Source organism: Desulfofundulus salinus, from assembly GCF_003627965.1.
Lineage (GTDB): Bacteria > Bacillota > Desulfotomaculia > Desulfotomaculales > Desulfovirgulaceae > Desulfofundulus > Desulfofundulus salinus.
The window spans coordinates 2,517,420-2,623,229 of sequence record NZ_RBWE01000001.1; the positions used below are offsets into that span (position 1 = coordinate 2,517,420).

Sequence of the window (105,810 nt, forward strand, 5' to 3'; positions counted from 1 at the left end):
TTGCCTTTTTATGGCTTAACCCTAAAAATTTTTCCAATTCCCCTTCAAAAAGTGCTTGACTTTTTACCGCTGCGCTCCAAAAATTTAAATGTATAAATCCACTTTAAGCTCGGTAGTTACCCACCTCCTTTTCCATAATTTTTTACTTTAAAAATTTTTGGTAAATTGTTGGTACAAAAAATTATTTAAGGACAGACATTTCCCGAACAGTTATGGCAAAGTCCGGGCAGACCGTGAGGCATCTCAGGCAGCCCATGCATTTTTCGGTGTGGGCCGCCACCATGGGCTTGTAACCGGAGGAATTGAAAAAACCTGATATAGTGAAGACGCCCAGGGTGCAAACTTCCTTGCAGTAACCGCACCCCTTGCAGATGTTGACATTTACTTCCACATTAAAGTGGCGCAAGTCGCACGACAGGCAGCGTTGCGCTTCCCGGACGGCGGTGAGGTCGTCGTAACCCTGTTCCACCAGCTTGAAGCCGCCCTTGCGTTCTTCGGCGGTTATTGCAGGAGCAATGTGGCGGGCGGTTCCTCTGGGGGCATCTTCCCGCAGGCTGACTTTGGTATCTTCGGCTAGTTTTTCGTCTATTACGCCGTTACCGCCTAGGTATTTGTCAATGGAGGAAGCCGCACGACGGCCCTGGGCAATGGCCTGGATGATGGAGGACGGTCCGGTAACCGCGTCACCGGCGGCAAATACGCCTTTAAGGGAGGTAGCTAGAGTGTCCGGGTCCACCTTAATGGTGCCGTCGGCATTGCCCTCCAGGCCCAGAGAAAATGCGTCGGCGGACTGCCCCACGGCGGCGATCATGGTGTTGCAGCTGATGGTGAACTCGCTTCCCTCCACCGGAACCGGGCGGGGCCTGCCGCTTTCATCCGGCTCCCCCAGGGCCATTCTAACGCAAACAACATTGTTCTTCTCTATCGCTTTAGGAGTTGCCAGAAATTCAAACTTGATCCCTTCTTCGACAGCTTCCGCCACCTCTTCCGGGCTGGCCGGCATTTCAGCCCTGGTGCGCCGGTACAGCACCACCACTTCCCTAGCGCCCAGGCGTACCGAGGACCTAGCGGCATCTATGGCGGTATTGCCGCCTCCCACCACCAGCACTTTTTCGCCCACCGCCGGAGGATTTCCGGTGTTAACGGCCCGCAGGAAGGATATGCCGTCCATCACCCCTACCGACCCGCCCTCAAGTTCGATTCCCAATCCCAGCCAGGACCCAGCGGCCACAAGGACGGCGTCGTATCCTTCATACAATAGTTTTTCGGCCGATTCCACTCTGGCACCGGTTTTAATTTCCACGCCGCGATCCTTTATAACATTGATTTCCCTGTCCACCACCTCCTTGGGCAAGCGGTATTCGGGAATTCCGTAGCGCAGCATGCCGCCAGAGGAAGGCATGACTTCGAAAACGGTGACCCGGTGTCCCTTTCCAGCCAAGTAGTAGGCCGCCGTCAATCCGCAGGGGCCGGCTCCCACCACGGCCACCTTTTTGCCAGTGGGCGGGATCGGGCCTAATTTACCCTTCCATGCTTCCCCGCCCTTTTCTACCGCCGCCCGCTTCAACATGCGAATGGCTACGGGCTCGTCGTACTGCTGGCGGGCGCATTTTGATTCGCAGGGATGGACGCAGGCGTACGCGCACACTGCGGGAAAGGGTATTCTTTCGCGGATTACGGACAATGCCTGGTCGAATTTACCCTCTTTGATGCACCTGACATAACGCGGTACGTCAACTCCCGCCGGGCAGGCCTCCCTGCAGGGGGCTTTTGTTTTCACTTCCAGTTCTCCCATGGTTTTACGGGGTCAACTCCTTCCCGCATTGATAGCGCTTCGAAAAAACATTGGACACTTCAAGCTCGGGGTCCAGTTTTCAGTGGAAACCCTATTTTCTGAACAAACCCGCACCAGTGTACAGGGCCTTCACGTTCATCTCGGCGGTTTTCCCTGAAAATCTTCTGTTTACCACTTTAACCAGGCTCTCCAGGTCAACTAGGCGGGTAACGGCGCTCATAACGCCCAGGGCAATCATGTTGGCCGTACCCATATACCCCAGTTCTTCAGCTATTTCAGTAAAGGGGTAGCCGTAAAAGTTATCCCCGTTGCGCTCCTTCAGCAGCGTGGTATCGTAAAAAATTAGCACCCCGGACCGGGCCAGGTTTTCATACTTTTCCATGGCCCCTTCGGTGAGGACAAGGACCACATCGGGATTTTGCACCTGCTGGAAAATGATTTCGTCCTTGTCGATGATCACCTCCGAAGCAGAGAAGCCGCCCCGGCTGGCTATGCCGTAAGACTGGGTCTGAACCACGTTTCTGCCTTCCAGTATGGCAGCTTCCGCCAGCATAATGCCGGCAACGATCAGCCCCTGGCCGCCTGACCCAGCCAAGATCACTTCATATCTGTCTTTTTTGTCCATCATTTCCCTTGCCGCCTCCCTAAGACCGCATGGCCCTGGCCCGGATTTCTTCGTACCTGCTGTTGAAGTCTGGGGCGTCCCGGTCCACCAGCCTGCCGATGGGGAAATAGCCTTCCTCTCTGGGGTAGGTAACCGGGTTGTACTTTTCCACAGGAATGGCCTTTTCTTTAAGCCACCTGAACATGGCCAGGGCCGGCTTTAGCTTGTTGTTGCGGCCAAAGTGGGTGGGGCAGGGGCTGATTACTTCCACGACGGAGAAGCCCTTTTTGGTCAGTGCTTCCGTGATCACTTTCTGTAGTTCCCACCCGTGGTAGGGGGTTCCCCTGGCCACGTAATTGGCGCCAGCCACCTCGGCCAGGGTACAAATGTCGATTTCCCTTTCAGGGTTCCCGTAAACGGTGGTACTGGTAAGCTTGTCGGAAGGGGTAGTACCGGAAACCTGCCCGCCCGTCATGCCGTAGTTCATATTGTTCACCACTATGGCGGTAAGGTCTATATTCCGCCTGGCGGCGTGGATAAAGTGATTGCCGCCGATGGTTACGCTGTCCCCATCACCCATCAGGACCACCACATTAAGCTTGGAGTTGAAAGCCTTGATGCCCGTGGCAAAGGCCAGGGCCCGACCGTGAGTGGTGTGCAGGGCGTTGGTGACCACGTAGTCGTCGGCCTTTCCCCAGCAGCCTATGCCGGTTACTACCACTGTCTCCTCTTTTTTAAACTTCAGCTCCTCAAAGGCCCGCAGCAAGGCCCCCAGAACCGTGCCGTTGCCGCAGCCGGGACACCACATGTGCGGCAGCACACCATCCTTTAAATACTTCAAGCCTGTCGCGTAAGACACTGTAACACCTCTCTTCTTGCAGTTGTAAGGGCTTACGGGGCCTTATTTCATTACTTTCAGAATATCATGGGGAGTGATGATCTGCCCGTTGTACTTGTTAACCCTTCTTATGTCCTTATTGGAGCCTAGAGCTTTCTGCACCTCGCCGGCCACCTGCCCGGCGTAGTTCATTTCGGGCACTATAATCATTTTGGAGTTTTGTCCAAGGGCGGCCACTTCCTTATCCGGAAAAGGCCAAAGTGTGATCAGTTGCAGAACCACCGCCTTGATGCCGTTTTTCCTAGCTTCCAGGGCCGCCGCCCGGGCCGCCCTGGTGGTAGCACCGAAAGCTACCAGCAACACCTCAATATCGTCGTCGGTGTAAAAGCTCCTGGTCAACACAATTTCATCCCGGTGAAGTTCCAGCTTCCGGTGCAGTTGGGTGACCCGCCACGTGGCGTTGGCCGGGCTGTTGTTGCTGTAACCGTCCGGCCCGTGCATTGAGCTGGACACGTGGAAGACGTATTTATCTCCGTAGGCAGCCAGGGGGGCTACCCCGTCTTCATCGGCTACAAAGGGCTTGTACTGATCCGGTGGGCCGGTGGGCCTTTTCCTGTCTATCACTTCCAATTCGCCCGGGGCCGGAGCTATAAAGTTCTCCCGCATGTGGCCCACTATCTCGTCGGCGGCCAGGATCACCGGAACACGGAACTTTTCGGCAAAGTTAAAGGCCTGAACCGTCAGGGTGAAGCATTCTTTCACCGATGAGGGCGAAAGAGAAATGATCGCCTGATCCCCGTGCCGACCCCACCGGATCTGCATTACGTCCGACTGGGCGGGCCTGGTGGCAAGGCCGGTGCTGGGGCCGGCCCGCTGTACGTTTATAATCACGCAGGGCACTTCACCCATTACTGCCAGGCCCAGGTTTTCCTGCATCAGCGAAAATCCCGGTCCGCTGGTGGCCGTGAAGGCTTTGGCGCCTGCCAGAGAAGCCCCCACCACGGCGGCTATGCTGGCGATTTCATCTTCCATCTGAATGTACACGCCACCGACCTTGGGCATGACCCGTGAGCATTCCTCGGCAATCTCCGAAGAAGGGGTAATCGGGTAACCGGCATAAAACCTGGCCCCGGCGTAGATAGCCCCCTCGACGATGGCCTGGTTACCCTGAATTAGTCTTGCTTCCTGCTGCAAATTGGCCCACCATCCTTTTAACTAATTGAAAATTACAAGAGGTGACTTTCCCATACTTCCGGGTTAGCCAGGTACTGCGGCCGGCGGCCCTCCAGAACGTCCAAAATGCCCTGTGACACATCAGTAGCCATGTTGATCAGTGCCAGGTCGGACATGGCGGCCATGTGTGGCGTTAACAGGACGTTATCCAGTTCGAACAGGGGCATGTCCTTTCCAGGGGGCTCTCTTTCAAAAACATCTAGTGCCGCTCCAGCCAGCCTGCCTTCCTTTAAAGCCCTGTAAAGCGCTTCCTCGTCTACAATACCGCCCCTAGAGGTGTTGATTAAATATGCCGTGGGCTTTACCAGGAATAACTCCCTTTCCCCGACCAGGTGATGGGTATCCTTTGTATAGGGCACGTGAAGGGATATAAAATCGGAATCGCGCAAAACATCGTCCAAGCTCTGGCAGCGCTCGACCCCGGCGGATTTAAAGACCGATTCAGAAACCAGAGGATCATAGGCTTTGACCCTCATATAAAGACATTTTCCGGCAATCTCGGCCACCCGGCAGGCTATCCTGCCCAGGCCCACCAGACCCAGCACCTTACCCTTCAATTCCAGGGTTGTGTAGCCCAGTTTCTGAACTAGGCCGGGCAGCGACCCGGCGGCACAAAATTCACCCTGCCTGAAGGCTTTTTCTGCCTTGTTAAAATTACGGGCGCAGTGCAGCATTGCCCAGAGGGTATGTTCCGCCACGGCGTTGGTGTTAGCCCCGGGGGTGTGCACCACCGCTATGCCCAGGCGCGTGGCCGACTGTAGATCGATATTGTCCAGACCGATGCCGTGGCGGCCAATAACCTTGAGCCTTTTGCCGGCCTCCATCAAACGGGCCGTAATTCTGGAACTCCTGATCAGCAGGGCATCGGCGTCCCCGATAAGCGGCAACAAGTCGTCTTCCGACGGGCTTGGAGCTATGACGACCCGAGCCTTTTTTTGCAGCAGATCAATCCCTACCGGAGATATGGATTCTGTAAGTAAAACCTTAAAATTCAAATATTTCACCCTCTCAGGTTCCAAACAAATATTAGACTAAGCAAATTCAACTAGATTCTAATAATGGAAAAACTTCAAAAAGAATAATGAAAAGGACTTGCTGCAGGAATTAATAGAGAGATTACTGAAGAAGGTGCAAAATGTTGGGCGTGGAATTGAAAAAGTAACTGAGGAAACCATAAAGAATATGCAAAAAGAAATGGAGGATATTAATTTGATATGGAAACCTGTAAAAGAACTGATAAGAAAACCATTTGTGTAAATATATTCCTGCTATCTGGCTATCCAATAAAGGCTTTTACCTGCCAGGAGTATAGGGCACTGCTGGAAGGCAACCCGAGCGCCTAGTGGGATTCTGCCGGGGATAGACCCCTTGGTTCCAGATACGGAACTTGGTTCCGTGCCTAAGATAAGTTTACCAGCCCATTAAGGTGAATGTCAATAGTTTCTTTGTAATCTTTTTACACTTTTGTCCATTCACAAAGTTATGCAAATAATATATTACCAGAATATACTGAAAAATTGGTGGCTTATATTTTACTACCTTGGGGTGCACCATAAAGCTGCAAGAGAGGACTCTCGAGTGAGAACCCGCCGTTAAACGCCAGTGCTGTTCAGAAATTGTTGCCCTCGAGCATTCAGGCGGCCACCCCGGGGAAATGAACTATTTTTCTCAAAAGGGTCGTTAGACCCCATCCTTACCTGGCTTATAGCCCCTGCCGGGGGCGCGAATTCGTATCTGGGAACTCCGGGCTTTTCTACCGGCACCTGGAACATGAACTCAAGATAAGGCTTCCCTAATCAGGGCATCCTGGCCCGCCGGTGCATATGGTTCTTTTCCGCTAAAGGCGTCAGTTATTCTCCTGGCGGCCTCTTTTACTTTTTCCGCATAAAAAGGCATTACTTCCGGGTTCATCTGCGCAGCCAGTCCGATACATGCAATGACCATATTGACATTGCCATACAGGTCGAAGATCGGGGCACTTACACCGCAAATTCCCGGTGTATGCTCTTCATAACTCTCCGCATAGCCCTTGGCACGAATTTGCTTTAAATGTTCCATGAATTGTTCAATATTCGTTATGGTCCTGTTTGTAAACTGCTTGATCCCCACCTTTCTAATAATTTCCTCCGCTTCTTTTTCATCCAAAAAAGCTAAAAAGCACTTGCCAAAGGAAGCGCTGGTGATGGGGAAATACTGCCCAATACTCACTGTGACGCGAACCGGCCGGTTGGGTTCTTCCTTAGCCACGTACATTAATCGGTTGCCCGATATGGGTTCTACAAGAACGCTCGTTTGCCCGGTTTGTTCGGCCAACCATTTCAGATGTGGCCTGGCCGTTTTAAGGTAGTCAATAAATTCCGCCGCCCTGGCTCCCAGGACAATCAGATACGAACCAAGGCTATAATGTTTTGAATCTTCATCATAGGAAACAAAACGGTATTCATTGAGCACTTTTAAAATGCGGTAGCAGGTGCTTTTGTTAATTGATAGATCCCTTGAAATTTCGGATAATGTACTTAAACGGTGTTTGTAACGGCTCAGGTATTCCAGGATTTTAATGGCCGTTTCTACGGCCGGAACCTCTGACCTGTTCTTTTTACTTTCGTTTAGCATTTCCAAACCCCTTGTCTTTTTTAATTTAACTTTTCCAAGAAATGTTTCATACCTGGAACCTTGTTTCTCTTGAAAATTATACGGTTTCTGGTTCCATCCTGTCAACGGTATCCGGGCAAAGAGATGAACCTCAACAACCTTATCAACTACATTTATGAAAAGCCCGGCCGGGCCGGAATCATGGCCTCGAGCGGCAAAACGTACTGTCCCACCTCTTCTCATCTACTCCCTGGTTTCAGCGGCCCACGGGAAGCGCCGGATGAGGAACAAAGCCAGCACGAGCCCTGCTACCGCCAGGAGGTTGAGAGCCTGAAATACCGCCGGTACGCCCAGGTGGTCGGCCAGCATCCCCAGCAGGGTTACTCCCACGCCGCCCATACCCACACCAAAGCCAATGGTAAAGCCGCTGGCCAGCCCCTTGCGGTGGGGCATAAGCTGCTGCCCAAGGACGATGGTGGTGGAAAAGGTACTGATCAGCGCCGCCCCTATCAGGGCCAGCAGCACCAGGGCGGTCAAACCGCCACCGGCATGGAGGAATAAATAGATCAGGGGGATGAGCAGGGCCATGGAACCGGCCATCACCCGGGGGGCTCCCAGGACGTCGGTTAAAGGACCGCCCAACAGGGTGCCGAAGGCCCCGGCCAGCAGGAAGACGGAAACAAAATACCCGGCCAGGTGGGCATCGCCGTGCAAATAGTCGGTGTAATAAAGGGGCACGTAGGTAGAAAGCCCCGCGTGCAGCCAGGAACGGAAAATGATATAAATGAGGAGCAGGGTAAAGGCAACCAGGGTTCCCTTGTTCAATTCCACACCGGCAGTTTGCGTAGAAGTCCGGTTCTTCCCTGAAAGGGGTGTCCCGCTTCTTTCTTTTCCATCTGCAGGGCCTCTTAAAGCCTGCCCTATCCTTTCTTCCTGCAGGGAATTAAGGCGCGGCCAGCAAAACACCAGCAGGCCGGCGGTAACCAGGCCGGGCAAAACGAAATAAACCGTGGCCTTCGGCCCGCCCAGGGTCAAGAGCCAGGCCATGAACAGGGAGCCCAGGCCAAAACCCAGGTTTCCGCCCACGGAAAATACGGCCATGCCGCTTCCCTTGCGCACACCGCTGGCCAGGTTGGCCGCGCGGGAACCTTCCGGGTGGTAGGCCGCCACACCCAGGCTGGAGACGGCCACCGCCAGCAGGAGAAGGGAAAACCAGGGTAAACGGCCGGTAGCGGCCAGGCCCATGCCGGCCACCAGGCAACCCAGCGGCAAAAGCCAGCGGGCCGGACGCCGGTCGGCAAAATAGCCGAAAACAGGCTGGATAACCGATGAAGCCACGTTGGACACAAGCACTAAAAGACTGGTCTGGGCATAGGTAAGAGTAAAGGCCTGCTTTAATACCGGCAGCAAAGCGGGTAAGGCACCCTGGGCCATGTCGGTGACCAGGTGGCCCCAGGATAAGAGCAAGAGCACACCCGCAATCGGCCCCCCCTGTTTTGCCGCCTTTCCCGCCGGCACTGCGCTTCTTGTTGCTTCCATTTTTGATACGGACAAATATTCCACCCCCACTTATGCTACAAGCACAACTGCCCCTGTAGAGTTTTAATCTGACGGCAACATCATTAAAGTTAATCTTACTCCTCCCCCTCCTTTTGTGGCAATGTCAAAAAGGCAGCAAATATAAAGTTAACATGTTAATATTCAATTCTTTTTACCGTTTTTCGGGAGCTTTTGGGGGCACAAAAAAACTGCCGTCCTTAAAAAGACGGGCAGCAACTATGCCAGGAAAGAAACCAAAATATGTATATTTCAACATGTATATTTCAACAAATAAATCCTTTCAAGAAAAAAGTATGCTGCCTGCAAGCAGGGCCAGAGAACATCCCTAACTTTTTCCCGCCAGGGAGTCCAGTACCTGCAGGGCTTCCGTGGCGTAGGCAGCCGCCGGCCCGCCGCCCATCAATACGGCCACGCCAACTGCTTCCATAATTTCTTCCCGGGTGGCACCCAGTTCCAGGGCTTTGGCCACATGGACGGCTATGCAGTAGTGGCACCTTATGGCCACAGCAATGCCTACGGCAATTAACTCCTTTTGTTTGGCGCTGAGGGCTCCGTCGCTGATGACGGCTTCGTGCAAATCCCGGAATCCCTTCATAACCCTGGGCAGCTCTTTGGCCAGCTTGCCCACACCCTGGTTAAAGTTCTCCAGTGTTTTTTGTACGTCCATAATTTTCACCTCTTTATAATTTATACCTTAAACTTTTTAACCTATTCGACTCCTTAGCTAAAGTTTCCTTCCAACCGGGCAATTTTATACCTTTCGCTCCCCCGGTTCATAGAGAGAGGGCGGCGGCTCCACACACTCCTGTTCCAGGCGCAGGCCCTCCTGGAGCATTTTTTGAATCACGGGGTGGAAGAGGCGGTAATCCGGGTCTTCCAGCAGAGAACGGAGGCGCCGGCCGTATGCGGCGGTAAAGGGCGAAGCAAACCGGCGGTATCGTTCCAGGGTGGGCACATCCATGTACAGGGGCTTCAGCCCGGGCAGGCAGCGCTTCTGCAGGTGGACAAAGATGGAAAAACCCCCGTAGTCAATGTCGCCCCAGTGGTAAAACGGCACCGCCCGGCCGGTACCGGCCAGATATTCCCGCAGTTTACTTAAAAACCGCCGGCGGACCGTGTTATGATAACCCCCCAGGTATATGGCCAGAAATTTATCCCGGCAGGTCTTAATGAACTGGTAAAAGGGGGTCAGGTTTTCAATGGTGATGATATAATCGGCGGCAACATTTTTGACCGTCAACCGGTCCACCATCTCCGCCGGCAGCCCCAGGTCTGGGGAAAAATCTCCCACCCGCAGGGTACGGCCTTCGACAGCAAATTCCAGGCCGCCGCTGATGAAAATGTGCTGGGGGTTGTCCACAACCCCCACTTCGGCCAGGACCTGATTGACCTCTGCGGCAGTAAGGGTGGTCTCTTTTCCACCGCCGTCTTTCCCCCAGTCCGGGTGGAAATCCCGGACAATTCGGGCCACAGTTGGAGCCAGATTGTTAAAAGCCTTGCTGTTGCCCAGCACCCGCAGGCTGAAAACCCGCCTGGGTATCTCTTCCTGCAGAAGGCTGATCTCACGAATGACCATGAAAAGCTGCTCCGAATGCTCCCGGTCCGCGGGATTCAGGTAGGGCTGGCTTTCCTCTTCTTCCAGCCGCCGGGCAACAGTATGGAAGAATTCCTGCGCCCAGGGGGCCGCCCCCCGGGCATAGTGCCTGGCCAGGCGGGCCAGTTCCTGGAATTGCTCCGCCCTGGGACGCCGTTTCAGCCGGGAGTAGACCTCGTCCAGGCGACCAGTATTTAAGGCCACTTTCTCGATGAGATTGTTTTCCTCAAACTTGACCCAGCGAATCTCAATTAACCCCCGGCGCTCTAAAGCCAGGGCGGCCCCATTGATCTCTTCCTTATACCGGACGGTGGTATCGTCAAAATAACGGGGCATGGTACGCTGGTTGAAATGAAGCCAGATGCGGCGGTTGCCCCCTTTGCCCCTGGCCAGGGCGCTGCGCTCATACTTGTCCAGCAGAGTCTCCAGAATATAGCGTTCGTAGTCCATGGCCATCAACCCGCCGCCCTTTCCGCCGCCTCGATCCGGCTTTCGCCAACCGCTTCCTTAAACTGCTTGTAATCCTCTATCCAGCTGTTTTTCCCGTCGCGCATCACCAGGAGGGTGGTGGGTACATGGGGGCTGATAAACTCGCACTTGTCGGTAGGGGCGGCGATGATGGCCTGCATGCCCATCTCATTGATAAAGCGCAGGGAATTTTCCATGCGGTCGATATCCATCCGGTTGAAGGCCTCGTCAAAGAGCATCAACCGGATGCTGTCCCGGTTGGTCTTGGCGCGGTAGAGCTGGGCAAAAGAAGCCACAATGGCCACGTAATAGGGGGTCTGGGTCTCGCCACCCGACTTTTCCCGGCAGACCTTGCTGAAGGTAGAGGTTTCACCGCTGGCATGGGTAATTTTGATATCATAATCCAGAAAACTGCGGTAATCGGTGTATTCCGCAATGCTTTCGGGCAGGTACCTGGGCGGCAGGTTGATGATTTTATCAAACAGCTCGTCCAGGGCCTCCCGGTGCCGCTGCTGAAAAACACTGTCAAAAAGGGAGACACCTCCCTCCACCATTTCCGTATCCTCCAGCATCTGGTAGAACTTGCGGTGCCTTTCGGAAGGGTATACCAGAAAACGGTATTTATCTCCGCCAAAGGAAATATCCTTTAAAGCTTCGTTCAAGAAGTCAAATTCATTGCGGGCGTTTTGAATGTTCTCCCGCAGCTTGTAGATGAAGTGCTCCTTGAACTCCTCCTCGGCTTCCTTTTTGGCCTGGTTGATTTTTTCCTCATATGCGGGCAACTCGCTTTCCACCAGTTTCTTATACTCCTGTACCCACTCGTCATTCTCATCCGCTTCTATTCGCCCGCCGAACTGGTACTTATTGTTATATTCGGCCTTGAGGAGTTCCAGGGCCTTTTCCTTGTTAAGAATAAGCGTTTCCACGCTCTTGCGGTTGTGGGCGAAGTTGGCCGCTACCTCCTGGGGCGAATGGCGCCGGATCTCCCGGGCGTAACGCCTTTCCCCCTCGGGCACAACACGGGAGTTTATGGAGCAAAACTGCCGGAACTCCTCTTCCAGCCGGGCATGCTCGTCTTCCAGGGTCACCCGTTCCGTTCTCTTCTGTTCCAGGGTGGTCAGTAATTCTCCCTGCCGCTGATTATATTTCTCAATCCGGTCGTTCAAGGCGTCCATTTCCAGTTCCAGTTGATCCAGCTTTTGCTGCAGGGCGTCAATGCCTGAAGTATCCACCCCGGCCAGTTCCTGTTCCCTGGCGGACAGATCCTGCCGTAACGCGGCCAGCTCCAGCCACGTCCCCCGGCGCTCTTTCAGGAAGATGTAGTGCTCGTCCCGGCCGCTTGTCGTCTGGCTCAGCCTTTCCAGCCTTTCCAACCGGGGGAGCAATTCCTTCCGCGCCGCAGCAATCTCCTGCAGGCGGGCTTCTTTGCGGGCAATCTGGCGGGCATAGGCCCGTTCACCGATAAAAGGAGTTTCGTAAACTTCAAATTTAATCTGCCGGGCGGTATGATTGCTGTAGGTCATGCAGGTCGGGGTAATTGCCCGGCGGTAATTTTTCAGTTCCTGTTCATTTTCACACTTGATCAGGTCGCCCATCAGCTGGTGGACGTAGGCCAGGGCGTAGCGGTTCTGGGAGCGCACCTCGCAGGCCAGGGAGTTGGGTTCAATGCGGTTCAAGTACTTCAACACCCGGCCGGTATTGACCAGGCCCACCCCTGAGATGCGCCGTTCCTTTTTGTGTTTTTCATATACGGAAAGGGCATAATCAAAATGTTCCGGCTCCACAATCAGGTCGAAGCGCCGGGTGTTGAGCCAGCCCTCCACCGCGTCCTGCCACTTCTCGTCGGGAACTTCCAGAAGCTCGCAGAGCACCCTGGGCTCCACGTCAATGCCTTTCACTGCGCGGAATTTCTCCCGGATCAGATCCCGCAGGTCGGTCACCTTGCGGTCGTAAATATGCTTCTTGTTGCGCAGGCTGGCCAGTTCCTGCTGCAGGGTCTGTTCCTCCTGATCCAGCTCCTTCAGCTTGCGCCGGATTTCCCAGGCCTGTTCCTGCACCCTTTCCCGTACCCTCCCCAGGGTTTCCCGGCCCCGGTCAATCAACCGGCCCAGGGCATCGAGGGCTTCCCCGTCACCGGGGGGCAGGGGCTGCCCCTCCCCAACCTGCCCGTCACCGCCCGCGGCCAGCCCCTGGAGCCCGTCCACCAGCTCCGCGAGTATATTGCGCTCAGCCGGTAAAAGCAAATCTTCCCCCGCCTCGTCCAGGAGTTGCGCCAGCACCCGGCATTCTTCCCGGGCGGTTTCAGCTACCTGGCTGCAAGCGCGGGACAGTTCCTTCACCCGTTCCTTGAGGGTGCGGATCTCACCTTTCAAACGCTCCACCAGCTGCCAGGTGGTATTGGCCGCCAGGGCGTCCCGGTAGGACCGCTCCTCCTCCCGGCAGCGTTTCAACCGCTCCCTGGCCCCGTCCAGAGCCTGGCTCAACCGGGCCAGCTCCTCTTCCAGGGCCCGGGCCTGTTCCAGATTGGCCTGCAAATTGGCCGCCACCCCGTCCCGGTTGGCCCGCAGGATCACGTAATCCTGGATCAGGGCCCTTTCCCGGTCCCGCTGGATCTCCTGGTATTTTTCCCGGATAGCTTCCAGAGCGGTTATTTTCTCCCTGGTCTGGGCCGCCAGGTCGCTGTACTCCTTGTAGCGCTGGAGGTTCTCCCGCATGATGTCTATATTTATTTGCTTCTCCTCCAGCACGTAGGAGTAAACAAACTGGCGGATGTCCGTTATCGGCTTGAAGGAGATGGCCTTTACGAAAAGGGTAAAGAACCGGTCCCCCAGGGAACCCAGCTTGTGGAGCAAATCGGCCTGGTATTTTTCCACCGTGGGATAAATGGTGGCCCTGCGGTCCCTCACCGCGGCCCGGAACTCCCGGATATTGCGGGGGTGCTTGCCCGCTAAAAAAAGGCTGTCGTCCAGGCGGCAGTCCTCGATTTTGAAAAAACGGCTTTCATAGGTCACGTCATCGGCGTAGGAATCAATGACCGCCCCCAAAAGGAAGTAGTTTTTCCTGGAGGTATCGTAGAATTCCAGGACCACATAGGAAGTAACGTCGCCCTGGCGCTCGTACTTGCGGCCGCTCTCGCTGTCCCGCCCGGTCTTGCAGCGCACGTAACCCAGCAGATCCCGCCTGGTCTCATCAAAGGCGGAAATGTTAAATTTAACCCGCCGCAGGTCGGCCACCAGCACGTACTGGATGGCGTCCAGAATGGTGGATTTGCCGCTGCCGTTGTCCCCGGTGATCAGGGTGCTGCCCCGGATGCGTATGGTTTCGTTGGTAAAATAGTGCCAGTTGATCAACCTGATGCCGGTTAATTCTTTCAATTACACCAGCTCCTCAGCACTCAGTGAACCTGGCTGGATGCGGCGCTGTCCCCGGCGCTTCGCAAGTCGTTCGCTCCGGACAGCGCCGCATCCTTGCTGCAACGGTTCTACTGCATATTTCCGTTTTCCTCTTCCCGCCCTTCCTCCGCCCCGGCCCGGCGGTAGGTATCCAGCTTTTCGTACACCTGCCGGATGTCCTCCACCCGCAGGGCGAAGAGAATGGTGGGAAACACCTCCAGGCGGCAGTCGGGATCGGTAACCTCCCCGTCCAGCACCCGCAGGATGTTGAAACGTTTGAGCAGGCCCATGGTTTCCCGCAGGGTTTTTTTGTCAATGGGCCGGTTGCGTATTTTCAGGGCCGCATACTTGTCCTGGATCTCCCGCACGGTAATCATTATGTTCTCCGTCACGTTGATTTGACGGCGTTTTTCTTCGTAGCAGAGGCGCAGGATGAGGATGATAATGCTTTCTTCCAGTTTCAGGCGCAGCCGGTTATAGGCGAAATCGCTGAAAACACGGTAGACCCCATAGGCCCGGTCTCCTTCCAGGCTCCAGCCTCCCAGCTTCAAATAGGCCCGCAGGAGGTCTTCGTGCCGTTCAATAAAGTAGTAGTCCCGGCGGTTTTCTTCGTTCTTGCGGGTGATGAAGGTGCAGGAGAGAAGCCTGTTCACCACCCGGGTAAACTCCTCCCGCTCCGCCGGAAGCAGGCGGTTCCACTGTTCCAGCAGTTCCATCAGGCTCGCCCTTCCTTATTTTCTTTCAAAACGCAAATCTCTAAATTCAAAGCGGCCGCCGGCCGCAGATACCCGGGGCCTCCCATCCCGGTGCACCCGGTAACCTACCTGGCGCGAACGCCCGTAAGCCGTAGCATAGATCAGTTTGATAAATTCCTCCACATCCTCGATGCCCAGCTCCCGGGCGCAGATCTCCTTCCGCCCGGCCAGTTTTTCCATCACCCAGGCGTTGATCTTCTCCCGGGTCATGCGCCTTTCCAGCTGCTGCCGGAAAGAGCGCAGCCGCTCCCTGCGGCGCTCCGGGTCAATTTCCTCCAGCTCCTGCACTTCCCGGGGCTGGTGCTGCCTGGCCGCCTCCCTACCGGTATAAAGGGATTCCCGGTCCAGAAATCCCTGGGTGAAGAGGCTGAACAGGTGACCCAGCTCTTCCGGAAGGAGGTCGTCCGGGCGCATGCCCTCCTGCGCGCGCAGCCCGGCCAGGAACTTTAAAATTTCCATCAGCTGGCCTTCCACGTCCTTACTGCTGTTGAGGATGTACTTCAACTGCTGGAAGGAAGCGTTGGCATAGCGGGCATTGCGCCGGTCGATTTCATCCAGCAGGTCGTCCAGGCCGATGTAGGCCTGGCGGATGTAGTCAATACGGCGGTAAATCTCCTGCCGCGCCGTGGGCAGATCCGGAAAACGTTCCCGCTGCACTTCCAGACCGGCCGTCCGGTCCACCCAGGCCGCATCGTTGTACCACTGGTTCAAACGGGCAATAATCTTCGGACGGTAACGGGAAACGTTGTCCGAAGTTTTCAGGCGGTGGTAGCTGCGGTCGATAATTTCCTCCATGTAGTCTTGAAAATGAATCTTTAAAATCTCCCGGGGCTCCTTTTCCGCCAGGACCCGCTCAATGTAACGCTTAATGTTGTGATTTAGGGACTTCAAACCGTTGATCAGCTGCTCGGTCTGCTCATAGGCCTTTTCCAGGGCCAGGTTGCCCTGGCGGTCGGCCTCCTCGGAATGGAGCAAGGTGTAGGTGGCATAAACATATCCCTGGTATTCCACCTGCCGGTGGCGGCGGATCTTGTCCAGTACATCCAGAATTTTTATGGCATAATCGGGCAGGCTGATGTACTGCACGTAATTGCTGTACACCTCGCTGACCACCCAGCCTGTGGCCTCCAGCTTGCGCAGGATAAAGGCGGCCCTTTCCCGGGGCCCGGCCGGCGTATCCAGGGATTCCTCCCAGATCTCATCGGCCAGGGCCTGTTCAAAAAAGCCGTCCTTCTGCTCTATATAGTCAACAATCAGGTCGATGACCACATCCCGTTCCATCCCGAAGGTGGTCAGCTGGTACTGGTCGTAAATGCGGAACAGGATGGCCGCGTAGTCCTGCTTCAAGGGGCTGGCCAGGACCGAAAAAAACCGCTCCGGGATGACGGCAAAAAGGTTCACTTCTAAACCCCTCCCGGGGAAATTTTTTAACTGGATGTGGTTCGGCATCGCCAGCAGATTTCCTCTTAATTGTACTAATTTTTCAGGGGGAAATACAACCATATCCATCAATTTTCCCCATGAACCGTTGCGGCCCTCAGCGGTGGACAACCTTTCCGGACATTAGCAGAAAGGAAACTAGAGTCTATCCGCAGAAACAAAATAATGTATACAAGAAATCGGGGAACATGGTTTCAATGCTTTGCAGTCTGCATTTACCTCCACAACTGGAAGAAGCTTTTTTCATCCGCCGCTTGAACCGCTTTGTAGCCGAGGTGCTGGTGAGGGGAAACCGGGAACTGGCCCATGTGCCCAGTTCCGGGCGCATGGCGGAACTGCTGGTGGCCGGGCGCAAGATCTGGGTTAAGCGCCATGCCAGAGCCGGCCATAAAACCACCTGCCGCCTGCTGCTGGTGGAGTACGAGGGCATACTGGTATCGGTGGACGCCACCCTGCCCAACCGGCTGGTGGGCCGGGCACTGCAGGCGGGGGCGCTTGAGGCCTTTTCGAGTTACGAAACGGTGCGGGCTGAATATTCCCGGGGCCACAGCCGTTTCGATTTTTATTTGAGCGGCCCGCCGGGCGGGTGCTTGCTGGAAGTGAAATCCGTCACCCTGGTGGAAAAGGGAGTGGCCCTTTTTCCCGATGCCCCATCAACAAGAGGAACAAAGCACCTGGAGGAGCTGGCGGCCGCCCGCAGGGAGGGAGTGCAGGGAGCGGTTCTCTTTGTGGCCCAGCGGGAAGACGCCCGCTGCTTTTCCCCCCACCACGGGCAGGACCCGGCTTTTGCCAGGGCACTGCAGCGGGCCGCGGCAAGCGGGGTGCGGGTGCTGGCCTACCGCTGCCGGGTAAGCCGGGAAGCGGTTACCCTGGAAAAGGAGATTCCCGTTTTGTTGTAAATGGAAAGGGATCTTGTCATGCTATGATATAATGGTGAGCCGGAAGGTTATTTTTAACCGGGCGGCCACCGGACCGATTAGCGGTTTCTTCACGGTAGAGTAGAACAGCAGCCATGGAGGATAAAACAAAAAATGCATAAGCAGAAACAAACGCCCGGGCGGCAGGGCCTGGGCGTGGCACTGGTTCTATTTTCCACCATTTGCCTGAGCATTGAGCCCGTAGCGGCCAAAATCGCCTACCGGGGCGGCGCCACCGTAATGACCACCCTCACCCTGCGTTACATTCTGGCCGCCGCAATCTTCTGGCTGCTCATCCTGGCGGGAGGTTATGCTTTCAGGCTGCCCCGCCGGCAGCTGCTGGCGGTAACGGCTCTTTCCCTGGGAACTCAAACGCTCACCGTACTGGCCCTTTTCGAGGCTTTCCGCTACATACCGGCCGGAATGGCCATCCTGTTTCTCTACTTTTACCCCACGGTGGTCACCATCCTGGCCGTTTTCTTTTTAAAAGAACCTTTTACCTGGCAGAAAGCGCTGGCCCTTTTGCTTACCCTTGCAGGCTGTGCCGTGATCCTGGGACAACCGGTAAAAACGCTGGATCCGCGGGGCGTGACACTGTCCCTGACCGCTGCCATCACCTACGCAATTTTTTTGGTGGGTTCCACCCGCCTGCTGGCCAGCATACAAACGCCGGTATATAATGCATACGTTTCCACCATTCTGGCCCTGGCCGTGGGGGGGCTTGCTCTCATGCGGGGGCAGTTGAACCTGTCCTTCAGCTCTGAAGCGCTGGTGGCCATCGGGGTGCTGGGCATTGTTTCCACCGTCCTGGCCATGGCCGCCCTGATGCGGGGGGTAAAGGAAATCGGCGCCTCCCGGGCGGCCATTATCAGTACCTTTGAACCGGTGGCTACAGCCGTACTGGGTTTTCTGGTGCTGGGCGAAAGCCTGACCTCCTGGCAGATGATCGGGGGGGCGACCGTCCTGGCGGGCGTATTCCTGCAAAGGAGGGAATGAGCCGGATCCCTCCGGCCAGAAAAAAAGGGGAGACATCACCATCGTTTCAAGTCTGGATAGTTTCTGGTGTTATGACCTTTAACGAAAAGTTAATTTGTAGTGGATTTATGAGTAAGTTATAATATAAACAAAATGTTACAAAATGGGGGGAATAAATTTTTGTCCAAGAAGAAAAAAGTGCTATTCCTCTGCACCGGCAATTCCTGCCGCAGCCAGATGGCCGAAGGGTTCGCCCGGACCATGGCTCAGGACAAATGGGATGTTTTCAGCGCCGGAACGGCTCCCGTCGGGGTTAACCCCCGGGCCGTTCAGGTAATGGCGGAAGTGGGCATCGACATTTCCGGCCAGAAATCCAAAGCCATCGACCCGGAAATCCTTAATTCCGCCGATGTGGTGGTTACCCTGTGCGGCGACGCCTATGAAAGCTGCCCCCTCACCCCGCCCACGGTCAAGCGCATCCACTGGCCCCTGGAGGACCCGGCCCGGGCTACGGGCACGGAAGAGGAAATCATGGCCAAATTCCGGGCCGTCCGGGATGAAATAAAAAAACGGGTGGCCGAACTGCTCGCCACCTTAGAGGACTGACCGAAAGCCACCCACCATGCGTTGACCCGGTAAAAATTGTTCTGGAGGGGAGAGGTCGGAATCGAACCGGACTCCCACCTGGGTTGCAGGCAGGCCGACGGGTTTGCAGCCCGCGGGAGGCACCAGCCCCGCTCTCCCCGCTATTTATTTTTCACCGCAGGCCCATAAAATCCTTCTATACGGGTTATTTAATTATTCTATAGCCCGGCGCGTTTTAATAAGAATGAAAAATAACGAGGTCATGCCCGTGACCTGCACCGATAAACCGGCCATCAGGAAAGAGCTTCCCTTGCGAACGAACCACCGCCCATATCACGGCACCCCCAGGGCGCAGGGGCCGGTGGCGCATTTGCCGCAAACGTCGCAAAGGCCAAGGTCGGTGTAGTAAGCGTCCACCTCCAGAAGGCGCTGGTAACATTTCTTTTTGTCCAGTCCCTCCACACTCAACGCCCCGGTGGGGCAGAGCTTTACACAGGCCGTGCAGGATCCTTCCCGCCGGTACAGGCAGTTCTCCCCGGCAACCGGCGGGTTCGGGGAGAGGTCCACGTCCACCACCAGGCTCCCCAGGCGGCCGGCACACCCGGACGGGGTGATGAGCATGTGGTGCAGCCCGAAGGTACCCAGCCCGCAAAGGCAGGCTACATGTTTGTGGGACCAGAAAGACACCAGGGCCACCGGGTCAAAATTATGGGTGGGCTCACACCAGGCGGCCTTTACCCCGCGGTCTTCCAGTTCCCGGGCCAGCACACGGCATGTTTCGCCGATCAACTGGTTTGTTTCAATATAGGCCTCTGCCCACTGGCGGCTTACGTAAGGATCCCGGCGGTGGATTTTCACCAGTTCCGGAGTAAAGGGAAGGAAAAAGGCCACCACGGAGCGGGCACCCGGCAGCAAGTCCTGCGGCAGCAAATGGCCGGGACCGACCACTTCCTTTAATTTAGCAAACCCGGGATCATCGGCCCGGGCAAAACCCACCAGGGGATTGCGGTAGCCGGTTTTGCCCCGGTGTTTTTTTACCACCCGGGCAATAATTTCTTCGATCAGCTTTTCCATACTTCTCCTCCCCAGCTTTATCACCAGCTTTTTCTAACTCTTTGCCACCGGCTTCCTTCCGGAATCAAGAGCAGATTTTCCCGCCGGAGGGGATCAACCGGCACCCTGGCCACTATCGCCGGGCCATTCTTCCTGCGCCCGGCGGCTTATGAGCCGGTAGATGCCGGCCAGGACCACCTCCGGCGGCTCCTTCCCCTTCCAGAATGAAGGCGGTCCAAGGGTTTTCAACAGCCCGGCCTCCACTTCCGGCGGCACCGGCAAAAAGCGCAGGCGGGGGCCAGTTCTCCCCACACAAAAAAATAACCGCTGTCCTTACCCACCACACCGGCGGGAAGCCAGGTTCCGCGCAAAACCAGCATCAACATTCACCTTGAGTAATGTTTCGACATTTTTAAGCCGTTCCCTGCCCGGGTATGAAACAGGCAGCCGCTCAATGGTAAATGTTCTATGATCCTGCTACGGTACCGCCCAGCACTCACTAAAATACGGCTCTCCTCCTGGTAGTAAGACCTATGATCAAAATCCCCGTGTTCTTGTGACTCAAATCACTGTTTACCCCGTCCCAGGAACCTATAATTACAATCAAGTTAAGAATCCTTCTGCCCGGGGCAGTAAAAACAGCGCATTACACAGCACGGTCCAAGGAGGTAACTAAACCATGCTCGGCAGCATCATTAGCCGCCTGCTCAAAGGGCAGAGCGAAACTAAAAACTCAAAGGAGGTCCAGGTATCAATGTTTTGTTACCAGTGTGAACAGACGGCCAACGGCACAGGTTGTACTAAAGCAGGTGTATGCGGCAAAAACGAGGATATCGCCAGTTTGCAGGATACCATAATCATCGCTTTGAAAGGGATTGCCGCTTACGCTTACCACGCCCGGGAACTGGGTGCCAGGGATGAACAGGTGGACGCCTTCATGCACGAAGCGCTGTTTACCACCCTGACCAACGTGGACTTCGATTTAAACCGGCACATTGAACTGGTACTCAAGTGCGGCGAAATGAACTTACGGGTCATGGAGCTTTTGGATAAGGCCCACGTGGAACGCTTCGGTTCCCCTGAGCCCACCAGAGTTTCCACGGGTACCAAGGCCGGCCCGGCCATCCTGATCACCGGACACGACCTTTTAGACCTGTACGAATTGCTGAAACAAACGGAAGGCACTGGAATTAACGTTTACACCCACGGGGAAATGCTCCCGGCCCACGCTTACCCGGAGCTGAAAAAATTCCCCCACCTGGCCGGTCACTACGGCAGTGCCTGGCAGAACCAGAAAACTGAATTCGAACAGTTCCCCGGCGCCATTCTGGGCACCACCAACTGCGTGCTCATTCCCAAGGAATCCTACAAGGACCGCATGTTCACCTGCGGCATAGCCGGGCTGCCGGATGTAACCCATATTAAAAACCGGGACTTCACGCCGGTTATCGAAAAAGCCAAATCGCTGCCACCCCTGCCGGAAAAAGAGGGCGGGACACTGCTGACGGGCTTCCACCACAACGCCGTTTTAGCCCTGGCCGGTAAAATCATCGACGCCGTCAAGGCCGGCAAGATCCGCCACTTCTTCCTGGTGGGCGGCTGCGACGGGGTGAAGAAATCCCGGAACTACTACACCGAATTCGTCCAGAAAGTGCCCGGGGACTGCGTGGTGCTGACCCTGGGTTGCGGCAAGTTCAAGTTCAACCACCTGGATCTGGGCGAAATTGAAGGCATCCCGCGGTTGATCGATATGGGCCAGTGCAACAACGCCTACTCGGCCATCCAGGTGGCCGCAGCCCTGGCCAGGGCCTTTAACTGCAGCGTGAACGACCTGCCCCTGAGCCTGGTGCTGTCCTGGTTCGAACAAAAAGCCGTGGCCATCCTGCTCACCCTGTTCCACCTGGGGATCAAGAACATCCGCATCGGCCCGTCCGCACCAGCGTTCATCACACCCAACGTGCTCAAGGTGCTGCAGGACAACTACAACCTGAAGCTGATCACCACTCCCGATCAGGACCTGAAGGAAATCCTGGGTTAATAATCGCATCCGGCTCGTTAAAACGACTTGCTGCTGCAGTAATAAGGCCATGGATAAAGGTCCCGCCGGTTTATGGACACCGGCTGGGGCCTTTATGTTACCAAGACCATCCCGGGACCCATCCTTCACCTGAAGAACCGCATCCCGGCTGCGAACGTGTCATCTTTGCACAGTAATTATTCAGTGAACCCGGTTGGATGCGGTGCTGTCCTCGCTCACTCCAGTGCTCCGCGCCGACAGCACCGCGGCTCGCTTCGGGCCGGCTCTGGCTCTCTGCGGATTGCCCGTGACTAATTGCGCTTCGTTGTAAAGTTCTTAAACTAATGTGTTTCCAACTTTTCTTTCGATTAGTTGTTCTTGCGTCCTCGAGAGCCGAGCCGGCAGCCTCGCTTCACCGGGTGCTGTTACCGGCGCTTCGCAAGTCGTTCGCTCCGGACAGCGCCGCATCCTTGTCACAACGGCTTACTGAATATTTAATATTTACTTTGCGCAAACTCCTCCCGGTACCTGGCCAGAAAATATTCCAGCCGCCTTTTGTTGTGTGTTATTGCTTCCGCCCAGGCATGGAGCAATTCCTCCCCTTCCGGGGTTAAACGGTACAGGCGCCTGGCCGGACCGCCACCGCTGGTATCCCATTGGGAAGAAACCAGGCCCTCCTCTTCCAGGCGGCGCAGGTTACGGTAAACCGTACCCGGGTCGGCCTCACTGTCATGGAAGCCAAACTCCCTCAAGCTTTGTATCAACTCGTAGCCGTGGGTTGAACGGCGGTGAAGTAAAAGCAAAAGGCACGGCTGCATAAACCGCTCCATAGGAGCCCCGGCACACCGGCAGTCGCCGTGCCGGTGGCCGGGACCGTGATTTCTGCACATCAGGCATCCCTCGCTTACCAGATGAAACCTATGTGGGACAACCCCCACCCCGGGCGGTGATGCGATAATAACTCCAAACGTCTTGTTAATAGTTTTTCTCGCGGGCAAATATTCAGCGAACCCGGTTGGATGCGGCGCTGTCCTCGTCATAACGGTTTAACTGAACATTTATTTTCGCCGGCACCCTGCGCAAACCTTCCCGTTTCCCCGACCTTTAAAATCATCTCCATGAGGTACCCCGTAGCAATTATGGCCGGCAGGGTTAAAGCCAGGCGCAAGAGCGCAAAGGGTAACCCGACAAACTTGACTTCCATCATTAACATGGGAATTTTAATGGTCGCCCACGTGCCCAGGAAAATTACCGCATTCGCCAGGCGACAGCCCTTTCTGAGCAGCGCGTCAGCCACCGGAAAACCGGCATAAAGGGGACCGGCCGCCGCAGTGGCCACCAGAATGGAGATAATCACACCGCGCACACCAGAGTCCGGTCCTACGTTCTTCTCCACAATCTGACGGGGAACCCATACGTCCAGCAGGCCTACCAGGACGAAAATCGGCGGTATGAACAAAAGCATTTCCACCAGATAATCCAGGGCACTTCTAATTGCTTGCTCTCCCCTGGCCGGATGTTGCAAATAAAGAAGCAGATCGGCAACCACCACTAAAGCAAACAGGGCATATCTCCTGAGCTGGGCTTTCACTGCAGAACCACCCCCATTACGCCCCCGATCACCAGGGCCAGCACAAACCCGATGGCATTGCGCCAGAAGGTAAATTTCTTACCAAAAAAGTTAACTTCCATGGGGGCCGTAATAATCCCCACCATCAACAGTGTCGTAATAAAGCAGGCCACCGCCATCACGCTGGCCCCGGACTGCAAAAGGGAAGCCGCCAGGGGAAAGGCGATAAAGGCGGGCATCAGGGTAACGGCGCCGGCCAGGGAAATGAGGAGAATGCCCGCAGGACTGTTATTTCCAAAGAGCCCCGCAATAACCTCCCGGGGCACCAGCGCCAGCATAAGGCCAATCAGCCCGATGATCCCCAGCATGCTGGGGATCAGGTTGCGAAAGGAGTTCCAGGCAATGGCCAGGGCCTTTTTTGTCTTCTGCCGGTCCCGCCGGAAAGAAATACATAAAGCTGCTGCCGCAAAAACAAAGAGGGTGACGTTGAATAACACAGAACCACTCCCATGCCATCTGGCCTTGATCAAGCGGGCAAAGTGTCCGCGATCAATATGTACTTAAGGGGCACCAGGCCCCTTCTTCTAATAATCTTCTAACCTTTCAGCCTTTTAATCCTTTCCTCGACCGTCTTAATTTCTTCCTGCAGGTCCTTGAGATAGGCCTCCAGCTGCGCCAGTTCCTCCTGCCTGGTCAGGACGCGCCGGTGAAAGCCGCTCCCGTGGCAGCAGCAACCCCTGCCGTGGCCGGAACCAGAGCCGTGTTGATGGCCATGAGCATGCATCCTGCCGCCATGACCGGTACCGCAACACATATGAATCACCCCCTTATATGCATAATGCCTCTATAGAAATAATACCACCACCGGTGTGTTTTGTAAACACCTTTTCAAAATTTCCTGGCCATTACCTTTAAACCAAAGTCTTTTAAGTTTCCACTAACATTAAAAAGCCCCGTTTCCATAAAACAGGAAGCGGAGCTTAAATAATCCTTGAATTTACCACTGAATTACCTTTTTGTTAAGACCAGTAATATATCTTCACCCTGTTCCTGGACCTCAACCTGCCAGCCCCTGCTTTCAGCCAGCCGGGACACATTCTCCTTGGCCGCGGCGCTGCTGACCAGCACCTTTACGGTACCGCTCCCGAGAGCATCCAGAGCCTGTTTGGTCAGTAAAACCGGCTCGGGACACAACAAGCCCCTGGCGTCAACTTCCTTTACCAATGCTCACACCTCGCTTTACTGCCGCCGGACGGTTTACATAACCTATAATAAACACCGCTATTAACCCCAAAATAACGGCTATCTGGCCGCCTACCGGCACTCCGGTGGGGCTGCCAGCCAGGCCGAAGTTATGCGAAACTGCAGCTCCAAATATGATCCCCATTATGGTCAAGGCGCTGTCGGTATTTCCTTCGGCGGCAGCAACCAGCTGGCGCAGCGGGCACCCGCCCAGAAGCACTGCCGCCCAGCCGGCGAGGGCCATCCCTAGAAAGTTCCAGAGCCCGTCGGTATGAGCGACCGGCTGTCCCGCAAATCCAATTTTAAAAGTACCCACCGCCAGGTTTCCTACCAGGGCGACCACAAATATGGCCACAAAACCGTACAAGAGGTGGGCATCCCGGAACATAATGAAGTCCCTGATTCCGCCGACCATGCACAGCCGGGAACGCTGGGCCAGCACACCAATCACCAGGCCCGCTCCCAGGGCGACCCATACGGGAGCATGCATGGAACCGGGGCCCTTCTCGCTGAAAAATATAAAGGATGGGCGCGCAAGCAAGAGAATGAGCAAAAGGAACATAAATAAAGTAAATATATAGCCGTTACCCTTTTGCTGGGGAACAGCCCGCCCCAGACTGAAACCGGACTTAAGAAACTGGACTCCGATGGCTACCCCTGCTACCAGACCCAGCAACCCCACCCCGGCGTTGAGGTCACCGCCGGCCAGCCTCAGGACGGCACGTACGGGACAGCCCAGGAAAACCAGCATGCCGATCATGGCCAGAAAACCCAGCACAAAGCGGGTAAAAGAACTGGAGCCACCAATGGGCCGGAACTCCCTTGTTACCTGGGATGCAAGGAAGGCCCCCAGTACCAGGCCAATAATTTCAGGCCTTATGTACTGTACCGGGGCAGCCCGGTGTAAACCCAATCCACCGGTGATGTCGCGCAGGAAACAGGCCACACAGTAGCCCATGTTGGCCGGGTTGCCCATGGCCACCAGCACTACCGCCAGTAGACCCAGGGTGCCACCGGCAGCAACAACCAGCACCCTTTTGCCGTTCAAACATTACCACCTCCCGGAAATATTACATTCTTTTATTTTCGATTGTCTCAAAAATTCCTTTATCACACGCATTTAATTTTTAAATACATCAATTTTATGTAAAAAAGTTTGCTTATAATTGTGCTGATATGGCATCCTTATTGTTTTATTCACACTCTATGGGAATGGGGCATAAACAAAAAACGCCCGGTCTGTGATTTGACCGGGGCGCCCATTTGCCTCACCGGCGTAGCGGTAGTCATGTACCCACCCAGGGGGTGCTTTTCAAAATAAGAAAGAGCGCCGTATTTCAAGGACAGGCAACTATTTGCCTGGACCACAGGCATTCGGCACAGGACGGGCTGTTGCCCCAGCAATCCATCTCATTGTCGTCGGCCATGGTACAACCCTCCAGAAACTTGCAGTCCGTGCAGGATGGGAACCTGAAGTTTTTTACAGCTACCCTGAAGTTGATGTAAGCCGGGTCGGTCCAGATTTCATCCAGGTATTTTTCCTTTACATCACCCAGGTAGAAAGGACGAATTTCCTTAGCCCGGCCGTAGATAAAGCAGCGGTACGAATGCATCAAAGCATAACAAGGAGAAACAAATCCCCTGTGGTTGATCACCATGGCCCTGTCCTCAACAAATTTGCAATACCGGTCGGTACGCAACTTCATGTAAGGAAGCTGGGCCTGGACCATCAGCAATAACGACTGGTAGTCAAAAGGGATCTCCGTATCTTCCATATCGTAAAGAATTTGTTCCTTCATTGCCTCGTGGTAGGGCAATACATTGGTAACAATCATCCGGCGCGCCTTTAGTTTTAAAACAAGCTCACCCAACCGGGGTAATTTATGATAGTTGTCTTTTGTAGCCACAAACTCTATACCAAGTTCCGGAAACCCCACACCCCTTTGTCCTTTTATCTCTTGTAGCAAACGGATACTCCCCATAACACCGTGAAAGTCAGCCCCCTGCCTGATCCGGCAGTATTCTTCCTCATCCGGCCCGTCCAGCGAGACGAAGAGCATGTCCAGTTTGATATCGATCAACTTATTGATTACATCTGCATTTAATAATGAACCATTGGTTATCACCTCGACCCTGTACCCCCGCGACTTGACCAGCTCCAGCATGTCCAGCAGGCGGGGGTGGCTGAAGGGCTCGCCGAAGCCGCCGAAATGCACGCACTCCAGTCCGGGTAGACGGGGGAGGCTGTCCAGAATGCGCTCAAATACGGGCCACTCCATATGGGCAAGGGGGTCTTCCCAGGAATTTCTGATGCAGGTGGTGCAGGCGAAATTACACACTGTAGTTGGCTCAACATATAATTTTTTAACATTCGGAACCCGGGGAAGGATTAAAAAACCATCTTCCGTTCTGACACAGAGGGCATCCACCCAACCCGATTCCCCCGCATACCGGGTGAAATCAAAAGGCAACGTTGTATTCCCATCCCGGGTAATAACAATGGGCTTTCCCATTTTAAAGTTATTGACGGAAATGGGTCTCTGGGGGGACATATAACAAACCTCCTGTCCTAATTTTATATGGTTTTATGTATCAAAACAGAACAATTGTTGCATTTTGGCGCATACCCCAGACCGTGTTTGCACAATAACGTCTATACTTTTCGCAATTTGCTTGCCAGCAAAACAGCTGGCAGCAACGCACTGCCCCACAGAAAGTCCGAAATCCACCGCCTGGCACACGCTTCGTGTCAGATATGCAACCAGCCTGAACCGAACCCTTTCATGCGCGGTTAATTAATTTTCGCATTTACCCCAAAACAATAATATATGAATTTACTGATATATAATACCACAGACAGTACGCTACCAACAATACTTGAAGGTAAACATAGTTTGAAGCAAGCACCCTTGAAAATGAGTTTTGAGGATATATTGACAATGTCTTATTAGTCTATTACTATATAGTTATGAATAACATTAGCTTATTTTATTGCTATATACCTTGGGGAGGGTTTTCCATGGGCAGAGGGTGTTGCGACCCCGGGGCTCCCAGGCCGCAAAAGCTACTGGTGGACGACGGCGAGGTAGGCGTACTCGGTCTGGATGAGATCCTGGAAGAGGTTTCCCAGCTTTTGGTGACAGATGAGGAAGAACTGGCGGCTGAATTGTTGTCCCGTTTTAAGGCAAGAAATTACGTGCCGCCCTCCGCGGAGAAAAAATACGCGGCCGCCCTGGTTGCCGAGTACAAGAAACGTTATGGTTAGCCGATATAGCAGAAAGAAAATGCCCGGGCTCCATTCAGGTAAAAAGGACCCGGGCATTTAGACCCATTAAATGTTCACTCAATTCTGAAGCCTATTTAAAAAAGCGCAGCGGTAAAAAGTCAAGTACTTTTTGAAGGGAAATTGGAAAAAATTTTTGGGGTTAAGTCGTAAAAAGGCAACAACAAACCAGGCCCAGAAGCTGACAATATCTGGGCATTATCTGCAGTGGTCACACTTAAAGGAGGCGATCAATCACCCCTTTTCCTGGGCGTATAAAGCTGGTTTGAGCGCAGCAAAGCAAAAACCAGCCGGACCAGTTTTCTGGCGGTAAGGACGAGTGCTCTCTTGGGCATCACCACCATATTCGAGGTACTGTTGGCCAACTGCTATCAATACCCATTCCACGATACAGTAATCGCGCAATTTACCGGTACCAGTACTGTACTCGCTGTGGAATCAGGCATTGATTTTGTTGGCCTCGGTACCCGTAATATGGGAACCGGTTCCCAACAATCCGGTCAACCCATATTATTCCTAAACTGGAATCTGGGGTTGTCCGGTGGTTCTAATACTATGATACGAGGAGGTTGAGGAGGTATGTTTAAAAAATACAGCTTAAAATTGGTGCGGCCCCAGTGCCACCCCTCCCGGCTGCGGGTAAATGCAATTGTGGAACTGGATGTAGATATCCGGGAAATATTTCCGTATCTCAACGCGGAACTGGGCAACTGCTTTTACCACCCGGAAGCACCATTCTTGCGTTTTGCCCAGGGGGGGAAAGTCTTCACTCTCCACCCCTCCCACTTTACCATAAACGGTCTGGAGGATGAAGAGCAAGCCCACCGCATGGTGGAGTTCATCCGGAAGCTGCTGGAAGACACATGGGCAAGGCGCAGGGAAATTGTCCCCAGTTTTCGCCGCGGCACTGAATTGAAGGTACTTGACGTATACAAGCTGCTGCCCCGCACCAACTGCGGGAATTGCGGAGAAAAAAACTGCATGGCATTTGCAGCGGGGCTGATCAAACAGGAATTCACCCTGGCCGATTGCACCCCGCTTCAAGAACCCGCGCAGGACGCAGCGCGGGAAAAGCTCACCCGGCTGCTTCAAGACGCAGGTTATCCTGTCTAAGTAGGCTGCTACTTCATGACCGCCCCCGGCTCGGGTACCACTTTGACCCAGTACTTCTGCAGGTAAGGGGACAGCCTGAAAAATCCCGCCATGAAGAGCACCTGGATGAGCGGCTTGACGGCGATGATCATAACCGTCAATGGCGAGAAAAACACCACGGCCAGGGCCAGGGCGATGGAAATGTTTTTACCGCTGACCCCGTAGGCCAGGGCCACCATATCCGGGTAACCGGTACGGGTCAACCGGGCGTACAGGATGGAAATGCCGAATAAAAGCGTATAAAATATCACCAGCGGCAGGGCGATTACACCCAGGTATTGCGGATTGCGTACCAGAGTTACGGATTCGGACATCATGGAGATAAAGAATACCAGGTACATGCCCAGGGCCGAGACGGCAGGGAAAACGGGCTTATAATCGGCAAATTTCTTCTGTCCCCATTTTTTCACCAGCCACACCCTGGTCAGGTTACCCAGGACCAGGGGAACAACAATAGTATAAAAAATCGTTTGCAGCATTTTCCAGGCATCTACGGGAACGTATTTGCCGGCCAGGGCACTCATCCACAGCGGTATTAACACAATGCCGGCCAGCAAACTGGTTACCGTGATCACCAGCGTCATAGGTGCATTTCCTTTGGCCATTGCCGTCCACGCCACGATCATACCCGCACAGGGAACCACTCCGGTAAGGATAAGCCCTACTGCAAAGTCCGGGTAACCGGATAAAAACATCCTGGCCAGGAGCGCCGCTAGCAGGGGGGATATGAGGTAATTAAAGACCATCACCACCGTCATGAACCCCACCCGCCTGGCCGCTCCAACCACTTCGCCGATTTTAATTCCCACCATCATGGGGTACAGCATAATGAACAGCGCTACCGGGTAGAATACCTGCAGCCGCTTGCCGGTATCGGGCAGCAGGTAGCCCAGCAGCAGCCCCAGGGCAATTACCGCCATCAAAAGCTGGATCATGTGTTTATTAATAAATTGTGCCACTCGCACGCGATTTCCCTCCAGCTATACCAGAATCTCAAGTTAGATGCTGCACTGTCCGTTTAGGGCCAGCAGCCCCGGCTGGGTTCCTACCCCCAGATGGCCCCGTAAATCATCCCAGCAATGGTGGACATAATCACAACCAGTGAAATATAGACGGCGGCCTTTTTGGTTCCCATTATCTGCCTGATCACAATCATGTTCGGCAGGCTTAAGGCCGGCCCGGCCAGAAGCAGCGCCAGCGCCGGGCCCTTGCCCATCCCGCTGCCGAGCAATCCCTGCAGGATGGGAACTTCCGTTAAGGTAGCAAAGTACATCAGGGACCCGACTATGGAAGCAAGGAAGTTGGCACCGAGGGAGTTCCCCCCCACCAGAGCCGAAATATATTTGGCCGGGATGATCCCCGTATCGGCCCCGGGCCTGCCCATGAGAAAGCCGGCCACCAGCACGCCGCCCAGCAGGAGCGGGAAGATCTGCTTGGCAAAGCCCCAGGTGGATTCCACCCAGCCAGCCAGCTCGTCTTTAGTAAACCAGAGCTTCAATATTACCGCCAGCACGACCAGGAAGAAAACGGTGAGGTACCAGTGCACCTGGTAGACGGCACTGAAGAAACCCACCGGCTGGGCCGGCTTGCCCCAGGCCGCAAAGATCAGGATCAGTACCATGGTCAGGAAGTAAACGCCGTACTGCCACAAGGACCTCCTGTCTTCCGGAGGAGGCGGCAAAGTAAGGGCGGCCTCTTCCCTGGCCTTTTCCTCCTTGATAAAGATCAGGTGCATGAGCAGGCCGATGATAATGGAAAAGACAACCGCACCCACCGCCCGGGCCACTCCCAGATCGAAGCCCAGCACACGGGCAGTAAGAATAATAGCCAGAACATTAATGGCCGGGCCGGAATAGAGAAATGCCGTGGCCGGGCCGATGCCGGCACCGCGGGTGTAGATCCCCGCAAAAAGCGGCAACACCGTGCAGGAACATACCGCCAGTACGGTACCCGACACCGAGGCAACACCGTAGGATAAAATTTTATTTGCCCCTGCCCCGAAGTATTTTAAGACCGAAGCCTGGGAAACAAACACCGCAATGGCCCCGGCGATAAAAAAGGCCGGCACCAGGCAGGTCAAAACGTGCTTCTGGGCGTAGTCCTGGAGCATGAAAAAAGCTTCCAGGATGGCCGACTGCACCCGCGGGTTGTGCAGCGGAATGTAAAAAGCCGCCAGGAAAATAGCAACCATTAAAAGGAATTTGTCGCGTTCTTTCATTGCCAGCACCCCTTTCATCTTTTCAAATTACAACAAAGTTACATAGCTCATTACATGCTTTTCATCCCGGACTAATTGAAACTGTGAACCCGCCTAAGTTAAGTATATTAGATTATTATAATATTGTCAATCGCTTTATGCAGCGTTCGAGAACCAAAACAGGGTGGGTTGGAAAGTGGGGATAACTCAATATCCAGGCAGAAAAAAAGCGGGGAGTGCTTCTCCCGCGCTTTTTCGTGTCTGTGATTTACAGATTACACTGCAGGCGTCTCTTCACTTCCGCACAAACTTTCTCGATGTCATTTCTTTCGAGGTCGAAATTATGGGTCTTCTTGATATCCAGCCCGGTAACGACTATATAATCGGTAACCGGCAGATTTACATGCTCAAAAATTTTTTTGGCGCAGGCCGTCGGGCAACCGTCAATGACCACCAGCCGGTTTCCCTTTGAAGATTCAATGAAGCTATCCACATGACCGCCCACCCCGGCCAGGCAAAAGAGTTTTCCCACCCCCTCCTTAGTGAGCTCTACGGCTGCCTGGTTGGCTATTTGACCGACATTGGAACCGCCGGAACATGGAAATATGAGCACCGGTGCCGCCGTACACGTACAGGTATCGGCCATCCCCCAAATCCCCCCTATTGTTTCTCTTCCTCGATGTAACGCTTGATGTCTTCTTTTCCGGGCACCTTGCCGAACACCTTGAGCTTGCCGTTAACCATCAGGCCCGGGGTTAGCATGACCCCTGCCTGCACGATCTCATCCAACTTTTCCACCTTCTTAACGTCGGCGCTCAAGCCCATTTCGCTGACCACTTCAGTCACCGCCTTATGCAGCGCCTTGCATTTTGGGCAGCCGGGCCCGAAAATCTTGATTTCCATAACAATCTGCACCTCCATGATTTATAGGTATATTGCCGGCATTGATTATGCCAGAATAGCTATCCCGCGGAACGGAACCTGCCAAAAGCCGGTCACATTTGAAAAACTGGCTGGCTTTAGCGCAATTCGTGCGCGAAATACTTGCGCCTGAAGGCCAGGGCCACGTTGACCAGGCCAATCAGCACGGGAACCTCCACCAGGGGGCCGATGACGGTGGCAAAGGCCTGGCCGGAGTTGATGCCGAAGACCGCCACGGCCACGGCGATGGCCAGCTCGAAGTCGTTGCTGGCAGCGGTAAAGGCAAGGGTGGTGGTTGTTGGATAATCCGCTCCAATCAACCTGCCCAGGTAAAAGGTGACCAGCCACATAAACACAAAATATATGGTCAGGGGGATAACCACCCGGATTACATCAATGGGCAGGGTTACTATTACTTCACCCTTCAAGGAGAACATCACCAGAATGGTAAACAAAAGGGCAACCGGAGTAATCATCCTGATCCGGGGAATAAAATTCTGCTCGTACCAGTCCCGCCCCTTCGATCCGACCATGGCGGTACGGGTAATAATGGCCGCAATAAAAGGAATCCCCAGGTAAATAAAAACACTTTTGGCTATTTCAGCCATGGAAACATTTACTAAAACGCTGGAAAGGCCCAGCCAGGCAGGAATTACCGTAAGGAATATATAAGCGTAAATAGAATAGGTAAGCACCTGGAAAATGGCGTTGAAGGCCACCAGCCCGGCGGCGTATTCGGGACTGCCCTCGGCCAGGTCGTTCCAGACCAGAACCATGGCTATACAACGGGCCAGCCCTACCAGGATAACACCGGCCATCAGATCGGGCTTATCGCGCAACAGTAATATGGCCAGGGAGAACATAACTACCGGGCCGACAATCCAGTTCATGATCAGGGACAGGGTTAATATCTTTTTATTGCTGAAGACAGCGGGAAGCTCTTCGTAGCGTACTTTAGCCAGGGGTGGATACATCATCAGGATGAGGCCAATGGCAATGGGTATATTGGTCGTACCCACCTGAAACCTGCCCCAAAAGTTGGCGATTTGCGGGTATATGTAGCCACCCAGCACTCCAGCAGCCATGGCCAGGAAAATCCAGACGGTTAAATAACGGTCAAAGAATGAAAGTCTACGTGTCACTGACTCTGCCATATTATTGCCCTCCTGTTTTTTTATTTCTGTTGTTCCTGGCTCTTTATAATTCCCTTTGTACAGAACCGGAAAAACTTTTCGCGGCACCTTTCTTAAACGGCCGGCTGGCAGGCCGATACTGCACAAATAGTCAACCACCTCCTTCACGCCCGTACCTCCGGGTTCCCTTAATATTCGTTTATTATTATATTCTTCTTTATTGAAAAAGACAAGGCATTTTACCCGGTCAAAGTATTTCTCGATGTCCAGGTCCACGGCCCATTTGTATCCTTCTTCCACGTATGGACACAGTCCCGATTGCTTTGATGGGTAATCCCTATTGCCTTTACAGCCGCCTGACACTATAATGAATCAGAAGCTCCTTTTCTTTAATACAAATGAAGCATACACTACAAAAGTGTTGGAGGTAAAAATTATGGCCTCCTTTCGGGAGTTTAATTTTCACCGGGAAAAATGGAGCCCTTACTTAATGGATGTTTTTAACTGCCTGCACAACATGCCCGAGCCTGGCTGGCAGGAAATAATGACCACCAGTTTTTTGAAAGATAATTTGGAAAGACTGGGTTACGAAACAATTACTTACCACGATTGTACCGGCGTGCTCGGCGTACGGGGAAATGGATCTTTTACCGTAGCTTTACGGGCGGATATGGATGCACTCTGCCACCAGACAGACACGGGGCAACGGATGATCCACTCCTGTGGCCACGACGCCCACATGGCCATGGTGCTCACTGCCGCTGCAGCCCTGATGGAACTGCCGTTACCTGCCGGGACCAGGGTGAAAATAATTTTCCAGCCGGCTGAAGAAAAGGGCGAAGGTGCCCTGCGCCTGGTAGAGAAAGGGGCCGTAGATGATGTGTCCTTTCTATTCGGAGTGCATCTCAGGCCAGGACAGGAATTACCGGGTGGACAGGCTTCGCCGGCTATCCTGAATGGAGCGGCCTATCTTATTAACGGTGAGATTCAAGGGGTAAGTGCACATGGTGCCCGCCCCCACCTGGGAGTTAACGTAATCGAAGTGGCCGCGGCGCTGGTACAAATGCTGCACGCCCTGCGCTGGGACCCGCTGCAGCCGGCTTCGATAAAAATGACCCGTATCAACGCAGGTACGGAAGCCGGGAACATCATCCCCGATCGGGCTATATTTACCCTGGATTTACGGGCACAAACCAACCAGCAGCTGAAAGAGCTGGTGCAAAAAGTGGAAAGCGTGGCTTCTAATGTGGCTGCAGCCTATGGTGCGGTAATTACGCTTACCCGGGGAATAGATATGCCGGCCGCAGAAGTGAGCAAAGAAGCCCGGGACATCATGGCCCGGGCCATTACCGACACCGTCGGCCCGGAAAATCTGGCCCCGCCCATCCTTACGCCGGGGGCCGAAGACTTTCACTTTTATACTCGTTTACGCCCGCATATTAAGGCCACCATGCTCGGGCTGGGATGTGACCTTTATCCCGGGCTGCATCACCCCGGGATGCAATTCGAACGGGCTTACCTGCTGGACGGCGCGGAAATCCTCGCCCGGGCAGTCTGGTACGCCTGCACTGAAACCTGATGGTTTATGCGATATGATTTAAGGACGTAAAAGGAGGAACCTCTATGCAGGAAGACATCGTGCTCCGGCATTTAAAAACCATACCGGAAATGCGAAGTATGCAGGAAGTAGAACAATCGGTCTGGAAAATGGAATCACCCGTTCCCATCCATCAAACACTGACGGTAGCCAAAAACGGCGGCATCTTGATCGGAGCCTTTCATGGAGAGGAAATGGTGGGTATGCTTTACAGCTTCCCCGGCTTTTTAAATGGTCAGGTTTATCTTTGCTCTCACATGATGGGCATTAAAAGCGGCTGGCGTCACCTGGGTATAGGTGAACGGTTGAAGAGGGCGCAGGCAGAAGCGGCCCTGGCCCACGGTTACCGGCTGATAACCTGGACTTACGATCCACTGGAAACGGCTAACGGTTATCTTAACGTAGGCAAGCTGGGAGTAATATGCTCCACTTATATCGAAAATTGTTATGGAGATATGCCTGACCAGTTGAATCAGGGGTTGCCATCCGACCGCTTTCAGGTGGAATGGTGGATAGATCAGGACAGGCCACCTTTACCACAAGGAGACGAACAAGACCTCCTTCGCTGGCAGTTAACAGCCGGCGGGCTGCCCCAACCCGTACAGGTGGTTGATAACATTCCGGATGCGCAGATCCTGAGCGTGGCCGTACCGGCCCATTTCCAGGACATTAAACAAAAAGACATGGAACTGGCTAAAGCATGGCGGCAAGCCACCCGGCAGGTGTTTACCCGCAGTTTTGCCGCTGGCTGGGCAGTAGCCGGTTTCCGCTGTCACCGGGGAGAACCGGTGCACGAATACCTGCTTGTGCAGCGCCGCCTTTTATCATTACCCCAGGCACCCTGGCAGAAAGGAGAATGAACTATGCAGCTACATTCCATCACCTTACGAGCCATGTCCATGCGCATGAAATCACCCTTTACTACAAGTTTCGGTACCCAATGGGACAAGCACTTCATTCTGGTCGAAGTGCGGGACAAGGATGGCCGTAGCGGTTGGGGCGAATCTGTGGCCATGAAAGAACCTTTCTACAATGAAGAAACTGTGGGAACCAACTGGTTAATCATGAAAGAATTCCTTATCCCCCTCCTGTGGCAAAAACCTGTTAGCCATCCACAGGAAGTGTCATCTATTTTCAGCCACATCCGCCGCAATAATATGGCTAAATCGGCACTGGAAGGTGCATTATGGGATCTTTACGCCAAGCAGCAGAACCTCCCCTTGTACCGGGTTTTAGGTGGAGAACGCACGGAAATACAAGTGGGCATTAGTATTGGTGTTCAGGATTCTGTATCTAAATTGTTATCGCTCATTGAGAGGTACGTGACCGAAGGATACCGGCGGATCAAGATTAAAATCAAGCCGGGCTGGGACCTGGATGTAGTTGCCGCCGTGCGCAACCGCTTCCCGGATATCAGCCTGATGGTCGACGCTAACTCTGCCTATACCCTTGATGACATCGACCATCTGGCCGAACTGGATCAGTTTAACCTGATGATGATTGAGCAGCCCCTGGCCCACGACGACATTATCGACCACGCTGCTTTGCAGAAAAAACTGCGCACACCTATTTGCCTGGATGAAAGCATCCATTCCCTGGAAGATGCCCGCAAGGCCGTGGCATTGGGCAGCTGCCGCATTATTAACATTAAAATCGGGCGGGTGGGCGGCCTGGCCGAGGCCCGCAAAATACATGATTTCTGCCTGCAGAAGGGTCTACCCGTTTGGTGTGGCGGCATGCTTGAATCCGGTATCGGCCGTGCCCATAACGTAGCCATTACGACCCTGCCCGGATTCACCCTGCCGGGAGATACAGCCGCTTCCAGCCGCTACTGGGAGAAGGATTTGATAGAACCGGAGGTTACTGTAGAAAACGGCCTGATCCGGGTACCGGAGCGACCGGGTCTGGGTTATGAGCCGGTGCGGGAACGTATTGATGAATTCACCATGTACAGCGAGACTTTTCGCCCATAGAGTACTGGAAAAATGCAAGAGGAGGCACCTTAATGAAAAAAGCGCTATCTATTGCCGGAGCATATATAGGTATTGTAGTAGGAGCAGGCTTTGTCTCGGGTCAGGAGATCTTACAATTTTTTACCTGGTTTGGCTGGTGGGGAATTCTGGGCGGTTTAATTGCCACCTTTCTTTTCTGCTTTTACGGTGTACAACTGCTGGAACTGGGGCAGGAGATGCAGGCCACTTCTCACAAGGACAGCATTTACCGCATTTGCGGCCCGTGGGTAGGTGCAGTGGTTGACTGGACGGTTACCTTCTTTCTCTTTGGAGTTGCTGCAGTCATGCTGGCTGGAGCAGGGGCATTATTTAACCAGCAATTCGGCCTGCCCACTATTTACGGTAGCCTGGGAATGTTAGCCATTGTTTTGCTCACCTTGCTTATGCGTATAGACCGTATTATTGCTATCATTAGCCTGGTTACTCCTTTTCTAATGTTGATAATAATCATTATCACCGTCTATTCCCTGGTTACTGAGGGTATGAACTTGCATACAGTGGGTCAGTACGCCCGGCCGGCCAATGCTGCCGCACCGAACTGGATTATCGGTGCCATCCTCTATGTCTCGTATAACCTGGCTGCGACGGCACCAATGCTGATTACCATAGGCGGTGCCATGAAGGATCACCGGCTAAACCGCATTGGCGGCATCCTGGGGGGACTGGGCCTGGGGACACTCATTCTCCTGATCGGGTTGTCCATGATGACTATTCTCAACCGGGTGGAGGGAATTCCCATGCCCACCATCTTCCTGGCCAACAAAATTACGCCCTGGCTAGCCGTAGCCATGTCGGTGATCATACTGGGCATGATTTACAACACTGCCGTTGGCATGCTGTACGCTTTTGCCGCCCGTCTCGTACAACCGGGAACACCGGCGTTTTATCCGGTAGTGCTGGCCAGCGGTATACTGGCTCTGGTTTCCAGTTTCTTTGGTTTTATCAAACTGGTTGGTACAGTCTACCCCGCCATGGGTTACCTGGGTTTTCTCATGATGGGCGCCATTTTACTCAGCTGGCTGCGGAACCGCACCAGGCGAAAACTGGATCAGTGTTAGTTAAAGAAACCCACTAACCATAGTTCAATAACGATAACGGTTATATGGTAATGAGTTGTTGGGTTTTAGATTCCGTGATTTTATTCGGGAATCTAAAACCCAACACCCTACAAGTCCCCGGAAATGGCTTCCTGCTCTCCCGGCCCTGGTCAACTCCCCCGCCCCGCCCATGCCCGGAAGCAGCAGTAAAAAAGCCAGCCCGAAACCTGGCTGGCATGGTTACACTTTTCACGGGCAGGCTTCACGTTTTAACTGTTAAAAAACCGCTTCACTGTATACCCCGCTTCCATCACCGCGTTGATCAGTTCATCCTGTAGAGTTTCATCGGGATCAAATATCACCACCGCGGTGCCGGCTGTACCATCCACGCAAACCCAGCTGACACCGTTGATGTTTTCCAGTACTCTTTTCACTTCCATTCTATCATCCTCAGAACGGATTCCCTCGATGCGCAGGATCAAATTCTCACTGCCCACCACCACTATCCCCCTTTAAGATTGCAGCCGAAGAGTACTTAAAAACGGGCCAGGCCCATCCATTTCTGAGCTCATGTTAACATGACGGCTTCTACTTTTCAATGAAAAATGGGCGACATTTTCTAAATGAAATACTGCAGTATGTAACTCACTGCCAGGAAGGTGACCAGAGAACCCAGGATTCCCCGGATCAACCGGTCGGGCAGGTATTTTTGGAGGTAAGCCCCAAAATAGGTGCCCAGAAAGCCGCCCACGCCAAAGAGCGCCCCCAAAAGCCAGTCGGGTGACACGCCGGCCTGTGCTCCAACTGTGGTAAGGGACAGGAGGTGGTAAATGATAACTCCGGCAATGGAGGTGAGAAAAGTGCCGGCCAGTGCGGCCCCCGCTACGGTATAAACGGGCAGGCCGAGAACGGAGACCACAAAGGGAGCAATGATGGCCCCCCCACCGATGCCGTAGATACCGCCGATCAAACCGACCACCAGGGCCAGGGTAAAAACAACCGGAGTGCTGAAGGAAAAGGTTTCCCCCCAGAAATCATATTCAATTTTGCGCAGGGATACCGAGCGGGTTTTGACCACCGCCTCCGGGGGCAGGCCCGCAGCAATGCGTCCTGCCGATTCGCCTTTGATCTGCTGCACCCGCTCGCGGAACTTCTTTTCCAGGTTCTGGGTCTTTTCTTTGCTCTTCAGGTAACGGCCGGTGGTTTCGTATAACAACCGCACGCCCAGGTAGAGCAAAACCAGGCCCACAAAGAGTTTAAAGGCCTTCGGGTCGGGCAGGTACCGGATGCGGATCCAGGCGCCCACGAAAACTCCCGGCAGTGTAGCGATAACCACCACCCAGGTCAGGGGCCAGGCCATGCGCCCCTCCCTTATGTAACGGGCCAGCCCCCCGGGGATGGCCACAATGTTGTAGATCAGGTTGGTGGGACTGACGGCTGGAGTGGTAAACCCCAGCACGCTCACCATAAAAGGCAGGAGCAAAAAGGCTCCGGACACGCCGGCCGACGCCGTAACGGAAGAAACCAGAAAGGACACCAGTGGAGGGACGAGGGGGAAGACATCTACTCCGGACACGGGGAAATGCATAAGAAAACCTCCTTATTATAGATTCCACCATCGTAATTCAGGGTGGCACATTCTCGCGAGCAGGCCTGTACTCCATCTCAACGGACAACTGCAGGCAGCTTCCCTTAAAACCTGTGTTCATTCACCAATAGGCCTGCGCAAAAGCCCCGGCATGAAGGAGTGCGAAAGGGAGCTCGTGACATTATTCACACACACCTCCATATTACTGGATAATCACGGGCGGGGCAATCACGCCGAATGCCCGGGTACTTCCCGGGCCGCGGGCACGGCCACCAGAAGGCCGGCCACCCCCAGCCCGGCGGCGAAAAGCATCACCCCCCGGTATCCCCACAGCTCGGCAATCAACCCGCCCAGGAAGGGGCCCACGGCGCCGCAGAGGTTTAAAGTAGACTGGAAAATGCCGCTGGCGGTACCCCTTTCTTCCCCGCTCCGCAGGACAATAAGCAGGGCGCCCACATAAAGGCAGGACCAGGCCACCCCCAGGAGGGCCTGCACCGCAAACAGGGCCGGCCGCGCAGTGACAAAGGCATAGGCCGTAAAGACTCCGATGGAGAGTAATTGACCAAAGGCAAATACTTTATTTTCGTTAAACCGTTCTAAAAAGCGCATGACTATAAACTGCACGGTAAAATTAGTTCCCCAAAGAAGGCCTATCCAAAACCTGTTTATGCCCAGGGAAGAGAAGTACAGAGGCAGGATGATCCAGACAGCCGTAGCCCCCAGGTGGCGCAAGAATACGGCCAAGTAGATCTGGAAATTCCGGCGCACCACCAGCCAGAGTTTGGGCTGAATCCTCCTCCTTTTAACAGCTGCTTCGTGGAAGGTAAAGGAAAGGATAAATGCGGCCAGGCAGCAAATAAAACTGGTGATAAAGAGCAGGTGGAATTCCTTCAACAGCGCCGCCCCCAGAGCGCCGAAGATCCAGCCCAGGGAGCCGTAAGAGCTATATTTGCCCATATCGGCGCCGGACTCAAAGGCGTAAGCAATCAAGGCCGCGGTGGCTATTCCCAGGGACAGGCCCACGGCCGAACGCACCACGATCAGAACGAAAAGATTTTGAACCAACAACTGGGCGGCAAAGGCCATACCGCTGGCGGCTAACCCCAGGCGCACAAATAAAAGCCTTCCCAAAGAGTCGGACTTCCAGCCGCAAATCAGGGAAGAAAAGAGAAAGGCCGCCCCGTAAGATGCCCCCACCACGCCGATTTGCCAGTCCCTCGCCCCCAGCTGGGCTCCCAGCAGGGGGATGAAGATAAGGGAGCCCTGCACGGCAAAGTTGAGCAAAAAATTAACCAGGCTGATGAACAGGATATGGGGCGTCCTTTGAATGGCTATATTTGTTTCAGGTTCCGGGTATGTACCCAAAAAGCATGCCTTCTTTCTGAGATGAAAAACCTTCCCGTAAATTTATTATATAATTAATTTAACTCTCTTCCGTCAATTAGTCCATAGAACATATGACCCTGCCGGTGCCGCCACCGGCGGCAACCGGAGAAAAAGCTGCCTTCCGGCAGCTTTGCTAAGAGTTCCTCATGATCTCCTCTATTTCCGTATGTCCCGCCGCGACAAAGCCGGCCACCGTACCCAGGTTCAGTTCTCCCCTGCCGGCGGCATCCAGAAGGCGGGAAAGGAAGTCCTGCAGGAAAAGATTCAACCGCCGGAAAATTTCCTGCCGCTGGACATGGGCCGGGATGGAACGGTTGCCGCCACCGGCAGTAAGACCTTCACCCAAACCGCTGCGGCCCTCATCGCCCACTCTCCCGCAGCAGCTCACCTTCGGCCCCCTGGCAGTGTACAGGTCCTCGCCTCCGGTTATCTCCAGCACCAGCCGGCACACCCGGCCCATAACCCGGGCCACCGCCTCCGCCCGGGGGTCTACGATGGTGTACTCCCCCTCGTGGGCGGTGAAACCAACCGGCCTTAACTGCCCCCGGGCCAGCAGCTGGTTGTAGGCCGGGGTTCCCCGCAGGACGACCTGGCGGTGAAAAAACAGGTGGGCGGTGGTGGAGGGGCAGTCCAGCAGTTCCATGCGCTGCAGAAAGTCCAGGTTCTCCCGGATTTCTTCCAGCGTGGTACCGGGATCGAAATTAATAAAACCCAGGGAGATGTTCAGGCCCAGCCGGCGCAGGATAGTAATGGCCCTTTCATTCTGGGCCACGGTGGTGCCCTTTTGAAAACGGTCCAGGGCGCTCTGGGCGCCGCTTTCCACCCCCAGGAACACATCCCGCAACCCGGCCTCCACCAGTCCGGCAAACACCTCCTCATCCACATCGGAGGACCGGCATTCCAGGCCAAAGACCAGGGGGAAGTCCCGCTGCTTCAAAAGCCGGGCCAGTTCCAGGGCGCGCTGCCGCCCCCTTTCCCCGGGGCCGAAAAAGTTGGCGTCGGCAAAGTAAAAGGAAGGGTTGCCGGTGGCCCTGTATACCTCATCAATTTCAGCCACGATATTTTCCGGGCTGCGCCCCCGCCAGACCGTTCCGGGTCCGTAAAAGGAATTGAGGTAGCAGAAAGTGCAGCGGCCAAAACAGCCGCGGCTGCCCAGGATGTAGTTGTGCATGTTGCGCCGGGCGGCCAGCTCCGGAGAAGGCCGCAGGGGGAAAGGCAGGGCATCCAGGTCGGCGATGGCACAGCGCGGGGAGTTTTGCACCGGGCCCCCTTCACCGTTCACGGCCAGCCCTACAGTGTCTTGCCAGAACCCTTTGTCCAGGCCTGCCAGGCGGCGGGCCAGATCCGTGAGGGTGAGCTCCGGTTCGCCCAGAACCACCGAATCCACAAAGGGCAACTGCCGCAACAGCGGTTCCCAGGCAAAGGTGGGGTAGTGGCCGTAGAGATTGAGGTGGATGTGGGGTTTCTCCCGCTTGATCTCCTGCAGCATGGTCATTATTTCCGCCGTCCGTCCCCACAGGAATTTTAAGTGCACACCCAGCAAATCAAAGTCTTCGGCCAGCAGCTGCTCCCTGGTTGCCTCCACGTCCAGCCCGGCCAGGTCTGCATCCATAACGGCTACGTCCAATCCGGCCTGCTTTAAACAGGCCCCGGCGTAACCGGTGAGCAGGCAGGCCGACAGGGGGGCGTTGACCACCAGGTCATCGGTATAGGGATCGGTCAGCAGGGGTGGGTTAAGGAGCAAAACCCGCATGGCAGCTCACCTCTCCGGGAAGTAATGTTATAAGGTAATGTTCAGCAGCTATTTTCACCCACGGTTCTTTGGTACGGGTGACAGCTGTGTCTCGTCGCTGTCTTTACAGTTAACAGGGCGGTTTTTATTCCAGAAGCACCAGCCCCACCCGGGGACAGGGTTCTCCCGGTTCCCGGGCCGGGGTTAGATTCAGGCCGTTGTTACGTGCCGTCTGGAACACATCTATACCGCAGGCCTCCAGGGAAGGGCGGGCCTCCCCGGGACGGCGGCACGCCCCCCCGGTATTGCACTCCTCACACAGGCCGCACGGCCCCGCCCCCAGCCCGAAAGCCCTGTAATAACCGGCCCGGAAGGCAAGGTGCTCCAGGTGGGCGGCCAGGTAGCGCACCAGCCAGGATGTCGGGGCCAGAAAGAGAAGGCCCGTACGGTAACAGTCCAGCACTTTTTCCGTCTCCCCGGGCCGGGGGCTGAAGGGAGGGCAGGTAAGGCTCCTGCCGTAGCCGGGGCAGCCGTACTGGCATTTCCAGCGCACCCAGGGGGCCACGGTGACCGTTTTGACATCTATTACCCTGGTTTCCGTTGTTCCGGCTTCCCGGGCCACCCGGCAAAGATGCTCCACCAGATCATCCAGGGCCACGGCTTCAACCGGCCCGGCAACGGGCCCGCCCCTGTTGTTAAAAGTTCCTGTCAAGGACTCTTCCTCCTTTCTATTTGTCATTCCATTTTCTCCCTTTTAACAACCCGCTGCCTGCGGTCAGGGGGTGGTAAGTCACATCCTCAAAACCGGCGTCCTCCAGCCAGCTGCCCATTTCCTGAACGCCGTACACCCGGCCGGTAAGGGTGCCCACCAGCATGTTCAGGTCAAAGAGGGCGGCTTCCAGGGAGGGCTTTTCAGCCAGGACGTAATCGTGGATCACCACCTGCCCGCCCGGGCGCAGGGCCCGGAAGACCCGGTCCATGATTTGTCGGTTGGTGGCAGCGTCATAAATGTGCACCACATTGGAGGCCAGCACCAGGTCGTAAACCCCTTCACCCAGTTCGTCCCTGGTGAAATCCCCGGCACATAGCTCCACCCGCTCCATCATCCCCGCCGCTTCTATCAATTCCCGGGTGATCTTCAGGGTGGGGGCCAGGTCCAGGATGGTGGCCCGTGCCCGGGGCTCTTTCTTCAACAGAGCAACGGTATACACCCCGGGCCCGCCGCCCAAATCCAGTATGCGTTCACAACCGCTTAAATCCAGGGCGGCAGCCAGCTGATCCGCCTTGAGCCGGGCCTGGTCCCCCATGGCCAGGATGTAGTCCCGCAGGCGCTCTTCATAGTTCGCCCGTTCCACGGCCTCAAAACCCACCGGGCGGCCGGTGCGCACGGCCTCGCCCAGCCGGGACCAACCCTCGGCCAGGTTGGCAAAGTGGTGCACCGCATGGCCCAGGCAGGCATCCCTTCCCCGTACCAGGTGGCGGCCGGCCAGGGGAGCGTTGCGGTAAAACTCGCCCTCCCTTTCCACTAACCCCAGGCCCTCCAGGGCAACCAGCAGGCGGGCGGTGGCTTCCGGGTGGGTGCCCAGGGCCGCGGCCACCCGGGCGGGAGTCTGGGCGCCCCGGGCCAGGACGTCAAAAAGGCCCAGGTCCACGGCAGCAAAAAGCACATGGGCCGCCCAGTGTCCGCGGCAGATGTCCATTATATACCAGCCATTTGAGGAAGATCGCGCATCTCTTTTAAACATTTACCTGCCACCTCAAGGATGGTGGGATCACTGCTGAAAATACTCCGACACCAGCCGCAGAGCGCATTCGTCGCCGCAGGCGCTGCACAGTTCCTCTTTTCCTTTCTCAAGGTAACAGCGCACCAGGGCCGGGTCGATGGCCAGGCCGGCCACGGCCTCCCGGTCCAGGGAAGCCCGGGTCCGGGCCATTTTTAAATCCCACTCCCAGGCCCCCTTGACGCCCTTGGCAATGTCGGCGACATGGGCGGCAATGCGGGCAGCCATCACCCCAACCCGCACATCTTCTTCCGTGGGCAGGCCCAGGTGCTCCGCCGGGGTGACGTAGCAGATGAAGTCCGCCCCGGAAGCCCCGGCCAGGGCGCCGCCGATGGCCGCGGTGATATGATCGTACCCCGGGGCCACATCAATGGCCAGGGTGCCCAGGACAAAATACGGGGCCTGGTGGCAGAGCTGCTTCTGCAGGAGCATGGTGGTTTCCACATGGTGTATGGGCACGTGCCCCGGCCCCTCCACCATCACCTGCACCCCCTTTTCCCTGGCCCGGGCCACCAGTTCCCCGGCCACCAGCAGGCCCTGAATCTGGGCGCCGTCCAGGGAATCGGCAATGCACCCGGGGCGGATGGCATCGCCCAGACTCAAGGTGACGTCGTACTCCCGCAGGATGTCCAGCACCCGGTCGAACTCCTCGTAGAGGGGATTTTCCTTCCTGTTGTGCAGCATCCAGCCGGTGAGGAAGGCGCCGCCCCGGCTCACGATGTCCGTCACCCGTCCGGTTTTCTGCAGGCGCTCGACCACTTCAAAATTCAGGGCACAGTGAATGGCCATAAAATCAATGCCCGCGGCGGCCTGCTTTTCTATGGCTTCAAACATGTCCTCCGGAGTCATGGCCACAATGCCGCCCCTCTTCTCGATGGCCTCAATGCCCGCCTGGTAGATGGGCACGCTTCCCACGGGAACCGTGGCCCTTTCCAGGCTAACGCGGCGCATGCCGTCGATATCCCCCCCGGTGGAGAGGTCCATAATGGCATCGGCCCCGGCGGAAATGGCCACCTCGATCTTGCGGGCCTCCATTTCCGGGTCGTCCCGGTCGCTGGAGGTGCCGATGAGGGCATTCACCTTGGTCCGCAGGCCCCGACCGATGGCGCAGGGCCGGATTCCTTTCCGCAACCTGTTCTTCGGGATGACGATGGTACCGGCGGCCACCCCGGCCCGGATAAATTCCGGATCCACTCCCTCCCGCCGGGCCACCTCCTCCATCTCCGGCGTGACGCGGCCTTCCCTGGCCGCCAACAACTGGGTCATAACCTAACACACCCCCTGCTCTTTGCCCAGGTATTCCCCTACCACCTGCATGGCGCAGTACCTGCCGCACATGGCACATGCCCGGTGAGAACCGTGGCTGCGCTCCCGGCGAAGGGCACCGGCCCGGCGGGAATCTAGGGCCAGTTCGATTTGCCTGTCCCAGTCCAGGGCCTTGCGTGCCCGGGACATTTCCAGGTCCCACTGCGCCGCCCGGGGCTCCCTGGCCACGTCGGCTGCATGGGCGGCAATGCGGGCGGCAATGACCCCTTCCCGCACCTGCTCCACACCGGGCAGTCCCAGGTGCTCCGCGGCAGTGACATAACAGAGAAACTCCGCCCCGGCCCAGGCCGAAAGCGCCCCGCCGATGGCCGCCGTAATATGGTCGTATCCCGGAGCGATATCCGTAACCACCGGGCCGAAGACAAAATAGGGCGCGCCGTGGCAGAGCTGCTTTTCCAGCTGCACGGTGGCCTTCAGGTGCCCCAGGGGGACGTGCCCCGGCCCTTTGACCATCACCTGCACCTGCTGCTTCCGGGCCCGGGCCACCAGTTCCCCCAGCACCACCAGCTCCTGCACCTGGGCCGCGTCCAGGGAGTCGGCCAGGCAGCCTGGACGCCACCCATCGGCCAGGCTCAAGGTAACATCGTAGCGGCGGCAGATCTCCAGCAGCCGGTCGAAATGCTCGTAAAGGGGATTCTCCTGCTGGTTGTAAATCATCCAGCCCATTAAGTGGCTGCCCCCATGACTGACCAGGTAATCGACGCGGCGGTGCTTTCTGGCCGCCCGCAGGGTCTGCCAGGTGGTGGCGCAGTGCAGGGCCAGAAAATCCACCCCGTCGGCGGCCTGCCGCTCGATAACTTCGAACATTTCGTCCACCTTCATTTTTACCGCCGCCCCGTACTTCTCCCGGGCCTCGGCAAGGGCCTGGTACACGGGCAGGGTACCCACGGGCGTGGTCGTTGCCGCCAGCACGGCCCGCCGGGCACCGTCAATATCCCCGCACACACTCAAATCCATAATGGCATCAGTGCCGGCTTCCACGGCCGCCCGTACTTTAGCGACCTCGCCCTCGATGGTGTCCCCTTCCGCCGCCAGGCCCACACTGGCGCTTACCTTCACGGCAAAGCCCGTTCCGATGCCCACGGGATCGATGTTCTTTCTCGCGCGGTTGCGGGGTATGACGATGGTGCCTTGAGCCACTCCCCGGCGAACGAACTCCGGATCCACCCCCTCCCGCCCGGCCACCCTTTTCATTTCCGGGGTAATCTCACCGGCCAGGGCCCTGGCCATTTGCGTTGGCATTTCGCGACACCTCCGTTTGGTTAAAATAAAAAGTCCCCAGCCAAAACTTTACCTGGCTGAGGACTTTACCATCATCCTCCGCGCACGGCCGCCCTTTCGCGCGAGAGCAGCCATTCTCTCAAACAGGCAGGTCTCCTGGCTAACGGATCATCGCTTTTTATCCCGGCCTTCCCGGCCAAACCCCAGTGACCGGGATAAGCTCCCCGACTACAGTGGCGGGACCGCGCCGTTTCCGGGTGGTATGCCACCCGTCCGGACTTCCCTATTCTCCCCCTGCGGGGCACCTGTTTGACTATTCAGTTATTGTTTATATGGGATTCTACCACACCGGCCCGGCAACGTCAAGCAAAATTTGGAACGGTTATTTTATTTTTTGACTACCGGGTTGGCCAGCCGGCCGATGCCGGATATAACCACCTCTACCGTGTCCCCCGGCTGCACCGGCCCCACCCCTGCAGGCGTACCGGTAAGGATGATATCCCCGGGCAAAAGGGTCATGATGCGGGAGATAAAACTGACCAGCCGGTATACCGGAAAGATCAACTGGGACGTGGAGGAATGCTGTTTTCGCTCCCCGTTGAGGTAGAGCGAAACTTCCCTGTCTCCCGGGTCGACGCCGGTGACGATGTAGGGACCCAGGGGCAGGAAGGTGTCAAACGACTTGGCCCGGGTCCACTGCCCGTCCTTTTTCTGGAGGTCCCGGGCGGTAACGTCGTTGGCACAGGTATAGCCCAGTATGTACCCGGCCGCTTCTTCCTCCCGCACCTGCCGCGCCTTTTTCCCGATCACCACCGCCAGTTCGGCCTCGTAGTCCACCTGATGGCTCATGGCCGGGTAAACAATGGGTTCCCCGGGGCCGATCACGGCGGTGGACGGCTTCAGGAACAGGACCGGCTCATCCGGCAGGGCCATACCCAGCTCCAGGGCGTGGTCCCGGTAATTGAGCCCCACACACACCGCCTTGGTGGGCAGGCAGGGAGCCAGCAGGTCCAGCTCCGGCAGGGCGAACTGCCGCCCGGATACCGGTTCCAAAGATTGAAAGGGATCGGCCACCGGTAAAACCGTGTCACCTTCAACTATGCCGTAGAAAATTTCTCCCCTGTGATGAAAACGACCAATACGCATAAAAAAACACCCCTGCTACAGTTGATGAGATTTTGATGCTTTATTATTTTACCATACTTTTTACACATTTGGGGGTGAATACAGGGGCTTTTGCGCCCGGATGAAGGCGCTGACCAGGGCACCTTCATAGAGGGCCAGCTGCTGTTTCATTTCCTCCGGCAAAGTTCCTTCCGGGAAGTCCGATGGGCTGAAGACCCGGATTACCTCTATGGATACCCCGGTGAAACCGGCCGCTTCCAGCAGGCGGCGGTACTCTTCTTCCGTCGGGGCGCCGGCCACGCAGCCCGCCCACAGCTCGACATCTTGCCGCAGCCCGTGGGGTACCTCACGACGCCACACCATGTCGGAAACGGCCAGGCGCCCGCCGGGTTTGAGCACCCGGAAGGCTTCCCGGAGCACCCTGCTTTTGTCCGCGGCCAGATTGATCACACAGTTGGAGATGACCACGTCCACATGATTGTCGGCCTGCGCCTCTTCCAGGGTGTTGGCGGCAAACAATTCCTCCATGATGCCGTCCAGCACTTCCAGGCTGGTCATCTCCCGGACTTCCTGCTGCAGGCCGGCGGATGCATCACCGAACCTCCTCCTGAGGTATTTGCAGATGGCGTCCTGTTTTGCTTCAACCTTGCCCCTGGCCTCGCCTTCGGCCCTGCCTTTAATTAACCCGCGCATCTCTGCCTGCTGCTGCATCTCTTCAAGGGCTATTTCCAGGTTCGTAATCATCTTTTCCACCCGATGTCTGCTTCTTTCTCGCTGAAGTCCTGCAGGATGTAGGACTTCTCCACTTATTGGCAGGGCATTACTTGACAATAGATGTGTAATGTGTAACAATGATTCAGTTACTTCACGGCATCGTCGATCACGGAACCCGCCTCTTCCAGCGAGCCGGCGGTATAAATCCTGTTGATGATCTTGTCCAGGGCCTCCAGCCTGTCGATCTGCCTGACCCGCTCCTGCAGGTCCCGTGAGGCCTCCCCAAACCTGGCGTCAAGGTACTTGCAGATGGCTTCCTGGGCCATCGTGACTTTGCCCTTGGCCTCGCCCTCGGCTCTGGCGCCGGCCAGGGCGGAAATCTCATCCCGCATGGCCTTCTCCCTCAGCTCGTAGAGCCTGCGTTCCTTCTTGCTCTGCCAGAAGGCTTTCTCGATGGTCAACGCTTTCCTGATCCCCGGGTTCTCCATGGCTATCGCCTCCATCTCTTCTCCTTCCAGGTTGCTCAGGTACATCATCCACGCCTCCAGCGCATCCTTCGGCCTGCGTTTGATCGTCTTTATCTTCTCCAGCTCCAGAAAGTGGATCTCCAGGTCGTCGCACAACAGCTCACCGCTCTCATCGTCCCGCACGTGGAAGGCCCGGTGGTACCGCCCGTCACCCCGGAACCAGTCAAAGGCCAGAATGTTTATGGTCACGGTTTTGCGCAGGTCGGCGAACTTCTGACCGCTGGTCAGCTGCCCGTGGTACAGCCCCGCCCAGTAGTACATGGTCCGCTTGTCAATGTTGTACTGGTTGGTCACCTGGACTTCGATGTTGATGAGCGTGCCTTCTTTCGTACGGGCCAGGACGTCCAGCCTGGCGCCGCGGTCCAGCAGGTATCTTGGGTCTATCTCCCGGTCCAGCAGTTCCACGCCGGTCAGTTCCCGGCCGGACGGTAACTTCAGTACCGCGTTGAGAAAACTCAGCAGCGCCTCTTTCCCTTCTTCCGACCCGAAGATCCGCTTAAAGGCGTAGTCGTTGGTCCGGTTGATCCCCCTGATCTCCGCCAATCCCCCCACCCCCGCCCCGTTTATTCTTGTCAACCTTATTATACCAGATTCTGCGCGCGAGCCAAAATCTGAAACCGTCAATTCCATCTTCCTGCCGCCGCCCGCGGCATGATATAATAGATATAGTATACACACAAGATTTAATTGCCTGCCGTTGAGAGGACTGGGATTGTTGGCCGTTAATGTCATTGACCGAAGCCTCAAGGCTTTGGCCCGCCGTTACCCGAAACCCTTTGTCAAACTTGTCCTGGGCTCCACAAAAGGGGTGGCAGTGGCCACCATCGAAAACCCGGAGATCAACCTCCCGGAAAGGCGGCTCGATTTCGTCTACGGCCTGCGCCTGGATGACCAGGAGTACCTGCTGCACCTCGAATTCCAGCTCCAGCACGAGACCGACCTGCCGGAACGGATGTTCACTTACAACGCGCTCCTGACCGCCGCCTACCGGCGACCGGCCATCTCGGCAGTCATTTACCTGGCGCGGCAGGAATACCGCCGTTTACCCGAAGCCTATGCCGTGACCTTCCGGAGCAGGGCGGTCCACACCTTCACCTACCGGGTCATCAGGCTCTGGGAATACGAAGAAGCCATTGCCGGCGGCGAGCTGAAGGAGCTCGCTCCCCTGCTCGTCCTGCTGGCCGAAAACGGTAAAGAAGAAGCTGCCCTGGCCAGAACTAGAGAACTGGTCCTGGCCATCGGCGACGAGAAGCACCGGGCCGATGCCCTGTCGGTGGCTATCACCGTGGCGGCGCGCTACTTCAGTCGCGATTTTTTGCTCGAGTTTTTCAAGGGGGAAATGGAGATGCTGCAGGAAGCCAGTATTGTCCAGGAATGGATAAACGAAGGCCTGGAGAGAGGCCGAAAAGAAGGCCTGGCGGAAGGCCTGGAAAAGGGCCTGGCGGAAGGCCTGGAAAAGGGCAGGAAGGCGGGAAAGCTCGAGGGAGAGATCGAGACGCTGCAAAGGGACATCCAGGAAGTCCTGGAGGAACGCTTCGGCCGAGTCAAAAAAGGTATGGGCAAGAAGCTGGCCGCCATTGACGACCCGGCGGTGCTCCGTTCCCTGCTCAAGAAAAGCGTCAGGGTGAAGAGCCTCGAAGAGTTCGCCCGGCTCCTGGAAGAAGTGTAACGTCCGGAGACAAGGTAAAGCCCTACCGGTGGCCTGCGGAGGAGCTTTCGGCTGGGGCCTGGCTCGAAAATAGTTGAAGCCATTCGCTTCGGGTCCGCATTACTTCGCCCTCCGGCGTGTCAAAATCCCTAATGCTCGGGGTGCCCAAATGCCGCGGAATCATGGCCTAAAGCAATGTCATTTATCCAGCCAAAGGGGAAGCCGGTAGGGTCTTTTATAACCAATCCTAACTGGTTCCGTCCGGTGAGGTTCCAGGACGCAGTTCTATAACTTCTTACATCGATTCCTAATAAAATCCCCGCAAGCCTTATAACATGCGGGCTGCGGGGATGAGCTCTCCCTGCAATTATGTCGTTTCCCTCACTGCATAAACCTCTCCATGCCGTCCCTGATGATGGCCTGCGCCTCTTCCAGGGTGTTGGCGGCAAACAATTCCTCCATCACGCCGTCCAGCACTTCCAGGCTGGTCATCTCCCGGACCTTCCGCTGCAGGCCGGCGGATGCATCACCAAACCTCCTCCTGAGGTACTTGCAGATGGCGTCCTGCTTTGCTTCAACCTTACCCCTGGCCTCGCCTTCAGCCCTGCCTTTAATTAACCCGCGCATCTCTGCCTGCTGCTGCATCTCTTCAAGGGTTATTTCCAGGTTCGTAATCATCTTTTCCACCCGATGTCTGCTTCTTTCTCGCTGAAGTCCTGCAGAATGTAGGACTTCTCCACTTATTGGCAGTGGCATTACTTGACAATAGATGTGTAATGTGTAACAATTAAGTGTGTAATAACTATAGCTTAAGGTGATGCTTGTATGAGGCGCATGCAGGTGGTAGTGGAAGAGTGGCAGTACCAGTTCCTGCGTGAACTGGCCTCCCGGCAGGGCTGCTCCATATCAGCCGTTTTACGGGAACTCATTACCAGCAAGGCAAATAAAAGCGGACAAAACGCAAAGGAACCTCTTCTCGAAGCAGCAGGGATCGCCCGTGAGCCATTACTCAAAAACTTGATCAGCGAAAGTTTAGATGAAGCTCTTTACAGGACGTGATATGTTGCGGCAGATTTTCGTGGATACCAGCTTTTTTTACGCCCACGCCTACGCAGACGACCCCCATCATCGTGAAGCGGTCCAGTTCCTGGAGAACCCCCCGGTTCCTCTTGTGACGACGAATTTTATTTTTGATGAATTGATGACCATCCTGCGATATAATTTTGGTCACCGCGTGGCGGTTACATATGGGCAGAGCCTGCGAAAAAGTAAACTTGTAGATATTTTACGCATAACGCCGGAAGACGAAGAGTCGGCGTGGGAAATCTTTTCCAGGTACAGCGATCAGAAATTCAGTTTTACGGACTGTACGAGTTTTGCACTTATGCGACGCCTGGGAATCACCGAAGCAGCGGCATTCGACATTCATTTCGAAGTTGCGGGTTTTCTGCGCCTGCCTCCCGCCTCCCTTGCCAGCCGCGGGCGGTAGGGACTTTTGCTTTCCAGCATGAAGGCGATCGCGGAAAGATACTTCCTGGTTTTTTGCGTGCCACTTTTAGGGGTCCCATGGTCTGGAAGTGAGCTCAGCCGCTTTATTGGTATGTCTATCCTGGGCATTTACGTTCGCTCACCCTTTGTTCGCTCACCCTTTTCTAGATAACTCGTAAGATCCCCACCAGCCTTTAAAAAATTAGCTTATCTCCCTTTCTGAATTATACCACACGGAACGGATGCCGGGGTGGTCCCGCCGGCGCGGGACCTGGGCTCGATAAGTTAATAAGTTAAGTGCCTGGCACCATCTATCAAAAAGGCCCCCGGGAGATTTTACATCTCCCGAAGGCCCTGCGGGATTACCCGTTTAGCTTTTCCAAAAGCCGCAGGATCATGGCACTGGCTTCCGCCCGCGTGACACTGCTGCCCGCCTTGAAGCTGCCATCCGGGTACCCCCCTACTATACCCGACGCGGCAGCGGTATTCACCGCGTTTTTCGCCCAGGCCGGGATCGCGGCTGCATCGGTAAATTTCACCGCCTGACCGGTTACCGTGCCCTGCCCGGCCTCCAGCACCCGGCTCAAGATGGCCGCCAGTTCGACCCGGGTGACCGGATTGCCGGCCTTAAAGGCCACACCGCCCTGTACGGGATAGCCCTTCAAAAGGCCTTCCTCAGCCGCGGCGGCAACGGCCCCGCGCGCCCAGGCCGGGATGGCGTTTTTGTCTGTGTAGTTCAGGGCAGTCTCTTCCACCGGCTGCAGCTTCAACGCCCGTGCCAGGATGGAGGCGATTTCCGCCCGGGTGATCTTGTTGTTGGGCCGGAACGTGCCGTCCTCATAGCCGCCGATCACGCCCATACCGGCCAGCTTAGACACCGTTTCAGCGGCCCAGTGGCCCTGCATATCCTTGAACCTTGCAGTTATAGAAGGCTTTTGCCCGTCTGCCGGCTGAGTGCCAACTGTTCCACCACCGGGCCCGCTGCCGGAACCGGTACCCGCTGCAGGCTTCACTGCAGTCCGGAAATCAACGGTCACTTCCTTTTTATTACCGGCCCGGTCTTTCACGGTCACCTGCAAAGTGTAGCTGGTGTCGTAAGCAAGCGCTGCAGAAGGCTTCACTTTTAAAACCCTGCCGTCGACAGATGCACTTGCGGCTACAGCCCGCTTTGTGACTTGATCAATGAATTCTGCCTGAACACTGTCTGCAGCCAAATCCTCATCAAAAGTTAAAGTGAAAGTCTCATCCACAGCCACCCCGGTAGCCCCACTGCCCGGATTTGAACTGAGCAAGACCGGGGCAATGGTATCGCTTGAGCTGCCACCACCGGAAGCACCGGACCCGCCGGTCCCGCTGGAGCCACCGGTCCCTCCTGAGCTTCCCGGACTACCCGACCCGCTGCCGGCATTCAGATCGACCGTCAGGTTCACCTGGCGGACATCGCCGCTGGTCCACGTAACTGCGGGGCTGGCCTGAGCCGTATACGCAGTACCGTTGACGACCACCATGAAGTCCACCGGCCGCCCCTGATCATCAGCCGTACCGGCCACCACCAGTTTGGGGTCGAAACCTCCCGGGCCGCCGTACAGGCCGCGGGAAATATCAATTTGACCGCACTTCTTTCCGCCGATGTAGGCCTCCACCGTGCCCGACTCCACCGGCTGGCCGGCCGTGTTATTCACGGAACCATAGTAGGCCGCGGGAAGGGGCGGAATTTCCCCGGCGTTTTGGGCCGCCGCAACGCCGGCCGCGGCCAGGGCAAACAGCAGGGCCAGCATCACCACCAATACCGTCTTACCGCGCACAGAATCCCCCCTTAAAATTTGTAAAAGCTGCATTTAGCTGCCGCCAAAATCTTATCACATTACGTGTTTAATTGCAATCACCAGCTGCAATAGTTTTGCAAAAATATCACGGAGGCGCCCAGAGTTGAGCGCCTCCGGTAAGAAACGGTTTTATTCTATTTTTTCCAGCAGGCGCAGGATCATGGACGCGGCCTCAGCCCTGGTAACATTGTTCTGGGCCCGGAAGGTGCCGTCCTGATAACCGCCCACCACTCCGGCTGCAGCTGCGGTATTCACCGCATCCTTCGCCCAGGCCGGGATTTTTGCCGCATCGGCAAATTGCACCGGTTGACCGGTTATTTCACCCAGCCTGTCTTCAAGCACCCGGCTTAAGATGGCGGCCAGCTCGGCCCTGGTAACGGGGTTGGCGGCTTTGAACGCCACGCCGCCCTGCACGGGATAGCCCCTCACCAGACCCTCCTTAATCGCCGCAGCCACTGCGCCGCGGGCCCAGGCGGGTATGGCACTGTTGTCAACAAACTTGAGGGCAGAATCATCCGCCGGCTGCAGCTTCAAGGCCCGCACCAGAATCGAGGTAATCTCGGCCCGGGTGATCTTGTTGTTGGGCCTGAAGGTGCCGTCCTCATAGCCGCCGATCACGCCCATGCCGGCCAGCTTAACCACGGTGGCCTCCGCCCAGTGGCCGGCCATGTCCTTGAACTCAGGCTTGGGCTGCTCCGCGGGCGGCTTGGGCTGCTCCGCAACGGTGGTGAAGGTGAAGGTGTAGTCGCTGGACAAGCCGTAACCCTCCCTGTCCTTCACCGCACCGGCGGGGATGACCACGGTATAGGTCGCGCCGTTGTCAAGAGCCGCCTTCGGCTTGATGTAGAGGGCACTCCCGTCAATGCGCGCGGTCACTTCCACGGCCTTGCCGGCAGCATCCTTTAAAGTGATTTTTGCAAAATCATTGCCTTCAGTGACGATCTCGTTGAACAAAATCTTTATTTCTTTGTCCACGGGCACGCCGGTGGCTTTATCAGCCGGGTCGGTGGTGGAGACGTATGGTTTCACTGTGCCGCCGCCACCGCCGCTGCTACCGCCGGAGGAGGCAGTTACGGTGTAGGCAAAGCTCGCCTCATCACTGGTCAGGGAGTCCTTCACGGCCACAGCGCGAATGGCAGTGCTTGACGTCAGCGTGATGGGCGCCGTGTAGGTGGTCTGCGGGGCGGCGTTCAGCCCGTAAAGGATGGTGGCGCCGGATTCCGCAGCCAGGGTCACCTGCACGCTGCCCGTGTAGGTACCGGGAGCGGGACTCGCCGTAGGAGGTACCGGGGCACTGGCGGTGGTAAAGATGCTGAAGGAGGTCTGGCTGACCTCTACATACCCGCCGCTTACAGTGCCGCCGAGGTTAACCCAGCGGTCGCCCACCAGCTTGAACACCCGCACCCGATCGCCTGCCGGCGCGGGCAGCCGCAAGATGACCGGCTGCGATAGGGTCACATTCTCGATCTTGATTTCAAAGACCTGGCCGATGGCGCTGGACCCGGGAAGCCCCGTCTTGTCCACGGGTTTGAAGGTGATCGCAGCCGCGCCGCTAAAGGCTCCCTGCGGGATCTCCAGCTGGGCGCCGCCCTGGTTCAGTACCGCGCTGGAGACGCCAGGCGGCACGGTGAAGTTGTCCAGCTTGCCGTCAGAAGGCACGCTTATCTCAACCTTCGATCCCGCCTGAACGGCGGTGGTGAAGCTGAACACGCAGGCCTGAGCCAGTTCGTTCCCCGCCGCGTCCTTGACCGCACCCGCAGGGATGGTGACGGTGTAGTGCTTGTAGTAGGCCAGGTCAGATGCGGGCTTCAAGGTCAAAACCCTGCCGGAGATGCTCTTCTGCAGGGTTACGGCGTTGTTCTGGTCGTCCACCAGGGAGATGCCCGCGTACTGCGGCCCCTCCTGGACGTCCTCCGTGAAGGTAATGGTGATCGTCTTGTTCACCGGGACGTTTGTGGCGTTATTGGTCGGGTCGGTGGAGGCCACCGCCGGCGGGTTGGTGTCATGCGGCGGCTGCGGAGCCGCAGCTACGGTCAAGTCCACCCGGCGCACGTCGCCAGGCTGCCACACCACCGCTGGACTGGCCGTGGCGTCAAGCTTCTGCCCACTGGTGACTACCTTAAAGGTAACCGTTTTGCCGCGGTCCGCCACTGTTCCGGAAACCACCAGCTTCGGGTCGAGGCCGCCCGTACCTCCGTAAAAACCATTGCTAAAATCAATCTCGCCCACCTTGCGCCCTTCAATATAGGCCTCCACCTTGCCGGACGACACGCCCTGACCGCTGGCGTCCTTCACGCTTCCGTAGTAGGCCGCGGGTAATGGCGGAACTTCTTGTGCCAAGGCGAACCCTGGCAGTAACAGTGTAAACACAAAGACAAAAACCAGCAGCGTAGATTGGTAACGCAGGGCTTTTTTCAAGAAAGCATCCCTCCTTACACTCATTTCTTCCCTGCGTAGAGGGCCGCGCCGGGTGGCGCGGCCCTCACACTCGGGCGTTAGTCCATACGCACTTTGACCTGCCAAACTGCAACAGCGATTAACTGTTATTCCCTTTCAAAAGGATACGTTCCAACCGTTACCGGCGTTGTACTGAAGCCGGCCAGATTGCCCGACTCGTCCATGTATACCCAGTAGCCGTAGTGAGTTTTCACCGCCGCATTCTGGCGCGGTGTTACCGCCCATGGGTCGGGGTTGACCGCCGGGCTTACTGCCACACTCCAGCGTTCACGGACAGAATAAAGGGCATCGTAAACGTTATCAGCTTTCGTGAACCCGACCAGGTTCCAGCCCTTGAGCAAATTCCTTACCGGCGGATTGGTCGGTTCCGTGGCCGGCTTGATCACAGCGAGGACGGGTTCCTTCAGCTTGACGTAAACCGCCTCGAGGGGCTGGATGGTGTTGTTGTCCGCGGTGACCTGCACCCACTGCTGGCTAGCCGCGTCGAACTTGTAAGCGATGTCCACCTTACCGAGGTCGATCACGTCGCCCAGCAGCTTCTGGCCGCCGGCGAGCTGCACCGGCACGGAGAAGGTTCTCCATCCTTCTGGACCTGGCGTTAACTCCCAGTAAGCCAGCACCGGGTAGCCCTGCCCGGCGTTATCGGCCACTACCCCTTGCGATTCGTTGCCCGAGTAATCAACAGCTACCACTTTGAACTGGACCTCGTCGCTTCCGAGGACGAGGTTGCCGGGAACCTGAACCCAGATATCGACAGATTCACCAGGCTGACATTCAAAGAGGGATGCCTCGTCATCACCAAAATTTACTTGTTCCCAATCGTTGCTGCCGTAGACGGTCGCGTAAACTGCTACCCCGCGCAGGTCCGAATCAGACGGTGCAGTGAAGCTGATGCTGAACCGCCCGGCACCGGGCTGTGGACTTACGGTTAGATCCGTCACTTCACCGGGAGGCTGTTCGTCAACACCACCAGTGGAAGGCTGCTGCTCCTCTTCCGGAGCGGTACCCTCTTCAGTGGTACCTTCTTCAGGGGTTGTTACCTCGCCAGGCTGCTGCTCCTCACCGGAAGCACCCTGAGTGGTGAAGCTGAAGGTGTACTCCTCAGCCAGCCCATTGCCCGCCGCATCCTGCACCGCGCCAGCAGGAATGGTCACGGTGTAGGTGGTGCTGTAGTCAAGGTTAACATCCGGCTTAATAGTGAGGACTTTGCTCTCAATGCTCCTGGTCACGGCAACGGTGTTACCTTCAGCGTCTTTGAGCTCGATACCGTCATAGGCAGCACCCGCATTCACATCCTCACTGAAGGTCACGGTGACGGACGTACTTACCGGCACGTCAGTTGCGCCATCGGCCGGCTCAGTAGCCTCCACCGCCGGCGCAATGTTGTCAGGTTCGGCCTCCGTGGTGAAACCGAAGGCGTATCCGTCAGCCAGCTCATTACCCGCCGCATCCTGCACCGCGCCGGCAGGGATGGTCACGGTGTAGGCAGTGCTGTAGGCAAGGTTAGCGTTTGGGTCGATGGTCAGCACATTGCCGTTCAAGGTCACGTTGCAGTCCACCGGGTTGCCTTCAGCATCCTTGAGGGCGATCTGGCCGAAGCTATCACCCTCCTGCACGTCCTCGCTGAAGGTCACGGTGATGGTCACGACCACCGGCACGTTGGTTGCACCATCAACCGGCTCAGCAGCTTCCACCGTCGGCGCGATAGTATCCGGCTCAGCTTCCGTTGTAAAGCTGAAGGCGTAATCCTGCGCCAGGGCGTTGCCCGCCAAGTCAGCTACCGCTCCGGCTGGAATGATCACGGTGTACTTAGTGCTGTAGGCAAGGTTAGCATCCGGCTTAATTGTCAGCACCTTGCCCTCAATGTTCGTGGTTACGGCAACAGCGTTACCTTCAGCGTCTTTGAGCGCAATGCCGTCGTAGGCAGCACCCGCTTTCACGTCCTCGCTGAAGGTCACGGTGACGGACGTACCTACCGGCACGTTGGTTGCACCATCGACCGGGTCAACAGCTTCCACCGCCGGTGCGATAGTATCCGGCTCAGCCTCCGTGGTGAAGCTGAAGGCGTAATCCTGCGCCAGGGCGTTGCCCGCCAGGTCCGCCACCGCTCCGGCAGGGATGACCACGGTGTAACTGGTGCTGTAGGCAAGGTTATCGTTCGGGTCGATGGTCAACACCTTGCCGCTCAACGCCACGTTGCAGTCCACCGTATTGCCGGCAGCGTCCTTCAGGGCGATCTGGCCGAATCTATCACCCTGCTGCACGTCCTCACTAAAGGTCACGGTGACAACCTGGTCCACAGGCACATCGGTTGTACCATTGTCCGGGTCAACAGCTTCCACCACCGGCGCAGTGGTGTCCGGCAGTGCATCAATGGCGAGGTTAAGTGGCGTTGTCTCACCAGATTTAAACGCACAGCTCCCGGCCAGAACACCGGCCACGTAGAACTCTACAGTTTCCCCGTCGCGCCCACCTTCTTTGTCGAGAGTGTCGGGGTCGTCGGCCGGAACGTAGAACGGATCATCTATATCGTATCCGTATCTGCCTTGAGCATCCGCCGTGGTGGCCTCGTACTGGACACCTCCAATTTTAGCCACCACTTCAATACCCTGTTGGGCCGGCGCTCCTCCCACGGTTACCTGGCCGTAGAACTGGTGCGGGGCCGGAGGTAAGGCTAACGCGGAACCGGCAAATCCGAAAATCAGGATTAGGGCCAGCAGGAGCCCGCAGGCTCCTGCCGGCTTCAGCAGACTAAGCAACTTACGAATCATTCAACACCATCCTCCCGCGCAGCTTACGGGTAGATGTAGCCCGGAGCGGTCACCGCGATCCAGTAGCCCTTCCCAGGTTGCAGGTTCTCTCCCGCCAGCACTTGATGGAAGCGCTGCGTGGCCGCGTCGTAGCCGTAAATCACGGTATACTTGCCCGCCATCGCCGCCAGGTACTCGCTGGCCTTCTCGGGCACCGTGGACTTGAAGCCGATGAGGTTCCAGCCCGGCACCAGTTCGTAGCTCGGTGGTACCTGCGGGCCTACAGGCATTTCTACACCTTCCACGGCGAAGGAGCAGTCGCCGTTGACCTTCACCCAATAGCCCTTGCCGTCACGCATCACCGTGAGGCTGCTCGGCGCTCCCGGCGCGTAGGACGACCACTTGCCTGCGACAGCATCATAGCTCCAGACTGCCCCGAGCTTATCATAGACGCTGGCCAGCACAGTCCCGATAGATGGTTCGTTCGGGATGAGCGGCAGCGACACCAGGTTCCAGCCGGCCTTCAGCGTTACCGTCGGCATGGTTGTGCTGAAGCTCAAGGTGTAGTCCTGAGCCAGGGCGTTGCCCGCCAGGTCCGCCACAGCGCCGGCAGGAATGATCACGGTGTAGGTGGTGCTATAGGCAAGTTTCTCCTTCGGGCCGATGGTCAGAACCTTGCCGGTCAATGCCACATCACAGTCCACCGGGTTACCGGCAGTGTCCTTCAGGACGATCTGGCTGAAGCTATTACCCCGCTGTACGACCTCGCTGAAGGTCACGGTAATGACCTTGTCCACCGCGACGCCGCTGGCCTTATCCTGCGGATCCGTGCCTTCCACCGTCGGTGGCGTGGTGTCCGGAGCCGGTACCGGCTGCACCGTCAGCTTCGCGGAGCCTTCCAGACCGGTGGTCCTGGCCGTGATGGTCACTTCACCGGCCGTGCTGTCCTTGTAATAGGCAGTGGCAGAGCTTTGGCCTTCCGCGACGGTGACCTGCGTGATCTGCTTGCCGCTCTCGTCCTCGAACCGGCCGGTGGTTGAAGAGGAGCTCAGCACCAGGGTGAGAGACGAACCATCAACAGCCACGGGGTTATCAAACCGGTCCACGACGGTGAATGTGATCTTGGCCCTCTCGTTCACCACCACCGAGCCGTCCGCTACAACGGCGATCTTTGCTGGCTCGGCAGGAACGACGGTGATGGTGCCCTCAGCAGGATCGAGACCAGGCGCGCTGACCGTTATCTTCTGGGCGCCGGCCTTCGTGTCGTAGTAGTAGACGGTGGTCTCGCTCTTGTCCTTGGCAATGGTCACAGTGCTAATTTCGGTACCGCCCTCAGCCTTGTCGTAGAACTTGCCGGTCGGCGAGTCAGCCTTCAGGGTCACGACGAGGTCGGCACTTTGGGCGACCGGGTTGCCGTACTGGTCGGTCACCTTAATCGACACCTCTCCGGTCGTGCCGGCGGTGATGGTTTCTGCAGTGATGCTCAGCGCGTTTGCCACCTGGCCGGCCGGGCGCACGGTGACGGATTTGGTGCCCTGAACATTAAACCCGGACGTTCCTTCTACTGCAACATTAGCAATAGCCGTAACCGTGTTCGGCCCAACGCTCGTGGGCCGGTAGTAGACAGTGGCCTCGCTCTTGCCAGCAGCAATGGTCACGCTGGGAACACTGGTTCCGCCGACGAGGCTGGTGTAGAACTCGCCGTCCTTGTTGTCCGTCAACGTCACGTTCGTGTTCTGGGCGACGGCGTAGGGATTGCCGTACTGATCCAGCAACCTGATGGTCAAGGGCAGGCGCAGGTTGACCTCGACGGAGTCATCGCCGGCGATCTCAAGCTTCTCCGGGCGCGGACCCATGAGCGTGACGGGTGCGCTTCCAGTGACGATGCCGGCGCTGGCGCTAATTGTAATGTCCTTCTGCACGCCGTCCTCGGGCCGCAGCTTGTCGTAATAGTAGACGGTCACGCTGGAGGCGCCGGCAGTGATGGTTACCGTTGTGATATCCGTGTCGCTTGTGGCGTCGGCATAGAAATTGGCGTTGCCAGTGTTAGAATCAGACGTAAGGTTTACAGTAAGAGGACTCGCCTGCGGCACCGGGTTGCCGTACTTGTCCTGCACCTCGATGGTTACCTCCGTGCGCTGGTCGGAGTTGATCTCAATACCTCCGGTAGCCGGATAGGCGTCGGCCACCTTGACCACGAAGTGCTCGTTGGCAGCAGGCACGATCTTGAACTCCACAGTGGCGGAAAGCGCCGGCTCGGCAATGCTGGCAGTGATGGTTACCTTGTCGGAAGCCTTGGTGTCACTGAAGGTGAAAGTAAGGTCACTTGATCCAGAGCTGATCGTGGCGGTGGCCTTCAGCTTGTCACTTTGCTGAGTAACACCGCTTCCGCCCCACGTTACCGTGTCGGCGTTGGCACCCTGAGCGGTCAGGGTTACAGTGTAATCTTTATCGGCACGGAACGCGTTGCCGTAGGCGTCCTGGAGCTGCAGAGTGAAGCTCCTGGTATCTCCCGCTGTGAGCTGGGCAGGCGGCTGGACGAACACCAGCTTAGCCAAGGTGCCGTATTGTTCAACTGTAATCGTGATGGATTGCGGCTCGGGGGTTAACACAGGCGTAGTCGTAATTGCGATGGTTACGTTCTCCGCCTCCGTGTCCTTCAGGTAGGCGGTACCGCCGGTATTGCCGGCAGCGATAACGAGCTTATTACCGGTTAGCTCCTGGGTCGCCTCGGAGTCGGAGTAGAGCTTGGCGGAGTATACGGTAGTGGCGACGGTCTCTGTAAGTGTAAATTCTAGCGTTAGGTTGCTATCCATCGTGGTTACATTGCCGTAAACGTCCTGGATGACGCAGTTAACCGGTACAACCTGGTTGGCGACGAACTTAGCTCCGTTCTGCGGCTCAGTGATGACGATCTTCGCCGCCGCGGCTGGTTCGATGGTGACGCTGCCGTAGGCCGTGGTCGTGTCCACCGTGGTCCTCACGGCGAACTGGTAGTTGCCCGCCTTGGTAGGGTTATTGACTCCGCTAAATTCCACGGTCACCTTACCGCCCGCGGACACGGTCAGCTCGGCCGGGATACCAATTCTAACAATGTTGCCCAACGATGTTCCCGCCGGCTGATAGGTTTTTCCATCATAGGTTATCCCGGTAACGGACGCATTGGTTACGTCGTAGCCGGTGGGGAAGACCACGGTGATCTCGTCGCCCGGCTCTAGGCCGCTCGTGGCGGTAAAAGCGACAGTGTAGCTGACGCCCGCGGCCCCAGCCGTAGGATTGCCAGCCGTGACGCTGACGCTGCCCACCTGGCCCGCCATCGCCGGCACAGCCGGCAAAAGCGTCAGGAGCATGGCGAGCAGAGCCAGGACGGAAACGGCCTTCCTCCCGGCCTTCCTGGAAATGAAGAACTTGCTCTTGCCCATCAAAATCACGTTCTTTCTTATCCCCCTCTCAATCTAAGATAACTTTCAGACACTACCTGTAAACGATGCCTTTTCCGCTGCCGCCTTTCAGTCGCCGGGGCTTCCCCTTGCTCCACCGCCACCGCCTTCCGGCTCACCTTCCTCCAATCGCGAACCGTGATTATCCCGGCCAAAAAAAAGCTCGTCCACGGTCACGCCGAAGAAGTCGGCCAGTTTCTTCTCCACCTCCTTGCGGGGGTGGCGGTGGCCGCCCTCGATCATGGCGTAGGAGCTCTGGCTGATGCCCACTGCTTCGGCTACCTGCCGCTGGCTGAGGCCCATTTTGAGCCTCAACTGGTACATCTTTTCATTTCTCACCCCGCTCACCCTTCGGCTGGTGTTGAAAGAACAAAACCTCCCCCCTTCCTGCCCGGCTGCAGCGCCGGCCGGCCCGTTTCAACCCCGCGGTGCCGGCCGGCTGCCGTCACCCTCTGACTATTACTATAATCACAATTCGCGATTGCTGTCAAGGGTCCACCGGTTAAAATTTGCGCCGAACGTAAATAATTAGTAGAAGGTTTTTATTTCTTATCACATTATGCGCTTTAACGGAAAATCCGTTTTTTATTTTCTTTCCCTCTTTCACAAAACGTGTTAAATTACGATCGAGGTGGGTCGACATGTCTTCCCTCGGCGAAAGGCTGGCTTATCTGCGCAATCAAAGAGGATTGTCCCAGGCGGAACTGGCCCGCCTGTTACATATGGGGCAGAGCACCATTGCCATGTACGAGAAAAACAGGCGCTCGCCGGACAACCAGTCTCTCAAACGGCTGGCCGATTTCTTCGGCGTTTCGACGGATTACCTGCTGGGACGCACCGACCGGCCTTACGGAACCGGCGGGGAGGGTGCACCCGGGAATGCACCCCATGACGCGGAGCTGTACGCAGTTGCGGCCGACCCCCTGTTTGCCGGCCTGCTCAGGCAGGTACCCGACCTGACGGAGGAAGAAAAACACTCCCTGGTTGAGCACTGGGAGTGGGCCCTGCGCTTTATAAAGAAGGAGAGGGAGCGGCGCAGGAAAAGGGAGGAAGGGAACCGGAAGGGATGACAGGGCGAGGTTAGCACCACATCCAGCCGGGTTCACTGAATATTTACAGGGGAAGAGTTTGAAGTATCCCCTGTTTTTTAAAGCCCCTGTTTTGGCTCGGTAGCGAGCGACTTGAGCCGAGCGGCCAGTCAAACTTAGCGAGGCGAAAAGCGAAGGCAGGCCCGAGGGCATGGATGCCCGAAGCCGGCAACTGAGGCAGGATGCCGAATTTGCCGGGAAGCCTGTCGGAGCTTTGAGCCGAGCACTAGTTTGGCCCGCGAGGCTCACCGGAGCGAGCGAGAGCCAAAACAGGGTAGCTGGAAAGTGGGAATAACCCAGGGGAGGAGTAATGATTTTTTTATCTTCCCCAACTTTTCAACAAAATCCGACTTAACCGTGGTTTATAATAAAATAAAATGAGAAATAGTTCAAGGATACGCTGGTGTCCTTAAGAAGCATTTCTACCGAGCGGAGGGGTAGCCTTGAGTTCAGCCGTTCAGCTGGCCCTGGCCCTGATCAAAAAGTACCGTCTCGAGGGGCCACCGGGTGTTTACCAGCTGTACAGGATAGCCAGGAGCGAAGGGATCATCCTGACCCGCTTCCCGTTTAAAGGCCGGGTCAAGGGAAGGTACGTGCGCACGGGGGACGGCATCGCGCTGCTCACGGTGAAAAAGGGGCTTTCCAGGCCGGAACTGAAGCACATGCTGGCCTACGGCCTGGGCCAGCACTGTCTGAATGTCACCAGCGGCATATACGTGCACGGGTTGACCGGAGGAGGGGAGGAAGAAAACGCCGCCGAAGATTTTGCCGCCCTCCTCCTGCTGCCCCCGGAAACGGGCAGCGCAGGGACGAAATTCCAGAAGATTCATGAAGTGGCAGATGCCTTTCACATACCCGCACCCCTGGTGCGCCGCCGGTTTAACCTGGAAGAGCGGCTGGCAAAGCACGAACATGTGGTTCAGGAGAACGCCCCCTTCCCGGCAGGCGCCCGGCCGGCCGCCGGGAGACTTTAGGCAGGGTTATCCGGAAATTCTGCCGGGATTATCTTTTCCCAGCAGGGCCGCCGCCCGGGAGGCCCACACCGCGCCCAGCTCCACCTCCAGAAGCACCCCCGCGGGGGTGTCTTCCCGCCGCAATACCTCCCCTTTTTCGTAGAGCAGGTTGAGAACGTCTCCCCGCCGGTAGGGCACCAGGAACTCCCGCCGCACCCTTTGATCCTTTAAGACGTCCATGATGAGCCGGCGCAGCTCATCCAGGCCCCGGCCGGTAAGGGCGGAAACCGCCACCGCCGGCCTGCCCGTCGGGAGCAGCCAGGTTTCTTCAGCAGTTAAGCGGTCAATTTTATTGTAAACCAGGATGGTGGGCTTTTCCCCCGCCCCCAGGGAGGCCAGCACATCCTCCACCGCTTTAACCTGGTCCGGGTAATCGGGGCTGCTCACGTCCACCACGTGCAGGAGCAGGTCGGCCTCCACCACCTCCTCCAGGGTGGCCCGGAAGGCGGCCACCAGGTGGTGGGGCAGGCGGCGGATAAAACCGACCGTATCTGTAAGCAGCACCACCTCGTTGTTGGGCAGCACCAGGCGCCGGGTGGTGGGGTCCAGTGTGGCAAACAACCTGTCTTCGGCCGGGACGTCCGCCCCCGTGAGGGCATTGAGGAGGGTGGACTTGCCGGCGTTGGTGTACCCCACCAGGCTGACCAGGGTCAGGGGCACGCCCTGCCGCCTGGTGCGCAGCAGGGCCCGGTGCCGCCGCACCTCTTCCAGCTCCCGGCGCAGGTCGGTGATGCGCCTTTTGATGCGCCGCCGGTCGGTTTCCAGCTTCGTCTCGCCGGGGCCCCGGGTGCCGATACCGCCCCCCAGCCGGGAAAGCTCGGTTCCTTTCCCCGCCAGCCGGGGGTAGAGGTATTCCAGCTGGGCCAGTTCTACCTGCAGCCTGCCCTCCCGGGTACGCGCCCGCCGGGCAAAGATGTCCAGGATGAGCTGGGTGCGGTCGATGACCCGCACCCCCAGTTCCTCCTCCAGGTTGTGCACCTGGGCGGGGGAAAGCTCATGGTCGCAGATTACCAGGTCAACCCCCAGCTCCCGGCAGGCGGGAGCTATTTCATCGCGCACCTTGCCCCGCCCCAAAAAGGTGGCCGGGTCCGGCCGGCGGGCGCGCTGCACCACCCTGCCCACCACCTGCGCCCCGGCAGTGTCCGCCAGCCGGGCCAGTTCCTCCAGGGATTCCTCAACTTCACGTTCATCTTCATGGGGCAGTTGAAGGGTTATAAGTAATACTTTTTCGTAATCAGGTAATTTTTGCATTTCACACCACTACCTTCACTTCCGCCCCGCAGTAACGGCACCGGTTCCCTTCCAGTCCACGCACCTGCACCCTGTAGCCGGTGCGGCGGATGAGGGTTTCGCCGCAGGACGGGCAGAGCGTGTCGCTGCCGCCCAGCTCCGGGGCGTTGCCGATGTAGACGTAGCGGAGCTTTTCCATGGCTATTTGCCGGGCTTTTTTCAAAGTCTCCAGGGGCGTGGGCGGCAGATCAAACCTGTAACTGGGGAAATAGCGGGAAAAGTGCAGGGGTATATCCGGGTCGAGCCCGGCCACCCAGTCCACCAGGCGGCGTATCTCCTCTTCCGAATCGTTTAAGCCGGGAACCAGCAGGGTGGTTAGCTCCACGTGGCAGTGCCCGTGGGCGATCTCCACCGCACGCAGCACCGGTTCCAGGTGGCCGGCGCACGTCCCGCGGTAATATTCATCAGTAAAGCCCTTCACATCAATATTCATGGCGTCGATGTAGGGCAGGATCTGCCGCAGGGGTTCTTCGTTGACGTATCCGTTGGTAACCAGTACGTTCTTCAAACCCTCCTGGTGGGCCAGGCGGGCCGTATCGTAAACGTACTCGTACCACATGAAAGGTTCGTTATAGGTGTAGGCCAGGCCCACGCAAGGGCGGCCCCGGGCGATTTGCTCTCTGGCCGCTGCCACGGCCTGGGCCGGGCTTAAATAGAGGGTATGGGGGTCGGCGTGGGCAATCTGCCAGTTCTGGCAGAAGCCGCAGCGCAGGTTGCAGCCCACGCTGCCCAGGGAAAGAATATCGCTGCCCGGGTAGAAGTGGTAAAGGGGCTTTTTTTCAATCGGGTCCAGGGCGTAAGAGGAAACCCGGCCGTAATTGAGGGTATACAGGATGCCCTGCTGGTTTTTGCGCACCCGGCAAAAGCCGGCGTGACCGTCCCTGATGTTGCAGAGCCTGGGGCAGAGGCGGCAAAAAGTACAGCCGTCGTTCCCTTTTTCGTAAAAAAGCGCCTCCTGCACGCATAATCCCCCCCTTACCCCACCTTCAGTGATACCTTTTCACTTCAAAGCGCATGAGCTTGACGGGCTCATGGGGGCCGATGCCCGCCTTCCGCCGGGCGATGGCCACCTGCTGTTCGGCCGTATCTATGCCTTCCAGGTCGGGCAGGAGCAGCCCCTGCCGGCCGCCCGCCTGCACAATGACGCCGTATTTTTTGGGATCCAGGCCGGCCACGCTCTCCACCGGTTCCGGCTCCTGGAGCACGTCCACGGAGATTTCCAGGTCCGGCAGTTCATCTTCCGTAACCGGGTAAAACCGGGGGTCCCGCACGGCGGCGCTGATGGCGTTCATGGCCACCTCTTCCACGATGTGCTTGTACTGGGGTGTGACGGTGCCGATACACCCCCGCAGCTGGCCGTGCTTGTGGAGGGACACAAAGGCACCGGCCCGGCGGGCAAACTCGGGCGGGATACCCGTTTCATCGTAAAGCCGGGACCGCCCGGCAAAGTAGTTTTCCAGGGAGCGCCGGGCCACCCGCACGAGAAAGCTTTCATTACGTAGACGTTCTTCCCGGGCCTTTTGTTCCGCCGCGCTTAATTTTTCCCATATCCGCCTCCGGGGATCCGGTTCTCCGGGAGCAAGGGAGGCCACCATGTAACCCACGCCAAACGGCCCTTCGTAAGAAAGAACCTCCGCCTTTACGGCCAGCCCGTCAAAGGCGCCGAAGGCCATGATAATGGGCCGCAGGCCGCATTCCCCGGCCCGCTCCACCAGCCCGGCGTCCAGGTTCAAAATTCCCTCGATGTCGGCAGCCGCCACCAGGCGGGCGATTTCCCGGTCGAACTCCCGGCCCCGGGGATCGTAACCGGCCGGCGCGTCCGGGGTCAGGCGGTGGGACAGGTCGCCGCTGGCCAGGACGGCCACCTTTTTCCCCAGCTTCTCCGCCGCCCCGGCCAGGGCCATGCCGAAGGCGTAGAGCTGGCGGTAAGGCAAAAGCCCCATGGCCACCGGCACCAGGGGCAGGTTCACACCCGCCGCGCGCAGGAAGTAAAGGGGCACCATGGTCCCGTGGTCCAGTTCCAGGTCCAGACCGTAGCGCCGGGCCGTTTTTTCATCCACCTGCAGGACGGTTATGCCCGGTTCCCCGGCCCGGGCCGCTATTTCCCGCACCAGGGCCGGGTCATTTTCCACCTCGAAGCTTACCCGCCGGGCACCGAACCGGCCCAGGTCCCCCCGCAACTCTTGAGCCGCCATGATGGCGATGCCGTCCCGGAAAACCGGGCCGTGGGGGGAAATCACCACCAGCGTTTCGGCCCCGCTTTCCTTCACCCGGCGGCCGAGTTCCAGCATGGCCTGCCGGGATGAAATGACCCTGTCCGCCTCCGCCCCGCCCACCTCGGGGACCATGACCGGGGGGTGCGGGCAGATACCGCCGTAAACAACGGGCATTTCAACCACCTCGCTTAACCGCGGATTCCACCAGGTGCAATAAAAATTATATCGCCATGCGCCCCGCAGTACCCATGTAGATGAAGGAGGCACCCAAAAAAACCAGGAAGGCGCCGCAGGACACCAGGATGCCCCGGTAAATGGACGGGGTTAAAAAGCGCCGGCCGCCGGCCACCGCCGCCGCCACCAGGCCGTACCAGGCCAGGTCCGATAAAATATGGCCGCCATAGAAGCTCACCAGCCCGGCGGTTCCCTGCTTTAAGGAGAGGACTATGTAACCCAACCCCACCGTGGCCCACCAGAGCGTCCAGTAGGGGTTGGACAGGCTGACCAGAATTCCCGACAGCACGGGGTGCATCCTCCCGGCGGGCAGGGGGTCGACCTTTTGAGGGCCGGGATTGGGACCGCCCCCCGGCGGCGCCGGACCTGCCTGAACCGGCTGCCCGCAGCCCACGTTCAGCACCACCCGGCCCAGCCAGGCATCCCGGGCCATGCCCCAGCCCAGGTAGATTAAAAAAATCCCCCCCACCACGGCAATGCTCCTGCCCACCACGGGGGCGGTGAGCAGGGAAGCCAGGCCCAGGGCCAGGGCTATAACCAGCGTCCCCTCCAGCAGGGCATGGCCCAGCACAATTAAAGGGCCGGCCGCAAACCCCCGCCGGGCGCTTTCCCCAATGGTCACCGTGAGAAGAGGTCCGGGCATCATGGCACCGGAAAGTCCCACCACAAAGGCTGTTGAAAAAATGGCCATCAGTTCCAATAAAATCCCTCCCCGGGCAACATTTTCTGTATATGTGGAGGAAAATCCTGCCCGGGTACAAAATTTTGCCCCGGTACCCGTGTTGGACCCGCCGGACAAAATGATTATCATAAGTGTTCCCCTTTTCCCCTTTTTGTAAAAACCCCTTGACCGGCAAGAAAAAATAGAATATTCTTTATATGACTGAATGCTCATTCATTTCAAAAAGGAGGCGAGGTTATGCGGCGCAGGATCAGGAAAGCTGCCGTGCTGGGCGCCGGCGTGATGGGCGCGGCCATAGCCGGACACCTGGCCAACGCAGGCATCCCCACTTACCTGCTCGACATCGTACCCGGGGAACTCACCCCGGAGGAAGCCAAACAGGGCCTGACCCTGGAACACCCCCGGGTACGCAACCGCCTGGCGACAAAGGCCATTGAACAACTGGTGAAGGCCAAACCGGCCCCCCTCTACCTGCCGGAAAACGCGGAGCTCATCACCCCGGGCAACCTGGAGGACCACCTGGACAGGCTGGCCGAAGTGGACTGGATCATCGAAGTGGTGGTGGAACGGCTGGACATCAAGCAAAACCTCCTGGCCCGGGTGGAGAAATACCGCCGGCCGGGCACCATCGTCAGTTCCAATACCTCGGGCCTTTCCATCAACAAGATGGTGGAAGGCCGCCAGCTGGAATTCAGACAGCACTTCCTGGGCACCCACTTCTTCAACCCTCCCCGCTACATGCGCCTTTTAGAGATCATCCCGGGCCGGGACACCCTGCCGGAAATCGTGGACTTCATGAAGGATTTCGGTGAACGGGTGCTGGGCAAGGGCGTGGTAATCTGCAAGGACACCCCCAACTTCATTGCCAACCGCATAGGCGTCTACGGCATGTGCGCCACCATCCGGGCCATGCTGGACACCGGCCTCACGGTGGAGGAGGTGGACGCCCTCACCGGCCGGGCCCTGCTGCGGCCGAAAAGCGCCTCCTTCCGCACCCTGGACATGGTCGGGCTGGACGTGCTGGCCCATGTGGCCCGGAACATGTATGAGGCCGTGGACGACCCGGCGGAAAAGAAAACCTTTACCGTTCCCGACTTCTTAAAGGAAATGGTGGCCAGGGGCTGGCTGGGGGATAAAACCGGCCAGGGCTTTTACAAAAAAGTGAAGGGTCCCGCCGGGACTGAGATTCAAGTCCTGGATTACAGGACCCTGGAATACCGCCCCAGGCAAAAGGCCCGGTTCCCCTCCCTGGAAATGGCCAGGACCGCCGGCAGCCCCGACAAACAGCTCCAGGCGCTGCTTTTCGGCAAGGACAAGGGGGCGCAATTTGCCTGGCGCATTACCAAGGAAGTGCTGGTGTACGCGGCCAGCAAGCTGCCCGAAATTGCCGGCGACATCCAGTCCGTGGACGAAGCCATGAAATGGGGCTTCAACTGGGACCTGGGCCCCTTTGAGCTGTGGGACGCCATCGGCGTGCCGCGCATGGTGGAAAGGCTGAAAGCCGAAGGGGAACCCGTGCCGCCCGTGGTGGAGGAACTGCTGGCAGCGGGCCGGACCTCTTTCTATGAAAAGAGGGAAGGCATCCGTTACATCTTCGACTGGCGCACCAAGGAAAGCAGGCAGGAGCACATCCCGGAAGGGGTCATTTTCCTCGCCCCCCTGAAGGAGCAGAACCGGGTAGTCAAGTCCAATTCCGGTGCCAGTTTAATTGACCTGGGCGACGGGGTACTCTGCCTGGAGTTTCATTCCAGGGCCAATGCCATCGGCGGCGACATTGTTCAAATGATTAACTATGCCGTGAAGGAAGTGGAACAAAATTACGAGGGCCTGGTCATAGGCAATTACGGTCGCCACTTCTCCGTGGGTGCCAACCTGATGCTCATTTTAATGGAAGCGGAAGACGAGGAATGGGACGAACTGGACCTGATGATCCGGGAGTTTCAACAGGCCAACATGAAGTTGAAGTTCTGCTCCAAACCGGTGGTGGCCGCCCCCCACAGCATGGCCGTGGGCGGGGGCTGCGAGGTCTGCCTGCACTGCCACCGGGTCAACGCCCACGCGGAAACCTACATGGGCCTGGTGGAGGTGGGCGTAGGCCTGCTGCCGGCAGGCGGCGGGTGCAAGGAAATGGTCCTGCGGGCCATGGAGCGGCAGACTCCCGAAACCCAGATCAAGGTGGGAGGCATTAACACGGTCCAGCCCCTGATTAACCGGGCCTTTGAAACCATTGCCATGGCCAGGGTATCCACCAGCGGCCCGGAGGCCGTCAAGCTGGGTTACCTGCGCCCCACCGACCGCATCACCACCAACCGGGACCGGGTTATCGGCGATGCCAAGAACCTGGTGCTGGAAATGGCCCGACGGAGTTTTCGTCCTCCCCGCCCGGCCACCATCCCGGCCGTGGGCACCGCCGGCTACGCCGCCCTGCAGCTGGCCATCGAGACCCTGCGCTGGGGCAACCAGATCACCGAACATGATGCCAGGATCGCCAAAAAAATTGCCTACGTACTTACCGGCGGCGGCGTGACCCCCGGCACCCCCATCACCGAGCAGGATCTTTTGGACCTGGAAAGGGAGGCCTTCCTGAGCCTTTTAGGCGAACCCAAAACCATCGAACGGATCCGCCACATGCTGGCTACCAACAAGCCGCTGCGGAACTAAACAGGACGGCTGCAGGCCGGTAGAAAACACGCATTAAGAACGGAGGGATCTCGGAAATGCAGGAAGCCGTAATTGTCAGCGCCGTGCGCACGGCAGTGGGCAAGGCCCCCCGGGGAAAATTGAGGAACACCCGCCCCGAGGACATGGCAGAAGCGGTGCTGAAAGAAGCCCTGGCCCGGGTACCCGGGCTGGATCCGGCGGAGATAGACGACGTAATTTTCGGTTGCGCCTTTCCCGAGGCCGAGCAGGGGATGAACGTCACCCGCAACATAGTCCTGAAGGCCGGACTGCCGGACAGCGTCCCGGGAGCCACGGTGAACCGCTACTGCTCCTCCGGCCTGGAAGCCATAGCCATCGCCGCCACCCGGATCATGGCCGGTTTCGCCGAAGTTTATGTGGCCGGGGGCGTGGAGAGCATGAGCCTGGTGCCCATGGGCGGCAATAAAACCATGCCCGACCCGGACCTGATGGAACGGATGCCCGAAGTCTACATGGGCATGGGCTATACCGCCGAAAATGTGGCCGAACGCTATAACATCAGCCGGGAAGACCAGGACGCCTTTGCCCTGGCCAGCCACCGGAAGGCCATCGCCGCCATAAACGCGGGGAAGTTCAAGGACGAAATCGTACCCCTGACGGTCACCGAGAGGGTCCGGCAGAACGGCAAACTGGTGGAGCACAGCTTTGTCTTCGACACCGACGAGGGCGTCCGCCCCGACACCAGCATGGAGGCCCTGGCCCGGTTAAAGCCCGCTTTCAAGGTGGGGGGAACGGTCACTGCGGGTAATTCCTCCCAGACCAGCGACGGGGCGGCCTGCGTGGTGCTGATGAGCGGGCGCAAAGCGGCGTCCCTGGGGTTAAAGCCCCTGGCCGTTTTCCGGGCCTACGCCGTGGGGGGCTGCCCGCCGGAAATCATGGGCATCGGCCCCACCGTAGCCATTCCCAAGGCGCTTAAACTGGCCGGCCTTACCAGGGAACAAATAGATCTCTTCGAGCTGAACGAAGCCTTTGCCTCCCAGGCCCTGGCCTGCATAAGGGTGCTGGAGCTGGACCCGGCCAGAATCAACGTCAACGGCGGCGCCATCGCCCTGGGCCATCCCCTGGGCTGCACCGGGGCCAAGCTGACCACCACCCTGCTCTACGAGATGCAGCGCCGGCAGGCCCGCTACGGCGTGGTGAGCATGTGCATCGGCGGGGGCATGGGCGCGGCGGGAGTGTTTGAAAGGGTGTAGTAAAAAAAATATTTAAGGAGGTCATACTCATGCTGCAAAAGGGCGGCGCCTTTTTACTGGAAACCATCAACCCCCGGGACGTATTCACCCCGGAGGACCTGTCCGATGAACACCGCATGATCCGCGACACGGTGGCCGACTTCGCGGCCAACGAGCTGGCCCCTAAAGCCGAGGAACTGGAGCACCAGCCCGAAGGGCTCATGCGGGACCTGCTGGCCAGGGCGGGAGAACTGGGGCTTTTGTCCGCCGATATACCCGAGGAGTACGGAGGCTCCGACCTGGGCAAGATTGCCTCCATCATCATCACCGAGAACATCGTGGCCGGCGGCTCCTTTTCCCTGGCCCACGGCGCCCACACGGGCATTGGCTCCCTGCCCATCGTTTTCTTCGGCAATGATGAACAAAAGCAGCGCTACCTCCCAAAACTGGCCACCGGGGAATTGATTGCCGCCTACGCCCTCACCGAACCCAACGCCGGTTCCGACGCCCTCTCCGCCCGGACCAGGGCGGTACTGTCCCCCGACGGCAAACATTACCTTTTGAACGGGGAGAAAATGTTCATTACCAACGCCGGCATTGCCGACGTTTACGTCACCTACGCCAGAGTGGACGGGGAAAAGTTCACCGCCTTTATTGTGGACCGGGACACCCCCGGGTTCAGCCTGGGAGCCGAGGAAAAGAAGATGGGCATCAAAGGTTCTTCCACCCGCAGCATCATTTTTGAAGACGCCCGGGTACCGGTGGAAAACCTGCTGGGCGAAATTGGCAGAGGCCACGTGATTGCCTTTAACATCCTTAACATCGGCCGGTTGAAGCTGGGCGCGGGGTGCACGGGCTCGGCCAGGCTGGCCATAGAGCTGGCCGCTAAATACGCCCTGCAGCGGGAGCAGTTCAGACAGCCTATCGCCAAATTCGGCATGATCCAGCACAAGCTGGCCCAGATGGCCGCCCGGACTTATGCCGCCGAGAGCATGATTTACCGCATCACCGGCATGATTGAAGAATCCCTGGCCGGCAAAACCGCCGGTGCCGAAGTGGCCGCGGCCATTGAAGAGTACACCATTGAATGCTCCATAGCCAAGGTCTTCGCCTCGGAAGTACTGGATTACGTGGTGGATGAGATGGTGCAGATCTACGGCGGCTACGGCTACATCCAGGACTACCCCGCCGAGCGCTTCTACCGGGATTCCCGGATTAACCGCATCTTTGAAGGCACTAACGAAATCAACCGGCTGATCATCCCGGCTACCCTGGTCCGTCGCGCCATGAAGGGACAGCTGGCCCTCCTGCCGGCGGCCAGAGCCCTGGCAAAAGAAATCCTCAACCTGCGGGCCGCCGCCCCGGAGGATGACGGGAAGCCACTGGCTTCTGAACGGGCCATGGTGGCCATGGCCAAAAAGCTCTTCCTGCTGGTGGGCGGCCAGGCAATGGAAAAATACATGGATAAGCTGGCCAAAGAGCAGGAAATCATCGGCATCCTGGCCGACCTGGCCATCCAGATTTATGCCATGGAAAGCGCCATCTTGCGTGCGCTGAAAGCCTGGGAAGCAGATCCCCAGGGCGCTCAAACCAAACTTATTCTGGCCCAAACATATGTCCAGGACTCCTTCCCCCTGCTGGAAAAGTGGACCCGGGAGGCCATGTGCTTCCTGTTCGAAGGGGATATGCGGCAGACCCAGCTCTCCATCGTCAAGCGGATGTGCAAACACCAGCCGGTGGACCTGATCGGCCTGCGCCGGCAGATTGCGGAACGGGTACTCACAGCGGAAAAATATGTGGTATAATATTCCCCAGCACGGGAAAGGAGTTTACACGTGGCTAAAAGAAGCGGCGACAAGTACCGGGCTATTATTGAAGCGGCGGTAAAGGTAATTGCCGAAAACGGCTACCACAACGCCCAGGTTTCCAAAATCGCCCGGGAGGCAGGGGTGGCCGACGGCACCATCTACCTTTACTTCCGCAACAAGGAAGATGTGCTCATTTCCCTATTCAAGGTGAAGATGGGCGAGTTTATTGCGGCGGTAAAGCGGGAACTGCAAGCCTGTGCCGGGGCCGCGGAGCAGCTGGCCCGCCTGATCGAGCTGCATTTCACCAGGCTGGAGGCGGACCGCCACCTGGCCACGGTAATGCAAATACAACTGCGGCAGTCGGACCCCACCATTCGCCAGGGCATAACCGAACCCCTGAGGGCTTATTCCCGGCTCATCGAGGGGGTTGTCTCCCGTGGCATCGAAACCGGGGAGTTCCGGGCCGACCTGGACGTGCGCCTGGCCCGGCAGATGATTTTCGGAACCATGGACGAGGTGGCCACCTGCTGGGTGATGTCCCACCGCCCTTACAGCCTGGTGGCCCTGGCGCCGGAGGTTTACCGGTTGCTTTTCCGGGCCCTGGCGGCAAAGGACGGCTGACCCTGAAAAAAACGGCTTTAAGGGCCTGCCCTTCTGGCAGGCCCTTTAGCACAGTTATGGGTTCTTTTCTGACGCCATCCCTCTTAGTTCTACAGTATAATACTTAAATCCCTTAAATTTGAGGCAGGAATAATCCACGCTAACCGCCAATTAATATTAGTGGGAGATGCTCCATAGAGAAGGGGGGCTTAAGGAGAATTCCCATGGCTGCGAACATACTCAAAACCCCGTTTCTGGTCAACGATCTGGTCGTCTACTTTGTTTCCCCCCGGGTAGCCCATGTGGTTGAAGTGGATTGCCGGATTGAACTAACCACCACACCCGAAAGCTGTACATGCTGCACTTTTCGTTTCCGCTCCCGCCTCGACCCGGGCTTCCGCTGCCGGCACATAGAAGCAGTACGGCAGGTTCTGGAGCGGGCCCGCCGCGCCGACTCCGGCTCCGAACAGGTTATTTGCGGGCACTAAATTGGAAATAATAATCTGGTGAGGCAGGAATTCCGGGCCCAAATTTTTTGCCCCCACTGTGGACAACCCGGCCTGCCCTGAAGACCGGAACTCAAAGAGCAGGTGTGTGTGTGATGTCAGCCAAAATCTATCCCTTCCCCAGCACGGAAGACCAGCAGGTGATCCAAACCGCCATCCACGTTTTTCTCACCAGCCAGACCGGACGCGCCCGGGACACCATGCTTAAGACCATCCGGGCGGTGCTGGATCGCTACCGCATCTCCAAGTTCTCTTTTCCCGATTATGTGGTGGAAGCCACCCGTATGCCGGGGTACTCGGTGGTGCGGGCGCGCAAGTATGTCACCGGTACGGTCTGCCCCCAGTGCGGCGAAAAACTGTACGGCCTTTCCAGCAGGGTGCGCATATTAAGCGTACAGGAGCGCCGGAACTGCCACCTGGTTACTTACGGCTGCCGCTGCGGAAAGATCTTTGCCAAGCAGGAGCAATGTTAGTGAAAAACATCCCCCGGTTACCGGGGGATGACTATTTTTTGCATAAATGAGCCCCTATTGGTAACATTTGTCTAGAGAAAACATAATATAACAACAAAACTAAAAAAAGGAGGAATCACACATGCCGGATCTTGAAACCAAGCGTTTCAATCCCGCTGTCGAGTTGATACTCGGTATAATTATAGCCTTCCTGGGCGTGCTGGTATTCATTGCCGGCATCCTGGTAATCATTTTCTAAAGGACGTAACCGTCCTTTTCGCAAGTCATTCTTTTAACCGGTCAGCTGAAAGGGTGACCGGTTTTTCTTTAAGTTACCATAAGGGGCTGGAACGCGCCACCATGGCATATGACGTTCCAGGTTGATTCCAAACTTTCCGACTGCTCAGCGCGCAACGTTCCAGGTTGTTTCCAAACCTTTCTTAAGCCCGCCCAAGACGTTTAATCATCTCTACCATATTGCGCCCCAAACGGCGGCATTCCTCCAGGGCCAGCAAATCCTCGTGCACACCCCGTTTCCAGGAAATTTTACCTTCTTCCAGATTGTTAAACATGGTTCCCATGGCTCCACCGTTGTAAATGCCGCTTTCCTGGTCGCGGGTATCGACCAAAATAAGCCCCTGGGCAACCAGGAAACGTTCCATGATGACCTGGGCGTGCTCCTGCCCCCCGTTCCGCAGGCCGGCGTGGGTAACCGCTCCCCCCACCTTGCCGTGAAGCAGGTTCCTGGCCATGTGCATCCAGCGGGTACGGTCGATAAAATTTTTCATCAGGCCGGTCACATTGGCCCAGTACACGGGGGAACCAAGCACAATCCCGTCGGCCGCCAGCATTTTTTCGGCCAGCACGCCCATATCATCGTCTTTGATGGAACATTCCGTTTTACCCAGGCAACGGTTGCAGGCCAGACATGGCTTAATGTTGTAATCGACAAGTTCCACCAGTTCCGTCTCCGCGCCGGCCCTGGCGGCTTCGTCCAGAACCGCCTGCAGCATGACGGCGGTGTTCTTCCCCTTGCGGTGGCTGCCATTAATTGCTAAGATCTTCATGAAAATCCTCCCTTTTTCATAAAAGTTTGATTTTTGATACTTTCGCCTTGATTGCCCTAAACTCCTGCCACAATTAAAATTACAGGTTCAGGAATTTCTCTAAGGCTTGCAGGCATTACAGGGTTCATACCCTGCATCCAGGGCCTCTTCCCGGGTGGCAAACCTCACCCGGTTGTCCGGAGCCGTCTGCCGGCCATATTCGCAGTCAGGGCGGTGGAATTTCTTGCTACGAGCATTGCCGACGTAATAGGGCTCCCTATCCTTAACCTCCAGGCCCCACAGACCCCGCTTCTTTTCCCGGGCTTCCCGCTGCAGCTGCACGAAAAGGTCCGCGTATTTCACATTGGGCGGGACCGTCATCACCTGGGCATAGCCTTTGAGCAGCAGTTCGGCGTTGAACATGTGGCTGCGAATTACATCTTCCGCCGGGTCAACCCCGCCGGGAGGCTCAAGCCAGACATAGGCCAGGATGCGCCCGTAATGATCCCTTTCCTGCACATCCCTCTCCAGCCAGATGCGCTGGCCGTCCAAACGGCTCCTGGTGTAGGCGGAGGCTTCTTTACCGTAGGGCTCCACCTCCCTGGTTGACTCGGGAGTGTTCACGCCGATCAGACGTACCGTCTCGCTCTTCCCGTCCTTAAGGCGCACGACCAGGGTATCCCCGTCCACCACCCGGGTTACGGTGGCGGCCACCAGGCCGGCAGGCCCCTTCTTTTCACCCGGTTCAACGGGGGAAACAGACTGGCTTTGGGCGGGCGGCTTTTGCACTTTACCGTCCGTATCCGGAGTTTGGCCGGTATCCGGGGTACGCCCGGCACAACCAGCCGCCAGCAACATTAAGGTAACAAGCAAAACTGCCAGTACTCGAGGTTTATACATAACGAATCCCCCTGTAAGTTTGTTTCCCAACAATCAACCGTTTAAAGTACGACTTCTTCCGGGCCTGTGCCGCAGTATACCATTTAACTGAACATTATTCTTCCTCCAGGTCAACGTTTGCCTGCTCCAGAAGGCAGACGCACTCCACATGGTGGGTCTGCGGAAACATGTCCACCGGCTGGACTTCCACCACCCGGTAGCCGTGCCCGGCCAGGAAGCCCAGGTCCCGGGCCAGGGTCCCCGGGTCGCAGGAAACGTAGACCACCCGCGGCACCGGGCAGCGGGCCAGGGCTTCCAGGACGGAGCGGTGGCACCCCCGCCGGGGAGGATCCAGGACCAGCACATCGGGGCCGCCGCCCCGGTCAAAGAGCCGGGGCAGGAGTTTTTCCACCGCTCCCCGGACAAAGGAGACGTTGTTCAGGTTGTTGAGCCGGGCATTTTGCCGGGCATCGGCCACGGCCCGGGGCGACACCTCCACACCCAGCACTTCCCTGGCCTGCCGGGCCAGGAAAAGGGCAATGGTACCCACCCCACAGTAGGCATCCATCACCCTCTCCAGCCCGGTAAGCCCGGCGTACTCCCTGACCTTTTCGTATAAGACCCGGGTCTGCACCGGGTTGACCTGGTAAAAGGAAGTGGCGGAAAGGCGAAAGACGAGGTCGCCCAGGCGATCAGTTATGTATCCCTTGCCGTAAAGAGTCCTTGTATGTCCAACGTCAACCTCCCTGTCCGGAAGGACGGCCGTTTGCTGGACGACCGTCGTTACCCGGCCAATGCGGGCCAGCTCGCCGGCCAGTTCCTCCTGCCGGGGCCAGCGGTCTTTGGTGGTGGCCAGCACCACCATGGTTTCTCCCGTCGCCACGGCTTTGCGCAAAGTTACATAAGACAGAAGGGTTTTTGAGCCGTCCAGGAGACTCTCCCGATATTTATTCAATAAACATTCAATCATGAGGGCCAGGTTATTAAGTTCCCCGTCCACGATGTGGCATACGGCATCCCGTGCCATCCAGTGCCCCAGGACGTGGGAACCGGGGGCATAAAGGCCCAGGGCCAGCCTCCCAGCCCGGTGTGCCACGTGAAACCTTACCTTGTTCCGGTAATGCCAGGGGTTGTCCATTCCCAGAACGGGCAAAACTTTTACCCCGGTTAATTTGCCGATGCGCTCCAGGCTGTCCCGCACCAGCTTGGCTTTGTACTGCAACTGGTAGTCGTAGGGCAGGTGCTGGACGTGACAGCCGCCGCAACGGGCAAAAGAAGGGCAGCGGGGGCGGCAGCGAGCGGGGCCGGGGAGTAGCACTTCCTCCAGCCGTGCCCGCAGGTATTTCTTCCTAACCTCCACCACCGTTGCCCGTACCCGGTCGCCGGGCACGGCCAGGGGCACAAACACCACCTGCCCCTGCCAGCGGCCCACTCCCTCGCCGCTGTGGCTGAGGTCTTCCACCTCAAGTATGACTTGCTCTCCGGGCTGTACACAAGGCATGGTTATCCTCCAGGCAAAATTTAGTCATACAATCACATTTTCTCCCGGCCAATCCGCCCCGTGCGCCGGCCATTCCTTTTCCACATCTTCCTCTGTAAATATTTGAAAACCCGATTCCACCAGTAATGCCGCAGTTACGCCATGACCTGTTTTGACTTTCCCGCTAAACGACCCGTCGTAAATCCGGTCGTACCCGCAGGAAGGGCTCCGGGCCTTAAGAATGGCAGCCCGTATGCCGTGGTTCCTGGCGATCTCCAGTACAGCCCGGGCTCCCCGGATAAAAGCCCCGGTAACATCCTCCCCCTTGCAATTGACCACCCGCGCCCGCCCCTCCAGCACGTCCACTCCCGTACCGCCCTGTATTTCCGACGCCGGGCGCGGTACGGGCAACCCGCCCAGGCACTCCGGGCATACCGGTACTGCCCGGCCTTCCCTGACCAGTCTTTCCACCACCGCACAGGTCCGGGGCAATCCATCGTAGGAACAGGAATGCCCGGCCAGGCATGCGCTTACCAGATATTTCACTCATTCATTCCCCCCTGTTATTTCCGGCAAAAATGCAGAAACATAACAAATCCATTACGCAAATACCGGCATCGATATTCCGGGTCATGCCACCGTCCACAACCAGGTTGGCACCGCTTCCCGGCGAAAATTTCACCCCGGACACGGATCCTGCATACTTTTCCCGGCTGGCCTTGTTCCCGCAGGCTTTTATCCATTCCCGGCGTAACCGGACCGCTCTGGAAAAGGCCCTGGGCATCCAGAAAGTACGCCCGGCCCCCGCATATCCCTTCTCCCTCTCCCCTTAAAATCCTTCACATTTGAGCTACGTGCGGGCCTGGCGGGAAAAACGCCGGCTGGCGTAATCCGGGCCGGCCCGGAAGCAAAACCGGAAAGAACCATGCTGGTCGAGCCGGTGTCTTCCCCCGGCCGGTACCATGGGATACCGGGCAGGAGGGGGCGGCCTGCCCCCGTATGTTTGGCCACCAATCCCTGAGGATCCGGCAACAATAACCGGAATATTGTTTAAATTTCCCTTTTGTTACCCGCAGCGTATTCCGAACGCAGGTAGAGATTTCCCCTCTTCCAGAAGCTTTTCCACTTCCCTGCGGAAATGTTCCAAATCTATCGGCAGTATTTCAACGGGCACCTGGGTGTAATCAAAGAACTCGAGGATTTTCTCGTCATCAACAGGTATGATCCCGGCGTCCAGCAGCAGGGTACGGTCAAAGTAACCGAAATTCTGCCGGGCGTCAATCTCGTCCCATTTCAAACCTTCTATAAATATCCTGCGCCAGTTCTCCAGCCAGCCTGCGGTCAAATAAAAGTTGCGGCCCCCGGCATCCAGCTCGGCCAGCCGTTCTCCCAGCAGCATCTCAATGCAGTTTTTAGCCCGGATGACCCGCCCACCCCGCCTGGTCACCATTCGCTCCATTTCCGGGCTATTCCTTTTCCAGAATGCCGCAGCACAAAATTTTTTAGGTTTGCGGCCTCTCAAAAAAGTTTCAAATTTGTTCTTTGACAATCTTTACAACTCAGGGTTTTTCCAGCATAATGCTTAAGTGGCATAGGGGAAGCACGCCTCCTCCTTGTATGAAGAGACCAGGGTTCAGGTTTCCTTTTGCCGGTTTTGCCGGTAGACCAGGCCCGAAGCCACGGCCACCAGTTCCCCCCGCTGGTTCTCCACGGTGATCCGGTACAGCCCCGTATGGCGGGTTAAATTTTCCTCCCGGGCGGTGGCCACCAGTTCATCCCCGGGAGTACTTTTCTTTAAATAGCTGATGTTCATATTTATACCCACGGCGGGCACGCCCCGGGAATTACTGGCGGTACCAAAGGCTACATCGGCCACGGTAAAAATGACCCCGCCGTGGGTGATGCCGTGGATATTGGTCATCTGCTCCGTCACCTTCAGCCTGACCCGGGAATAACCGGGCTTAAGCTCCACTATTTCCACCCCCAGTAACCTGGGGAAAGGATCATTTAAAAGCCACTCTTTTAACTCCCCGGACAGGGTGACATGCTCATCACTCATCCTATCTCCCCCGTTTTTGTTTTCAGTTTCCCCACGTCTTTTAATCCCAACCGGTAGCGGGAAAGGATCTGGACAAGGGTAAAAAGTCGGTCGTTGTCTATAATAGGCAGAACCACTGGTCCGCTACGGTGTATTCCGCAAAGTCACCGTCCATCTGGTAGCCGGTTAAGCGGACTTCGGCGCAGAGGTTTTCCCGACCGGAAAGACAGTAGCTGCAATGGTTGCAGGGACTGCAGCATATGGTTAATAACTCCCATCACCTGGTGTTTTTATTAAGGCCGGCTTTATAGCCGGCCTAACTTACCATTAAGGATAGAAAAAATTTATATTAAAAGCTTATTTTAGAAAACGCTTCATTACTTTACCACCCATTCCCCGGGGGAGGTCGCTGGTGATCACGTATTCTTCCGGTATCTTATAAATGGCCAGGCGTCCTTTTAAGTATTGTAACAGTTCCTGCTTATCCGGCATGCGTCCTTCCTCCGGCACGACGAATGCCTTTACCACCTCTCCCTTGAGCGGATGAGGGACGCCAATCACCGCAGCTTCCGCCACCGAAGGGTGCGACGCCAGGGCTTCCTCCACCTCCCTGGGGTACACGTTAAACCCTGCGGTTATGATCAGTTCTTTTTTCCTTCCCGCAATATAGAAATAGCCGTCCTGGTCCCGGTAAGCCAGGTCACCGGTGTGCAGCCAACCTCCCCGCAGCACTTCCCTGGTTTCTTCCTCCCTGTTGTAGTAGCCCTTCATAACGTTGGGCCCCCTGACAACCAGTTCTCCAATCTCGCCGGCGGGCAACTCCCGGTCTTCTTCGTCCACCACCTTGACCTCGACACCGGGCAGGGGGAGCCCGATGGACTTGATCTTGCGGACTCCGTACAAGGGGTTCAGACAAACCACCGGAGAGGCTTCGGAAAGGCCGTATCCCTCTACAATGGGAAAGTTAAATTTTTTTTCAAAGGCCAGCATGTTTTCCTCTGAGATGGAGTCACCCCCGGAGATGACAAACTTCAACCTGGGGAAAGATGCTTTCTGGCGCAGTTTCAACAGTACCGTGAACATGCTGGGAACCCCACAAAATACGGTTATTCCTTTTTCCGACAGCACCTGTAGCATTTCTTTGGGCCTGAAATTATCCAGAATGGTAATGGTACAGCCGAGGTACAGCGGCAGCAGCACACACACCGTCCAGCCGAAACTATGGAACATGGGCAACACCGCCAAAAAGTTATCGTCCCGCCCGAAGTCCGAGGCTTCGTCCAAGGACCTGACGTTGCCCAGCAGGTTGTCATGGGTCAACATAACCGCCTTGGACTGCCCGGTGGTGCCCGATGTATAGAGGAAGGTACAGACCTCGTCACTTTTTACCTCCGGAAAGCAGACCGGCGGAGCCGTCATAATTTCTTTTTGTGTTTCTTCATCCAGGATGAACAGGGTCAGGGGCAGGCCGGGCAACTGTTTGAGCTGAAGGCCAATTGCCGGACTGGTAACGAGAAAACGGGCGCCGGAATCCCGCAGGATGTATAATAATTCCTGGGGCGTCTGAAGAAGGTTTAAAGGCAACACAATGCCCCCCGCGCGGGCTATCCCCAGGTAGGAATAGATAAATTCCGGGCAGTTGGGTAGGGCTAAGGCCACCCGCTCCCCCTGCTTCACCCCCCGGCTAAAAAAAAACCTGGCGTACTGTTCGATATTATTTTCAAGTTCGGCATAACTAATTATCTTGTCATAGTAACTCAAAGCAGGGTGATCCAGATTCTGATCGTGTCTATTGTGTATATCTGATATAATCAATAAAAACCGCCTCCTTCATGTCAGTTGCTGACCTGTATTTTCGACAGGTTTATTTGCTTTTCCTTTTTAATTCGAACCATAAATAGGAATCGCTTAAAAAAGTAAGCTTCTCCCCCTGCAACTTCCCGCCTATTCAGGATAAAAAAAGGAAGTGAAGAGGCTTGACTGTCAAGAAGAACTAAATATCGGCAGGAAGGAAGTTGAGGCTTACCTGGACGAGCTGTACAGCCGCTTTAAAAACAAAGAGGGCGGGGAGCAGCTGAAGTCCCTCGCCCAACAGTTTGTCGAAACAATGGTTGTTTATGAAGAGGAGATAGAAGTGATACTCAAGATCACTTTGGTTACCGGTGGTGGAGGCGGGCCGTACCATATCAAATCCACAGCGGAAAGGCTTGAACTAAAAAACTACTGCCACCAGTCAACGGCCATAACGGAATAACAACAAGCTTCAATAGGACCATTCTACCCAATCACATTATAAAGCGAAGCAAAACTTTCCGCAAGGGAAAAATCCTGGGTGGCGACCCCTCCTAACCACAGAGCCTTTCCGGGCGAAGCCCGGGCGGCAGCTGCCGGCCACCCACCAGGGCGGGCAGCGGCCACCCCTCGCCGGAGGGCCGGTTGACCCCAGAGCTCGACCCCAAAGCCGGGCCGGCCTTCCGGCCGACATGCACGTAGACCCGAAAAATCCGGCATGCACAGTAAATAAAAGCCACAGGCGACCGGGCTGGACCCTGAAGGAATTGACCCCAAAGGGCGGCCCGGTGGCCTGTGGCAACCTTTCACGTAAACACGGCAGCACCGTCGACGGGACACCGGTGCAACTATCCCCCAGCAACGGCAACGGGATCTGCCACTGAAAACCAGGTTACAGCCGGGCTGCCGCCTGGCACCGCGTAATCCGTCCCGCAGCTGCGGGGTACGAGCTACTCACAGCCTCCGGAAGAAAAAAAAGAGGAGCGGCAGGGACTAACCCCGCTGCTCCAGCTGCCGGTGCTCGCTGCGGGCCTGGGCCGCAGCGGCCAGCTCCAGCCATAGCCGTAAACGCGATGTGCTTGCAGAACACCCCGCCCCCGGATAAAGCTAAATGTCGTCAGTAACGCAGCGCCCGCCCCTGTACACTTAAGCAAAGGCCCGGCGCCCGTACTACGCGGGGGAGCCCCGCCCCACTTTCCTGCCGCCAGCCCCTAACGGGCTTCCGCTTGCCTGGCCATGTGGTCTAAGACCAGCGCGTAAGCAATGTCCTTCCCGAGCAGGACTTTCACCGGTCTATTGAATTCGAATTCGGCCCTTACCTTTTCCAGCTCTTCTTCAAACTCCTTTGTATAGTCCAGTGCTGTGGAGACAATTAAGCCGCAGGCATAGCTATTATTGTAAGACGTGCGGCCACCTCCTGGCCTGCGTCTGGCTTTCCCCATCGCAGGAAGTCGGCGAGGAGGAAGTGCGTGCCAGGATGTTCAACGCCGAACAGGTCCTGTACGGCTACGCCCAGGTAATAACGTCCCGCCCAACATATTTCATGCCGTTAAAAAGAAAAGCTACAGAATCAGGCGAGAGGCCTGAATTTTTTTTGTTCCTGACGGTCCGATAGTGTAAAATAAAATCGAGGTTTCCAGCTAAAGGAAAACGGGAGGGAAAACGGGTGCTAAAGTTTAATAAGTACATATGCCCGATTGGGTTAGTGCTGGGGTTTCTGCTCATTGTTGTGGGATGTGCGCAACTGGCGGTGCCGCAGGAGACCCCGGGAAGCCCACCCCAGCAGGTGCAGGGTGCAGTGGAGGGTGCCGCTGTGCCCGCCGGGAATCCCCCGGACCGGCATGCGGTGAGCACACCTGCAGAAGCAAAATTACAAGACCCGGGCGGCAGCCCGGATAGGGGCCCCGGCGCTCCGGAGAAGGACTCGCTGCCGGGCCTGCTGGCGGCCACCGTAACATATGTGGTGGACGGAGACACGGTCCATGTCGTCTTGCCGATGGTCGGGAGGAAAAGGTCCGCTTCATCGGTGTAGATACCCCCGAATCAACTAAAGAGATCGAGCCCTATGGCAAAGAGGCTGCAGCTTATACCAAAAGCCGCTTGGATGGGCGCAAGGTGTGGCTGGAAAAAGACGTGACTGAGCGGGACAAGTACGGCCGCCTTCTGGTCTACGTCTGGCTCTCCCCACCGAAGGACGACGGCGAGGCCGTAGTACGGACCAAAATGTTCAACGCCGAACTGCTCCTTCAAGGCTGCGCCCAGGTGATGACCGTCCCGCCCAACGTGAAGTACGCAGATCTTTTCGCTAAGCTCCAGCAGGAAGCGCGGGAAGCGGAAAAGGGCCTCTGGGGTGCGGTCGTAACCACACCGGCACCGGCCCCCGTGCCCTCCCCTGGTGGTAAAGCCGGCAACGCAGGGAAACACATAGGTAACTCCACCTCGAAAAAGTTCCACTACCCGGACTGCCAGTGGGCTCAGAAAATAAGCCCGAGGAACCGCGTAGAGTTTAAGACGCGGGAAGAAGCAGTAAACGCCGGCTACCAGCCCTGCAAGGTGTGCCGGCCATAAAGCTATAAATTCCGGATAACAGTTTCATTGGAGGAGATGTACCTGTGGCGGAGCTGGGCGCGCATACTGAGGTTGATCTCCGGGAAGTTTGGGGTAAGGATCATTTAAAAGCCACTCTTTTAACTCCTCGGACAGGGTGACATGCTCATCACTCATCCTATCTCCCCCGTTTTTGCTTTCAGTTTCCCCAGGGCAGGCATATTTTCCTGCCGTCAAAAAGAAAAGCCCCGGTGACCGGGATACTTTAATTTTTCAACGTTGTTTGCCAGGGGAACCCACTCGTTCATTAGGCCCAGGCCGCAGGCGGATAGGTTGTTAAAAAGCTGCTGTTCCAGCTCGTTGCGTTCCACCAGCATGAGCACCGTGGGAAGCTGCTGTATATTCAGTCCTGCAGCCAGACTTTTGTAAACATGCCAGTATGGTACCGGCAATTGCCTTTGCAAGAAGAGGTGGAACAGCATTTCCGATCTGACGGAAAGCTGGATTCATTGTGCCTTCAAAGCGAAAACCATCCGGGAAAGATTGTAACCGTGCTGCTTCCCTGACCGAAATTGTCCGTGCCTGCATGCTATCATAATGAATATGAGAATAGGTGTCTTTGCTTATATGCGCTGTCAATGTACGAGCCGGCATATCAGGTTCCAGCTTGCGCCATTTATTTGGAAACTTTTCTGGATCATAAGGTGGCACTGTTGTTGCCATTAGCCATCTGTAGCGTTCTGACCCCTCTTCAATCACTTCGCCTGCTCTGCGCAGTTGTTCAAGTTTTTCCTTAAATATTTCCAGCGCACGACAGTAAGCTTCCGGATATTCCTCACCCGGTTTCATTCGTTTAAAGATTGGGTAGTCGCGTGGTAGATACCGGATAACGTGGTCGTAAATTCCACCCGAACTTTCAAACCCGGGCCAGTTTCGCATAAGTCGGGCATACTCGGAAACATCAACATTGTCAGGATACGGCATATAAACTGTTAATGGTTTGGGCCCCAGCCCAAGCTTCCCCTCCAGGTGAGCTGTTATAACAGGAAGATCTCCAATAGCTTCCCGAACAGTAACGGCGTTTTTTAAACAAAAATTTCCCGCTGGCGGTTCCACGTAATTATTACCCCTGGCCACCTGTTTTAATGCCCTTCGTGTCATCTCATATCCTGCCGGCAGATCGATCCAGTGCGTGGCAGATGGAAATTCTGGTTCAACATCTAATTCCCTGGCCAGACCAATAAGAAACATCCGCTCTCTCATCTGGGGAACGCCATAATGTACCGCATTTAGCAATGTATAAGAACAGACATACCCGAGTTTCTCCAGGATATTGCAGATTTCCTGAGGAATATTGCGACCGGCATAATTCAGAATATCAGGCACATTTTCCATCAGAATGGCAACAGGCTGGAGTATCCTGACATAGTGCAGAAATCGCAGATAAAGAGTAGCACGGGGGTCCATCTTGAAAGCATGAGGATGCCCAGCCACCTCACGAAGTTTAGCCCTTCCAATCCTGGCAAAAGCCTGACATGGTGGTCCGCCCACTATAACATCAACGAGCAAAGCTGGTTCCTCATTCGGATAAAGTTCCCTCAAACAATCTTCGGGTTCCAGGCATGTGATATCTCTGGGCCTGGCATGAAGTTCCTGTTGCTCTTTTCCTCCGGAGGCGTGAAAATTTCGTGCATAAGTACGGGCCGCGAGAGGATCTATTTCAACGTTGCCGATAATCTGAAAACCCGCAGAATGAAATCCCAGCGACAAACCACCGCATCCGGAAAATAAATCCAGCACACGTGGTTGCTCACCTCTGGCCAGCCTTTCAATTTTGTACATGCGAGGATAACTGGCCATCAAGATTAACAGTACCTCCCTGGTTAAAGAAAATTGCTTTTTTTGCATTATACCAGGTCTTGTTATCGTTGAAAAGTATTACGGGCAGCATGAGCGCACCAGACCAGAACGGGGCATTGATGGCATGCTGGCTGGTTTTTTGCAACACATATTTTATCTGCCAGATCCAGAAGAGCAAAATAAAAATCCCGGGGACGATCACGATCCATAAGAGATGCTAATAGCTCCGCAAATTTCCGGCTGCGCCTGGATGAATCCCGCACTGGCAGACCAAACAGGCGTCCCGTTATTCTTACTGTATTGGTATCCATCAAAACTTCCGGAAGATCCCAGGCAAAACACCTTACTGCACCTGCTATATAATCACTCACGCCCGGTAATGAAAGCAACAGGTGCTTTTCAACAGGTATCTGCCCGCTAAAATCCCTTACCACTATTCTGGCCAGATGGTAAAGCGCTTCTATGCGCCAGAAAAGTCCGAGTGAATGCAGTAAATTGTATAATTCTTCCTTTCCTGCCCTGGAAAGGGTCGCCACATCGGGAAAGCGTAAAATAAACCGCTCGTATACAGGTACAACCTGTAAAGCTCTTGTTCTGTGAAGCAAAACCTCAGCTATCAAAATATAATACGGATTTCTGGTCAAACGCCACGGAAATTGCCGGAAATTGACTTTTCCCCATGATATAAGTGCTTTTCTTACCTCACCAATTTCCATTTTTTCAGGTACAAGGTTAAAATTACCCACAAATATCCTCCACCATGAGCTGAACTGAAGATATTTTGAGAAACCCGGGTAAAAAAGTAGACCAGGACCAGTGGTCCGGGCTGCACTTCATCCTGGCCCTGAGGTTATACACTGCAATTAACCGGATCAAAAAGCCAGTTCCCATCACCAACGCCCTTGCTAAACTTTAACTTCAATACTTCTTCATCTTCCTCTATTAATTCAAGCTCCATAAGAACATCCCTTAACCAGATATATTGCAATTTAAACTCAAAACTTCTGCCGGGAACCGTACCATCTGAAAGAATCATCACATCCTCAGCAGAAATTTCCCCATCTTTTAGTAATTTATTAATGCATTTTTGGAATATCGCATGCCGTACCATACTGGATAACAGAATCAGCCACTTACCTTTTTCCTCTGCCTGCTGTAACTTCAGACCTGCCTCCGTCAGGGTATAATATTCTGTACCTCTCTCCAGAAAACCAAGCGCCCTCCCCGTCTCAAGAACGGCCTCAGCTTGAGACTGGGAAATCTTCTTTTTTAAACGAAGGTTCCTGGCTGTAATACGGTTATGCAACACCGGTACAGAACTAATAAACATTTTTGGGGTTTCCTTAATTTCCGGGATGCCTTCAATATTCACAGGCCCCTCAAACACACAGGATAAGAGAATATTCCGCGCGCAGGACAATGCATCTGCTGTGCTGTACATTGCTTTCTCTGTCAAAACCTCTGTGAAATTCTGTGCCGCATCAACCGGTAAATACATCCGTAAAGCATCAATAAATATCATATCCAGCGGAGAATTCTCGGGTAACCCTGAAAGATCCTCTTCTTCAATCTGTCCTACTTCAGCACACTTCAGGAAAACTTTCACAACATTTGATGATGTTAATTTCTTAACCTGTTCCCCCAAAACTTTCAGCATTTCTGATTCATAACCCAGGATGATGGAAACTTTAAGCAAATCCTCCAGGATACCCGTATCGCAAAGCTGCAAAAATTGCATGAGGTCTGCCGTCAGTATCCTTTCTAAAAATGTCACAGCCTGATAAATGTTACGCTCTCCGGTAACCATGTTAAATAAAACTGCTAGCTGACAGGCCGGGTTCTTTCTGGCTTCTTCACTGATTGAATAAAACCTTGTGGCAAATGAATAACAACCACGGGAAACAAAATATTCCGCCACATGTAACCAGAAAACGGGAAATTCTTCGGCGATCAGATCTGATGCAATGCTATCCAGTTCCCTGATAACATCATCATTAATGCGGTCTAGCGTTGACAACAGCGCCTTCCGTGTCCCCCGCTGCTTGAGCTGCTGTACCATACCCTCGAAAAAGGCTTCCAGCGTCAGGGGCAACTCCAGCGGTTGTGGCTTCTCCCCTGTTTGGGACTCATTCACCTGAAGCTTCTCGTGATTAAAAGATTGACTGCTGGAAAGGATCGTCATTAATCTTCTGTGAATTTCCGGATCAAACCGCCAGCCAGCGTCCTCCTTAACAAAATATGGGAAGGCATGCAACACAGCACTAACGCTCTCACTACTTGCGTGCAATTCCCGCTCCATAATTTTCATCAGCTCTTTTTCAGGCACAACTTCTCCACTAAAATAAGATAGTACATTTACAATCCCGTCATGGATGGTGTTATCATTATTAATTCTCAGGGTCAGGTAGTCCCGGGCTTTCTGCTGCCAGTCAGTCTCAATAACCATTTTTCCTTTAACCGGTGAAAAGCCATAGTTTGCGCTGCTTTTGTTACCCGTTGGAGTGCGGCGTTTTGAAAGTTCATGCTTTAACAACGCCACTTCAGTTCGCAATCGGCGGATTTCCGCCCTCATTTGCTCAATTTCAGGTTTAGTCTCTTCTTTTCGATCAATCAGTTCGTCAAATTTACAGTTAACTTCTTCATTCTTTTTTTCACATTCATTACTTTCTCTGTTCCGTATCTGTTCCAGAAAAGTCTCTCCCAGTATTTCAACAGCTATTTCCCCTATACTGGAGTCGTATAACCCGGTATGGAAAAAGTGGATAATCTCCGGCTTACTAAACTGCATTTCAAGCACATCTCCGTACCGGGCACCCAGGCTTTTCCAGACATTATGCAATCCCGTCAGCACCGGTTCATTCGCTGCCATCCGGGCAACAGCACAGATCTCTCCGTGAACAAAGATACGAAAAACACCGGTATCACTCTGGATAAAATGTACAGGGAAATCATGAAGGTGCAATACGCCTTCCAGGTAATCGGCTACCGTCAGGGGAAAAATGGCCACAGGGCAGGCACCCCTCCAGAAAACTTCTAAATCACCATGCAGTTCCAGGCCATCCGGCCATTTGAAACACTGGAACAGGCATTTCTGCCCCACATCATGACCAAACATCTCCAGCTTCATTCACCCGCACCTGCCACCTTCTCCCGGTCAGAAGCCACCGGTAACAATCTCCCACCCTTTTCCTGTAATTTCCCCGCCTTAATCATGTCCTCAATCAGTTCCGATACCTTTTTATAACCAAGATAGGCCAGACTACCATACGCCGGGTGAGATACCAGATATTCACGTTCCTCATCAGACCAACCCCCGTGGGTTATGGTCAGATACCTGATGTATGTTTCCTTTGTAAATCTCCCCCCTGTATCTGATATCAACCGGAGCACTTGTTCCTCATCATTCCACAACTCTCCCGCAAAACGGGCAGCAGCCAGTTGTTTAACCAGGTTCTGCCCCAGACAGTAATCACAGTTGCCGCAAGTATCTTCCACAGGGGCCCCCATGTGCTCCTGAATAGCTGCTACCCGGCAACAACTCCCCTCTGCGTACTCAACCATCCTGGTCAGTCCTTCCTCGGCCAGCTGTCTGAACTTTTCCACAGGCTCGTAATCAAATTCCCTGGCTGCTTCTGCAGGATAGGGACCTGTATATTCCAAATGTAACTGCCGGTCCCGCGCCAGCCAGTGCACAACACCCTGCTCCATCAATCCAGTCAGTATTTTTACGGTATCCTGTACCGTCTGGCCCAGCTCCCGGGCGATTTCCTGCACAGATACCTCCACCGGCAAATCCTTCATATAGCTGAAAAGAACTGGCGCCTTTGCCCGGTCCACGCGGGATATGAGCACTGTACGGGGCAATACAGTTCTTTTCAACCAGCCCATGCGTTCAAAGTGGTAAAACAAAATGTTGATATTAACGTCTGTTCTGTTTTTCAGTCTGCTGGCCAGCTCATCTTCTGTCACAATTCCTGAGTGCCGCCAGGTAATATTATTCAATTCATAAGCAAAAGCCTTTACATCATTCTGCTTGATAACGCTCTTTTCCAGCAATGACCTTTGTATTCTGATATCATCCTTGTGATAAAAAAGCAGGCAATCGGCAGGTTCCCCATCCCTGCCCGCCCGGCCCGCCTCCTGATAATAAGCCTCCAGGGTGGGGGGCATCTCAAAGTGAATCACCCGCCGCACGTCAGGCCGGTCAATACCCATGCCAAAGGCACTGGTGGCAACCATCACATCTACCTGCCGGCTGAAGAAAAGCTCCTGGGCAAGGGTCCTTTCTTCACCGGTCAATTCTCCGGTATAAAGAGCCGCCCTGATCCCGCAGGCCATCAGGTGGTTATATACCACCCGGGAACGGTGGCGGGAAGCTGCATACACAATGGTGGGCCGCCTATCCGCTGCCAGCATCGCCAGCAGCAGCTGTAACTTGTGGGCAATCATTTCATCCCGTTCAAAGCGGGAAAAATTAACCACCCCGAAATATAAATTCTTTCTTACTGCCAGGTATACAATGGCTTCACCCCGTTTAATGCCCAGGTGATGGCATATGTCCTCCAGTACCGCTGGAGGTGCTGTGGCCGTAAAGGCCGCAACAGGAATCTGGCCAAACCCGGCCAGCCAGTCCCTGATACGCAAAAATTCCGGACGGAAGGAGTGGCCCCACTGCCACACACAATGAGCCTCATCCACCACCAGTTGAACTATCTTCTGTTGCTTCAGGATCCTGCGAAATGATTCGTCGGCAAGGCGTTCAGGCGAAACGTAAAGTAGCCTGATTTGCCCTTCCAGCAGACGATACAATACCTCCTCCCTTCTGGCCTTACTCTGGGTATATGAAAGATAATCTGCACAGTCAATTCCCTTTTCCCTTAGATGATCCACCTGATCTTTCATCAGTGCAACCACCGGGGTCACCACCAGAGTGAGACCGGGTCGCATCAGGGCCGGTAATTGAAAGCAAAGAGATTTGCCTGAGCCGGTATGCATCAGCACCATCACATTTTTCCCTGTCAGAATTCGGCGAACAACTTTCTCCTGAACAGGTCTGAATCCGCTGTACCCCATCCGGTAAAGCATGGCCATTATTTCCGGTCGATAGATTACATATTCCTCATCCTTTAAACAGGAACGGGGCAGTAAACTCACATCTTCCTTTACCCCTTCTGCAGGTATCTCCCTGTTGGGTGCGATAAGCCTGTTAAGCCTACCCACAATGTCCTGAAACGGTTCAACCTGAACCGGTATCGGGTGAATTACCTCCTTAAAATGCTCTGCATAATCCATAAAGGCCAGACGTTTATCCAGCACCACAATTATTCCCTTGTCGTTTCTGGTGCGGATCAGTCGACCGCAGGCCTGGGCAAAGCGCAGAACAGCCAGAGGTAAGTAATATTTTTCAAACCATTTATCCTCACCGTAAAGGGCCATGCGGCCGGCCACCAGAGGTTCATCCACCCCCGCAAATGGGAGTGTTTCGATAATTAAACACTGCAACTGGTCACCAGGAAAGTCCACCCCTTCGGCAAAGGAACGCAGGCCGAAAATAATCACGCCTCGCTCATCTTTGAACTTTCGGATTATGGCCTCCCGGGAAAGTCCTTCTTCCTGGACCAGAATCTCCAGACCGGCACTGCTGGCAAGAGGAAGGCAGGCTTCCTTCATTAACAGCAAACGACTGCGACTGTTAAAAATCACCATTGTTCGCCCCCCGGCGGTGGCAGCCAGCTGGATAATCATACCCGCTGCCTCCTGCCGGTATTCCCTCTCATACTCCCCGCTGGCCAATGGCAGTTCGATGGGTATACAGAGAGTCGCCTGCCGGGCCAGGTCGAAAGGTGAATCGTACTCGGCGTAATGATAGTCACTACCCAGACCCAGGCGTTCAGCCACATACTGGCCCTTATCCCCGGTCGACAGTGTTGCGGACAGAAGTACGCGGGCGGAAAAATTCTTGAGACAGAGGCTGGCTTCCCTCTTCACTTCAAGGGGAGCAACATGTAGCTGAATTTCCTGTGCTCCCTTAACAAACCATACAGCATATCTGTCCAGCCGGCCATTGAGGAGGTTCATAACCCCTCCGGCCCGGGTTTTCTTTTCGTCAAATTTCCGGTCCCTGAGGAGGGAGACCAGTCGTATGAATTCCGGGGTGGTTTTTAAAAACCCGTTTACAGGAACAGAATCGCCCTCCGGTATATTCTGCACCCGGGCAAATTGCTCCATGATTCTGTTTATCTCCGGGAACACTGCATCTCCATAAAAAAAGCTGATCACGCTGGTACTGGAGGAAGTAAAGGCATCCTCCAGGGCATGGGCCTCATCCACAATCAGAGCTGAGTTATCTGACTGTAGAAAGGGTAGTACGGCATGATTGGTAACAACAATCCCGGCATCTTCAGCCTTTAGACGCGCCTGCCTGTGGAAACATTGTTCAAGAGTACAGCTTTCACACTCGTTATATTGCACAGAGCATTCTTTCAATAAAACTTCTCCACCGGTCTCACCGGCACTCATGAATATGGCCTCCACTTCTGACGCCAGGCCAGTGTCTGTTACATTTTCCCAATATTTCAATAACTCTCTCCACGGCCCACCATGTTCCAGGTATTGATTTACCCGGCGTTTGCACAGATAATGGCTCCGGCCTGCCAGGAAAACCACCTGAACAGTTAGTTTTTTTACGGTAACGATGGTACACAATGTATTATAAAATCGCTTTTGCAGTACCACGGTACTGGTGGATAAAACCACTTTTTGTTGTGCATTCTGAATGTGCATTAAAGCAGCAACTATAATGGCCAATGTTTTTCCCGTTCCTGTGGCAGCCTGAATTAGAACAGTCCCCCCCTGTAAACCCTGATAAATTTCATTGATTAAAGCCTGCTGTTGCGGACGATGTTCATAATTCTGCACCACACTCCGCAGGAACTTAAGACTGCCTGATGTTTCAAATCCCAGCCCATCTGTAACATCCCCGGAGTAGTTATTCAGCAAATGTTTTCTGCAGTGGGGTGCCAGAGCCAGTTCCAGCCACCCTTCATCAACCAGGCTAACCCTGTCAAGACACTGTTGAAGTTGAATCATCTCTGCCAGTCTGACCAGTACTTCCAATCCTGTACCGGCTCCGGCATCCAGGCCAGCCAGGTAATCGTCCGGCGTGCTGCAATCATTACCCGGATACATCAGTCGCATGAGTAACGAAAGATTGATTATCCTGAAAGGGAGGGGTAGCCCCTGATCCTCAAACAGCCTGACCACCGCTCTTTTCTCCTCCGGGGACCAGACCACGAGAAATCCATTGCCAGCCACATCCAGCAGTAATTTAACTGCTTCCTGAGTGGTCAGAATCATATCATTGGCCGTATGCAGACGGGTGGCAGCAGCTTTATGGGGGTTGCGGGTTGCTCCGTTATCGATCAATCTGTCAACCTGAACACCATCACTCCCCAGGCAGCTCAAACTGATCACCATCCCCTGCGTATCCTTAAGAGATGCATAGGCAACCTGCAGGACAATACCATTCCTGGTGGAGTAAGCCGGATGATTTTGCAACTCTACTGCCATTTCCTGGTTCTTATCATCCAGAAACCAGCTGGCCTCAGCCGCCCTGGCACTGCCGGCGAGAGCCAGTTGCCGGCTCCATTCAACCAGGTAAAAGCGGTTGTCAGGATATCGCATGGACATGATTTCATAATACTGTGCTGCCTGCTTATGTTTCCCGGATTCAGCCAGACGACGAGCCATCCTCTCTACAGTTTCATCCGGAAAACCCGGGTCAACCAGCCAGCAACTACCATGCTTCTGCCAGCGTTGACCCTCCCCTTTCTTCAGGACCATGTTTATTTCAAAATCTGTAATACCCCGTCCCAGCAGCTTCTGCAATTCCTTAATATTCAATGGCCCCCGTTCAAGAAGTAGTTCTTCTATTTTATCGGCAAGTTTGTCATAGTTCATGGTCTTCACCCTGGGCGGTAATCTTCCGAACCTCTCCACGACCTATCAGAGAGTTAAGTAATTCCGCAACCTTCTGGCCTGTTTTTCCTGTTACCCGCAGACCCACCTCTATATTTGCACCTAGCCCGTGATAGGTAAGATTTGCGGAAGTTACCAGCAGATCCCTATCATCAACAAGCATCAGCTTGGCATGCAGCGAGGTCATCGGATCGCTGGAATCCTCCGGTCTGGTGAAATATTCGGGCGGGGTAACGTCCTCCGGCCACATGGCATTGAGAACAGGTAAACGCTGTTCCAGGCGATCAGCAAGAATTCTGATACGCTGAACTCCGCGCCGGCGGGCTCTTGCCAGTGCTTCAATTATGCTTTCACAACCTGATGTCAGAGAATAACCAACCAGGTCGATGGACCGGGTGGCCCGCTCCGCCATTTCACACAATATTTCCCTGGTGGAACGTGCCGGTATGGATATATTTACCGGACCTGTCCAGACAAGATCCACCCTTTCCTTCTCTCTGTTGGCCACATTCAAAAAATAACTGGCGGTACGCAGAGCAGTGCAGAGCACCAGGGAGTCAGATGCCGAGCGGAGAAATCTGACTGCAGCACCCAGTGCCTGACCGGAAATATCCAGTTCACTGGCAACAGACACTGAAGGAGAGTGGTGGTGCAACCGGCCCTTTTCAAGCGCATCTGCCAGCAACTTGATTTTTTGTGCAGGGAGAATGCGTAACAATAAATCCAGGGATTCAAGCGTTTCCTTTCGCAAACCGCTCAACCCTTCATTCCATACTGAAGAAGCCATAACCGGTTACCATCGGTAGATCCATAACCAGTGCCCGGTCCAGCAGACGGTTGGATTTCTCACAGGAAGTCTCGGAAATTAAAGTGCAGGCATGACAGGCAGCAGCATTGAAACTACCCGTTGCTGCGGGGTCATGTTCGGCACAGAGGGGATCAGAAGAACACACGACGACATCTTCCAGTAAACCATCCATTATACCGGCAAACCTCTCCGGTTCTCCCTGCATAACAAGGCCGCCCAGACTGCCATCTGAATCAGGGGTAGCAGTATAAATTAAAATACCCCTCATCTCATTATCAGCGTATATACGTTCTCTTAAGGAAGAGCTGGAATAACCACACTCCAGTGATAGCTGCCGGATCAGCAGATGGGCCAGGGTATGTAAAAACACAAAACGCGGAGTTATTTCAACCCATTTATAATCATTCTTCTGTCTTTCCCTTAACCAGCGGTTATAGTTCTTATTAAGAACTTTAACCCTCTCCTGCACTTTGTCGATATTTTCCCATCGTTCGATACGCTGTTTATCCAGTATAATGAAAATACCTTCCCCCCGGGTTTCCACTGCAGGAAGCCAATCAGTTCTTTCCCGGCTGAGCCAGGCAAAGGAGGCCTCACTGTCCTCCCCCGGGGGCTCAATCCTGGTAAAACCCCGCAGTACCCGTACCTCCCGCAGGCGGCTGATCAGCACAATTTTTTCTATAAAATCACTGTATCTTACAGGAACCTCACCAGGACTGGCGGTGAAGTTCTCATCATTCTCATTATTGCAGGTGGAAAGCTTCAGCCATTCATCCCATTTCAGATCAGTGGAAATACTGGCATTTTTACGCATCCCAATTATTTGTTCAACTTCCTCGATGGACATTCCCTTAAAGTAAACCCGGGCAATCTGATCCAATGTGACACCCTCTTCAAGCCAATTCTCAATATCTGACCACTTTTTTTCCAGTCTCTGCATCCGGGGGTCAGTCCAGGGGGGAATGGAAACAGCACTGACCACCACCGGAAAATAAACATTGGAAGCACCTCTTAACAGACCCCGTGGTTTGCTATCGCAATCGCTTTCGTCACAATCCCGCCCCAGCCAGGGACGTCTGCCGTTACACCGGGAAAATACATGTGAGGCCCCGGTAGCACCCCCCAGGTCATGTTCCAAACCACAGGTTTTGCATTTAACCACCAGACCCTTCAGGGAGCCGGTGGTCCAGGTACCATTAAGGTAAAGTTCCGGCTGAGAACATACCTTCCCATCCTGATGAGCCCACAAAATCCAGGGAAAATCTTCAATATGTCCCCGGTCGCAGGCCACAATTAATCTGGCCGGGTGGGTTTTACCCCCACAGTTGCAACGTGGCAATCTATTCTGACCTGTCACAGGAAACCTGTTGCTCAGGCGATGGCATTTGACACATACCCGGTAGGTGGGAAAAGAAATACAGGGCACATCAAATTTACCTTCATTTTTCGGGGCATAAAACTCCATAACCCCCAGTATCTTTTGCAGTCTGGGCTCTAAAATGACGTCCCCGTAGGGCCATTCATCTATACCGATGATCATCACCGAATCATCTGGCAGATCCACAATTGCTCCCGGACCGAAGGTAGAAATTAACTGACTGGGCCTGATTTTCCCCGGTATTTCCGTCACTATATCTCCTCCTGCTTACCGCTTTTATAATCTTGAGATGTATAACACTAAATACGCCTGTAAAAAAGACCACATTCCTTTTCCACTTCCCTCAGAGACTCCGGAATAGCTCTGGCCCCTTCCACATTCTGATCATAATGCCGGATAAGCGGTGCCACAGAAGCCGCCAGTCTACCCATGTTTGGTTGTAAATAGCGCAGGTCGCTCTCCTCAAGACGCCTCCGTTCCCACCAGTCAAAGACGCGCTCCAGCTCCAGTTCAAAACGGTCCCGTTCGGCTGGTTCGACATTTTCAACTCGTGTCAGCAGGCTCTGTTTAATCCGGTCTACCAGAGGGCGGTGCTTCCCGAACCGATCAAATTGTCCGGCACCATTATTTGGCGCAAGATCCGGGGCAAGGGTTCTGGCAAGCCCGATGACCACACCGGTTAGCCCGCGATCAACCGCCCTGGGTGAGAAGGGAGTAACACTGGTGGCCTCCACAAACCGGTAGAGCATGGTATGATAGCTGATAAATCGCTCATAGTGAGACATATCCCTGGGTCTATGAGGGTTGTATAAAGTTACCACAAGTCCGGGGTACCGCCGGCCCACCCGGCTGGTGGCCTGAATGTACTCTGAAGTTCCCTTGGGCTGTCCGTTTACTACCATTAAACCCAGGCGATCAACATCCACACCCACGGAAATCATATTGGTAGCAAGCAGAACATCAATGGGATCGCTGGTTGCATCTTTTTCCAGTGCCGAAAGAATCTCAGGAATTTCATCCGCTTTGCACCGGCTTGTTAATTCCACCTGTGTTAGAGGACGGGCATACTCCTCACCCCCTGCGAGGAGACTGATACGGTCCGGTATGTCATCTTCCACCAGTCGAACTGCACCACCAAGTTCCCGCAGACTATTAAAATAACCCACAAGAGTCCAGTATGGGTCCAGTTCTTCGGGTTTGTACAGGCCACTCTGTTTCATCTTCCACAGGGAATGCAGAAGTGAAGCATAAACCCTGACCACGGTTGTTTTCATGCTTCGTTCTCTGGCACATACACCGGCATAAAGTCTGCCCGGTGTTGTTTCTGCCGGTTTTTCAAACGAAAAGAAGTTATCTTCCGCCGTCAGTCCCGGCGGTGGAAACTGACGTACAGCTCTTGCAAAGACCCGGCCTATCTGGTCACCGGCCCGGCGGATAGTGGCAGTGGATGCTACCACTTTGGGACGTACCGGCCGACCATCAACTTCAGTTGTGCAGAGTTCATCCACCATCGCCTCATACAATCCCACCATCGTTCCCAGTGGTCCAGATATAAGATGCAATTCGTCCTGGATAATCAGGTCCGGAGGTGCCAGGCCATCAACAGCAGTAATTGTGGCTCCATTACCAGGTTTATGGGGATCCCTGTCAGCAGGCGTGAGAAAACCCCGGATGGAAGAATATCGGTCTACTTTACCCAAAATGGCTCCCGCCCGGGGTTTCCAGGGTACCCGGGCCATCTTGTCAACAGTGCCTATGACAATCGAAGGTGTTCGTGTATAAATATCTTCATCCACTGTATAGACGGGAATCGCTCTGTTCACATCGTTGACATTTCCGTGAAACTCACATTCCTCCCGAGGGCAGTGTATAAGCAGGCTGTTAATTTTATGATTAATCCGATAGTTAGATGCGGTTAGTTTTTCCCCGCACCAGGGACAGGCATGAAGTTGAACCGGATTCCTGGAGTTTATTTTTATACCAGATCTTATATCGTTCAGTGCTTTCTCTGCATCTTTTACATCATTTGGTGTACTTGACTGCCCCACCCAGAGCCCTATACTGAAGGGAGTTGTACCCCAGGTTCCAGGGTCCCTGCGGCGCAGAACCTCACAGGCGCACATCAGAGCAGCCGCCCGCTGAAACTGTTGTATGGTTAAAAGACGCAGGGTGTAACGCATTAAGACTGCCGTACCTGACCCGTTTAGCCCTGCCCCGGTCAGCCGTCGCCAGGCAATGGTAAAGGCTGCCAGTCCCAGATAAGCCTCCGTTTTACCACCACCGGTAGGAAACCAGAGTAAGTCAACCAGCTCACGTTCATCATCCGCAGGGTTAACAATACCCTTCAGGTTAAGCAGTATAAAAGCCAGCTGAAAGGGACGCCATCGACCGTTCAGATCTGGTGCTGATGTTTTCCGCCTGCCGGTTCGCCTGTACTCTGCTGCCCACCTGCCATAAGAAAGCTGGTAAAGCATCGCTTCATTGGCAAACTGGAATGCCTTTCTCACCCGGCAATTATGTAGCAAAGCAATACCGCCCCGGATGCGCCCCAGTACATCCCGGCACCGTGCCAGATGCTCTCTGGCTACCGGTTTCTGCGAGTCCTTCAGATCAGCAACCTCTTTTTCTTTTGCCGTTATCCAGTTCTCATAAGCCCGCGGTAACTCCTCCAGTTCAGAAATGAGCTCTTCCGGATCGGAGCAGCGGGCCAGAAACATCATATCCAGACAACGCAAATCCCTCAGTTCCAGGTGCTCAACCTTCGGCAATTCAAAGGTGGGAATGATTTCTGTAAAGACCCTGCAGGCCAGCCGACCCTCAACGCCACTCCAGCCAACTGCACAGCCATGTCCAACACCAAACTCCATTTTATTCCGGTAGAGAAGGCTGAATGTTTCGATATCCGGGTCTGAGGAATTGTTTTCCAGGGAACGCTCGACAAATACAGGTTGAGAACCATGTCCTTGAAGGTGAATTTCCGGTTGAAACAGGCAGAATCTGTCAAGCATTTCCTTCTCTCCGGGCCGGCGATTGCCGTTGAACAGAAACACTGTCAAAAAGCGTTCTTCGTTACCACTGCGACATATCCATTTAAGCCGGCCACCCCTGGCTAAGTTTCTTGAGTCACTGTTATCATGGCCAACCGGAATATCAATGACTTCCGCAACAGGAGTTCGCTTCCAGCCACTATCCGGGTCAATCTGATCATACACTCCGTATGATACATAACATTTTACAAGCTCTGTATCTTTTTTCACCATAACAGTTAAGCCGATGGATGAAGGCATAAAGGCCATTGCCAGCGGCGCCTGTTCAAAATCATTTACATCATCCAGTTCTTCAGATTGACCTGTGGTTTCTGCCCTGCTATCGTCTTCCATTGGGTTGATTGGTGTCTGGTCGGGATATAAAATCCCGGTTAAGTAGTGAATGGTTGGCGGATCCTTGATTTGTTCCTCTATATCACCGGGACCCACCAGATCAATCCGTAAGTTTTTCAGAATTTCTTCTCTAATACCGGTCATTTTACTCACCTTTCTGTTTATCGTAATGAAATTATTTACGCCAAAATCATTGATTGATCCAGAAAACCAGGCTTACTGGCAGTTTGAGGTTATTCATCGGCCGTTATTAATCGCAGGTGGCTGCCGCGACTGCCCGGGAAATGTATCAACCATTTTACCACCACCCTACTGGCTCCGACCGGTATGCATCTCGCAGCACAGTATAACGGCATGAAGCAGCTGTCCTCAACGGCCTGCTGCATTTGTTTAAGATCCGTATTTATCTTTATCTGAACGGTAACCACCAGACATTCGATGGATTATCGAATTTTTGAATCATTTTACCCGGCAGTTTTCGTCCTGCAGGCAGCCGATGCTTACCAGAATTGGAAACTTAAATTTCGCCACCGGCTTGCAAATTTCCTCCATATGTTCAACTCTTTTTTCCTTTTATTTTCTGGACTAGAAACCTTGATTCTATTTTACACTATCTCACAGGCAACGGGCTAACAGGGAACAAAAAATCAGGCCTCTTGCCTGATTCTATGAATAGCAGGTCGGGTTAATGAAAGCTTTAAACTGCGCGCCCGGTCCCCCTCGCCGGCCCCCCTGGTCGGACATCCACATGATTAAACCCCACATACCGGCCTCCCCCCGGCCACCCAGTTCTTCGGCGACAGCTTACACTCCCCGGGACGGCACCCGACACGACAATGTCTGCCGCGTTACCCAGCAGGTACTGGCTGTTCAAGGTGCCGGGTGAGGCAGGAGCGGCCCGAGCGCCACCACGGTGAGCGGACCGGCGATGCCGTCCACTTACAGGCCGCAGTAGCGCTGCGGCGCCTCCACCGCCCGCCGGGTGAGCAGGCCGAAGATGCCGTCAACCGGCCCGGGGTCGAAGCCTGCGGCGGCCAGTTCCCGCTGCAGTTCTGTCACGTTCAACCCACAGCCGCCAGGAACCGGCATCAGCGACCGCCCTCCACGATCTGCCGTATCTGGTCCACGTCAACGTCTGACTGCCTTGCCACCAACAGAGGTCAGCAGGGTGATGGACTTCTGCAGTTCTTTGAACAGTGGCTCCAGGCGCACAAGAAGGTAGCCGGCAACCACCATTGGAAACCCGTAGTTCGCCACCAGCTTGAAAATTTCCTCCACCATTGACACTTCCCGTACAAAAAATAAAGGGTGGTATCCCCACCAACCCGGCCGCCATTGGTTTTTTAAGAGGCCTCCTCGAAGAGCACGTTTGGTCGTGCGGTCTGTGCGCTTACCTTGCTCACCAAAGCGCCGCCGGAGGTCAAAAAGACGTTCCTGGCGATGATCTGATCCATCGCGTTCTGCACCTCGGCGGCGGTCAGGTTGTCCCTGGGGTTGTTCAGGTTGAGCGTGATATGACGTGGAGCGCTACCTGGACAGGATCTACGAGCCCTTTAAAAACAGAGAAGACGAAGAGCACTTAAAGCCCCTCGCCCAACAGTTTGCCGAAACAATGGTTGTTTATGAAGAGGAGATAGAAGTGATACTCAAGATCACTTTGGTTACCGGTGGTGGAGGCGGGGGGATTCGAACCCACCGTCCGGAAGAACAGCCACAGGAGTTTCTCCGAGCGCAGGCTGTGTTTTAGCTTTCGCCCCTTTGGCGGCCACAGCCAGCCTCCGCAGGGGCTATCTCGTTTTGATGTCCCGCCGGGCCTCCGAGAACCGTCCCGGCGGCAAGCCCGTTAGTCTGACACCCTATCCCGCGTCACGGGCCGGACCCGGGTAGGATGTGGCCGCTAAATTAAGCAGCCAGAGCGTATTCTTCGTTGGCAGTTATTGTTTTTCCACCGTTTTACGGGCTGATGGAACCCCGGCTCGCTTCTCCTGCCACCGCTTCCCCCGTCGAAACCTTTCGCCCCCATGTCACATATTACATCTTCCCCCGCAGGGCCCGCTCCATTTCCCGCTTTGCGTCCCGGGCGGCCATGTCTTCCCGCTTGTCGTACACCTTCTTGCCGCGGGCCAGAGCCAGTTCCACCTTGGCCTTGCCCCGGTCGTTGAAGTACACCTTTAGCGGGATCAGGGCCAGGCCCTTTTCCCGGCTCTTGCCCAGCAGGCGCAGGATCTCCTTTTTATGCATCAGGAGCTTGCGCGTCCGCTTGGGCTCGTGGTTGAAGCGGTTGCCCTGGTCGTAAGGGCTGATGTGCATATTATACAGGAACAGTTCGGCGTTTTCAACGCGGGCGAAGCTGTCCTGCAGGTTGGCCCGCCCTGCCCGCAGGGATTTGACCTCGGTGCCGGTCAGGGCGATGCCGGCTTCGTAGGTTTCCAGGATGTGATAGTCATGGCGGGCCTTCCTGTTTACCGTGACCACCTTTCCCACCATGACCACCTCCCCTGCTGATAAATAAAGCCCTACCTTCAGGCGGCTGGGCTAAGTAACTTCTTTAAATACCTATACTTATCACAACAGCCTATACTTATTATAGCAGTCTATACACAAATGTCAACAGGCAATTCCATTTTCTGGCCCGAAGGCCCTGGGGGCAACCGGACGCATGGGAAAAAAGCCGGCAGAAAGAACCTGCCGGCCGGCATCTTTTATAGCCCCATTTCCCCGGCGATCCCCTGCATGGACTTAAGCCCGATTTCCATGAACTCCTCCAGGGAGAGCCCCATTTCGGAGCAGCTTTTAATTTGTTCCCTGTTCGCCCCCCGGGCAAAGGATTTTTCATGAAAGCGGTTGAGGAGGAAGGGGACGTCTATGGCGGAGAGCTTCTTTTCCGGCTTGATCAGGGCTCCGGCCACAATCAGCCCGGTCAGGGGGTCACTGGCGTAAAGGGCTTTGTCCAGCAGGCTCTGCCGGGGCAGGCCGTGGACTTCATTGTGGGCCCGGACGGCGTAGACTATTTCCTCCGGCAAACCCTCCCGGGCCAGAAGGTCCGCCCCTTCCATGCTGTGCCGGGCGGGCTCGTCCTTCGTCCAGTCGTAGTCGATGTCGTGGAGCAACCCGGCCAGGCCCCAGATATCCTCGTCCTGGCCGAAATGCCTGGCCAGGCCGCGCATGACCGCTTCCACGGCCAGGGAATGCTTTACCAGGTTGCGTGTTTTCAAATGCCTGGTGAGAAGAGTATAGGCTTCGTCCCGCGTCACGTTTGAAGACTCCCTTCTTTTATAGTCAGAAACCTGGCCGTAGCCCGGGCGGCCACCCTGCCGTCGGGAAGGATGAGGCGGGCGGAAAGCTCCCATAGCCGCCCTTTACCGCCCACCTTCCATGCCTCCACGGTCACCGGCACGCCCACGGGCACCGGGTGGCTGAAACGGGTGAGCATTTCCGCCGTCATGGCCGCAACGCCCCGGCGCCAGAGCCACTGGGCCATGGCCTCGTCCAGCAGCGTGGCAATCAAACCGCCATGCAACAGGCCGTCCCAGCCCTGGTGTTCTTCCCCGGCGGTAAAGGTGGTCCGGCAAACATCGCCCTCAAGGGAAAACTCCAGGTGCAGGCCGATGGGATTTTGGGGGCTGCAGGCAAAACACATGCCGTCACTGCGGCTGAAACCGTACATGACCTTCATTCACCTTGCTTTTGGGTACTCGCCACACTTATGGGGAAGTGTCCCTTTTTGAACACGGTATACAGATATTTTACCAAAAATTTCTCGTTTCGCAAGTGGGGCCGGGTTCACGGGCCCCAACCTGGCGGCTGTCTTGTAAGTGAGCCAATTGCGATGTTCGGAAGTAGAGATGAATAGGCCGTTTTAGGGCAGTGGCAAAAATATTTTACCCCGGCACG

General features: G+C 55.7%; 96 protein-coding genes, 1 tRNA gene, 1 other RNA gene and 1 riboswitch. Of the genes, 26 read left to right on the forward strand and 72 right to left on the reverse strand.

The window, feature by feature from the left end; translation table 11 throughout:
- Window positions 1-181 precede the first annotated feature (181 nt).
- The 5 genes from D7024_RS12755 to D7024_RS12775 all read right to left on the reverse strand — a co-directional run bounded on the left by D7024_RS12755 (window position 182) and on the right by D7024_RS12775 (window position 5,465).
- A complete protein-coding gene (locus tag D7024_RS12755) occupies window positions 182-1,780 on the reverse strand; it encodes an FAD-dependent oxidoreductase (RefSeq protein ID WP_165859366.1) in 1,599 nt (532 codons plus the stop codon).
- A gap of 106 nt (window positions 1,781-1,886) precedes the next feature.
- Window positions 1,887-2,423, reverse strand: a complete 537-nt coding sequence (locus D7024_RS12760; RefSeq protein WP_121452135.1) for a 2-oxoacid:acceptor oxidoreductase family protein — start codon at window positions 2,421-2,423, stop codon at window positions 1,887-1,889.
- Window positions 2,424-2,439: 16 nt separating this feature from the next.
- Window positions 2,440-3,258, reverse strand: coding sequence for a thiamine pyrophosphate-dependent enzyme (locus D7024_RS12765; protein ID WP_027355777.1), 819 nt, complete (start codon window positions 3,256-3,258; stop codon window positions 2,440-2,442).
- Window positions 3,259-3,300: 42 nt separating this feature from the next.
- A complete protein-coding gene (locus D7024_RS12770; RefSeq protein ID WP_121452136.1) occupies window positions 3,301-4,431 on the reverse strand; it encodes a 2-oxoacid:acceptor oxidoreductase subunit alpha in 1,131 nt (376 codons plus the stop codon).
- Between the two features lie 32 nt (window positions 4,432-4,463).
- Window positions 4,464-5,465 carry a hydroxyacid dehydrogenase gene (locus D7024_RS12775; RefSeq protein ID WP_027355779.1) on the reverse strand — a complete coding sequence of 334 codons (1,002 nt, stop codon included), beginning with the start codon at window positions 5,463-5,465 and terminating at the stop codon, window positions 4,464-4,466.
- A 97-nt stretch (window positions 5,466-5,562) separates the two neighbouring features.
- Between D7024_RS12775 and D7024_RS14865 the strand changes: the two genes are divergently transcribed.
- Window positions 5,563-5,727 (forward strand): hypothetical protein, encoded by a 165-nt coding sequence (locus D7024_RS14865; RefSeq protein ID WP_165859367.1) that lies wholly within the window; start codon window positions 5,563-5,565, stop codon window positions 5,725-5,727.
- A 519-nt stretch (window positions 5,728-6,246) separates the two neighbouring features.
- On the opposite strand, the gene D7024_RS12780 is transcribed toward D7024_RS14865, so the two are convergent.
- The 7 genes from D7024_RS12780 to D7024_RS12810 all read right to left on the reverse strand — a co-directional run bounded on the left by D7024_RS12780 (window position 6,247) and on the right by D7024_RS12810 (window position 16,232).
- Window positions 6,247-7,083, reverse strand: a complete 837-nt coding sequence (locus tag D7024_RS12780; protein WP_165859368.1) for an IclR family transcriptional regulator — start codon at window positions 7,081-7,083, stop codon at window positions 6,247-6,249.
- A gap of 222 nt (window positions 7,084-7,305) precedes the next feature.
- A complete protein-coding gene (locus D7024_RS12785; RefSeq protein WP_121452138.1) occupies window positions 7,306-8,616 on the reverse strand; it encodes an MFS transporter in 1,311 nt (436 codons plus the stop codon).
- 331 nt (window positions 8,617-8,947) lie between these two features.
- Entirely contained in the window at window positions 8,948-9,289 is a 342-nt protein-coding gene (locus D7024_RS12790) for a carboxymuconolactone decarboxylase family protein (RefSeq protein ID WP_121452139.1), read from the reverse strand.
- An 84-nt stretch (window positions 9,290-9,373) separates the two neighbouring features.
- On the reverse strand, window positions 9,374-10,672 hold the full coding sequence (locus D7024_RS12795) for a Wadjet anti-phage system protein JetD domain-containing protein (RefSeq protein WP_121452140.1): 1,299 nt from the start codon (window positions 10,670-10,672) through the stop codon (window positions 9,374-9,376).
- Window positions 10,672-14,058 (reverse strand): ATP-binding protein, encoded by a 3,387-nt coding sequence (locus D7024_RS12800; protein WP_121452141.1) that lies wholly within the window; start codon window positions 14,056-14,058, stop codon window positions 10,672-10,674. Before D7024_RS12800 ends, D7024_RS12795 begins: the two co-directional genes overlap by 1 nt.
- 107 nt (window positions 14,059-14,165) lie before the next feature.
- Window positions 14,166-14,792, reverse strand: coding sequence for a DUF4194 domain-containing protein (locus D7024_RS12805; RefSeq protein ID WP_027355784.1), 627 nt, complete (start codon window positions 14,790-14,792; stop codon window positions 14,166-14,168).
- Between the two features lie 15 nt (window positions 14,793-14,807).
- Complete coding sequence (locus tag D7024_RS12810) at window positions 14,808-16,232, reverse strand: Wadjet anti-phage system protein JetA family protein (RefSeq protein ID WP_125185653.1); 1,425 nt, start codon at window positions 16,230-16,232, stop codon at window positions 14,808-14,810.
- 236 nt (window positions 16,233-16,468) lie between these two features.
- Between D7024_RS12810 and sfsA the strand changes: the two genes are divergently transcribed.
- The 3 genes from sfsA to arsC all read left to right on the forward strand — a co-directional run bounded on the left by sfsA (window position 16,469) and on the right by arsC (window position 18,769).
- Window positions 16,469-17,170 carry a DNA/RNA nuclease SfsA gene (sfsA, locus tag D7024_RS12815; RefSeq protein WP_121452143.1) on the forward strand — a complete coding sequence of 234 codons (702 nt, stop codon included), beginning with the start codon at window positions 16,469-16,471 and terminating at the stop codon, window positions 17,168-17,170.
- Window positions 17,171-17,302: 132 nt separating this feature from the next.
- Window positions 17,303-18,184 (forward strand): DMT family transporter, encoded by an 882-nt coding sequence (locus tag D7024_RS12820; RefSeq protein ID WP_121452144.1) that lies wholly within the window; start codon window positions 17,303-17,305, stop codon window positions 18,182-18,184.
- A gap of 159 nt (window positions 18,185-18,343) precedes the next feature.
- Complete coding sequence (arsC, locus tag D7024_RS12825) at window positions 18,344-18,769, forward strand: arsenate reductase (thioredoxin) (RefSeq protein WP_121452145.1); 426 nt, start codon at window positions 18,344-18,346, stop codon at window positions 18,767-18,769.
- Between the two features lie 42 nt (window positions 18,770-18,811).
- On the opposite strand, the gene D7024_RS14870 is transcribed toward arsC, so the two are convergent.
- The 3 genes from D7024_RS14870 to D7024_RS14600 all read right to left on the reverse strand — a co-directional run bounded on the left by D7024_RS14870 (window position 18,812) and on the right by D7024_RS14600 (window position 20,113).
- Window positions 18,812-18,908, reverse strand: a tRNA-OTHER gene (locus tag D7024_RS14870).
- Between the two features lie 173 nt (window positions 18,909-19,081).
- Window positions 19,082-19,822 (reverse strand): epoxyqueuosine reductase, encoded by a 741-nt coding sequence (locus tag D7024_RS12830; protein ID WP_121452146.1) that lies wholly within the window; start codon window positions 19,820-19,822, stop codon window positions 19,082-19,084.
- Between the two features lie 93 nt (window positions 19,823-19,915).
- Entirely contained in the window at window positions 19,916-20,113 is a 198-nt protein-coding gene (locus D7024_RS14600; RefSeq protein WP_125185654.1) for a hypothetical protein, read from the reverse strand.
- Window positions 20,114-20,555: 442 nt separating this feature from the next.
- Between D7024_RS14600 and hcp the strand changes: the two genes are divergently transcribed.
- On the forward strand, window positions 20,556-21,839 hold the full coding sequence (hcp, locus tag D7024_RS12835) for a hydroxylamine reductase (protein ID WP_121452583.1): 1,284 nt from the start codon (window positions 20,556-20,558) through the stop codon (window positions 21,837-21,839).
- Window positions 21,840-22,312: 473 nt separating this feature from the next.
- On the opposite strand, the gene D7024_RS12845 is transcribed toward hcp, so the two are convergent.
- From D7024_RS12845 to D7024_RS12880, 7 genes are all read right to left on the reverse strand, one after another.
- Window positions 22,313-22,708, reverse strand: a complete 396-nt coding sequence (locus tag D7024_RS12845) for a helix-turn-helix transcriptional regulator (RefSeq protein ID WP_121452147.1) — start codon at window positions 22,706-22,708, stop codon at window positions 22,313-22,315.
- A 146-nt stretch (window positions 22,709-22,854) separates the two neighbouring features.
- Window positions 22,855-23,409, reverse strand: coding sequence for a permease (locus D7024_RS12850; protein WP_121452148.1), 555 nt, complete (start codon window positions 23,407-23,409; stop codon window positions 22,855-22,857).
- The gene (locus D7024_RS12855; protein WP_121452149.1) at window positions 23,406-23,885 is read right to left on the reverse strand and encodes a permease; all 480 of its coding nucleotides are present in this window, start codon (window positions 23,883-23,885) and stop codon (window positions 23,406-23,408) included. Before D7024_RS12855 ends, D7024_RS12850 begins: the two co-directional genes overlap by 4 nt.
- Window positions 23,886-23,983: 98 nt before the next feature.
- The gene (locus D7024_RS12860) at window positions 23,984-24,202 is read right to left on the reverse strand and encodes a DUF5320 family protein (protein ID WP_121452150.1); all 219 of its coding nucleotides are present in this window, start codon (window positions 24,200-24,202) and stop codon (window positions 23,984-23,986) included.
- Window positions 24,203-24,396: 194 nt separating this feature from the next.
- On the reverse strand, window positions 24,397-24,612 hold the full coding sequence (locus tag D7024_RS12865) for a sulfurtransferase TusA family protein (RefSeq protein WP_121452151.1): 216 nt from the start codon (window positions 24,610-24,612) through the stop codon (window positions 24,397-24,399).
- Window positions 24,596-25,678 (reverse strand): YedE family putative selenium transporter, encoded by a 1,083-nt coding sequence (gene yedE / locus D7024_RS12870; protein ID WP_121452152.1) that lies wholly within the window; start codon window positions 25,676-25,678, stop codon window positions 24,596-24,598. Before yedE ends, D7024_RS12865 begins: the two co-directional genes overlap by 17 nt.
- 289 nt (window positions 25,679-25,967) lie before the next feature.
- Complete coding sequence (locus D7024_RS12880; RefSeq protein ID WP_121452154.1) at window positions 25,968-27,182, reverse strand: tungsten cofactor oxidoreductase radical SAM maturase; 1,215 nt, start codon at window positions 27,180-27,182, stop codon at window positions 25,968-25,970.
- Between the two features lie 467 nt (window positions 27,183-27,649).
- Here D7024_RS12880 and D7024_RS12885 point away from each other — a divergent pair, with 467 nt between their 5' ends.
- Both D7024_RS12885 and D7024_RS12890 read left to right on the forward strand, forming a co-directional pair.
- The gene (locus tag D7024_RS12885) at window positions 27,650-27,895 is read left to right on the forward strand and encodes a hypothetical protein (protein WP_121452155.1); all 246 of its coding nucleotides are present in this window, start codon (window positions 27,650-27,652) and stop codon (window positions 27,893-27,895) included.
- A 597-nt stretch (window positions 27,896-28,492) separates the two neighbouring features.
- Window positions 28,493-29,026 carry a (Fe-S)-binding protein gene (locus D7024_RS12890; protein WP_072869908.1) on the forward strand — a complete coding sequence of 178 codons (534 nt, stop codon included), beginning with the start codon at window positions 28,493-28,495 and terminating at the stop codon, window positions 29,024-29,026.
- Between the two features lie 8 nt (window positions 29,027-29,034).
- Here D7024_RS12890 and D7024_RS12895 read toward each other — a convergent pair whose 3' ends face one another.
- The 5 genes from D7024_RS12895 to arsB all read right to left on the reverse strand — a co-directional run bounded on the left by D7024_RS12895 (window position 29,035) and on the right by arsB (window position 33,337).
- Entirely contained in the window at window positions 29,035-30,030 is a 996-nt protein-coding gene (locus D7024_RS12895; protein ID WP_072869910.1) for an arsenic resistance protein, read from the reverse strand.
- Between the two features lie 80 nt (window positions 30,031-30,110).
- Window positions 30,111-31,283: a permease gene (locus D7024_RS12900; protein ID WP_121452156.1), complete on the reverse strand. Its 1,173-nt coding sequence runs from the start codon at window positions 31,281-31,283 to the stop codon at window positions 30,111-30,113.
- A 247-nt stretch (window positions 31,284-31,530) separates the two neighbouring features.
- A complete protein-coding gene (locus D7024_RS12905) occupies window positions 31,531-31,908 on the reverse strand; it encodes a putative zinc-binding protein (RefSeq protein ID WP_121452157.1) in 378 nt (125 codons plus the stop codon).
- Window positions 31,909-31,922: 14 nt separating this feature from the next.
- The gene (locus tag D7024_RS12910) at window positions 31,923-32,165 is read right to left on the reverse strand and encodes a thioredoxin family protein (RefSeq protein WP_121452158.1); all 243 of its coding nucleotides are present in this window, start codon (window positions 32,163-32,165) and stop codon (window positions 31,923-31,925) included.
- A gap of 116 nt (window positions 32,166-32,281) precedes the next feature.
- Complete coding sequence (gene arsB, locus D7024_RS12915) at window positions 32,282-33,337, reverse strand: ACR3 family arsenite efflux transporter (protein WP_121452585.1); 1,056 nt, start codon at window positions 33,335-33,337, stop codon at window positions 32,282-32,284.
- A 415-nt stretch (window positions 33,338-33,752) separates the two neighbouring features.
- Between arsB and D7024_RS12920 the strand changes: the two genes are divergently transcribed.
- From D7024_RS12920 to D7024_RS12935, 4 genes are read left to right on the forward strand one after another with little or no spacing between them, the layout of a single operon-like run.
- A complete protein-coding gene (locus tag D7024_RS12920; RefSeq protein WP_121452159.1) occupies window positions 33,753-34,895 on the forward strand; it encodes a M20 peptidase aminoacylase family protein in 1,143 nt (380 codons plus the stop codon).
- A 44-nt stretch (window positions 34,896-34,939) separates the two neighbouring features.
- Window positions 34,940-35,773 carry a GNAT family N-acetyltransferase gene (locus D7024_RS12925; protein ID WP_121452160.1) on the forward strand — a complete coding sequence of 278 codons (834 nt, stop codon included), beginning with the start codon at window positions 34,940-34,942 and terminating at the stop codon, window positions 35,771-35,773.
- Window positions 35,774-35,776: 3 nt separating this feature from the next.
- Window positions 35,777-36,886, forward strand: coding sequence for an o-succinylbenzoate synthase (menC, locus tag D7024_RS12930; protein ID WP_121452161.1), 1,110 nt, complete (start codon window positions 35,777-35,779; stop codon window positions 36,884-36,886).
- A gap of 32 nt (window positions 36,887-36,918) precedes the next feature.
- Complete coding sequence (locus tag D7024_RS12935) at window positions 36,919-37,983, forward strand: YkvI family membrane protein (RefSeq protein ID WP_121452162.1); 1,065 nt, start codon at window positions 36,919-36,921, stop codon at window positions 37,981-37,983.
- Between the two features lie 248 nt (window positions 37,984-38,231).
- On the opposite strand, the gene D7024_RS12940 is transcribed toward D7024_RS12935, so the two are convergent.
- The 11 genes from D7024_RS12940 to D7024_RS12990 all read right to left on the reverse strand — a co-directional run bounded on the left by D7024_RS12940 (window position 38,232) and on the right by D7024_RS12990 (window position 49,905).
- Window positions 38,232-38,459 (reverse strand): heavy-metal-associated domain-containing protein, encoded by a 228-nt coding sequence (locus D7024_RS12940; protein WP_125185655.1) that lies wholly within the window; start codon window positions 38,457-38,459, stop codon window positions 38,232-38,234.
- Window positions 38,460-38,581: 122 nt separating this feature from the next.
- Entirely contained in the window at window positions 38,582-39,550 is a 969-nt protein-coding gene (locus D7024_RS12945) for a sulfite exporter TauE/SafE family protein (protein WP_121452164.1), read from the reverse strand.
- Between the two features lie 228 nt (window positions 39,551-39,778).
- Window positions 39,779-40,915 carry an MFS transporter gene (locus D7024_RS12950; RefSeq protein WP_121452165.1) on the reverse strand — a complete coding sequence of 379 codons (1,137 nt, stop codon included), beginning with the start codon at window positions 40,913-40,915 and terminating at the stop codon, window positions 39,779-39,781.
- A gap of 154 nt (window positions 40,916-41,069) precedes the next feature.
- The gene (locus tag D7024_RS15445) at window positions 41,070-42,689 is read right to left on the reverse strand and encodes a B12-binding domain-containing radical SAM protein (protein ID WP_121452166.1); all 1,620 of its coding nucleotides are present in this window, start codon (window positions 42,687-42,689) and stop codon (window positions 41,070-41,072) included.
- A gap of 124 nt (window positions 42,690-42,813) precedes the next feature.
- Window positions 42,814-43,380: a DUF2284 domain-containing protein gene (locus tag D7024_RS12960; RefSeq protein WP_165859369.1), complete on the reverse strand. Its 567-nt coding sequence runs from the start codon at window positions 43,378-43,380 to the stop codon at window positions 42,814-42,816.
- A 16-nt stretch (window positions 43,381-43,396) separates the two neighbouring features.
- Window positions 43,397-44,413, reverse strand: coding sequence for a methyltransferase (locus D7024_RS12965; RefSeq protein WP_121452168.1), 1,017 nt, complete (start codon window positions 44,411-44,413; stop codon window positions 43,397-43,399).
- 27 nt (window positions 44,414-44,440) lie between these two features.
- Window positions 44,441-45,715 (reverse strand): B12 lower ligand biosynthesis ThiC-like protein BzaB, encoded by a 1,275-nt coding sequence (bzaB, locus tag D7024_RS12970; protein ID WP_121452169.1) that lies wholly within the window; start codon window positions 45,713-45,715, stop codon window positions 44,441-44,443.
- 3 nt (window positions 45,716-45,718) lie between these two features.
- Entirely contained in the window at window positions 45,719-47,017 is a 1,299-nt protein-coding gene (thiC, locus tag D7024_RS12975; protein ID WP_121452170.1) for a phosphomethylpyrimidine synthase ThiC, read from the reverse strand.
- A gap of 108 nt (window positions 47,018-47,125) precedes the next feature.
- Window positions 47,126-47,320: riboswitch (cobalamin riboswitch) on the reverse strand.
- Window positions 47,321-47,383: 63 nt separating this feature from the next.
- Window positions 47,384-48,142, reverse strand: a complete 759-nt coding sequence (locus D7024_RS12980; protein ID WP_121452171.1) for a fumarylacetoacetate hydrolase family protein — start codon at window positions 48,140-48,142, stop codon at window positions 47,384-47,386.
- A gap of 60 nt (window positions 48,143-48,202) precedes the next feature.
- Entirely contained in the window at window positions 48,203-48,865 is a 663-nt protein-coding gene (locus D7024_RS15450; RefSeq protein WP_207666934.1) for a class I SAM-dependent methyltransferase, read from the reverse strand.
- Between the two features lie 116 nt (window positions 48,866-48,981).
- On the reverse strand, window positions 48,982-49,905 hold the full coding sequence (locus D7024_RS12990) for an Rpn family recombination-promoting nuclease/putative transposase (protein WP_243113781.1): 924 nt from the start codon (window positions 49,903-49,905) through the stop codon (window positions 48,982-48,984).
- 169 nt (window positions 49,906-50,074) lie between these two features.
- Here D7024_RS12990 and D7024_RS12995 point away from each other — a divergent pair, with 169 nt between their 5' ends.
- The gene (locus tag D7024_RS12995) at window positions 50,075-51,031 is read left to right on the forward strand and encodes an RpnC/YadD family protein (RefSeq protein WP_121452173.1); all 957 of its coding nucleotides are present in this window, start codon (window positions 50,075-50,077) and stop codon (window positions 51,029-51,031) included.
- Window positions 51,032-51,391: 360 nt separating this feature from the next.
- On the opposite strand, the gene D7024_RS13000 is transcribed toward D7024_RS12995, so the two are convergent.
- Window positions 51,392-51,688 carry a DUF4351 domain-containing protein gene (locus D7024_RS13000; RefSeq protein WP_243113782.1) on the reverse strand — a complete coding sequence of 99 codons (297 nt, stop codon included), beginning with the start codon at window positions 51,686-51,688 and terminating at the stop codon, window positions 51,392-51,394.
- A gap of 147 nt (window positions 51,689-51,835) precedes the next feature.
- On the opposite strand from D7024_RS13000, the gene D7024_RS13005 reads away from it, so the two are divergent.
- Together D7024_RS13005 and D7024_RS13010 are read left to right on the forward strand one after the other, a co-directional pair.
- Window positions 51,836-52,069, forward strand: coding sequence for a hypothetical protein (locus tag D7024_RS13005; RefSeq protein ID WP_121452174.1), 234 nt, complete (start codon window positions 51,836-51,838; stop codon window positions 52,067-52,069).
- 1 nt (window position 52,070) lies between these two features.
- Window positions 52,071-52,499 (forward strand): type II toxin-antitoxin system VapC family toxin, encoded by a 429-nt coding sequence (locus D7024_RS13010; RefSeq protein WP_243113783.1) that lies wholly within the window; start codon window positions 52,071-52,073, stop codon window positions 52,497-52,499.
- A 361-nt stretch (window positions 52,500-52,860) separates the two neighbouring features.
- Here the strand turns inward: D7024_RS13010 and D7024_RS13015 are convergent, their stop codons facing one another.
- The 5 genes from D7024_RS13015 to D7024_RS13035 all read right to left on the reverse strand — a co-directional run bounded on the left by D7024_RS13015 (window position 52,861) and on the right by D7024_RS13035 (window position 63,310).
- On the reverse strand, window positions 52,861-54,303 hold the full coding sequence (locus D7024_RS13015; protein WP_165859370.1) for an S-layer homology domain-containing protein: 1,443 nt from the start codon (window positions 54,301-54,303) through the stop codon (window positions 52,861-52,863).
- Window positions 54,304-54,453: 150 nt separating this feature from the next.
- Entirely contained in the window at window positions 54,454-56,742 is a 2,289-nt protein-coding gene (locus D7024_RS13020) for an Ig-like domain-containing protein (protein ID WP_165859371.1), read from the reverse strand.
- A gap of 125 nt (window positions 56,743-56,867) precedes the next feature.
- Window positions 56,868-59,552 (reverse strand): Ig-like domain-containing protein, encoded by a 2,685-nt coding sequence (locus D7024_RS13025; RefSeq protein ID WP_121452177.1) that lies wholly within the window; start codon window positions 59,550-59,552, stop codon window positions 56,868-56,870.
- Between the two features lie 23 nt (window positions 59,553-59,575).
- On the reverse strand, window positions 59,576-62,953 hold the full coding sequence (locus D7024_RS14875; protein WP_243113858.1) for an Ig-like domain-containing domain: 3,378 nt from the start codon (window positions 62,951-62,953) through the stop codon (window positions 59,576-59,578).
- Window positions 62,954-63,040: 87 nt separating this feature from the next.
- Entirely contained in the window at window positions 63,041-63,310 is a 270-nt protein-coding gene (locus D7024_RS13035; RefSeq protein WP_243113784.1) for a helix-turn-helix domain-containing protein, read from the reverse strand.
- Between the two features lie 302 nt (window positions 63,311-63,612).
- On the opposite strand from D7024_RS13035, the gene D7024_RS13040 reads away from it, so the two are divergent.
- Window positions 63,613-64,041: a helix-turn-helix domain-containing protein gene (locus D7024_RS13040; RefSeq protein WP_121452179.1), complete on the forward strand. Its 429-nt coding sequence runs from the start codon at window positions 63,613-63,615 to the stop codon at window positions 64,039-64,041.
- A gap of 461 nt (window positions 64,042-64,502) precedes the next feature.
- Window positions 64,503-65,033 carry a hypothetical protein gene (locus tag D7024_RS13045; protein WP_121452180.1) on the forward strand — a complete coding sequence of 177 codons (531 nt, stop codon included), beginning with the start codon at window positions 64,503-64,505 and terminating at the stop codon, window positions 65,031-65,033.
- 6 nt (window positions 65,034-65,039) lie between these two features.
- On the opposite strand, the gene hflX is transcribed toward D7024_RS13045, so the two are convergent.
- The 4 genes from hflX to D7024_RS13065 are packed head-to-tail and all read right to left on the reverse strand — an operon-like array spanning window position 65,040 to window position 69,503.
- Complete coding sequence (gene hflX / locus D7024_RS13050; protein ID WP_121452181.1) at window positions 65,040-66,323, reverse strand: GTPase HflX; 1,284 nt, start codon at window positions 66,321-66,323, stop codon at window positions 65,040-65,042.
- A gap of 1 nt (window position 66,324) precedes the next feature.
- On the reverse strand, window positions 66,325-67,323 hold the full coding sequence (gene amrS / locus D7024_RS13055) for an AmmeMemoRadiSam system radical SAM enzyme (RefSeq protein WP_121452182.1): 999 nt from the start codon (window positions 67,321-67,323) through the stop codon (window positions 66,325-66,327).
- Window positions 67,324-67,348: 25 nt separating this feature from the next.
- Window positions 67,349-68,752, reverse strand: coding sequence for an AmmeMemoRadiSam system protein A (amrA, locus tag D7024_RS13060; RefSeq protein WP_121452183.1), 1,404 nt, complete (start codon window positions 68,750-68,752; stop codon window positions 67,349-67,351).
- 46 nt (window positions 68,753-68,798) lie between these two features.
- A complete protein-coding gene (locus tag D7024_RS13065) occupies window positions 68,799-69,503 on the reverse strand; it encodes a LysE family transporter (protein WP_341467004.1) in 705 nt (234 codons plus the stop codon).
- 228 nt (window positions 69,504-69,731) lie between these two features.
- On the opposite strand from D7024_RS13065, the gene D7024_RS13070 reads away from it, so the two are divergent.
- The 6 genes from D7024_RS13070 to D7024_RS13095 all read left to right on the forward strand — a co-directional run bounded on the left by D7024_RS13070 (window position 69,732) and on the right by D7024_RS13095 (window position 76,753).
- Window positions 69,732-72,155, forward strand: coding sequence for a 3-hydroxyacyl-CoA dehydrogenase/enoyl-CoA hydratase family protein (locus tag D7024_RS13070; protein WP_121452184.1), 2,424 nt, complete (start codon window positions 69,732-69,734; stop codon window positions 72,153-72,155).
- 56 nt (window positions 72,156-72,211) lie between these two features.
- Complete coding sequence (locus D7024_RS13075) at window positions 72,212-73,387, forward strand: acetyl-CoA C-acyltransferase (RefSeq protein WP_121452185.1); 1,176 nt, start codon at window positions 72,212-72,214, stop codon at window positions 73,385-73,387.
- Between the two features lie 29 nt (window positions 73,388-73,416).
- Window positions 73,417-75,171 (forward strand): acyl-CoA dehydrogenase FadE, encoded by a 1,755-nt coding sequence (locus tag D7024_RS13080; RefSeq protein WP_121452186.1) that lies wholly within the window; start codon window positions 73,417-73,419, stop codon window positions 75,169-75,171.
- Window positions 75,172-75,201: 30 nt separating this feature from the next.
- A complete protein-coding gene (gene fadR, locus D7024_RS13085; protein WP_121452187.1) occupies window positions 75,202-75,795 on the forward strand; it encodes a fatty acid metabolism transcriptional regulator FadR in 594 nt (197 codons plus the stop codon).
- Between the two features lie 203 nt (window positions 75,796-75,998).
- Complete coding sequence (locus D7024_RS13090) at window positions 75,999-76,262, forward strand: hypothetical protein (RefSeq protein ID WP_121452188.1); 264 nt, start codon at window positions 75,999-76,001, stop codon at window positions 76,260-76,262.
- A 113-nt stretch (window positions 76,263-76,375) separates the two neighbouring features.
- Window positions 76,376-76,753 carry a hypothetical protein gene (locus tag D7024_RS13095; protein ID WP_121452189.1) on the forward strand — a complete coding sequence of 126 codons (378 nt, stop codon included), beginning with the start codon at window positions 76,376-76,378 and terminating at the stop codon, window positions 76,751-76,753.
- A gap of 419 nt (window positions 76,754-77,172) precedes the next feature.
- On the opposite strand, the gene D7024_RS13100 is transcribed toward D7024_RS13095, so the two are convergent.
- The 9 genes from D7024_RS13100 to D7024_RS13140 all read right to left on the reverse strand — a co-directional run bounded on the left by D7024_RS13100 (window position 77,173) and on the right by D7024_RS13140 (window position 83,990).
- On the reverse strand, window positions 77,173-77,799 hold the full coding sequence (locus D7024_RS13100; protein WP_121452190.1) for a flavodoxin family protein: 627 nt from the start codon (window positions 77,797-77,799) through the stop codon (window positions 77,173-77,175).
- Window positions 77,800-77,898: 99 nt separating this feature from the next.
- A complete protein-coding gene (locus D7024_RS13105; protein ID WP_207666935.1) occupies window positions 77,899-78,678 on the reverse strand; it encodes a thermonuclease family protein in 780 nt (259 codons plus the stop codon).
- Between the two features lie 94 nt (window positions 78,679-78,772).
- Window positions 78,773-80,158 (reverse strand): 23S rRNA (uracil(1939)-C(5))-methyltransferase RlmD, encoded by a 1,386-nt coding sequence (gene rlmD, locus D7024_RS13110; protein ID WP_121452191.1) that lies wholly within the window; start codon window positions 80,156-80,158, stop codon window positions 78,773-78,775.
- Window positions 80,159-80,182: 24 nt separating this feature from the next.
- Window positions 80,183-80,683 (reverse strand): 2-thiouracil desulfurase family protein, encoded by a 501-nt coding sequence (locus D7024_RS13115; RefSeq protein WP_121452192.1) that lies wholly within the window; start codon window positions 80,681-80,683, stop codon window positions 80,183-80,185.
- A 4-nt stretch (window positions 80,684-80,687) separates the two neighbouring features.
- Window positions 80,688-80,921 (reverse strand): hypothetical protein, encoded by a 234-nt coding sequence (locus D7024_RS13120; RefSeq protein WP_121452193.1) that lies wholly within the window; start codon window positions 80,919-80,921, stop codon window positions 80,688-80,690.
- 282 nt (window positions 80,922-81,203) lie between these two features.
- The gene (locus D7024_RS13125) at window positions 81,204-81,596 is read right to left on the reverse strand and encodes a DUF1638 domain-containing protein (RefSeq protein ID WP_121452590.1); all 393 of its coding nucleotides are present in this window, start codon (window positions 81,594-81,596) and stop codon (window positions 81,204-81,206) included.
- A gap of 174 nt (window positions 81,597-81,770) precedes the next feature.
- Window positions 81,771-82,196, reverse strand: coding sequence for a hydroxyphenylacetyl-CoA thioesterase PaaI (paaI, locus tag D7024_RS13130; RefSeq protein ID WP_121452194.1), 426 nt, complete (start codon window positions 82,194-82,196; stop codon window positions 81,771-81,773).
- Window positions 82,197-82,293: 97 nt separating this feature from the next.
- On the reverse strand, window positions 82,294-82,437 hold the full coding sequence (locus tag D7024_RS15615; RefSeq protein WP_121452591.1) for an alcohol dehydrogenase catalytic domain-containing protein: 144 nt from the start codon (window positions 82,435-82,437) through the stop codon (window positions 82,294-82,296).
- 95 nt (window positions 82,438-82,532) lie between these two features.
- Entirely contained in the window at window positions 82,533-83,990 is a 1,458-nt protein-coding gene (locus D7024_RS13140; protein ID WP_165859373.1) for a long-chain-fatty-acid--CoA ligase, read from the reverse strand.
- Between the two features lie 151 nt (window positions 83,991-84,141).
- Between D7024_RS13140 and D7024_RS13145 the strand changes: the two genes are divergently transcribed.
- Window positions 84,142-84,429: a hypothetical protein gene (locus D7024_RS13145; RefSeq protein ID WP_121452195.1), complete on the forward strand. Its 288-nt coding sequence runs from the start codon at window positions 84,142-84,144 to the stop codon at window positions 84,427-84,429.
- Window positions 84,430-85,177: 748 nt separating this feature from the next.
- On the opposite strand, the gene D7024_RS13150 is transcribed toward D7024_RS13145, so the two are convergent.
- The gene (locus tag D7024_RS13150) at window positions 85,178-85,408 is read right to left on the reverse strand and encodes a hypothetical protein (RefSeq protein WP_121452196.1); all 231 of its coding nucleotides are present in this window, start codon (window positions 85,406-85,408) and stop codon (window positions 85,178-85,180) included.
- 224 nt (window positions 85,409-85,632) lie between these two features.
- On the opposite strand from D7024_RS13150, the gene D7024_RS15240 reads away from it, so the two are divergent.
- Both D7024_RS15240 and D7024_RS13155 read left to right on the forward strand, forming a co-directional pair.
- A complete protein-coding gene (locus D7024_RS15240) occupies window positions 85,633-85,998 on the forward strand; it encodes a hypothetical protein (protein WP_243113785.1) in 366 nt (121 codons plus the stop codon).
- Window positions 85,999-86,021: 23 nt separating this feature from the next.
- On the forward strand, window positions 86,022-86,534 hold the full coding sequence (locus tag D7024_RS13155; RefSeq protein ID WP_243113859.1) for a thermonuclease family protein: 513 nt from the start codon (window positions 86,022-86,024) through the stop codon (window positions 86,532-86,534).
- Window positions 86,535-86,849: 315 nt separating this feature from the next.
- Here the strand turns inward: D7024_RS13155 and D7024_RS13165 are convergent, their stop codons facing one another.
- The 7 genes from D7024_RS13165 to drmA all read right to left on the reverse strand — a co-directional run bounded on the left by D7024_RS13165 (window position 86,850) and on the right by drmA (window position 102,060).
- Complete coding sequence (locus D7024_RS13165; protein ID WP_243113860.1) at window positions 86,850-88,373, reverse strand: DNA cytosine methyltransferase; 1,524 nt, start codon at window positions 88,371-88,373, stop codon at window positions 86,850-86,852.
- 62 nt (window positions 88,374-88,435) lie between these two features.
- Window positions 88,436-89,119, reverse strand: coding sequence for an HhH-GPD family protein (locus tag D7024_RS13170; RefSeq protein WP_207666936.1), 684 nt, complete (start codon window positions 89,117-89,119; stop codon window positions 88,436-88,438).
- Window positions 89,120-89,223: 104 nt separating this feature from the next.
- The gene (locus tag D7024_RS13175) at window positions 89,224-91,500 is read right to left on the reverse strand and encodes a bZIP transcription factor (RefSeq protein ID WP_121452197.1); all 2,277 of its coding nucleotides are present in this window, start codon (window positions 91,498-91,500) and stop codon (window positions 89,224-89,226) included.
- Entirely contained in the window at window positions 91,497-96,332 is a 4,836-nt protein-coding gene (locus D7024_RS13180) for a RecQ family ATP-dependent DNA helicase (RefSeq protein WP_121452198.1), read from the reverse strand. Before D7024_RS13180 ends, D7024_RS13175 begins: the two co-directional genes overlap by 4 nt.
- Window positions 96,322-97,137, reverse strand: a complete 816-nt coding sequence (locus tag D7024_RS13185; protein WP_121452199.1) for a phospholipase D-like domain-containing protein — start codon at window positions 97,135-97,137, stop codon at window positions 96,322-96,324. Before D7024_RS13185 ends, D7024_RS13180 begins: the two co-directional genes overlap by 11 nt.
- Entirely contained in the window at window positions 97,115-98,788 is a 1,674-nt protein-coding gene (drmB, locus tag D7024_RS13190) for a DUF1998 domain-containing protein (RefSeq protein WP_121452200.1), read from the reverse strand. The genes D7024_RS13185 and drmB overlap by 23 nt, the downstream gene beginning before the upstream one ends.
- Window positions 98,789-98,835: 47 nt before the next feature.
- Window positions 98,836-102,060, reverse strand: a complete 3,225-nt coding sequence (gene drmA / locus D7024_RS13195; protein WP_121452201.1) for a DISARM system helicase DrmA — start codon at window positions 102,058-102,060, stop codon at window positions 98,836-98,838.
- Window positions 102,061-102,604: 544 nt separating this feature from the next.
- Between drmA and D7024_RS14605 the strand changes: the two genes are divergently transcribed.
- Window positions 102,605-102,802, forward strand: a complete 198-nt coding sequence (locus tag D7024_RS14605; RefSeq protein WP_125185656.1) for a hypothetical protein — start codon at window positions 102,605-102,607, stop codon at window positions 102,800-102,802.
- Window positions 102,803-102,855: 53 nt separating this feature from the next.
- On the opposite strand, the gene D7024_RS13200 is transcribed toward D7024_RS14605, so the two are convergent.
- The 7 genes from D7024_RS13200 to D7024_RS13230 form a co-directional block, all read right to left on the reverse strand.
- Entirely contained in the window at window positions 102,856-103,005 is a 150-nt protein-coding gene (locus D7024_RS13200) for a peptidoglycan-binding domain-containing protein (protein ID WP_121452202.1), read from the reverse strand.
- A gap of 39 nt (window positions 103,006-103,044) precedes the next feature.
- Complete coding sequence (locus tag D7024_RS13205) at window positions 103,045-103,197, reverse strand: YvrJ family protein (protein ID WP_243113786.1); 153 nt, start codon at window positions 103,195-103,197, stop codon at window positions 103,045-103,047.
- Between the two features lie 62 nt (window positions 103,198-103,259).
- On the reverse strand, window positions 103,260-103,430 hold the full coding sequence (locus D7024_RS13210) for a DUF2922 domain-containing protein (protein WP_121452203.1): 171 nt from the start codon (window positions 103,428-103,430) through the stop codon (window positions 103,260-103,262).
- A 154-nt stretch (window positions 103,431-103,584) separates the two neighbouring features.
- Window positions 103,585-103,937: a transfer-messenger RNA gene (gene ssrA, locus D7024_RS13215) on the reverse strand.
- A gap of 10 nt (window positions 103,938-103,947) precedes the next feature.
- Window positions 103,948-104,403, reverse strand: coding sequence for an SsrA-binding protein SmpB (gene smpB / locus D7024_RS13220; RefSeq protein WP_013824272.1), 456 nt, complete (start codon window positions 104,401-104,403; stop codon window positions 103,948-103,950).
- Between the two features lie 215 nt (window positions 104,404-104,618).
- Window positions 104,619-105,170: an HD domain-containing protein gene (locus tag D7024_RS13225; protein ID WP_121452204.1), complete on the reverse strand. Its 552-nt coding sequence runs from the start codon at window positions 105,168-105,170 to the stop codon at window positions 104,619-104,621.
- On the reverse strand, window positions 105,167-105,583 hold the full coding sequence (locus tag D7024_RS13230) for a PaaI family thioesterase (protein ID WP_341466986.1): 417 nt from the start codon (window positions 105,581-105,583) through the stop codon (window positions 105,167-105,169). The genes D7024_RS13225 and D7024_RS13230 overlap by 4 nt, the downstream gene beginning before the upstream one ends.
- Window positions 105,584-105,810: the final 227 nt, after the last annotated feature.

Coding starts and splice junctions, on each gene's coding strand:
- D7024_RS12760 (WP_121452135.1), bottom strand. CDS start 2,423: ATGATGGACAAAAAAGACAGATATGAAGTGATCTTGGCTGGGTCAGGC.
- D7024_RS12780 (WP_165859368.1), bottom strand. CDS start 7,083: ATGCTAAACGAAAGTAAAAAGAACAGGTCAGAGGTTCCGGCCGTAGAA.
- D7024_RS12790 (WP_121452139.1), bottom strand. CDS start 9,289: ATGGACGTACAAAAAACACTGGAGAACTTTAACCAGGGTGTGGGCAAG.
- D7024_RS12795 (WP_121452140.1), bottom strand. CDS start 10,672: ATGGCCATGGACTACGAACGCTATATTCTGGAGACTCTGCTGGACAAG.
- D7024_RS12805 (WP_027355784.1), bottom strand. CDS start 14,792: ATGGAACTGCTGGAACAGTGGAACCGCCTGCTTCCGGCGGAGCGGGAG.
- sfsA (WP_121452143.1), top strand. CDS start 16,469: ATGCTTTGCAGTCTGCATTTACCTCCACAACTGGAAGAAGCTTTTTTC.
- D7024_RS12820 (WP_121452144.1), top strand. CDS start 17,303: ATGCATAAGCAGAAACAAACGCCCGGGCGGCAGGGCCTGGGCGTGGCA.
- D7024_RS12830 (WP_121452146.1), bottom strand. CDS start 19,822: ATGGAAAAGCTGATCGAAGAAATTATTGCCCGGGTGGTAAAAAAACAC.
- hcp (WP_121452583.1), top strand. CDS start 20,556: ATGTTTTGTTACCAGTGTGAACAGACGGCCAACGGCACAGGTTGTACT.
- D7024_RS12845 (WP_121452147.1), bottom strand. CDS start 22,708: ATGTGCAGAAATCACGGTCCCGGCCACCGGCACGGCGACTGCCGGTGT.
- D7024_RS12860 (WP_121452150.1), bottom strand. CDS start 24,202: ATGTGTTGCGGTACCGGTCATGGCGGCAGGATGCATGCTCATGGCCAT.
- D7024_RS12880 (WP_121452154.1), bottom strand. CDS start 27,182: ATGTCCCCCCAGAGACCCATTTCCGTCAATAACTTTAAAATGGGAAAG.
- D7024_RS12885 (WP_121452155.1), top strand. CDS start 27,650: ATGGGCAGAGGGTGTTGCGACCCCGGGGCTCCCAGGCCGCAAAAGCTA.
- D7024_RS12890 (WP_072869908.1), top strand. CDS start 28,493: ATGTTTAAAAAATACAGCTTAAAATTGGTGCGGCCCCAGTGCCACCCC.
- D7024_RS12900 (WP_121452156.1), bottom strand. CDS start 31,283: ATGAAAGAACGCGACAAATTCCTTTTAATGGTTGCTATTTTCCTGGCG.
- D7024_RS12905 (WP_121452157.1), bottom strand. CDS start 31,908: ATGGCCGATACCTGTACGTGTACGGCGGCACCGGTGCTCATATTTCCA.
- D7024_RS12910 (WP_121452158.1), bottom strand. CDS start 32,165: ATGGAAATCAAGATTTTCGGGCCCGGCTGCCCAAAATGCAAGGCGCTG.
- arsB (WP_121452585.1), bottom strand. CDS start 33,337: ATGGCAGAGTCAGTGACACGTAGACTTTCATTCTTTGACCGTTATTTA.
- D7024_RS12920 (WP_121452159.1), top strand. CDS start 33,753: ATGGCCTCCTTTCGGGAGTTTAATTTTCACCGGGAAAAATGGAGCCCT.
- D7024_RS12925 (WP_121452160.1), top strand. CDS start 34,940: ATGCAGGAAGACATCGTGCTCCGGCATTTAAAAACCATACCGGAAATG.
- menC (WP_121452161.1), top strand. CDS start 35,777: ATGCAGCTACATTCCATCACCTTACGAGCCATGTCCATGCGCATGAAA.
- D7024_RS12935 (WP_121452162.1), top strand. CDS start 36,919: ATGAAAAAAGCGCTATCTATTGCCGGAGCATATATAGGTATTGTAGTA.
- D7024_RS12945 (WP_121452164.1), bottom strand. CDS start 39,550: ATGCATTTCCCCGTGTCCGGAGTAGATGTCTTCCCCCTCGTCCCTCCA.
- D7024_RS15445 (WP_121452166.1), bottom strand. CDS start 42,689: ATGCGGGTTTTGCTCCTTAACCCACCCCTGCTGACCGATCCCTATACC.
- D7024_RS12965 (WP_121452168.1), bottom strand. CDS start 44,413: ATGTTTAAAAGAGATGCGCGATCTTCCTCAAATGGCTGGTATATAATG.
- bzaB (WP_121452169.1), bottom strand. CDS start 45,715: ATGACCCAGTTGTTGGCGGCCAGGGAAGGCCGCGTCACGCCGGAGATG.
- thiC (WP_121452170.1), bottom strand. CDS start 47,017: ATGCCAACGCAAATGGCCAGGGCCCTGGCCGGTGAGATTACCCCGGAA.
- D7024_RS12980 (WP_121452171.1), bottom strand. CDS start 48,142: ATGCGTATTGGTCGTTTTCATCACAGGGGAGAAATTTTCTACGGCATA.
- D7024_RS15450 (WP_207666934.1), bottom strand. CDS start 48,865: ATGATTACGAACCTGGAAATAGCCCTTGAAGAGATGCAGCAGCAGGCA.
- D7024_RS13000 (WP_243113782.1), bottom strand. CDS start 51,688: ATGATTACGAACCTGGAAATAACCCTTGAAGAGATGCAGCAGCAGGCA.
- D7024_RS13005 (WP_121452174.1), top strand. CDS start 51,836: ATGAGGCGCATGCAGGTGGTAGTGGAAGAGTGGCAGTACCAGTTCCTG.
- D7024_RS13010 (WP_243113783.1), top strand. CDS start 52,071: ATGTTGCGGCAGATTTTCGTGGATACCAGCTTTTTTTACGCCCACGCC.
- D7024_RS13025 (WP_121452177.1), bottom strand. CDS start 59,552: ATGATTCGTAAGTTGCTTAGTCTGCTGAAGCCGGCAGGAGCCTGCGGG.
- D7024_RS14875 (WP_243113858.1), bottom strand. CDS start 62,953: ATGGGCAAGAGCAAGTTCTTCATTTCCAGGAAGGCCGGGAGGAAGGCC.
- D7024_RS13040 (WP_121452179.1), top strand. CDS start 63,613: ATGTCTTCCCTCGGCGAAAGGCTGGCTTATCTGCGCAATCAAAGAGGA.
- hflX (WP_121452181.1), bottom strand. CDS start 66,323: ATGCAAAAATTACCTGATTACGAAAAAGTATTACTTATAACCCTTCAA.
- amrA (WP_121452183.1), bottom strand. CDS start 68,752: ATGCCCGTTGTTTACGGCGGTATCTGCCCGCACCCCCCGGTCATGGTC.
- D7024_RS13065 (WP_341467004.1), bottom strand. CDS start 69,503: ATGGCCATTTTTTCAACAGCCTTTGTGGTGGGACTTTCCGGTGCCATG.
- D7024_RS13070 (WP_121452184.1), top strand. CDS start 69,732: ATGCGGCGCAGGATCAGGAAAGCTGCCGTGCTGGGCGCCGGCGTGATG.
- D7024_RS13075 (WP_121452185.1), top strand. CDS start 72,212: ATGCAGGAAGCCGTAATTGTCAGCGCCGTGCGCACGGCAGTGGGCAAG.
- D7024_RS13080 (WP_121452186.1), top strand. CDS start 73,417: ATGCTGCAAAAGGGCGGCGCCTTTTTACTGGAAACCATCAACCCCCGG.
- D7024_RS13090 (WP_121452188.1), top strand. CDS start 75,999: ATGGCTGCGAACATACTCAAAACCCCGTTTCTGGTCAACGATCTGGTC.
- D7024_RS13095 (WP_121452189.1), top strand. CDS start 76,376: ATGTCAGCCAAAATCTATCCCTTCCCCAGCACGGAAGACCAGCAGGTG.
- D7024_RS13100 (WP_121452190.1), bottom strand. CDS start 77,799: ATGAAGATCTTAGCAATTAATGGCAGCCACCGCAAGGGGAAGAACACC.
- D7024_RS13105 (WP_207666935.1), bottom strand. CDS start 78,678: ATGTATAAACCTCGAGTACTGGCAGTTTTGCTTGTTACCTTAATGTTG.
- rlmD (WP_121452191.1), bottom strand. CDS start 80,158: ATGCCTTGTGTACAGCCCGGAGAGCAAGTCATACTTGAGGTGGAAGAC.
- D7024_RS13120 (WP_121452193.1), bottom strand. CDS start 80,921: ATGCCCAGGGCCTTTTCCAGAGCGGTCCGGTTACGCCGGGAATGGATA.
- D7024_RS13125 (WP_121452590.1), bottom strand. CDS start 81,596: ATGGAGCGAATGGTGACCAGGCGGGGTGGGCGGGTCATCCGGGCTAAA.
- paaI (WP_121452194.1), bottom strand. CDS start 82,196: ATGAGTGATGAGCATGTCACCCTGTCCGGGGAGTTAAAAGAGTGGCTT.
- D7024_RS13150 (WP_121452196.1), bottom strand. CDS start 85,408: ATGGGGAAAGCCAGACGCAGGCCAGGAGGTGGCCGCACGTCTTACAAT.
- D7024_RS13165 (WP_243113860.1), bottom strand. CDS start 88,373: ATGGCCAGTTATCCTCGCATGTACAAAATTGAAAGGCTGGCCAGAGGT.
- D7024_RS13175 (WP_121452197.1), bottom strand. CDS start 91,500: ATGAAGCTGGAGATGTTTGGTCATGATGTGGGGCAGAAATGCCTGTTC.
- D7024_RS13180 (WP_121452198.1), bottom strand. CDS start 96,332: ATGAACTATGACAAACTTGCCGATAAAATAGAAGAACTACTTCTTGAA.
- D7024_RS13185 (WP_121452199.1), bottom strand. CDS start 97,137: ATGGCTTCTTCAGTATGGAATGAAGGGTTGAGCGGTTTGCGAAAGGAA.
- drmA (WP_121452201.1), bottom strand. CDS start 102,060: ATGACCGGTATTAGAGAAGAAATTCTGAAAAACTTACGGATTGATCTG.
- D7024_RS14605 (WP_125185656.1), top strand. CDS start 102,605: ATGAAAGCTTTAAACTGCGCGCCCGGTCCCCCTCGCCGGCCCCCCTGG.
- D7024_RS13200 (WP_121452202.1), bottom strand. CDS start 103,005: ATGCCGGTTCCTGGCGGCTGTGGGTTGAACGTGACAGAACTGCAGCGG.
- D7024_RS13205 (WP_243113786.1), bottom strand. CDS start 103,197: ATGGTGGAGGAAATTTTCAAGCTGGTGGCGAACTACGGGTTTCCAATG.
- smpB (WP_013824272.1), bottom strand. CDS start 104,403: ATGGTGGGAAAGGTGGTCACGGTAAACAGGAAGGCCCGCCATGACTAT.
- D7024_RS13230 (WP_341466986.1), bottom strand. CDS start 105,583: ATGTACGGTTTCAGCCGCAGTGACGGCATGTGTTTTGCCTGCAGCCCC.